Below are 84,979 nucleotides of genomic sequence, written 5' to 3'. Positions count from 1 at the left end.
CGATGGATCGAACAGCGACTCTACAATCGTCCGCGCAAGATACTCGGATTCAAAACGCCCCTCGAAGTCTTCTCCGAGGAGGTCCTTAACAGCGTTGCGATCCAGAGTTGAATTCGCCCTCGAAAAGAACGTCGGGACTTCAAGATCAACATGAGAGCGAAGGCGGAACATCCGTTTTGCATAATCAAACGCCGTTTTAGCTGCACCAAAGTTTGCCATCACGACCTGAGCAAAGAATACGTATCAGGTGCTGATGCTGGTTGCATTGTCCATCTATAGATAGCGGGTCAGCAGTTATTGCCAGTCAAGGGACAATGCTTCCTGCTAGTAAAATAAGACTACAGGACTTGCGTGGGTGACCCCACGCAAGCCAACTTCACACCTCATCTCGACGATACCATTTGTACTTCAACGATTCTGCTGATTATTCAGCTTGCCTAGCTGTTCATGATGGCCAGCAGCCGTATATAGAACATGATGCATTGTACGGGAAGCGAGCATCAAAAGACATTGCATACCGAGTTGCTCCGGGCAGATCGCTGCTGCATTTATCAATGCGCGCATCTCAACCACGAAGGGTTGCGAGAGAGGCATAGCGTATCACTCGTGTGGATAAGCTGTCGGTAAACTCGGCGGCGCGCCGCATGTAGTCAGCGCCAGACAACGCTGCCGATCACCACGCTATTGATCTATCGCGTGACACCGAAGGATTCCGGCGGTACCGTGACACTCACGCCTTGAGCCGATAACCACTGCGGAAAATCGCCGCGACCACGCCCAGGCACACGATCAGGAACAGGAACGTCATGCCGGTGCTCACCGCGATGTGCACGTCGGCCTTGCCGTAGAAACTCCAGCGGAAGCCGCTGATCAGATAGACCACCGGATTGAACAAGGTGACCTTCTGCCACAGCGGCGGCAGCATGTTGATCGAGTAGAAACTGCCGCCCAGGAAGGTCAGCGGCGTCACCACCATCAGCGGAATCACCTGCAGCTTTTCGAAGCCGTCAGCCCAGATGCCGATGATGAAACCGAACAGGCTGAAGGTCAGCGCGGTGAGCACCAGAAAGCCCAGCATCCACACCGGGTGGGCAATCTCATACGGCACGAACAGCCGCGCGGTGAGCAGGATCAGCAAGCCCAGCAGCACCGACTTGGTCGCCGCCGCGCCCACATAGCCGATCACGATCTCCCACCACGCCACCGGCGCCGACAACACCTCGTAGATGGTGCCGGCCCAGCGCGGCATGTAGATGCCGAACGAGGCATTGGAAATGCTCTCGTTGAGCAAGGACAGCATCACCAGGCCGGGAATGATGAAGGCGCCGTAGCTGATGCCGTCGATATCGCCCATGCGCGAACCGATCGCCGCGCCGAACACCACAAAATACAGTGATGTCGACAACACCGGCGAGGCGATCGACTGGGTAAGCGTGCGGAACGCGCGCGCCATTTCGAAGCGGTAGATCGCAGCGATTGCATACCGGTTCATGCGCGTACCTCCTGCTGGCGTGCACCGTGCACCAGATTGACGAAGATCTCCTCCAGCGAACTCTCGCTGGAATGCAGATCCTTGAAATCGATGCCCTGCTCGTTGAGCCGGCGCAGCAGCCCGCCAATGCCGGTCTGTTCGGCCTGGGTGTCGAAGGTGTAGATCAGGCTGTTGCCGTCGGCCGACAGTTCCAATGGCAAATCGCTCAGCGCGACCGGGATGGCCTGCAGCGGCGCCTGCAGGCTGAGCGTGAGCTGCTTCTTGCCGAGCTTGCGCATCAGCGTGTGCTTGTCTTCCACCAGCACCAGCTCGCCGCGATTGATCACCCCGACCCGGTCGGCCATGTCTTCGGCTTCTTCGATGTAATGGGTGGTCAGGATCACCGTGGTGCCCTGCTCGCGCAGCCGCCGCACCATCTGCCACATGTCGTGGCGCAGCTCCACGTCCACACCGGCGGTGGGCTCGTCCAAAAAGAGAATGCGCGGCTCGTGCGCCAGCGCCTTGGCGATCAGCACGCGTCGCTTCATGCCGCCGGACAGCGTGGAAATCTTGTTGTTGCGCTTGTCCCACAACGAGAGTTCGCGCAGCACCGTTTCCAGATACTGCGGATTGGCCGGCTTGCCGAACAGCCCGCGGCTGAAACGCACGGTGGCCCACACGCTTTCGAACGCATCGGTGGCCAGTTCCTGCGGCACCAGGCCGATGCTGGCGCGTGCGGCGCGATAGTCGCGCACGATGTCGTGACCATCGGCCAGCACGGTGCCGGTGCTCGGATTGATCAACCCGCAGATGATGCTGATCAGCGTGGTCTTGCCGGCGCCATTGGGACCGAGCAGCGCGAAGATTTCGCCGCGCTGGATTTCGAGGTCCACGTGCTTGAGCGCCTGAAAACCGCCAGCGTAGGTCTTGCTCAATCCCTGGATGGAAACGATTGGAGTCATGTGTTGGGCACTGGAACGATCAGCCGCACAGGGTAGGCCGTGCGCCATGAAGATGGGAGCAGTGTGGGTGGGATGGTGTCTCCCGAGGCGCGCCGGGGAGCCTCAGCGAACTGGACCGCGCACGCCTGCTGCGTCCGTTTGTTGGCGCATCTCTCTTTAGGAGCGCGCTTGCGCGCGATGGCGCTTTCCCGCCAACGTCCCATCGCGCGCAAGCGCGCTCCTACACAACCCGGGCGGCACCACGCTGTCGCTCCTGCGATTCCCCAATCCCGATTCCCGATTCCCGATTCCCGATTCCCGATTCCCGACTCCCGCGCGCGCAAGCGCGTCACGCCCGCTTGCGCGACTCGATCAGATCCAGATTGCGCACCAGCCGGCGCGACAGATCGTCGGAAATCTCGCGGCGGCGCGCGAGCTTGAACAACTCGTTGCGCTCGGCCACCAGTGCGGCATGACGGAACTGGCGCAGTGACTGTTCGTAGGCACCGGCCTCTTCCGGATCGGTCTCGGCCATGTCCACCGCGCCGAGCTTGCGTTGATAGCGCTGGCTGACCTGATTGGCCGCCGCGTTGTAGCGCTCGGCATGCTTGCTGCCATCCACCAGCCGCTGGCGCAGTTTTTCCACCGCTTCCAGCGCGGCGTGCGAGGCGGCCTTCACCGCCAGGTCTTCCTTGAGCTGCTCGTCTTCTTCTTCGGGCAGCTCCAGCCCGCGCAGCAGCGGCGGCAACGCCACGCTGGCGACCAGCAACGAGACCAGGATCACCGAGGCGGCCAGGAAAATCGCCAACTGGCGGGCCGGGAACGGTGAGCCGTCTTCCAGCATCAACGGCAACGTGAGCACGCCGGCCAGGGTGATCGCACCGCGCACGCCGGCCAGCGATACCGCCACCACGATGCGCCACGGCGGGCTGACATGCTGCTCGCCGCGCCACTGCGCCTTGAAGATGTTCCAGCGCAGCGACAGGAACACCCATACGAAGCGCAACGCCATCAGGCTGGCGCTGATGGTGGCCACGTACACCGCCAGCCACCACGGATTGAGGTGGCCGGCTTCCTGCACGCTGCGCACCGCCCCGTCCAGGATGCCCGGCAGCTGCTCGCCCAGCAGCACGAAGATGATGCCGTTGAAGGTGAACTGCACCGTGTCCCACACCGCCGAGCGCTGCAGCCGCATATTGCCTGGCGCGTTGCCGGCCATTTCCACGTAACTCATGGTGACGCCGGCGGCCACCGCAGCCAGGATGCCCGAAGCATGGAAGGCTTCGGCCAGCAGATAGGCCGCGAACGGGGTCAGCAGGTTGACCAGGATCGCCGAACCCGGCTCCTCGCCGAAGTGGCGCCAGATCCAGGCCTGGATGCGGCTCAGGCCGAAGGTGGTCGCCACGCCCAATGCCAGCCCGGCCAGCGCCACCCACAGGAAGGTCAGCGAGGCGGTGGCGATCGAGAAGCTGCCGGTCAGCACCGCAGCCACTGCAAACTGGAAGCACACCAGACCCGAAGCATCGTTGAGCAACGACTCGCCTTCCAGGATGTGCATCAGCCGCTTGGGGATCGGCACCTTGGAGGCGATCGAGGACACCGCCACCGGATCGGTCGGCGAGATGATCGCGGCCAGCGCGAAGGCCACCGCCAGCGGCATCGCCGGGATCAACCAATGGATCAGCAGGCCCGCGCCGACCACGGTGAACACCACCAGGCCCAGCGCCAGTTCCAGGATGGCCGCCTTGTCGCGGAACAGGCCTTGTTTGGGAATGCGCCAGCCATCCAGAAACAGCAGTGGCGGCAGGAACAACAGGAAGAACAACTCCGGTTCCAGCTCGTGCCCGGCATCGAACACACCGGAGACCACCGCGCCGAGCGCGATCTGGACCAACGGCAAGGGCAACGAGAACGGCAGGATGCGGATCAGATAACCGCTGGCCGCGACCGCCAGCAACATGGCGAGGACGACATCGATCGAATGCATGAAAAACCCGGAAGAAGAAACGGTACGCGTACGGCATCGCATCGTGCAACGCACAACTAACGCGCCGAAGGGAACATACCGGTTTGCAGGCGGCGATGAAACCACCGCGCCGCCTGGGCCTGGGCGCGGCCCTGCACGGTGACCGCCACGAGGGTGTGCTGCTGCAGCTCTGTGGCGGGTGTCTGTCGATCAGACACGGTGGATACGCTGCCGGATGGACAGGCCGAGACGAGGATGAAAGCAGCCGGCAACGTGATCGTTTGCCACGTCACGCATGCCGGCGGCATGCCTATGCAGATTGGCTGGACGCGATCAGCTGTGGTAAGCGCGCTTGTTCGCGTGCGGCTTCGATGGCCCAGTGCCCTCGACCGGGACCAGGAAGGTCGCTTCATGCAGTTTCAGCTTGGAATCGTAGTGACTCACCGTCACCTTGACCGCCTTGACTTTCTTGTTGAAGGCGTACGGCCACTTGCCCGGGCTTCTGACCGTCAGCGTCTCCGACGAGCTTGATGCGCACGGGGTAATTGCCTGCGCCGCCGTTGTCCGCATCGTTGGCATCGGACACGTCGATATGCGCTTTCGAAAACGCCAGCGTCGACGGGCCGCCGTCCTTGTAATTGGCGCTGTCGTCGAATCCGATATTTTTATAGCTATAGGTCAGCAGGATCACTTGCGTAGGAACCCAGGAGCCACCGCCGTAATTGGGACTTTTCACCTTGGCCACGCGTGCGGAATCCACCGTAAATTCCCACTCGCCCGGCACGATCCATTTCTGACCTGGCCGATAGATGTCACTCGCAGGGGCAGTAGCGGTCGCTGACGGCGCCTGCGTTGGCGTTGGCGTGACGGCTGCTGCCTGTGCAGTGCCGGATAACGCCAGGGCACCTACCGCCAACCATGCCGGCAGCACCAATCATTTGAATTCACTCTTTTTGGATTTCATGTTCTACAGCCTCTGAGCACTGATCATCACGCAAGGGCATGAATGGTAATTGCACTGTCCGGCGCCGCTTCTGCCAATCGCGAACATTCGTGCAGCATTAGGGTGGTCAGGCGACGGCTACGACTCGATGGGCTTGGTAACGGACTGATCGGGCGGCCCTTGCATCGCGGGTTGGCCATGTCGTCTTTTAAACCGTCAGTCGGCGTGTGTCTCCGTCACTGATCGAACAGACTCAACCGCAGCCCACCCGATCCACAGTTCGCCAGGATGGATATGCGATGGCGTTGCGGCACAGCATCGCCATGTAAAAAACGCGTGATGCATCCGCGCCGCAGCCGGCCGCGTATCCATCTATACGATTGCCATCCAGGTGATCGCTTACCCAAAGGATCGATACCTCATGAAGACCTCATTACAGTCGCTTGCCATTGCCACCGCCATTGCCCTGACCAGCGCGATGGCTCCCGCCTACGCGGCGTCCAACCCGATGGTGGGCGGTGCGCCGATGCTGGTGACCAAGGACATCGTCGACAACGCGGTCAACTCCAAGGATCACACCACCCTGGTCGCCGCAGTCAAGGCCGCCGGCCTGGTCGAGACGTTGAAGGGCCCGGGCCCGTTCACCGTGTTTGCCCCGACCAACGCCGCGTTTGCCGCATTGCCGGCCGGCACCGTCGACACCCTGTTGAAGCCCGAATCCAAGCCCACCTTGACCAAGGTGCTGACTTATCACGTGGTGCCGGGCAAGGTTGACGCCGCTTCGCTGATCGCCAAGATCAAGGCCGGCGGCGGCAGCGCGACGCTGACCACCGTGCAGGGCGAACCGCTCACCGCAAAACTCAATGGCAAGAAGGTCACCATCACCGACGTCAAGGGCAACACCGCCAACGTCACCATCGCCGATGTGGTGCAGAGCAATGGCGTGATCCACGTGGTCGACAAGGTGTTGATGCCGTAATTGCATCTGGCTGCAAGGCACGTCGTTGTCATTGCATGCGCAGGTAGTCCATCGGCGGAATGCAGGGGGATTCCGCCGATGGGGCGCAACCGTCACGTGCGCTGGCGTTATCGAGAAATTTTGAACGCGCGCGGCATCGATGCATCAGTGCATCCATGCATACGTCGACGTGGACAAACGCTTTTTGTAGGCCGATCCGCGTGTACCTGGAACCACGTTTCAGGTCTCGCCACCCAACCGCGAAGCGGCGGTGATGGAGTCACTGATTGCTCAGTGGCTCCACTTGGTGTCCTGGTTCTCCGACACCGTACGCGTGCCATTGCACGCGTATTTTTTTTATGGCGCGGCCGAGCTGCCCGCCGACATCGGTACGTCCAGCAGCTGGCGCAGATCTTCCACAAACCCGCGATAGCCTTCCTCGCGTGCGGCCGTCGTTGGCTGGCGCAACACCCATGACGGATGCACGGTGGTCAGCACCGGCGTGCCATCGTCCAGGCGCTGCCATTGGCCGCGTTCGCGCATCAAGCGAAAGCCGCTTCCCAACACCGCCTGTGCCGCAGTCGCGCCCAGGCAGACGATCTGCGCCGGACGCAGTTGTGCGCGCTCTGCATGCAACCAGCCACTGCAGGCCTGCACATGCGCCCGTTCCGGGTTGCGATGCAGACGCCGTTTGCCGCGTTGCTCGAAACGGAAATGCTTGACCGCATTGGTCACATAGACCGTGGCGCGATCGATGCCGATCTCGCCCAGCGCCATATTGAACAAACGCCCGGCCGGCCCGACGAACGGACGCCCGCTCAGATCCTCTTCGTCGCCTGGCTGCTCGCCGATCACCATCACCGATGCATCGTTCGGCCCTTCGCCAAAAACCGTCTGCGTTGCCGGTTGCCACAACGCGCAACGCCGGCAATCGCGCGCGGCCACGCGCAACTGTGCCAGGCTTTGCGTGGCCACTTCCGGGATCGGCGCTGGCGCGACCGGCACTCGCCGCCGCACCGGTTCGGGCGCACGCTCGGCCATCTCGCGCACGCGCACACCCGCCTCGCGAATCAGCTCCGGCAACAAGCTCGCCTCGGGCAGGTTCTTCCAGTATTTCTGCGGCATTTCCTGCCGCATCATGGTGGGATTGAGCCGCGCCGGATTGAAGATATGCGCGTAATAGGTGCGCCACAGCGTCTCCTGCGCATCGTCGGCCGGCACTTGGGTGCGCACCGCACCCTCGCCGAACGTCAACGCCTCGCCATCCCAGCGCACGCTGCGATACGGAGTCAGAATCGCCCAGCGCATTCCGGCGAAACGGCGCGCGAAAAACGGCGCCACCCGATCCACGATCCAGTGTTCGGGCTCGAACCACGCCACGAAGTCTTCCTCTTCCACCGGCAAGCGCCGGAAGCGCACGAATGCCTTCATCTTGTGCGTATCGCGTTGCACCGCCTTCTGCCACTGCGCCACCCGGTGCACATCGACATCGGTCGCCCGCTCCAGCAACGCCCGCTCGCCGGACGCCACCCGCCACAACAACCGATACAACACCGCATAGCGCTGCGGGTCGCGATGACACAGCACCGCCCCCGCCATCTGCAAAAACTCTGCCGAGACTCGCGGCGCGGCAACCACCGCCGGCAGGTCCAGCAGCCCCTGCCCCATCAACAAGCCACCCTGCACGCCACCATTCCACGCAATCGCGTCAGGCTCCACCTGCGCACACCACCCCGCCCGCGCCAGCGCACGCCATGCATCAAGACTCCAACCTGGCTCAACTTCAGCGCTGAACATCGCTTACACCTGACCTCAAGATTTCCGATCTCGCCATCGCTCTACTGGCGGCACTATCGTTGCGTTGTTGCGATTTTCTCGCGGGCTTTTGCTGCTACTGCTTATCGCTTGTCGCTTGTCGCTTGTCGCTTGTCGCTGTTGATTTTGCTTCACCAAGTCGCCTTAGAGCGAGCCGCGCACCGCAGCCATGCGTGGCCGAAGAGGCGCCCTGTCTGAGCGCAGCGAGTTTGGGCGCCGTGCCGCGCATGGCGAGGAGCACAGGGCACCGGTGCGGCTGTATCGCACCGGATCGCGTCAGGCGACAGCGGTTTTGGTTACTTTTGCCAAGACAAAAGTAACCCGCGCCGCAAGGCGTGGAAGCTCTTGGAGCAGGGATTCGGTGGTGGGAATTGGGGATTCGTAGAAGCAATCAAGAACTTCCAAGTCATGCGTGCGGCCGTACCCTCATCCGCCCTTCGGGCACCTTCTCCCGACGGGAGAAGGGACAGGCGTCAATCGAACAAACTTGCCTGTCGCGGTGCCGGCGCCAACTGCGCGCGTAACCGCACCGGATCATCCAAGCGCTGGCGCGGATGATGATCCAGCACACTCACAAACGGCAGCAGCTTCTTCATCGGCACCCGCAACCGCGCCAAATCTCCCACCCGCAAGCGCGCATGCCTGCGCGACAACAGCAAGCGCTCCACGTTACGCGTGCCCAGGCCCGGTACGCGTAGCAGCATCTCGCGCGGCGCCGCGTTCAAATCCACCGGAAAGCGCTCCGGATTGCGCAACGCCCACGCCAGCTTCGGGTCCACATCCAGATCGAGCATGCCGCTGGATTGCGACGGCGCGATTTCTTCCACGCTGAAGTCGTAGAAGCGCAGCAACCAGTCGGCCTGATACAGCCGATGCTCGCGCTGCAACGGCGGCGCCTGCAGCGGCAACTTGGAGGAGGCATCCGGGATCGGGCTGAACGCCGAGTAATACACCCGGCGCATCCGATAATTACCGTAGAGATTGTGGCTGGTGTCCAGAATGCTGCGGTCGTTGGCGTCGTCGGCGCCGACGATCATCTGCGTACTCTGCCCGGCCGGTGCAAAGCGCGGCGGCTTGGCGCGGCGCACTTTTTCGGCCTTGCGCTCGAGCTGATTCTCTTCGATGCGCCAACGCAGTTCGCCCATCGCCGCGCGAATGCCGCCGACGCTTTTTTCCGGTGCCAGCAGCGTCAAGCCCTGCTCGGTCGGCAACTCCACGTTGATGCTCAGTCGGTCGGCGTAACGACCGGCCGCCGCCAGCAATTCCGGCGTCGCATCGGGGATGGTCTTGAGATGGATGTAACCGGCGAAGTGATGCACCTCGCGCAGCTGCCGCGCCACTTCCACCATCTGCTCCATGGTGTAGTCGGAGTTGCGGATGATGCCGCTGGACAGGAACAGGCCTTCGATGTAATTGCGCTTGTAGAAATCCAGCGTCAGCGTGACCACTTCTTCCGGCGTGAAGCGCGCGCGGCGCACGTTGCTGGACACCCGATTGACGCAGTACGCGCAATCGAAGATGCAGAAGTTGGTCAGCAAAATCTTCAGCAGCGAGACGCAGCGGCCATCGGGCGTGTACGAGTGACAGATGCCCATGCCCTCGGTGCTGCCGATGCCGCCGGTGCCGAGCGAATTGCGCTTGTTGGCGCCACTGGAGGCGCAGGAGGCATCGTATTTGGCGGCGTCGGCGAGGACGGCGAGCTTGTCGAGGATTTTCACGCGAGCAGGATGCAGCGAAGGCGTCTCAGCTTATGAGACTGCACAGCACGCATCGTGAATGCTTCAGAGCGCTGTGGTGCGGGCGCCATGCCTTGGCGTTGTGCGGCTGGCTGGCTACCTGCGCCATACGTGATGGCGGTGGTGCCCAGCTCGCCGCCGCCATACGTCATTGCTGCGGGGCGGCGCGCCGTCTGAGCCATGCGTGATGCCTATGGTGCCAGCGTGTCACCGGCACATGCCTGATGGCAACGGTATCGGCATGCTGCCGGCACCTTACGTGTCGGCCATAATGCCTGCATGCTGCAAGCACGGTGGACTCATGCGGCAACCGGATCCGCCAGCGCGCGATTCCCATCGAACCGGTAGATATCCATGGCCAGAAGGCCGGCATCGATACCGGCATCGATGCGCTGCGCGCCAAGCCGGTCGTCGCCCGCCGCGCCCATCGCCACATACAGCGGCAGCAGATGCTCGTCGGTAGGATGCGCGCGCGCGGCATGCGGTGCCTGGCGGCGATAGTCCAATAGCGCAGCGATGTCGTTGTCGACCAGCTTGCGTTCGGTCCATTCGATGAAGGGCCGCACGTAGGGCGCCTCGCGCTCGGCGCTGTAGCCCTGGCGCGCGTCGTTCAGGTTGTGGGTGATGCTGCCCGAGCCGATCACCAGCACACCTTCATCGCGCAACGGTGCCAGCGCGCGGCCCACCGCGAACTGGTGGGCCGGGCCGAGCTCTGACTGGATCGACACCGACACCACCGGAATCTCGGCAGCCGGATACAGCAGGCGCAGCGGCACCCACACGCCATGATCGAAGCCGCGCTGCGGGTCCAGGTGCGGATGCAGGCCGGCCTGTTCCAGCCGACGCAGGATCTGTTGCGCCAACGCCGGCTCGCCGGGCGCGGGATACTCCAGTTCGTACAGCGGCGCAGGAAATCCACCGAAGTCGTGGATGGTGGCCGGCCGCGCCGCGCCACTGACCAGCGGGCGGCGGCCCAGCCAATGCGCCGATGCAACGACAATCGCGCGTGGCCGCGGCAAGGTCTGCGCAAGCTCGGCCAGGCGCTCGCCGACCTGCCCCGGCTGCAGCGCAGTCATCGGCGATCCATGCGAGATGTACAGGGAAGGCAAGCGGGTCATGGACGACTCCTCGTAAAGAAAAACAAACCGCCTCAGCGCGCCGGCTTCAACGCCAGGGCGCCATCGCCAAGCAGCGATTACACGATCAGCAACACCGCCCACAGCGCCGGGTATTCCCAGCCGCCGCCCGGATTGGAGAAGCCGAAGCCATTGGCGCCATGCACGCTGACGATGGTGCCCAGCAGCAGCGGCACGCCCAACAGCGCCACCCAGCGCGCGTAGATGCCCAACAGCAAGGACAGGCCCAGGCCAAGCTCCAGCGCGATAGTGAGGTAGCCCAGCGCGCCCGGCAGGCCGAGCGACTGGAAATAGGCCGCCGTGCCGGCCGGGGTGAACACCAGCAGCTTGGTCAGGCCGTGCACCAGGAACAGCGCGCCCAGACTGATGCGCAACAAGGCCGTGCCGTAAGCGGCGGTACGCAGGGATGCAAGAGAAGTGGACATTTGACAGACTCCGGTGAGGACCTGCACAGCCTATTGCTTACAAATTTCTGATAAATAGTTTCGATTCGGATAATTAATTGCGATCAAAGCAATAATCGGATCCACCATGGATACCCTCGACGCAATGCGCGTGTTCACCGCAGTGGCCGAACGCAGCGGCTTCAGCGCTGCAGCCGACGCGCTGGACCGCTCCACCGCCAGCGTCACCCGCCAGGTCGCCGCGCTCGAACAGCGGCTGGGCACCCGCCTGCTCAACCGCACCACCCGGCGGGTCAGCCTGACCAGCGCCGGCACCGCGTATTACCAGCGCTGCCTGCAGCTGCTCGCCGATCTGGACGACCTGGAGGCCACCGTGGGCGCCCAGGCGCTGGAACCGGCCGGGGTGCTGCGCGTCAACGCGCCGGTGAGCTACGGCATCGAGCGGCTGGCCGCCTTGCTGCCGGGCTTTCGCGCGCGCTACCCGCAGGTGGAGCTCGACCTGTCGCTGTCCGACCGCCTGGTCGACATGGTGGAAGAAGGCTTCGATGTCGCCATCCGCATCACCCGCCAGCCGGCGCCGACGCTGATCGCCCGCCAGTTGGGCAAGGTGCGGCTGCTCACGTGCGCGGCGCCGGCCTATCTGGCACGCGCGGGCACGCCCAGCCATCCGTCCGACCTGGCCGGCCACGAATGCCTGCTCTATCACTACTCGCCCAATGGCGACGAAGTGCGCTTCCATGGCCCCGATGGCGATACCACTGTGCGCATCCACGGCGGGCTGCGTGCCAACAACGGGCATGTGTTGAGCGCGGCGGCGGTGGCCGGCCAGGGCATTGCGATGCAGCCGGATTTTCTGGCCGACGACCATCTCGCCGCCGGGCGCCTGGTACGCATTCTTCCCGAGTACGAGCTGGCCGATATCGGCATCTTCGCGGTCTATACCAGCCGCAGCCATCTGGCGCCGAAGGTGCGCAGCTTCATCGATTACCTGGTCGAAACGATGGGCGAGTGCGCATCTGGTCTGGCGGCCTCGGCAACAGTTCGTCCCGGCAGTGGTCATTAACCTGTCGGCCCACGTGTGCGCACAATCCCGATCCCCTCGGTTCAAGGACTGCCCATGAGCAAGATCGCCATCGTGTATTTCAGCGGCTACGGCCACACCGTCAAACTGGCCGAAGCCGTGCATGCCGGCGCCGCCAGCGTCGGCGAGGCCACGCTGTATCGCATCGACCAGGACGGCAACCTGCCCGACGACGCCTGGGAGGCGATCGGTGCGGCCGATGCCATCATCTATGGCAGCCCCACCTACATGGGCGGGCCGGCCTGGCAGTTCAAGAAGTTTGCCGATGCCAGCTCCAAGCCGTGGTTTGCGCAGGCCTGGAAGGACAAGATTGCGGCCGGCTTCACCAACTCGGCCTCGGTCAACGGCGACAAGTACGCCACCATCCAGTACTTCTGGACGTTGTCGCAGCAGCACGGCCAGGTCTGGATCGGCACCGGCTTGCTGCCGGCCAACACCAAGGCACACGGCCCGCAGGACATCAACTGGACCGCCGGCTCGGCAGGCGCACTGGCGATCTCGCCCTCCGATGCCTCGCCGGAAGAAGCGCCGCGCAGCGGCGATCTGGAAACCGCCAGGCTGCTCGGCAAGCGCATTGCCGAATTCGCCGGCAAGCTCAAGGGCTGAAGCGGGATGTAGTCGCGTCCGCGTAAAGACCCGCGCATGGCGGTAGGCTTCGGTCTGCCGGGATGCGCGGGTTTTTGCGTAATGGCGCAATCAGTGCGGTTGCCATACCGCAGCGGCCTGCAACGGCCGCAACCGCGACGCCTCACCGGTCGAGCCACATCGCCCTAACGCCACCCGCGCCATGCTTGGCCCCGCCCTTTTGACCGCACGGAGTTCCCCCACCATGCAAACCCGCACGCTTGGCCGTTCCGGCCCCACCGTCTCTGCACTCGGCCTCGGCTGCATGGGCATGAGCGCGTTCTACGGCAACCGCAGCGACGAGGCCGGCTCGATCAAGGTGATCCATCGCGCGCTGGATCACGGCATCAGCCTGCTCGACACCGCCGACATGTACGGCCCGCACACCAACGAGATCCTGGTCGGCAAGGCGATCGCCTCGCGCCGGCATGAGGTGTTCCTGGCCACCAAGTTCGGCATCAAGCTCGATGCCAACGACCCCTCGGTGCGCGGTGTCGACGGCAGCCCGGCGTACGTGCAGTCGGCCTGCGAAGCCAGCCTGCGCCGCCTGGGGGTGGAGCATATCGACCTGTATTACCAGCACCGCGTGGATCCCAACGTGCCGATCGAAGACACCGTGGGTGCGATGGCGCGTCTGGTCGAACAAGGCAAGGTGCGTTTTCTTGGGCTCTCCGAAGCGGCTGCGGACACCATTGCGCGTGCGCATGCGGTGCATCCGATCACTGCCGTACAGACCGAATACTCGCTGTGGTCGCGCGAGCCGGAAGACAACGGCGTGTTCGCTGCGGTGCGCGAGCTCGGGATCGGCTTCGTGCCGTATTCGCCGCTGGGGCGCGGTTTTCTTACCGGCGCGTTCTCCTCGCCGGACGATTTCGACGCCGACGATTACCGGCGCCATTCGCCGCGTTTCCAGGGCGACAACTTCACTCGCAACCTGCAGCTGGTCGAACAGGTCAAGGCGATCGCTGCCGACAAGGGCATTACGCCCGGACAGCTGGCGCTGGCCTGGGTACTGGCGCAAGGCCAGGATCTGGTGCCGATCCCGGGCACCAAACGTCTGGCCTATCTGGAAGAAAACATCGGCGCGCTCGATGTGGCGCTGATGCCGGACGAGCTGGCACGCATCGATGCGATTTTCCCGGCACAGGCTGCGGCCGGCACGCGCTACCCGGAAGCGATGATGGCCACCGTCAACCGCTGAGCCGGCCTTCGCGTCCTGCCTGCGGCCGCACCCGCTGTGGCGGCCGCAGGCGCTCACGCCATTGCATCGGCGTGGCTCGCACACTTGGCGTACCCTCACCTGAGCCGCGCGCCAGATGCTGTCTTTCGTAATCCCCGCCCACGACGAAGCCGCGCTGATCGGCGACACGCTGCAGTGTCTGCACGGCTGCGCGCAGACACTGCAGCTCGACTACGAGGTCATCGTGGTGGCCGATGCCTGCGAGGACGACACCGCCGCCATCGCGCGTGCGCATGCTGCGCAGGTGCTGGAGGTGCAACTGCGGCATATCGCCGCCACCCGCAATGCCGGCGCGCAGTTGGCATGCGGCGAGCAGTTGTTGTTTCTGGATGCCGACACGCTGATCAACCCGCAGGTGGTGGGCGCGGCATTGGCGGCGCTGGAGGCCGGTGCCGTGGGCGGTGGCGCGCACGTGCACCTGCAGGGCAGGCGCGTGTGGTCCGAGCGCACCGCACAGGCGATCTTCGGCTGGTTGTTTCGGGTCAGCGGCATCGCGCCCGGCTGCTTTCTGTTCTGCACGCGCGCGGCGTTCGTCAGCGCGGGTGGCTTCGATACGCGTTACTACGCCGGTGAGGATGTGGCGTTGAGCCGCGCGCTGGCACGCTGCGGGCGGTTCGTGATCCTGCGCCAGACCGTGCATACCTCCGACCGCAAGCTGCGCAGCTTTTCCAAGCGCGAACACCTCGGCTTGCTGCTGCGTTTCCTCTGGCGCGGGCGGCGCATGCTGCAGACCCGCGATGCGCTCGGCTTCTGGTACCAGCGCCGGCGCTGAACCGGGCGTATCCACCCATGCGGGCATATGTCCGTCGTCGTCCGCAAGCCGGGACGTGGCGCTGGCAGCCACTTACACTGCGCCGTCTGTTCTGGTTTCGAGCTGTGCCGCATGGCCCCTTTGCACCGCCCTGTCCTGATCGCTGCGCTGTCTGCGGTGCTGCTGATCACTGCCGCGTGTCACCGCGATGGCAGCACGCCCACGTCCTCTGCCACCACCAAGCCGGCACCCAGCACGCCGAAGCTGGGCGATTTCGGCTTCGATGCGGCGGGCATGGATCGCGGCGTGGCGCCGGGCAACGACTTCTTCGGGTATGCCAGCGGCAACTGGGTCAAGACCACGCAGATTCCCGACGACCGCTCCAGTTACAACAGCTTCGTCGGCATTGCCATCGAGACCGAGCGGCACAGCCGCGACATCATCGAAGGCGCAGCCGCCAACGACCGCGTCACTGGCGAAGACAAGCAGATCGGCGATTACTACGCGGCCTACATGGACGAAGCCGGCATCGAGGCCAAGGGCATGCGCCCGGTGCAACCGGCACTGGATGCGATCGCGCAACTGGACGACAAGCAGGCGCTGGCACGCACGCTGGGCGGCCAATTGCGTGCCGATGTGGATCTGCTCAATTCCACCAATTTCTACACCGACCGGCTGTTCGGGCTGTGGATCACCCAGGACCTGTATCACCCCGGGCGTTATGTGCCGTATCTGGTGCAGGGCGGCCTGGGCATGCCCGACCGCAGTTTCTATCTGGATGGCGGGCGCATGCCGCAACTGCGCGATGCCTACCGCGCGTACATCGTCAAGCTGTTGCAGCTGGCCGGCATCAGCGATGCACCGGCCCGCGCAGAGCGCATCCTGGCGCTGGAAACCGCGATGGCGCATGTGCATGCCACCGCCGAACAGACCAATAACGTGCCGGCCGGCGCCAATGCCTGGAAACAAGCCGATTTCGCACGTCACGCACCGGGTGTGGACTGGACGCTGTTCTTCGAGGCGGCGGGCTTGAAATCGCAGCAGGACTTCATCGTCTGGCAGCCGCAGGCAGTGGCCGGGTTGTCGGCGCTGGTGCAATCGCAGCCGCTGCAGACCTGGAAGGACTATCTGAGCTTTCGTGAGCTGGATCGCGCCTCGCCGTATCTGTCCAAGGCCTTCGCCGATGCACGCTTCGCGTTCTACGGCACCACGCTGGAGGGCACCCCGCAACAACGCCAGCGCTGGAAGCGCGCCATCGATGCGACCAATGCGGCGTTGGGCGAGGCGGTCGGCAAACGCTACGTACAGAAATACGTGAGCGCGCAGACCAAGGCGCGCACCGAAGAGATGGTCAGGAACATCGTCACCGCCTTCGGCCAGCGCATCGATGCGTTGGCGTGGATGAGCCCGGAGACCAAGCAGCACGCCAAGGCCAAGATCGCCGGGTTGACGGTGGCGGTGGGATATCCGGATACCTGGCGCGACTACAGCGGCCTGGACGTGCGCCGCGACGATGCATTGGGCAATGCAGAGCGCGCCAAACTGTTCGAGTACCGGCGCAACCTGGCCAAGCTGGGCAAGGCCGTGGATCACCGCGAGTGGTACATGCTGCCGCAGGAAGTCAACGCACTGAATGTGCCGCTGGAAAACCGCCTGCTGTTTCCGGCTGCGCTCCTGCAACCGCCATTCTTCGACCCGGCCGCCGATGATGCGGTGAACTACGGCGCGATTGGCGCGGTGATCGGCCATGAGATCAGCCACAGCTTCGACAACATGGGCGCACTGTTCGACGAACATGGCGAGCTGCACAACTGGTGGACGCCGCAGGATCTGAAAAAATTCGCGACCGCCAGCGATGCGCTTGCCGCGCAATTCAGCGCCTACCGGCCATTCGACGACCTGGCGGTCAACGGCAAGCTGACCCTGGGCGAGAACATCGCCGATGTTGCCGGTCTGGCCACCGCATACGATGCGTATCAACTGTCGTTGCAGGGCAAGCAGCCGCACACCATCGATGGCTTCAGCCCGGATCAGCGCTTTTTCCTGGGCTTTGCGCAGGCCTGGCGCAGCAAGTACCGCGACGCAGCGCTACGCAACGCGGTGCTCACCGACGTACACGCGCCTGGACGCTTCCGCGCGCAAACGGTGCGCAATCTCGATGCGTGGTATCCGGCGTTCGATGTGAAGCAGGGCGAGCAGTTGTATCTGGCGCCTGAGCAGCGGGTGCGGATTTGGTAGGTGGTGGACAGGGACGACTGCTGCTGCGTAAGGCGTAGAGCGGTTTTTTTTAAGGAGGTCTGGAGCATCTGCCTCTCAACGTACCCTCACCCCAACCCCTCTCCCGGAGGGAGAGGGGTCAAGTCCGCTGCGCGCGTTGGCACCGTGGTGAATTCAGGGCTTCGAGCCCCTCTCCCGCCGGGAGAGGGGTTGGGGTGAGGGTGCGGCTGCCTAGCGCCCTATCCGCTCTGGCAACACGCCATGCGCCAGGAGCGGCCAGTACGGCGAAGCAAACCACCATCCGCCGCTCACCCCTCTCCCGGCCACTGCAACAACATCGTCGGCGGCAACTGCATCCGCCGACACGCACGCGCAGATAATCCATCACGGCGTAACGCAGTGCGAAACAATGGCGACAGGCTGCGCAACAGACGCGCCGAGGCACGCGCCTGTGTGCGTTGCATCGTGGTGCGGCCAAGCATGTCGCTGGCCCAGCCCGGCAGCAGGGCAGTACCGGCGCCAAGAAACACCCCGCGCGACAAACCAGCCGCAGGCACCGGCAGCTGGATACTGGTGAGAATCTCGAGCACCTCGCGCGAGCGTGCGTCCATGCGCAGCTGCCCGCGCACGCCGGCGAAATACGCCTCCACCTGCGCCTCGCTGGCTGGCACGTTGGTGGCGCCCAGCGCCTCGGCCACACGTCGCGCTTCGTCGTAATAGCGGTCGGCGATGGCAACCGGCACGTCGCGGCAATAGCGCCGGCAGCCCTGCAAAAAGCCGTAGGCCTCGGTGACATGCACCCAGGTCAGCAGCTGTGGATCGTTGGCCTCGTACGCCACGCCGTCGGCGGTATGGCCGCGGATATGCGTATGGATGGTGCGCACGCGGGCAATCAATTGCCCCGCTTCCGCACGCGGTGCGTAGGTGGTGCCGGTAACGAAATTGGTGGTCCTGCGCAGCCGCCCGATCAGGTCGGCGCGGAAGTTGGAATGGTCGTAGACCCCGGCCAGCGCGCGCGGGTGCAGTAGTTGCAGCATCAACGCGCACAGCCCGCCGGACAGCATGCCGGGGAATTCCGAATGCACGCGCCAGGTGACGCTGTCGGGCCCGAAGATGCCGGGATCGCCCAACGGCTGGTCGTATTCGATACTGCTCTGGCCACGTGGAAACGCGCCCAGGATCCAGCGCCGGATCTGTTCGGCGGCGGGGGCGGTGAGGGTACGCAGGACGGCTGACATGCGGCGATGATACGCAGCCGTTTGCAACGCCATGTCGTGGTTGCGCTGCGTTCGCAATCACGGCAGCACACTGCGGCGGGCTGGTCCGTGCGGGTTGGCCGGCTGCTGCAGCACGCGTCTCCACGCAGGCTCAGGTGTGCAGTGCAGCAAGAAACGCGCGGCAGCGTGGCCGCCCTGCGGATCAAAACGCGGCAAACCGCCTGAATACTGCGATTTGTGCGCGAGTGCGCACGAATGCATGGCGATTGGTTCGCATCGGGCATTGCCATGCACAGCGAAAGTGCTAGAACTAGGGCCGTCTGACCGAACGCCACATGGTCCTGTGGTGTTGGGTCGGTCGCTCCAGCGCATCTGGCAACCGCCAGTGCAGCAAGTCGTTCGTACCAGCCATCCGTCGGGAGCTTGTCATGATCGCTTTGTTCCAGGGTTTGGGCCTGCTATTGCAGGACAACGCACTCCATCGCCTCTCCTTCGACGAGCAGGTCGCCAAGTGGCGCGCAAAGACCGACCAGCAGCTCGACGAGGAGCTCGCCCTGCTCACCGTCGCAAAGAAACAATGGGTGATCGCCTCGATCATCGGCTGGCAGGCCATCTCGCTGGTGCTGCTGGGGGTGATCACGCACCAGTTGTGGCAGAACGACTACCACCTGACTTTCAGCCGCGTGGTGATCATCTTCACTTCGTGGGCGTCGATCCTGTTCGTCATGTGGTACATCGCCGATCTGTTCGATCACAGCGCCGGTTTCGAACGCTGGTTACGCGCCTTCAATAGCCGCGCGCGGCTGACGCCGGACGCCGATTCGGTCGAATGCGTCGCCGATGCGCTGGACATGACCCGCAGCTACCCGGAAGTGCTGCGCTACAAGCAGGAGGTGACCTCCAGGCGCGAGCTGCGCCACGAGGACATCGTCAACATGCGCGAGATGGGCCGGCTACGCCGCTACACCGAATTGCTGCGCGATCTGGACCGCTTCGATGGCGCGCCGCGCTTGGTGGCCAACGCCTGAAGCCTTGAGCATAGATCACAGAAGAGAACGCGCGATTCGAATGCAAAACGGCCGATGCAGCTCCATCGGCCGTTTTGCATTCAGCACCGAGAATTCGCCCTGATTCGGACGCACGCCAGGTGCGGCGAGTCGCTGTGTCATGGCGTTAGTGAGCCTTTGAAGCAGGAGTCGAATGACGCGGTGGCGCCAGCGTGTTCGAACGACTAGAACTCAATCACACGAACAGGGCCTGCAAACTCATCGGACAGTAGCTCCGCCAAGAACACAGCATCCTCCAGAGACTCGTCCGGGCCATGCGCCGCGGTGAGCATGGAATACGGTGCCGAGCCATCTCCCACGCACAAGTCATCGATCAGGTTCTCGATGCGGTCGGCATCGACGCCGACCACACCGACGTAGTTGACACCTTCAGCGATCCAGTCGACGACCAGAGCTGCTAGCCCTGGCCGTTCGCCGTGCAGTGAATGCAGAACAATCTTGCGCGGATTCGGCATTGCGTTCTAAGGAAGATGCGCAGCCCCACTCAGGCCCGCGCAACCGCCTGTTCCACCGACGGCGTGCGCCAACCGCTGCGCACACCCCAGATGTAGAACACCACGCCGACCGCCGCCACCACCGCCAGATCGGTGCCGTAGCTCAGATAGCCGTGGCCGCCGAAGTCGCTGCTGCCGGCCCAGGACAGCAGCGCGATCATCGGCAGGTAGCAGATCATCCAGGCGGCGCCCTTGAGGTTGCGGCCCAGATCCGGCCAGCCCTGCTTGGCCTGGTAGTAGCAGTACACCGGCAGCGCCACGACCATCAGCAGGATGATCTCGCCGGTCAGCGGCCAACGCGCCCAGTACAGCAGCTCGGTGGCCATCACGAAGGCCACACCGGCCAGCACCGGCAAAGCAGCGATACGCAGCGGGCGATGTAACTCGGGCGCATGACGGCGCAATGCCATCGCGCTGATCGGGCCGGTGAGGTAGGAAATGATGGTCGCCACCGAGATCACCGCCGCCAGCGTGCCCCAACCGCGGAAGAAGAACAGGAACACGAACGACACCGCCAGGTTGAAGAACATCGCCATGCGCGGCACGCCCCACACCGGGTGCAGCTTGCCCAGCACCGACGGCATGGTGCCGTTCTTTTCCATGCCGTAGACCATGCGCGCGGTGGTGGCGGTGTAGGTGATGCCGGTACCGCTGGGGCTCACGAAGGCATCGATGTACAGCAGCATCGCCAGCCAATGCAGGTTGACGATGATGGCCAGCTCGGCGAACGGCGAGCGGAAATCGATGCCGTGCCAGCCGGCCTTTGCCAGCAACTCCGGCGGCACCGCGCCGATGTAGGCCACCTGCAGGATCACGTAAATCACCGTGGCCAGCGCGATCGAACCCAGCACCGCGAACGGAATGCTGCGGCCCGGGTTGCGCGCCTCGCCGGCCAGGTTCACCGGGCTCTGGAAGCCGTTGAAGCTGAAGACGATGCCGGCGGTGGCCACGGCGGTGAGCACCGCCGCCAGGTCGATCACGTGCGCATCGCCGTGGATGCCGACGCTGAAGTTTTCGCTATGGAAGCCGCTGGCGATCAAGGCCACGCCGGTCGCTGCCGGCACCACCAGCTTGAACACGGTGATCAAGGTGTTGGAGCGCGCGAACAGCTTGACGCTCCAGAAATTCAGGAAGAAATACACCAGCACCAGCACCGCCGAGATCAGCAGGCCGGGCACCGACAACTCCCCTGCTCCGCCGGGCGCCTGCACGTACAGACCTTGCGCCCACGCCCAGGGCCAGGAGGCCATGTATTGCACCGAGGCCTCGGCCTCGACCGGAATCACCGAGACGATCGCGATCCAGTTGGCCCAGCCGGCGATGAAGCCCACCAGCGAACCGTGCGAGTAATGGCTGTAGCGCACCATGCCGCCGGACTCGGGGAACATGGCGCCTAGTTCGGCGTAGGAGAGTGCGATGGTGGTGATGATCGCCGCGCCCAGGATCCAGGCCCAGATCGCGCCGGGGCCGGCCAGGCCGGCAGCGCGCCAGGCGCCGAACAACCAGCCGGAGCCGATGATCGAGCCCAGGCCGGTAAGCATGAGGGCGAAGGGGCCAACGTCGCGGCGTAGCGATTGTTCGGACATGAAGAGCCTGGCTGTGAGGACGCCGTGAACCGGCAACAAGCTTGTAATGATCGCAGAAGCGGCCGCCGATCGTCAGTGCGTATTCAGGCTTGCGTCCGGTTGCAGCATGGCTTGCTACATAGCTGAAACGTGTTTCCGCCGAGCCAGGCCTGCAAGGCCTGCTCAGCCATGGCAGTCGGCGCTGGGCGCGCTGGTATCCACACAGGTGTGCGCCTGACGCGGAATGCCGCGCAGTTCGCGCACCTGCCCCGGTGTCAGCGCAAAGCTGTCCAGCGTCTTGCGTGCGCAGGCCGGCGTGCCCGTCATGTTGCCCGCGGCAGGCGCGGCGCAATGTTCCTCGTACACCAGGTAATGGCAGCGACCGCTGCTGCTGGCCAGGCAATGCACGTTGGTTTCGGTGGCGGTAGCCAGGGTCTTGCTGAAGATCACGTCCTGGCCATTGCGGGTGGCGCGGGTGATGGAGGTGGTGCCGTTACGGTCGTGACAGCCGGCCAAGGCAAGCAGGCAATACACGAGGGAGGCGATCAGGCGCATTGAGGCAATCCTTTCAGTCGATGCGATTGGGGGACTACATGCCGCGGAACAGGGTCATAAATGGCTGGCTGACGGTGAGCGTCTCGCTACGCCCGCGCAGGGCCAGCCGCCCCTTGCCGGTGTCGTCGCGCACCACCGAGGCGACCGCCTTCATGTTGACGATGGTGGAGCGGTGGATCTGCTTGAACACCTGCGGGTCCAGCACGTCGAGCAACTCGCGCAGCGGTGTGCGCAGGATCGCTTCGCCGGCGGCCGTCATCACCGTGGTGTACTTCTGATCGGCCTGGAAGTACGCCACCTCATCCAGCGCGATCAGTCGCGTCTCGCGGCCGCTGCTGGCGGTGAGCCATGCCAGCGGCGGCGCGGCGCTAGCGGCAGGAGGGCGTGCGGACAGGCGCTGCAATAGTGTTTCCAGCAGGCCGCTGTCCGGCTGACCTGCGGCGGCGCGCTGTTGCACGCGCTGCCAGGTGGCCTGCAGGCGCTCGCGGCCGATCGGCTTGAGCAGGTAATCCACCGCCCCGTGTTCGAACGCATCGATGGCGTACTGATCATAGGCGGTGACGAAGACCACCTGGGTGTGCGGGCTGCTCTCGCGCATCGCACGTGCCACTTCGATGCCGGTGAGCCCGGGCATGCGGATGTCCAGAAACACCACATCGGGTTGTTGCGCGGCGATGGTTTCCAGCGCGCTGGCGCCGTCTTCGCATTCGCCCACCACCTGCAGCTGCGGGCACACCTCGGCCAGCAGCGCGAGCAAGGACTGCCGTAGCAACGCTTCGTCTTCGGCGATCACCGCACGTAACGCACTCATGCCTGCACCTGCGTGGTGTGTATTTGCGCGTTGGGCAACGGCGGCGGCGTGGGAGACGCTGCGATATGCGCGGGCAGCGGCAAAGTGATCGTGGCGGCCACCCCGCTGGGGAAGTTGGACACGATGGCAAAGCTGGCCTTGCCGGCGTAGATCAGCTGCAACCGCTCGCGCAGGTTCTTCAAACCGATGCCGGTGCCCTGACTGTGGGTGTTGAAGCCCTGGCCATCGTCGGCCACGGTGAGCGTGGCATGGTCGTCGATGCGACGCGCCAGGATCCACACCGTGCCGCCGCCGGGCTTGGGTTCCAGGCCGTGCTTGATCGCGTTTTCCACCAGCGTCTGCAACATCATCGAGGGCAGCTGCAGCGTGCGTAGCTCGTACGGCACTTCCACCTGCAAGGCCAAACGCGTGCCCATGCGGATGCGCAGGATTTCCAGATAGGCCTGGGTGCGTTCGAGTTCTTCGCCCAGGCTGGAGATGGCACCGTCGGCACTGGGCAACGAGCTGCGCAGGTACTGGATCAGGTGCCCGATCATGATCTCGGCGCGCGGCGGGTCGGTGCGGGCCAGCACCTGCGCGCTGGCAAGCGTGTTGTAGAGAAAGTGCGGCTCGACCTGGGCATGCAGCAGGTTCAGGCGTGCCACGGCCAGTTCCTTCTCCATCACCGATTGCTCGGCCGCGGCCTGCTCGTCGCGACGCTGCTCGCCGACCCTGCCTACCACCGCGCGATTGATCGCCTCGGCGTTCTCGAAATTGCTGCCCTCGTCCACTGCGAACAAATCCACCCAGGCACCGGCATCGGGCTCGCACAACACGGTGACGCTGCTGGTGCCCTGCCCCGGCGTGATCGTGACCAGCACCTGATTGCGCTTGATCGCAAAGCGCGCGAACAGATTCCAGCGCGAGGGCTGACGTCCTTCATAGGGATCGATACGGCGCACCTTGGCGCGGATCAACAGGCTGCCCGGTGCGCATTCGATGTCCTGCACGCGCGGCAATGCGCGCACCGCTTCTTCGACGACGGCGAAGCTGGCCTGCACATCCAGCGGCACTTCGATCTGGCGTCGCTGGCGGGTCGACAAGGTGTCGTGATCCAGCCGCCCGGCGATCAGCCGCACCCGCCGCACATGCGTGATCGCACTCATCAAGGCCAGCGTCAGCAGCACCACGCAGATCAGCCCAAAGAACGCGCCGGTGGAACCGAACAGCTGCGCCCACATGATCCCGGCCACCACCAACGCGGCAGCCCAGGCGAATACGATACGTACGATCAGAAAGACACTGGCAGACACGGGTGTGAGCTCGTTGGGTTGGGACGCGGCGAGCATAGCCGGCAAGCGCGCAGTCGAAAGCCCAAAGCGACGAATGGCCGCCGGCGGCGCCTCAATTGCCTGGATCGCGGCACGAAACCCGGCCTGCTCGGCAGTGGCAGGCATGCAGGTGCGCGGTATGCTCGGCGTCTGCGGCGTTGCGCTCTGTGTCTTGAAGATGCCGGCTGCCGGGCATGAAAGAGGCCTGGCGTGTGCAGATGCCGCGCCAAGCATGTTGCTTTCATGCGTAAGCCGCGTTGTCCTCTATCGCCTTGAAATCCACCACACACTTGGGAGTCGCATGCACCGTCGTCATTTTTTGCAGAGCGCCGGCCTTGCGCTTGCGGCCGCTTCCACCACTAGCTGGGCCGCGACCGGCCCTGCCAGTGCAGCACCTTCTTCACCGCTGCCGGCTGCGTCGCCTGGCGCCCTGCCCAACCAGTTCGCCGCATCGCCGCCGCTGGCGCCGATGCACGCCTCGGTCGATCGCATCATTGCCATCAACGGCTGCACGCGGCCGTTCCGTGCGCTGGGGCCGCGCATCGAAGCCGAGCGCATCGGTCGCAAGACGGTGGTGCACAACTACGGGCATGGCGGCAGTGGGTGGTCGTTGTCGTGGGGTGCGGCCGAACACGCGCTGCGGCTGGTGCGTGCGGCCGATGCCAAGGCGCGCGAGCTGGCGGTGATCGGCTGCGGCGCGATCGGGCTGACCACCGCGCTGGTGGCACAACGCGCCGGCTTGCGCGTGCGCATCTATGCACGCGAGCGCCTGCCGGATGTGCGTTCGTTCTACGCCACAGGCGTGTGGTCGCCGGACTCGCGCGTGTGCACCAGCGAACACGCCACGGCCGATTTCAAGACGCGTTGGGAAGAGATGGCGCGCATCTCGTTTCGCCGCTACCAGACCTTGCTCGGCTTGCCGGGCGAGCCGATCGAATGGCGCGATGGTTACGCGTTATCCGATGTGCCGTTCGACCAACCGATTCCATCGGCAGAAGCGCACGAGCCTGACTACCCGCCGCTGGAGCGCGAATTGATCCATGATCTCGGCCCGCGCTCGCAGTTGGTCGCTCCCGGCAGCCATCCGTTCCCGGTGCCGTTCGTGCGCCGCTATAGCCAGCTGACCTTCAACCTCAGCGCCTATGCGCGATTATTGATGGACGACTTTCTGCAGGCCGGCGGCGAGCTGTACACGCGCAGCTTCGAGCACCCGCGCCAATTCGGCGATCTGCGCGAGAAGATCCTGGTCAATGCCACCGGCTACGGCGCGCGTGCGTTGCTTGGCGACGACAGCGTCATCCCGGTGCGTGGGCAGACCGCGCGCCTGATTCCGCAACCGGAAGTCACCTACGGGCTGGTCTGGCGTGGTCACAATCTCAATGTAGTGCCACGCCGCGATGGACTGCTGGTGCAAGCGCAAGGCGCGAACGATTTCAATAATGCCGATGCCACGCCGGATCACGCAGCCTCTGCAGCAGCGGTGCGCGAATTGGCGCGTCTGTTCCCCTCGGCCTGAGCTGTTGCGCGAGCGCCAGAACTCACGCGTCGCTGAGTGAGGCCTGCAATGCGCGGGCCAGTGCGGCATCGCCGCTGACCAGTTCATCCCAACGCAATACCACGCCTTTGCGCTTGCCCTTTTCGACCAGTTTCAAGCCCTGCGGGTCGATGATCAAGGTGTAGGTCGACGCGCCGATGTGCAGTTCTCGGCGTAGCGGTTTAGAGCGGCGAACAAAACTACTGCGCAGCCGTCAGGCGGGCGCGGCCGGTGCTCGGAATCCTCATGTACCACTCGTACACTCCGGTTCCTGCGCGCCGTCCGCACCCGCCTGACGGCTGCTCGCTACGTTTTTTTAGCCGCTCTTATCCAATGGCGTCATGCCAACGTCTCGCGCAGTGGTGGAGCACCGTTGTAGCGCATCGCGCTGTCTGCACGGCGCTGTTTTTGCAGCGTCCGTGCATGGCCACGGCACAGGCCGCCGTCGCATCGGGATCACCGCATCCACCGATCCCGCTAACACATCGGTGACTAGCTTAGCGACCCATGCGAGACAGCTTGAAATCCGATCACCGCGACCTTGCAGCACCGGCGTGCGTCACGCCTGTGCACTGCGATGCCGAGGTGACGGAGCCGCTGGCTCGCAGGCAGTTGAAGGCATGACGCGCACACGGTGCATCGCACTGTTGACCCACCTATCCACTCGAAGGAGCCGCCCATGGCGATCAAGACAATTGAAGAGCTTTTCATCCACGAACTATCGGACATCTACAGCGCAGAAAAGCAGCTGACCAAATCGCTGCCGCGCCTGGCACGCGCGGCGACCGAGCCCAAGCTGGTTGAGGCATTCAAGGTGCATCTGGAAGAAACCCAGGGCCAGATCGAGCGGATCGACCAGATCGTCGAACTGCTCGGCATCAAGCTCAAGCGCATCAAGTGTGCAGCAATGGAAGGCCTGGTCGAAGAAGGCCGTGAGGTGATCGAAGAGATCGAAGCCGGCCCGGTGCGCGATGCGGCATTGATCGGTGGCGCACAGAAGGTGGAGCATTACGAGATCGCCTCGTACGGCACCATCGCGGCCATTGCCAAGCAGCTCGGTTACTCCGATGCGATCACGTTGTTGCTTGCAACCCTGGAAGAAGAAAAAGCCACCGATGAAAAGCTGACCCTGCTTGCCGAGCAAGGTGGCAACCAAAAAGCATCCAAGACCAGTAAAGCGGCCTGATGCATCGCGCAGTGCGGCACTGCCGCGCTGCGTCTGCCCGCGTCTGCGGGCATCACCCCCCGAAAGCCAGAGCCCCGCGTTTTCTGTCCGCCTACCGAGTGGCAGTCATCCTGGGCGCCAGCCATGGAGCACGACCCATGTTTATGCATAACAAGCGGTTGATGTACACCGTCCGCGTTGCCGAACCGAATCCGGATCTGGCCACGTTGATGCTCGAGCAGTTCGGCGGACCGCAGGGCGAACTCGCCGCTGCGATGCAGTACTTCACCCAGGCATTGGGCGAAGACGATCCGGGCCGCAAGGATTTGCTGTTCGATATTGCCACCGAAGAACTGAGCCACCTGGAGATCATCGGCTCCATCATCGCCATGCTCAACAAGGGACCCAAGGCGGTGTTGTCCGAAGGGATGGAAGAGGCCATGGAGATGCGCACCATGACCCAGAACAGCACCAGCCACACCCAGCAGATCTTGTACGGTGGTGGCCCGGCGCTGGTCAATTCCAGCGGTGTGCCGTGGACGTCGGCGTATGTGGACTCGATCGGTTGCCCGACCTCCGACCTGCGTTCCAACATCGCCGCCGAAGCACGCGCCAAGCTGGTGTACGAGCGTCTGATCACCGTCACCGACGATCCGGGCATCGTGGATGCGCTGCGCTTTTTGATGACACGCGAGGTGGCGCATCAGAAGTCGTTCGAGAAAGCGCTGTACTCGATCGAGCCGAACTTCCCGCCGGGCAAGCTGCCGGGCGACCCGCGCTTCACCGACACCTACTACAACATGTCGCAGGGCGAAGGCGACATGGTGGGTCCGTGGAATGCCGGCGAGCAATGGGACGTGGTTGCAGACCGCGAACTGCAGACTGCAGTCGATGGCGGTGACGGCTCGGCCACGGTTGCGCTGGACGCGACCCAGACCGACGCACTGGACGCGATGTCGTTGCGCCTGCTCTCCAATCCGGAGCTCGACCGCGTGACCGGTGCCGACCTGGGCGCAGGCCCGGGTGCCGGCTCCACCACCGGCGACATCCAGCGCTGAACCTGCTGAGTGCCAGCGCACCCAGCAATGGCCCGGGTCGTTCGCGACCCGGGCTTTTTATTGCGACCTTATGCGGCATGGATGCCGCGTAAGAGCTTACAAGGACGTACTTGCAGCGTGTCCCGCGATGGTGGGCGGGCAAGGGCCCTGCAGCAAACCCCCAGATAAACCGCTCTGCACCAGACGCATCCACACCATTCAATCACCTCTCAAGGCCACCAAGACCGGAACTTCAGCGTGAGTCGGATGTTCCAAGCCAAACCGATCGGAGGCTTGATGCCCTAGCCGCGTGCGATGCATGCGAAATGCATGACGCATGACCATGGCGCCTTCCGTAGCTGAAACAACATCGCACGACCAGAACGACGAGGGGCCCCAGGGGCCCCTTTATGTTTGCTGCCCGACATTCCCACTCATACGCGCGCGATCTGCGCCGAGTGCTCTTCGCCGGTCCAGTCCGGCCGTACGCCGGCTGCAGTGGTATAGCGACCCAACTGCCAAGGCGTGAGATGCAGCATGGCCACTTTGCCGCCGCCCTGCAGCCATTGTCTGACATCGCCTTCGATGCACAACGGACGATGCGTGGGCATGCTGGCCGACGAGGCCACCAGCAAGGAGAACCCCATTTGCAGGCGGCCGCCGATATCCATCACATTGCGCAGGCCCGCTACATACACCTCGCCATTGTCCTGACTCAACCAGGTAGCGGCAGTACTGCCATCTGCAGAGGCCGTGCAGACGAATCCGCATAGTGGAATCGCACAGCGCTGGGTTTCCCAGATCGCCAGATCCACGCCACTCAACCAGCTTGGTTCCTGCATGTGGATCGAGCGCTGCTGCCCTGGCGCGCGTCGACCGAAGGTGGCACGCTCTTCGCGTCTGCCGCCACGTTCGGCGACCAGAATGTCCGCTTCGGCACCCACGCCGACCTCGACCCATGCGTTGCTCGCCACGCGGGCGGACAACTGAAGAATGCGCGTAATCATGACTACTCCACTGTATACGTCTCAAGGACACCAAGTGGGTAAGCACAATGCGCGCCAGGTTTTCGACTGACACGGACACCGGTGCTGCAAGGACCTCAGTGACTTCAGCTACATATGCTTCTTTAGCGACGATCGAACAGGTCGCAAGATGTGCACTGGTGCGCAGCATTTTCCGTGACGGGGGTGCATTTGCATGCAAGTCTGCATGCAGTTGCAGTGCAACGCGACGGAGCTCGCTACGTTTTGTTAGCCGCTCTTAGACCGTGTGCAATGCATCTCAACCGTGTATCGAATTAAGCGGCAGCCGGATTTCGCATTCCAGTCGCGTATCGCTGAGCTCGTAACGCGTCTGCGCACCGTGGCTGTAAGGCAAGGCTTTTTCGATCAGGCGACGGCCGAACCCACTTGCCTCATCGCGGTCGTGACGCAATTTTTTCACTGCGCCTTCCTCGACCCAATGCAGCACCAGCCGCGCGGGGGTGTCCTCGCCGGACACCACATCCCAGCGGATCGACAAGGTGCCGGTCTCCACCGCAAGCGCGCCATGCTTGAGTGCGTTGGTGGCCAATTCGTGCAATGCCAGCGCCAGTGTCTGCACGGTGGATTTGCGCAACGCCACATCCGGGCCTTCGACCAGGATGCGCCGCTGATCCGGCTCGGCACCGAGCGCATCCAGTTCCATGTGCAGCAGCGCACCGATGGTGGTCGGCATCGCATCCGACTGCGACAACAGGCCTTGCACGCGCGACAGGGCCGATAACCGGTCGTCGAACTTGCCGATGAACTCCGGCATGCTCTGGCTGGTCTGCACGGTCTGCCTGGCCACCGATTGCACCACCGTAATCAGGTTGCGGGTGCGGTGCTGCAACTCGCTCACCAGCACGCGCTGCTCTTCCTGCAGGCGACGTAAATTGTCTGATTCGGTAGAGGTGCCCAGCCATTCCACGACCTGGCCGCGCTCGTCGCGCACCGGCGAGCCACGGGTATGAAACCAGCGATAGCTCTGCTCGGCAGCGTTGTATAGGCGATGCTCCACATCCAGTTCACCGGTGTGCCGGCTGTCGTGCCAGGCAACCATTGTCAGCGCGCGTTCGTCCGGATGCACTGCCTGCAGCCAGCCCAGTTCCAGGCCGTCGGCATCGCTTTGCCCGGTATAGCGCGACCACTGCGGGCTGGACCAGGTCCAGTGCCCGCCATCGAGCGAGCGCCACACCAACTGCGGAATTCCTTCCATCAGAGTGCGCAGGCGTTGCTCGCTGCTGCGCAAGGCCTGCTCGGCCAGTGTCAGCGGGGTCACGTCCATAAACGTAAGCACCGCGCCACCGATGAAGTTGTGCACGGTGCGATACGGCAGCACACGCACCATGTAGCGTGCGTGGGTGATGGGGTTTTCCACCTCGCGATCAAGCACGGCCAGCGTGCGGATGACCCGGTGCACGTCGTCCTGCAGTTCGTCGTAGTCCACGTGCAGCTTGATATTGCTGATCGGCCGATGGATATCGCTTTCCACCAACGGCAGGATGTCGGTGACTGCAGGCGTGAAGTTGGTGACGTGCAATTCGTTATCCAGAAACACCGTGGCGATCTGGGTGCTTTCCAGCAGGTTCTTCAGATCGCTGTTGGTCTGCGCAAGCTCCTGTACGCGGTGGGCCAGCTCACCGTTGACCGTGGTGACTTCTTCGTTGACCGATTGCAACTCTTCCTTGGAAGTTTCCAGTTCCTCGTTGGCGCTCTGCATCTCTTCGTTGAGCGACTGGTATTCCTCGTTGGAGGACTTGAGCTCTTCGTTGGTGCTCTCCAGCTCCTCGATCATCGACTGCAGCCGCTCACGGGTGATGCGCAACTCGTTTTCCAGCACCTGCACCTGCGCATCGGTGGAGGCAGTGTCGCGGGGCGTGGGCAGCTCCACCGGTTCGCGCGCTTCCACTTCCTGAAACAGCACCACATACCCGCGCGGTACCTCCGAGGCGGAGGTCGGCTCCACGAACAGATCCACCGCCCAGGTCGAGTTGTCCTCATGCACCTGGACGCCGTTGACATGCACCGGCGACTGGTCCGATTCGGCGCGGCTCAGCGCACTGCGTAGATCCAGGCGCAGATCGCGATGGATCAGGTTGAGCAGGTTGAGGCTGGGCGCACCACTGCCGGGACGAATGAAACGCCCGGCCTGCGCGGAGAAATGCAGCACATCGAAATGCTCGTCCAGCACCGCATATGCCGGCGCGTACCGATCGGCGATGCGCTCGCCGGCACGCACCAGGGCATTGCTGGAGGTGCGCTGCCGCTGCGGCGGTGCAGGCACCCTGCCCGCTGCGGCAAGCGGCATGTTGGGAAAGGTGGCATGCACGTTGTTCTCGGCATCGATACGCTGAAAGACGCGGAAGCTGCGTTCCACCGGCACGAACAACTTTGCGTGGCGCGAGACGTTTTCGGCATTCCCCAGGAACAAATACCCACCCGGCCGTAGCGCGAAATGAAAGATCGGGATCACCCGGTTCTGCAGCTCGGCATCCAGGTAGATCAGCAGATTGCGGCACGACACCAGGTCCAGCCGCGAGAATGGCGGGTCCTTGACGATGCTGTGCTGGGAAAACACGCACAACTCACGCAGTTCCTTGCTCACCACATAGGTATCGCCTTCCTTGACAAACCAACGCCGCAGGCGCGCCGGCGCAACCTCGCCAACGATACTCGAGCTATACCGCCCCACCCGTGCCGCCGCCAGCGCACGTCCATCGATATCGCTGGCAAAGATCTGGATGCGGGGCGGGGAATCCAGCGTTTCGGCGTGCTCGCGCAGCAGCATCGCCAACGAATACGCTTCTTCTCCGGTGGAGCAGCCCAGCACCCAGACGCGCAGGCTGTCGCCCACGTGCTTGCCCTGAAACAGGCGCGGAATCACCTGCTGCTCCAGGAACTCGAACTCGCGGCGGTCGCGAAAGAACTGGGTCACACCGATCAGCAGATCGTTGAACAGCTGCAGCGGTTCGTCGAAGCGATTGCGCAGCGCGTCCAGATAGTGTTCCAGCGTATCCACCTGCACGACCTGCATGCGCCGTTGCACGCGGCGCAGGAACGTGGCGCGTTTGTAACCATGGAAATCGTGCCCGGTGGTGTTACGCAGGATGCCCGCCACCTGGCTCAGTTGATCGTTCTCGCTGCCAGTGCGCACGCCGGTTGGGGCCGGATGACCGAGTCCGTGATGGCGCTGCATGTGTGCGGCGATACGCGCGGCCACAGCTGGCAGCGGCAGAATGTCGTCGCTGATTGCGGCCGCGTTGCTTGCGCTGCGCAGATCCAGCGCCTGCAACGCAGGATCGTCCACCACCAGCGCAAGCCCACCGCATTCCTTGATCGCTGCAGTGCCCAGCGTGCCGTCACCATCGAAGCGGCCCATGATCAGACCGATCACGTTGCCGTCCTGGTCGTGCGCCATCGATACGAAGAAGGTGTCGATCACACCATGATCGCTTTCGCCTTCCAGCAGCGCGCGCAGGCGCACGCGGTTTTCTTCCAACGTCACCAGCGAGTCGCTGGGCGGCAGATAGAAGTGCCCCGGCTGCAGTTGGTCGCCGTCATTGGGCACCAGCAGTAGACTGGCCTGATCGCCAAGCAGTTCGCGTAGCAGGTCTTCGTCCAGCAGCTGGCGATCGCGCAGCAACAGCATGATGGCCAGGTTGGATGCCCCCGCCACTGTCTCCAGCAGTTCGGCCAGGCGGGCAGCATCGAGCCCCGCTGCGCCGATCCCGAGAACGAACAAGGGCGCCTGCGCCGGAGCATCGGGCACCGCGTCTTCCTGGGCAGCAGGGTTTTGGGTCATAACAGACATCACATCGTCGGTGCGGGACGGAACCATCCTCGTTGATCATGAGGTAAAGCAAGGTAGACATCCACGCGCGCGTGCATGTGTCCCTGAACGTTGAAGAGATCGCTCTTTGAAGCGCTTGCTTACGCGCGCCATTAACGCGGGGTGCGCGCACGATGCCGGCGTGCGTCGTCAGACCGTATTTTAGTCTCGGAGTTTTTATGTCCAACACAGCGCTGCATGGCCGCCGCATCCTTGTGGTCGAGGACGATTATCTACTCGCCCAATCGCTCAACGACTTGCTGATCGAAGCCGGTGTCCGTGTGGTCGGACCGGTGGGCACTGTGTCCGACGCGCTTTCGCTGGTGACTTCAGGCGAGGAGATCGATGGTGCGTTGCTCGACGTCAATGTGCGCGGCCAGCCGGTGTTTCCGGTGGCCGATGCATTGCTGGAGCGCGGGGTCCCGTTCTCATTCTGTTCCGGTTATGACCGCTACACGCTGCCGGCGCGCTTTGCGCATCTGTCGTACTGCATGAAGCCGTACAACCCGCGCGCGATCACCACGTTGCTGAGCGACCAGGCTCAACCGGCCGAGCATTATTGATCATCATCTGATCGGATCTCACCGACAACCCGTCACCGATCGGAAGTGTCGGCCTGGGTGTCTTTTATCTGCTGCCGGGCGCGCTCTTCTTCGCCGAGCTGATTGAGCAGCTCCACCGCTGACTGGTGCGCGCTGCGCAAGGTCTCCAGTGGCTTGGAGACATCGTTGCGCAACGCATACAGCGCAAATCCCATCACGTTGAGGCGGTTGCGCAATTGGTGCAGCAGCTCACGCCGCTGTCCATCGGATGCATCGGCCACTACGCGTCCTTGTCGCTGAGCCGGTTGTGCAAGGTGCGCACACTGATGCCCAACTCGCGTGCGGCGGCCTTCTTGTTGAAGCGGGTGCGTGCCAATGCTGCCTCGATCATCGCGTCCTCGGCCTGGCGCATGGTCCAGCCTGCGGGAATCAACAATCCGTTCTCGTCGGCCTGCGGCACGGTCTGCTCCACATCCGGCGCACTCAACAGGTCGCCATCGGAGCGTAGATACAGATAGCGGATGAACGAGCGCAGCTCGCGCACGTTGCCCGGCCACGTGTGGTACGCCAGATAGCGCAGCAATGACTTGGTCGGCAACTTGCGCGTGCCGTATTTGACATTGAGTTCGTCGATCACACGCAAGCCCAACAGCCGCGCATCGCCCCGCCGCTCGCGCAGTGGCGGTACCGGGATCGGATATTCGTTGAGCCGGTAGAACAGATCCTCGCGCAGCACCGCTTGCTCGCGCTGCACATGCTGGTGAGTGGCAGCGACCACGCGCGCATCGAGCGGGATCTCTTCGTTGCCGCCCACGCGCATGAAGCTGCGCGATTCGATCGCCCGCAGCAGATACACCTGCAGACGCTTGGGCATTTCGCCGATTTCATCCAGAAATAGCGTGCCGTCGGCAGCCTGCTCCAGAAATCCGGCATGCCGACGATCGGCGCCGGTGAAGCTGCCGCGCTCGTGACCGAACAGCTGGCTTGCCAGCAACTCTTCCGGGATTGCGCCGCAGTTGACCGGCACAAAGCGACCGCGACGACCGGAGACACGATGGATGGCGCGCGCGACCAGATCCTTGCCGGTACCGGTCTCGCCGGTCACCAGCACGTTCAAGTCGGTTGGCGCCACGCGCACGATGTCCTTGCGCAACAGCACGATGCTGTCGCTGTTGCCGACGATGCCCAGGTTGCCCTGCTGCGCTTCACGCAGACCGCCGAGCACACGCTCCAGGCGTTCCGGCGCGAATGGCTTGGTCAGGAACTCGCTGACCCCGAACTGCTGTGCGCGGCCCTGGGTTTCATGGGCGTAATCGCCCGACACCACCACGATCTGTGGCGAGTGATCCGGATCGAGCCGTTCGATGAGATCGAAACCGCTGCCGTCGGGCAAGCCAACGTCCACGACCAACAGGTCGGGGAAATTGCTGTCCAGCCAACGGCTGGCTTCGCCAAGGGTGTGCATGCCCTTGGCCCGGAAGCCGCTATCGGTGGCTAACTCCACCACCTGATCGCAGAATTCCACGTCGTCGTCGATGATGGCGCAGGAAAGACGGTCCATGGGCGCTTCTGTCCGCAAAGTGCTGATACATGTTCAGTTGAGAATTGTGACGACGGCGCGAAAAAAGCGCCGCTCACCACGTCGAGTGGCACACCGGTGTCATCACCATCAGGGATGAGCGTAGCTCTTTCCCCAATGTCGAGCCCGCCGTGCCGATTTTGACCGAAGTACGCATGGCAAATCCTGATTACGCCAGTGCCAAGCGTCACAGTTGGGCTCGGTAGCCGCAGCGAAAGTACCAAAACGCCACGAAGTGCAAGGTTTTGCGACGGCTGCCACGCCAGTCCGAGGCGGATGCCATCATCGATGAGCCACTGGATCAGCTCGCTTGCGCTGTTACATCGCGATCTAGGTGTCAGCTGGTGCTGACCTGGGCCAGCGCCATGCGAGGCGTTGGGCGAACCGTTCCAGCAGGGCCGGTCGGGTTCGATGTTCTATCTACAGCCTACGCACTCATCGTGGAGAGCGTGTGTACAGATCGCTCAACCCCGCGCCCTGTGTGGCTGTTGAAACTAGAAGCGCCCGCAACTGCGGGCGCCTTCATCGGTATCGAATCGCGGAGGACTCAGCGTTTTTCCGACCCATCCGGGCGTTCGTAGTCCTGCTCCGGGTCCGCTTTGTTGACGTGGCGGTCTTCGTCGGGCATGTCGTGCACTTTTCGTTCGGCATTCTCGTTGCGCTGCTCTTGCGGCGTGAACGGCTTGCTCTGATCATCGTCCGGACCCCACGGCTTCTTCGGTTCGCTAGCCATCGCGGTTCTCCTGCCTGATTGTCGTGTCGCCACGCTAGGCAGGCGGGCATTGCAAGCTGGTGAACAAACCTGCGTCACCGTGTGAAGTGATTGCGCAGATGGCCCCGCCGAGCACGCCAAGTACGCGTGATCCGAACATGCTCAGCCACCAGTCTGCGAATGCGGTGCCGCCACCGGTTTGGACTGCGGCGAATCCTTCTGCCGTAGCCAGATGGTCAACACCACCAGCGCGAACACCGCCAGGAATTCGCTCTGCCAGTTCTGCATCGATTCGAACCAGAACCCGGCATCGGTGAAATGGTCGAGAATGCTGATCGGCGGCAACCCCTTTTGTGTGCGCTCCAGCAACGCAAGCCGCCAGCTGCCAAGCAGATGCAGGACAAAACTCATCAGGAACAGCGCGCCAAATGCCAGCGCCAACGAGTGCTCATACACGCGCAGCCACAGCCAACCGGCACGCACCGGCCACGGCGTCTGGCCCGGCTTGATCTCGGCGCTTTCTTCAGCAGGATCGAGCGGACGCGACTCTGCCGAGCCCACCTGGCGCAGCTTGACGGTCAGCAGCACATACATGCCCATCTGCAGGAACTCGCTTTCCCAATTCTCGAACAGGGCCGAGACGAAATGCGGGCTGTGCAGATACGCGGCCAGCAGCGTTGGCTGGCCCTGCTCTGTCAACTCCGCGTTGTAGGCATGCAGGCCGGCGTAGATCTGGCAACCGATGAAGAGCAGCGTCAGCGCAAGCAGACACAACGACAACCCATTGCGACGAAAGAACATGCGTAACTCCTGACGATGCGCGCAGTATCGAGCGTGATCGGCAAAAGCGCATGAAGCCTGCGCGCACTGCCCACCGTAAGGTCGGCTGGCGTGCTTGCTGACAACGTGAACGCGCCGCGCGCAGCACACATGCCGGCGACATCGTCTAGCCCGGACGTTTACGTCTGCATGACCACACTGACACTCACTTCGTAGTGATCCACACCGTCAGGAGACCCCCATGCCCGTTCCCAATTACCCACGCCCGCCGTTCAAGCCGCAGCAGCAGGGCTTCCCCGGCCGGACCGAGAAGATGGATCCACGCCCGGACCATGGCGAAGACAGCTACGTCGGTCACGGGCAGCTGACAGGCAAGCGCGCGCTGATTACCGGTGGCGACAGCGGCATTGGTGCTGCCGTAGCGATTGCCTATGCACGCGAAGGCGCCGACGTGGCCATCGCGTATCTGCCCGATGAACAGGAGGACGCGGCCAGGATCGGTGCGCTGATCGAAAAGGCCGGCGTCAAAGCGCTACTGGTCGGTTGCGATATCAGCGACCCGCACCAGGCCGCAGCATTGATCGAACAGGTCAACAGCGCCTTCGGCGGACTGGACATTCTGGTCAACAACGCCGGCTACCAGAAGTATTTCCAAAATTTCGAAGACATTACCCTGGACGAATGGCGCAAGACCTTCGACACCAATGTGCATGCGGTGTTTCATCTGGTGCAGCTGTCGGTACCGTTGATGAAGGACGGTGGCTCCATCATCAATACCGCCTCGGTGCAGTCCAAGAAACCGACGCCGAATATTCTTCCCTATGCCGCCACCAAGGGCGCGTTGGCCAACCTCACCATTGGTCTGGCCGGCGTGCTGGCCGACAAGCACATCCGCGTCAATGCGGTGCTGCCCGGCCCGATCTGGACACCGTTCATTCCGGCAGGCATGGACGAAGACTCGGTGGAAAACTTCGGCAGCCAAACCCCGATGGGGCGGCCCGGCCAGCCGGTCGAGCTGGCATCGGCCTACGTGATGCTCGCGGCCGACACTGCCAGCTACACCTCCGGCACGTTGCTGACCATTGCCGGTGGCGCCGTCACTCTGTAATGCGCTCCATTGTGTTGTCCGACCCGCATCGCTCTCGCAGCGATGCGGGTTTTTTTGTGCAGCAGCGTGCGCTTGTGCATTTTAGATTCGGTTAAAAGCCTTATTGGTCGAGTGCGCGGTGCCCTTGCCGCTCACGGGACACGCCGTGAATCCGTCCGTGGAGGCTCAGTGGCGGCATCCATGCCGCCACATGGTCCCGCAAGCGGCAAGGACACCGCACCGGAGAGTTTGCAGGTTGCCTTGTTGAAAGCTGTCTGTTGACGACCTTGCGTTGCGAGGCTGATCGAATGCGCCTCCGTTATCCGAACAACGCACGTAATGCACTGCTTGCAACTATGCACACCGACCATCTTCGATGGTCCTTGCCCGCCCACCATCGCGGGACCTTACGCGGCATGGATGCCGCGTAAGAGCCTACACGGACGTACTTGCGGCGTGTCCCGCGATGGTAGGCGGGCAAGGACCCTGCAGCCAACTCACAGCATCAAGAGCGCAGCGAGGACATCGCACCAGACAGGTCGCTGGCTGCTTCGTTAAAAACCATGCGTACCGATCAACTCGACTGGTCCTTGCCCGCCCACCGTCGCGGGACCTTACGCGGCATGGATGCCGCGTAAGAGCCTACACGGACGTACTTGCGGCGTGTCCCGCGAGGGTGGGCGGGCAAGGGCCCTGCAACCAAGCTCCAGATCAGACGATTTGGACAGAAGACCCACATCCACCGCTCTGCATATAAACCCGCGTGAAATAGTTTTGCCAGCCCCTGGTGGCACGCAAGCCGCGCGACTAAAAAACACACAGCACCGGTGAGTAAATAGTCAACGCCTCACTCGCGTAGCACACACCTATCCCTGCGCCTGTTCTCACGTTCTGCCACCTACCGTAGATCGTGTTGGACCGTGATGCAGTTAGCCCTCTGCTCGCCCAGACCTGGCTGCCGCCCAATGCGTGGCTGCTCATCAGCACGCTGCCGGCGCGATGACATCACCCAACACGCAGGCAAACGTGCGCGGTGGTGATCCGCGTCCTGGGTAAGCCGGCGCCTCAGCGCCCTCCACAAGGCAGGCAATCAATGAGAATTTTGGTCACCGGCGGCACCGGTTATATCGGCTCACATACCTGTGTGGAACTGGCACGACGTGGGCACGACGTGTGCATTGTCGATAATTTGAGCAATTCATCCGAGCGCGTGCTCGACCATCTGCAGTATCTGATGGGAGCTCGACCGGAGTTCCATCGCATGGATGTGCGCGCACCAGAGCTCGCTGAGTTGCTGAGCAGCAAGCGTATCGATGCCGTGCTGCATTTTGCCGCACTCAAGGCCGTTGGCGAATCGGTGCGCGAGCCGCTGCTGTATTTCAACAACAACGTGACCGGCACGCTGGCGCTGTTACGTGCGATGCGCACCGCCGAGGTGTCCAACCTGGTGTTCAGCTCCTCGGCCACCGTGTATGGCGATGAAAACATCAGCCCGATCAAGGAAAGCGCGCCGTTGAAGGCGATCAATCCCTACGGCCGCACCAAGCTGATGATGGAAGAAATGATCGGTGATCTGAGCATCGCGTGGCCCGAATTCAATGCCGCGCTGCTGCGTTACTTCAACCCGGTGGATGCGCATCCCAGCGGGCATCTGGGCGAAGATCCGCGCGGCGTGCCGAACAATCTGATGCCCTATATCGCGCAGGTGGCCGTCGGCCGCCGCGCTGCGCTGCAGGTGTTCGGCGATGATTACCCCACTGCCGACGGCACCGGCGTGCGCGACTATCTGCACGTGATGGATCTGGCGCGCGCGCATGTGGATGCCATCGACTACCTGCAGCGCGAGCGCAAGGGACTGGTGGTGAACCTGGGCAGCGGACGCGGCCACAGCGTGCGCGAGGTGGCTGCCGCATTCGAGCGTGCCAGTGGCTGCCGCATTCCGTTGAGCATCGCACCGCGCCGCGATGGCGATGTGGCGGTGTATTACGCAAACGCCACGCTGGCCAATCGGCTACTTGGCTGGAAGGCCGAATACGACCTGGACCGCATGTGTCGCGATACCTGGCGTTGGCAGCAACTGCATCCGGACGGCTATGCGACCTCGCGCCTGACCAGACCGCGCACCCCGACCACCGTGCCCGAGCGCGAGCTCGCGCGAGCTGGTCACACCGTCACGTCGCTTGTTGCCGACGGCAGAGGGACGCCGCCGCAACGAGGTGGCTCGCACCCTGCTGCCTGCAGACCGTCTCTCGCGCGCGTAATGCGCGCTGATTCCTTTCCTTTTTGATTGAGGGCATTCCATGAGCTGGGCTGGTCAGTTTCACTACGACATCGGCAACACCCGCCGCGCCGTCGCATCCGGCAACACCCCGCAATTCGACCCATCGCGACCCACGCTGTTGTGCTTGTCGCATCTGCGCTGGAGTTTTGTGTATCAGCGCCCGCAACATCTGATGTCGCGCTTTGCACGTGATTTCAATCTGCTGTTCTGGGAGGAGCCCATCGCCTGCGACGAACCCGAGCCGTGGCTGCAGGTGCGTGGCGAAGCAGGCGGCCTGCATGTGCTGGTGCCGCGCCTGCCGGCCGGTTGCGAAGGCGAGGCGGCCGTGCAGATCCAACGCCAGTTGCTGGATGGCTATCTGGCCGAACTCGGTGTGGACGATCTGGTGCTGTGGTACTACACACCGATGAGCCAGAGCTTCAGCGCGCATCTGCACCCGCGCGTGATCGTGTACGACTGCATGGACGAGCTGTCGGCATTTCGCGGTGCGCCGCCCGAACTGGTACAGCGCGAACGCGAACTATTGCAGCGCGCCGATGTGGTGTTCACCGGGGGCTACAGCATCTGGGAAGCAAAACGCGCGCTGCACGCCAATGCACATGCCTTCCCCAGCAGTGTGGATGTGGCGCATTTCGCTGCGGCACGCGCCCCCCAGCAGGAGCCTGCCGACCAAGCCGACATCGCGCATCCGCGGCTCGGTTTCTATGGCGTGATCGACGAACGCTTCGACGTGGAGCTGTTGCGCAGCATCGCCACGCAACGCCCGCACTGGCAGTGGGTGATGATCGGCCCGGTGGTCAAGATCGACCCGGCCGAGTTGCCGCAAGCCGACAATATCCATTACCTGGGTGGCAAGAGCTACGACCAATTGCCCGGCTATCTGTCCGGCTGGGAGGTGGCGTTGATGCCGTTTGCGATGAATGCCTCCACCCGCTTCATCAGCCCGACCAAGACGCCCGAATATCTGGCCGGCGGCCGCCCGGTGGTCTCCACGCCGATCCACGATGTGGTGCGCACCTATGGCGACACCGGCGTGGTGCGCATTGCCGACACGCCGGATGCATTCGTTGCCGCCTGCGAGGCCGCGCTGCGCGACGGCGCCGACCGCGAGCAGCTGCTGGAAACCGCTGACCAAGTGCTGGGCGATATGTCCTGGGACCACACCTATGACTTGATGAAGGAGAAACTCACGTGGAAGCAATGACACCTTCGGGCGCCGTTCCGCTGGCGAGCACCCGCACCGTCGACGGTACCCGGCGCGGATTCGATTACCTGATCATCGGCGCGGGCTTTGCCGGCAGCGTGCTGGCCGAGCGCCTGGCCGCAGGCCTGGGCAAGCGCGTGCTGGTGGTGGACCGCCGCCCGCATATCGGCGGCAATGCCTACGACTTTCATGACGACGCCGGTGTGCTGATCCATCGCTATGGCCCGCACATATTCCACACCAATGCGCAGCGCATCATGGATTATCTGTCCAACTTCACCCAGTGGCGGCCGTACGCGCATCGTGTGCTGGCGCAGGTAGGCGAGCAGCAGGTGCCGATCCCGATCAACATGACCACCTTGAACCGGCTCTACGGTTTGCAGCTTGCAACCGAACAAGATGCCGCTGCATTTCTGGCCAGCCGCGCCGAACCGGTGGCCGATATCCAGACCAGCGAAGACGTTGTGATCAACCAGGTAGGCCGCGAATTGTACGAGACCTTCTTCCGCGGCTACACGCGCAAGCAATGGGGTTTGGATCCGTCGCAGCTGGACAAGTCGGTGACCTCGCGTGTGCCCACCCGCACCAATGACGACGACCGTTACTTCACCGACACCTTCCAGCAGATGCCGCTGCACGGCTACACCCGCATGTTCGAACGCATGCTCGATCACCCCAACATCAAGGTGATGCTCAATACCGACTACCGCGAGATCCGCGACGAGCTGGACTACGACCAACTGGTCTACAGCGGGCCGGTGGACGAATACTTCGACTATTGCTACGGCAAGCTGCCGTATCGCTCGCTCAAGTTCGAACACAGCACCGTGGATCAGGAACACTTTCAGGCGGTGGCCACGGTCAACTACCCGGCCGAAGATGTGGCCTACACGCGCATCACCGAGTACAAGCATCTGACCGGCCAGCAACATCCCAAGACCAGCCTCACCCACGAGTACCCATCGGCCGACGGCGACCCGTATTATCCGATTCCACGTGCGGAGAATGCCGCGCTGTACCGGCGCTACGAGCGCCTGGCGGCCGAGACGCCCAATGTCACCTTTCTCGGGCGGCTGGGCACCTACAAGTACTACAACATGGATCAAGTGGTCGGCCAGGCATTGGCCTTGTTCAAGCGCATCGAAGAGGCAGAACACCAGCGTCACGCCGAACTGGCTGTCTGATCGGCAACACCCCGCCCCACCGCGCTCGCGCTGCTGGGCAGTCATCGATGGTCGGTGCCAGCGTGCAACCGATCGTGCAGCAGGATGTCAGATGCATACCCCCACAGTGTTCGACAGTTTTTTCATGGCGGGGTTCGAGTGTTCGACCCATCGTCGCCGCGATGGCCGCCGGCTGGATCTGATCGCCGGCACCAAGCACGACCGCTGGGCCGCCAACGATTACCGTGCCGTCTCGGCGCAAGGCTTGCGTACGGTGCGCGACGGCATGCGCTGGCACCTGATCGAACAACGCCCCGGCCATTACGATTGGTCCAGTTTTTTGCCGATGCTGCACGCGGCCAATGCCGCCGGCACCCAGGTGATCTGGGATCTGTGCCATTACGGCTGGCCGGACGATGTGGATATCTGGTCGCCGCACTTTGTCGATCGCTTTGCACGCTTTGCCGCTGCGGCCGCGCAATGCGTCAAGAACGAAACCGACGCGGTGCCGTTCTATGCCCCGGTCAACGAGATGTCGTTCTGGGCCTGGAACGGCGGCGATCACTCAGGCATGTATCCAAAGGCACGCGGACGCGGCTTCGAGCTCAAGCATCAGCTGGTACGCGCCACCATCGCCGCGATCGATGCGGTACGCCAGGTGGAACCGCGCGCGCGCTTCGTGCAGGTGGACCCGGCCATTCATGTGATTCCCTCCAACGACCGCCCCGGCCCGCGCCGCGAAGCCGAGCGCCTGCGGCTGTCCCAGTTCGAAGCCTGGGACATGATCTGCGGCAAGCAATGGCCCGGATTGGGGGGCATACCGCAGCATCTGGACATCATCGGCCTCAACTACTACGCAGACAATCAATGGTATCTGGGCGGCACACCGATCCTGCGCAGCTCAACGGATTACCGCCCGTTTTCGGCCATCATCGACGAGTTCTGGCAGCGTTATCGGCGCCCGATGTTCGTCTCCGAAACCGGCGCCGAAGCCGACAAACGCGGTCCCTGGCTGGACCATGTCGGCAGCGAAGTGGCACTGGCGATGCAGCAAGGCGTGCCGATGGAAGGCATCTGCCTCTACCCGGTGCTGGACTATCCGGGCTGGGACAACTACCGCCATTGCCCCACCGGCCTGTTCGGTTATGCCGATGAGCAGGGCGAGCGTCCACTGCATGCCGGGCTGGCCAGACAACTGCGTCGCGAACACGAACGCTTTGGCCTGCAAGTGCCGCAGCTTGCACTGGCCGACATCGATACGTGACAACGCTCACTGCCCAGCCGGAATTATTGCCGGACACGCCGGCACGCTTTCTGTGGCATTACGTTCGCCAACGGCCCTGGCATTTCAGTGGGTTGTTGTTGTTGATCATCGGCGCCGCCGGCTGCGCGGTGTCGGTGCAGTACGGCATGAAGGTGCTGGTCGATGCGATGGCCACCGATCAACGTAGCCAGGCCAATGTGTGGTGGCCGCTGGGCGTTTTCATCGGCCTGATTGCGGTGGAAAACCTGCTGTGGCGCCTGGGTGGCTGGTTGGGCTGCAGCACCGTTGTTGCCAGCGTGGTGGATATCCGGGTGGATCTGTTCCGCCATCTCACCGGGCACCCCATGCGCTATTTCAGCGAGCATTTCGCCGGTGCGCTGGGCAATCGCATCACCGCGCTCGGCAGCGCGGCCGGGCAGATCTACGGCGGGCTGGCGTGGAAGATCGTGCCGCCGATCGTGGATTTCATCGGTGCCATCGTGTTGTTGCTGACCGTGGATTGGCGCATGGCAGCCACGCTGGTCGGCTTCATCGGGATTGTGGCGGCCATCATCACCAGCTTCGGCATCCGCGGCCGCGCCAAGCATCAGCGCTTTGCCGCGCAGGCCGCACGCGTGGGCGGTGAGTTGGTGGATGCGGTGTCGAATGTATGGACGATCAAGGCATTTGCCGCGCGCGATCGCGAAAGCGCACGGCTGGCCGAACAGATCGGCTATGAAGCGGTCGCCCACCGGCGCAGCTGGATGTATGTGGAAAAGGCCCGCGTCATCCATGACATCTGTCTGTCGTTGATGGCCGGCGGCATGTTGATCTGGGCAATCGGCATGTGGAGTGCCGGCGCGGTGAGCGCAGGCGATGTGGTGCTGGTCAGCGCGCTGACGTTTCGCATCCTGCATGGCTCGCGCGATCTGGCGCTGACGCTGGTGGATACCACCCAGCAGCTGGGCGCGATCGCCGATACCTTGCAGATCATCCTGCAGCCGCATGCGTTGGTGGACGCGGATGCGCCATTGGCGATGGCCGAAGGCGATGTGCGTTTCGAACATGTGCGCTTTGCCTATCCCGATCGCCCGGCGGTGCTGCACGACTTGAATCTGCATATTCCCGCAGGCCAGAAGGTAGGCATCGTCGGGCCGTCCGGCGCCGGCAAATCGACCTTGATTGCGCTGATCCAGCGCCTGGACGATGTGGAATCCGGGCGCGTGCTGATCGACGGCCAGGACATCCGCAGTGTCAGCCAGGACAGCCTGCGCGAAAAGATCGCAGTGGTGCCGCAGGAAACCGCGCTATTCAACCGCAGCATTGCCGACAACATCCGCTATGGCCGGCCGGACGCCAACGATGCAGATGTGCAGGAGGCCGCGCGGCATGCCTTCTGCGATGGATTCATCCGGGAACTGCCGCAAGGCTACGACACCCAGGTTGGCGAGCGCGGGGTGATGTTGTCCGGTGGTCAGCGGCAGCGGCTGGGCATCGCGCGTGCGTTTCTCAAGGACGCACCGATCCTGATCCTGGACGAAGCCACCTCGGCACTGGACACCGAATCGGAGGCGGAAATTCAGGCCGCGCTGGATCATCTGATGCGCGACCGCACCGTGCTGGCGGTAGCCCATCGGCTATCCACGGTGATCGGCTTCGATCGCGTCGTGGTGCTGCAGGAAGGCCGCGTGATCGAAGACGGCAATCCTGCACAGCTGCGCGGGCATGGCGGCGTCTTCGACGGGTTGTGGCAGCGCCAGGCGGCTGGATTCGAGCAGGCAGCGCCTGACCAGACGCAAGCGTAATGCTAGATGGATGACGTGCGCATCTCCCAGCCATTACGCGCGCAAGTGCCGCTCAATGACCGAAGTAGTTGCGTAAACTGGCAGGCGTCATGTGACGAGTCGGCTTGCGCGCGGCGCCGCATCCGGTGTCGGGACACGCCGTGAATCCGTCCGTGGAGGCTCAGTGGCGGCATCCATGCCGCCACATGGTCCCGCCCCCGGATACGACGCCGCGCTTCCACTCATCGCGGCTGCTGATCGACAAGCAATGTCCTCAGCCGGGCGTAACGTCTGCGGATTCGCAATGATGCCTGAGCGATGCTTTTGGCGTCGATCGGATGGGGCCGAACAAGATCCAGCACTTCGCCAGCGAACGCCACTTTCCAAGATGCGATCAGTCGCCCAGCGGCCGCTTTTTCTCCAGCAACCGACAACGATGGGTGGTGCTTGCACGCGTGCCGGCGTGGGACCTTACGCGGCATGGATGCCGCGTAAGAGCCTACATGGACGTACTTGCGGCGTGTCCCACGCCGGTACGCGTGCAAGCGCCTGCAGCAGACCGAAGCCTTCGCACAAAACCGGCAGGCGTCGTGCACGGCGATAGTCGATGCGTAGTGCCACATCCAGTGTCGGAACACGCCATGCATCCACCCAAGACTGCTATGTACCGGCACCCATGACACCGCAGAGCCAATCAAGCGATGAGGACATCGCACTTCCAACCTGCTCATCTGCGAACCGGAAACAAAAAGACAACTGCGCCCACCTGACGGTGAGCGCAGTCGTTTTGTTGGCCGCTAGCATTCATTTTGTTGGCCGCTACAAGAGCGACCACCAATCAATCGATCAGTGCGGCTGGGTCGACTTGGTGCGCAGCGCCTTGGCATGTTCAAGGTGCTGGGCAATGGTTTCGCGGGCACGCTGCAGCTCCTTGCCCAGATCGCTCGACCCCGGCTCGCTGCTCAATTGCGTATCCAGCAGTGCCAGCGCCTGCTCATGGCTGGTCACGCTGGCCTGCAGGTACTGCGTTTCGAATTCCTTGCCGTTCAACCCGTCCAGACGCTTGCGGGTGCCGTCCGCACGTGCGGATGCGGCCTGCGCCAAAGTGCCATTGCGGTCCGGCGCAAAACGGCTGAGGTCGGTGAGCGCGGCGCTGTGGGCTTCATCCATCTTGCGTGCGAACTGCAGCGATTCCCCGCTGATGCCCTTCACCACAGCCAGTTGCGCCAGTGTGCGCTCCTGTTCGTTGAAGATGACCAGTGCGCCCAATGCCTGCTTGCGATCGGTGGAGATGTTGGCGTCGGTGCGTAGCGGGTCGCCATGCGGTGGTGTCGCACTCTTGGCGGCAGGTCCGGTCAACGTGGTCTGTTGAATGTCGCGGTCGCTGCTGGTGTCGCTGGTCGCATCGGTCGATTGGCCCTGACGACGCTGCCACGCCTTGTATGCCACATAGCCCACGGCGCCGGCGGTTACCATCTTGAAAAGTCCCATTACTGCCTCCTGAGTGATCGTTGCTTGGCGATCATTGATTGTCGGGTTCGCATCGCGATGTGTGGAATGACTGCAAGCGATTTGACGAGTGATCTCAGGGTGCGAGTGCGAGGGTTATCCAGACGTGACTTGCGCATCAACGCCGCGTCGCCAATCGGACGCGTCCACACCATGCGCACGCTGTGTGCTGATGGGCTTAACGATGCTGCACGAACACTGCATGGGTTGCCGCGCATCGACGGCCTTTTCGGGAGATCTCAATGCTTGCCCTCAACTATCACGGCTCACGCGATGTACGAGTTGAAACCGTGCCGGATCCGGTTCTTGTCGAACGCGACGATCTGATCCTGCGCGTCACCGCAACAGCCATCTGCGGCTCGGATCTGCATCTGTATCGCGGCAAAATTCCCGATCTGCGGCATGGTGACATTCTCGGCCATGAATTCATGGGCATCGTCGAAGACGTTGGCCCCGATGTCACTGCAGTCAAACCCGGCGACCGCGTGGTGATTCCGTTCGTGGTCGCCTGCGGGCGCTGCTTCCATTGCGCGCTGCAGGAATTTTCCGCGTGCGAAACCACCAACACCGGCAAGGGCGCGGCATTGAATCACAAGGACATGCGCCCACCGGCGGCCTTGTTCGGCTTCAGCCATCTCTACGGTGGTCTGTCGGGCGGGCAGGCCGAATACGTGCGTGTGCCCAAGGCCAACGTCGGCCCGCTGGTGGTGCCCGATGTCCTGCATGACGAGCAGGTGTTGTTCCTATCCGACATCTTGCCCACCGGTTATCAAGCCGTGGTCGATGCCGGCGTCAAACAAGGCTCCACCGTGGCCATCTTCGGCGCCGGCCCGGTCGGTCTGATGGCCGCAGCGTGCTGCCGCATGCTGGGTGCCGAACGTATCTTCATGGTGGACCGCCACGCGTATCGGCTCGACTTCGCCTCCAAGGCGTATGGCGTCATCCCGATCAACTTCGACGAGATCGACGACCCGGCCGATGTGATCGTCTCGCAGACCGATGGCCGCGGCGTGGATGCCAGCATCGAAGCGGTGGGCTTCGAGGCCGAAGGCAGCGCGGTGGAAACCGCACTGACCACCTTGAAGCTGGAAGGCAGCAGCGGTGTGGCGATCCGTCAATGCATCGCAGCGACGCGTCGTTGTGGCGTGGTCAGCGTGCCGGGCGTGTATGCCGGCTTTATCCACGCTTTCCTGTTCGGCGATGCCTTCGACAAGGGGCTGACCTTCAAGATGGGCCAGACCCATGTGCAGAAACATATGCCGCAGTTGCTGGAACATATCGGCAACGGCGACCTCAAGCCGAGCGCGATCATTTCGCACCGCATGCCGTTGGCCGACGCAGCGCGCGGCTACGAATTGTTCGACAAGAAGCAGGACGATTGCCGCAAGGTCGTGCTGACGCCGTAACCGCTGGCGAACAGGCAAACACAAGCGGCGCAATCGATGAGGGCGCCGCTTGTCTATCTCACTCGTTTGGGATGCGGATCAATCCAGCGGTTTGGCCGGCACGAACGGCGACACCGGATCGCTGGCCGGAAAGGTCTCTTCCAGCGCATCGTCCTGCAGCGCATCCTGCTTTTCTTTCTCGCTGCGCTGATCATCGTGATCGCTGCTGTGGTCGGGTGTGGACAAGGTTTGATTCGAGGTGCTCATCGAGAGTTTCCTGGCGAGGTGGATGCAGACTGCGCCACGCTACGGCGACGCAGCGATGACGCAGGTGAAAGCGGTCTTCGCATCGAGGCGACAAAGGCAACGCATTCCACAAGCCCGCTGCGCGGCGCGCCTGCATCGCCTGCATCGCCTGCATCGCCTGCGCCGCGGCGTAACCGCCAAGCCCTGCAAAGCGAATCGGGGGGCACGGTTCACACCCCGGCACGCCCAGGGTGTATGGTGCAGAGGCGGCCGGAGCCCGGTGTCGCCTTCACTACTATCTGGCCTTCTCCATCAAGAATCTCTGCGAACGCTGCGACGCCGTCTGTTGCCGGCTCACTGTCATGGTCGACTCAACCGACCGCATTCCAAACCATCTGACCACCGTGACGCCGCAAGGCTGGCACGTGATGGCGCGTGACGAGGAAGGTTGGTGCGTGGCCATCGATGCGGCGCGCATGTGTTGCTCGATCTACGACACACGGCCGGCCATCTGCCGCCGTTTCGTCATGTCCGGCCCGTATTGCCGCGACGTGCGTGCCACCTACGACGATCAGCGCCGCCGGGGCATTCCCTTGACGCTCTACAACGCATGAGGATTTGCGATGAATAATTCCCGCCGCCAGTCGATGACCGTGAGCAATCAGCCAGGCAAGCCGCGCTTGTCAGAACAGCGCCTGGCTGCTGATCTGGAAGCGTTTCAGCAGTCCGGTGGCGCGATCGAGCGTCTGGGCGATACGCCGCTGCGGCGTGACAAGAAGCGCGGCGAGTCCGACGCTGCACCGGCTGCAGCCGTCGCCGCAAAGCCGGCCGTCAAGACAACAGACGCGTCTGAAGAAGCGACAGAGACAACCGAAACAACCGAAACAACCGACGTCAAGTAAGCCACGCGTCGCGGTGGCAGCCCGCCTGCGGTGTGGCTGTCTCTAGCTAGATGTTGGTGATGGATGTTGCTGCGCGCGGCGTAAACACGGCGGCCGGTTAAAGAGACAGCGCCACAATCGTCGGCTTCGACAAGCGCCTGCGCCTGGCAGGCAAACCGGCATCGCCGGCAGGCGGCGCAATCGGCAGTTACAGCAACTGCGCGCGCTTGATCACGCCAAGCCCCTGCGCCAGGGACGCCATTTCGTTGGCCAGCGCGATCACGTCGCCGCCGGCTTGCGCGGCACTGGTCATGATGCGTTGATACGCGTCCCAGAAGTCCGGTCCATTGCCATAGGCATCGTGGAACCCTTGCAACTCCAGGACCATGAGATCGGACACTTGCATGTCGGAGCGATCCATTGCGGTCACCTCGTTGGGGAATCGTCCCCGGCCCGCAGCCTACACGCGTTCACCTTACAAAACAGGGTCGACCGCAAGACAGTGGATTTGAAGCTGAACTGGTTAGAGAGCATGCGTACACCGGCGTGAGTGGCTCGATCTGGCGTGCTGCAACGTGCTGCTGCGTGTAATGACGCGCTTACCAACGCGCACCTTGAATTGCGCTGCAACCAACGCTAGTGGATGCATAGGGTGCACAACCCGATGCAGCGCACGCCTCAGCGCGCAAGGCACCGCACTCACGCCGCATCCTGCAAACCCTGCTGCAGGCATTCCAGCAAGCGGCTCAGCTTGGGCAACAACTGGCGCGCGCGCATCCATACCAGATGCAGCGGCAGGCCTTCGGTATCGCACTGCGGCAGCACTGCCACCAGGCTGCCACGCTGCAGATGATGATCGATCAACCAGGTCGGCAGTTGCGCGATGCCCAGCCCGGCCACCACCGCATCCACCTGCGCTTCTGCATTGCCGAACACCACCCGCGCGTCCATCGCGCGTTGTTCCACCGGTCCTGCGCCATGCCGCAGCAACCACGGGCTACTGCTGCGATTGGCTTGGCCATACAGCACCGCGTCGTGTGCCAGCAATGCAGCGATGCTGTCGGGCGTGCCACGGTGCGCCAGATACTGCGGCGCGGCGCAGAACACGCGTTTTTCATGGCCCAGATAACGGTGGCCCAGACTGCTGTGCCACTGATCCGGCCCACCGATGCGCACTGCGATGTCGATGCCTTCTTCGGCCATGTCGACGAAGCGATCGGTGAACGAAATGCTTGGCTGCAGGCCGGGATAGCGCTGAAAGAACGGCAGCAACACCGGCAACACCTTGCGCCGGCCGAAGCTTACCGGCAGGTCCAGCCGCAGCCGGCCGGTGGGCGCCTGGCCTTCGGCGCGCAGGACGTGCTCGGCTTCTTCCAGCTCGTCGAGCACCTTGACGCAGACCCGGTAGAACGCCGCGCCGGCATCGGTCAGCGCCAGCCGCCGGGTGGTGCGCGCGAACAGGCGCACGCCCAGGCGTGCTTCCAGGCGGGCGATGGCCTTGCCCACTGCCGAGCTGGTCAGGCTGAGCCGCTCGGCGGCGGCGGTGAAGCTGCCGGCATCGGCGGCGCTGACAAAGATGTCGATGCCTTTGACGCGTTCGGAAGGATGCATAACGGCACATTAAAGAACTGAAGTCTGCAATGTACGGAAAATACTCCCGATATACGACTTAAATTCTTTCCTATCATGGCCAGCCCACACTGCGGCGCACGCCATGTCTGCTGTCCGTTCCACCACGTCCACCGCGTCTGCCACCAACGCGCCGGCCACCACGCGCAGCGAGCTGGCGATCTTCATCCTGGCGTTTGCCGCGTTCGTGATCGTCACTACCGAATACCTGATCGTCGGGCTGCTGCCCGACCTTGCGCGCGATATGGAAATTTCCATTTCCGCCGCCGGCCAGCTGGTGACGCTGTTCGCCTTCACCGTGATGCTGTTCGGCCCGCCGCTGACCGCGTGGCTGTCGCATGTGGATCGCAAGCGCCTGTTTATCGCGATCCTGCTGGTGTTTGCGGTCTCCAACGCGGTGGCCGCGCTGGCGCCCAACATCTGGGTGCTGGCCTTGGCGCGTTTTATCCCGGCGCTGGCATTGCCGGTGTTCTGGGGCACCGCCAGCGAGACCGCCGGGCAACTGGCCGGGCCACAGCACGCCGGGCGCGCGGTATCGCAGGTGTATCTGGGCATTTCGGCGGCGTTGTTGTTCGGCATTCCGCTGGGCACGGTGGCGGCCAACGGCATCGGCTGGCGCGGCGCGTTCTGGATTCTGGCCGCTTTGTCGCTGGCGATGGCCGCCGCGCTGGCGGCATGGATGCCAACGGTGGCCCGCAGCGCACGGGTGAATCTGCGCCAGCAGGCCGGCATCTTCACCGAGCGTTTTTTTCTGGCCAATGTGGCGCTGTCGGTCGTGGTCTTCACCGCCATGTTCACCGCCTACACCTATCTGGCCGACCTGCTGGAACGCAGCGTGGGCGTGCCGGCGGCGAACGTGGGCTGGTGGCTGATGGGCTTTGGCGCGATCGGCCTGATCGGCAATTGGCTTGGCGGCCGGGTGGTGGATCGCTCGCCGCTGCGCGCCACCGCGGTGTTCCTGCTGCTGCTCGCGCTGGGCATGGCGTTGTGCGTGCCGCTCGCCAAGACCGGGGTGCTGCTCTCTCTGACCCTGGCGGTCTGGGGCATTGCCTATACCGCGCTGTTTCCCATCAGCCAGGTGCGGGTGATGAACTCGGTGACCCATTCGCAGGCGCTGGCCGGCACCACCAATGTGTCGGCAGCCAATGCCGGTATCGGCATCGGCGCGATCATCGGCGGCCTGGTGATTCCGGCCTGGGGCCTGGGCAGCATCGGCTATGTGGCCGCTGCGGTGGCACTGCTGGGCGTGGTGCTGATTCCGTTGGTGCATCGCGCCCGGCGTTGAGAAGTCGCGCTGGAATCCCACGCCGGCCTGCACACCAGGCCGGCTGAATGCCGCCAGGGTCGGGCCTGCCGGCAGGCCCGCAACTGCTTCGCAAAGCGCCGAATGGCGCACATTCCCGTGTAAAATGCGCGGTCTTTGACCGGAAGAATGGCGAAAGTTTCTCCACGGGCGCCCCTCTCGGGCCCGGCGTTCATTCGCCTGCTTGCTCGCCTCAGCGACGTCCACGTTGCCCAGTCCAACCACGCGCTTGCCGACCGGCTGAGCCAGTGGATCGACTGGACGCGCGCGGTGGCGGTGTCCAAGGCGCTGGATGGCAAGCTGCCCGAGACCGACGATCTCCCCGAGCCGCGTCCTGCCGATGCCCAGGCCTGCGCCCGCGTGCGCGCCGGGTTGGCGACCAGCAGCGTGGCCGATCTGGATGCGCTGGTCGTGCGTTTGCGTGCCGAGGCGCGCAATGCCGCCGATCTCGACGCGCCCGCACCAATGCCCGACTACGCCCCCTTCCGGCAGCATTACCTCGCCATGCAACGCGCGATGCGCACCGCCACCGGCGATCTGCGTGGCCGTCTGCGCGACATGCTGGCGCTGACATCCGGCGAGATGGCGCGGCTGGCCGAAGTGGATGCGGCAATGGAACTCACCCTCAGCCCGCGCGAGCAGAGCTTGTTGAACACCGTGCCGAGCCTGCTCGGTGCGCATTTCGAACGTCTGCGCGATGCCGCGCAAACCCCACATTCGCCAGCCGATAGCGATCCCCCTTCACGCGCAGTCTCCGATGGCTGGCTGGATGTCTTTCGCAAAGACATGCAGAGCGTGTTGCTCGCCGAGCTGGATGTTCGTTTTCACCCGATCGAAGGCCTGCTTGCAGCGCTTCGTACCCGCTAACTGGGACCTCATGTTCAGAACTCTTGTCCACCTGTGTGTGTTTCTCGTCGGCCTGTTGGCAGTTTGCTGGGTCGGCATTGGTTATCTCGGCTCCAATCCGCTGGGCGCCTGCATCGCAGCGGTGATCGGTGCCTGTTATGTGGCCGGCGCACTGGAGCTGTACCGCTATCGCCAGGCCAGCGCGACGCTGGACGATGCCGTCGCCGCATTGACCACCGCACCATCGGCATTGAGCGAGTGGCTGGAGCGCCTGCATCCGAGCCTGCGCAATGCGGTGCGCCTGCGCATCAAGGGCGAGCGCGTGGCGTTGTCCGCACCGGTGCTGACGCCGTATCTGGTCGGCCTGCTGGTGTTGCTGGGCATGCTCGGCACCTTGCTCGGCATGATGGCCACGCTCAAGGGCACTGGTTTTGCGTTGCAGAGCGCCACCGACCTGCAGGCCATTCGTGGCTCGCTGGCGGCACCGGTGGAAGGCCTGGCGTTCGCGTTCGGCACCTCCATTGCCGGCGTTGCGACCTCGGCGATGCTGGGGCTGTTGTCGGCATTGTGCCGGCGCGAGCGGCTGCAGGCCGTGCAGCGGCTGGATCTGAAGATCGCATCCGAACTGCACCCGCACTCGGACGCGCATCAGCGTGGCGAAGTGTTCAAGCTGCAGCAGCAGCAAAGCGCCTTGATGCCGACGCTGATCGATCGCCTGCAAACGCTGATGAGCAGCATCGAACAGCAAAGCATCGCCGCCGATGAACGCCTGGCCGCACAGCAGGCCGAGTTCCACGCCAGAAGCGAAGCGGCGTATGCGCGCCTGGCCACGGCGATGGAGCAATCGCTGCAGGCTGGCGTGGCAGAGAGCGCACGCGCAGTAGGCATGGCCTTGCAGCCGGCGATGGAAGCCACCATGGCCAGCATCGCGCGCGACACCGCCGCGCTGCAGGAGCGCGTTACGCACGCCGTACAGCAGCAACTGGATGGCATCACCAGCGGCTTCCAGCACAGTGCCAGCGCAGCGGCCGAGCACTGGACCACGGCCCTGGCCGCACAGGAACGCGCCCAGCACGCGCTCAATGCGCAGTTGCAGACCACGCTGGAGCAGATCGTTCAGCAGGCCACCGCATTGCAGGAGGGCGTGGGCACGGCCGTGCAGCAGCAATTGCACGGCATCAACGCAGGCTTCCAGGCCGGTGCGCAGAGCGCAGCCGAGCAGTGGCAAACCGCATTGGCCGCACAGGAGCGCGCGCAGCAAACGCTCACCGAGCACTTGCAGCACACGCTGGAACAGATCGATCAGCGCAGCATCGCTGTGCAGGACGGCGTGACGCAGGCGGTGCAGCAGCAGTTGAGCGCACTCAATGACGGGTTTGAACGCAGCAACGCCGCCACTGCAGACAACTGGGCGGCAGTGCTGGCCGAGCAGCAACGCGCAAGCGCAGCATTGAGCATGCAATTGCACGCCACGCTTGAGCAACTTGCGCAGCAGACCATGGCGCTGCAGGACGGCGTGCAGCAGGCCGTGCAGCAACAACTCGATGGCCTGAGCAGCGGCCTGGAAACCAGCACCGCCGCGGCAGCCGCCACATGGAGCGCGGCAGTGGCCGAGCAGCAACGTTCGAATCACGCGCTCACGCAGGAATTGCAGACCACGCTCACGCAGTTCGCCAGCACCTTCGATGCACGCTCCAGCGCCTTGGTCGATGCGGTCTCCAGGCGCATGGATCAGTCCAGCAGCGACACCGCCAGCGCATGGAACGCCGCTCTGGCGCAACAACATGACGCCAGCGCGGCATTGGCAAGCCAGCACCAGAACGCACTCGCTGCCGCCACCGCCAGCTTCGATGCGCACGCCGCCGCATTGGTGGGCACCTTGCAGCAATCGCACACCGACCTGCAGGCCGCACTGGAAGCCCGCGACACCCAGCGCCTGGCGCTGTGGAGCGAGCGTTTTACCGCAATGAGCGCGGACCTGAACACGCAGTGGGAGCGCACCGGCGAGCGCGTGACCCAGCAACAACAGGCGATCTGCGACACCCTGGCCAGCACCGCCAGCGAGCTGTCCACGCAGGCACAGGCGCAGGCCAGCGCCACCATCACCGAAGTGTCGCGGCTGATGCAGATCGCCTCCGAAGCGCCCAAGGCCGCCGCCGACGTGGTGGCCGAGCTGCGCCAGAACCTGTCCGAGAGCATGGTGCGCGACACCGCCATGCTGGAAGAACGCAGCAAGCTGCTGGCCACGCTGGACACCTTGCTCAACGCGGTCAATCACGCCTCCACCGAACAACGCGAAGCGGTGGATGCGCTGGTCACCACCTCGGCCGATCTGCTGCAACGCGTGGGCACCCAGCTCACCGAACAGATCGGCAGCGAGACCGGCAAGCTCGGCGCAGTGGCCGCGCATGTCAGCGGCAGCGCGGTGGAAGTGGCCAGCCTGGGCGAGGCCTTCGGCATGGCAGTGCAGTTGTTCAGCGGCTCCACCAGTGAGCTCAACGAGCGCCTGCAACACGTGGCCAGCGCACTGGATGCCTCCCTCGCCCGCAGCGACGACCAACTGGCCTATTACGTGGCACAGGCGCGCGAAGTGGTAGACCTCAGCATGCTCTCGCAAAAGCAGATCATCGAAGAACTGCGTCAGCTCGATCGCGGTCGCAGCGATGCCGGCGATACAGGCAATACCGATACCAGCCAGGCCACAACCGCATGAGCGATGAGATCGACATCGACGGCGAATCGGGCACACCGATCTGGGCCGCCTTCGGCGACCTGATGTCGGTGCTGCTGGGCGCATTCGTGCTGATCCTGGTCGGGGTGATCGGCGTGCAATTGCAGCTCTCCAGCCGCCTGGACGAAGAGGTCAAGCAACGTCAGGTCGAAGCGCAACGCCGCAAGACGCTGGAACAAGCCCTGGCCGCGCCACTGGCGGCCGGCCGCGTAACCCTGGTCGATGGCCGCATCGGCATCCGCGGCAATGTGTTGTTCGCCTTCAATTCCGATCAGTTGCAGCCGGAAGGCCGCGAGGTGCTGAAGACGCTGGCCGCACCGTTGAAGGAGTACCTGAGCTCACGCGAAGAGATCCTGATGGTCAGCGGCTTCACTGACGACCGCCCGGTGCTGGGTGGCAATCGTCGCTACGCCGATAACTGGGAACTGTCGGCGCAACGCGCGCTCACCGTGACCCGTGCCCTGATCGCCGAAGGCGTGCCGGCTTCGTCAGTGTTCGCTGCGGCCTTCGGCTCACAACAGCCGGTGGATTCCAATGCCGATGAAACGCGCCGCGCAAAGAATCGGCGTGTGGAGATTGCACCGATTGCGCGTCCTTCCACCTCGCGCGCTTCCGCCACGTCACAGCCAATGCCGGCCGCAACCACGCGATGAGCACGCAGGCGACCTCCTCACACGCGCGCCTGGAGCGCTGGCGCGAGCAAGGTGCCGATCAGCTGGATCCGGTGCATTTCCATCTGATGGAAACACTGGCAGCACGTGCCGGCACGCAGGCGGATGCAGTGCGCGAAGTGCTGGAAGAAAAGCTGCGCAACTTGATCGATGCGTATGCGGCGGCAATCAAGAAAGCAGCGCGCCGTCGTGCAACTACCGATACCGCGCAGCCGTTGCAACGCAGCGCGCTGGGCGCGTTAGCCGACCAGATGGCAGGCCATGCGGCGTTGATGGAGGTGGACAGCAGAAAGACCGCGACACCCGATGCCACGCTGTTTCCCGAGCTGCCGGCGCTGGAGGATTTCCGCCGTACCTGGACCACCGTACGCACCGCCAGCCAGGTGCGGCAATCGCTGCAGGACGCACCCAAGGATGCCGGCCCGCTCAATTCCAGCGTGCTGGTGCATCGCTGCATCAGCCTGATGCGTGAATGCTCACCCGGCTATCTGCAGCACTTCCTTGGCTATGTCGACGCGCTGTCGTGGCTGGAGCAACTGCACAGCGGCGGCGCGTTGGCCAGCGATGACGCCGCACCCGCGGCGCCTGGCAAGAAGCGCAGCAAGCGTCCGCCCACGCGTCGCAGCTAAGAGCGATTAACAAGACGACTGACGGCCGCTCGCTACGTTTTGTTAGCCGCTCTAAGAGCAACCGATCGAACCCACGGTCCGTCTCAGAACCGCAACCGCACGCCCACCGTCCAGCTGCGCGGCGCACCGGGATACACCCACTGCTCGCTGTAGGAGAACGCGGCGTAGCGACGGTCGGTCAGGTTTTCGACCTTGGCATACAGGCGTAGCCGCTCGCTCAGATCGTAGTGGCCGACCAGGCGCCACACGGTGTAGGCCGGCAGCACGAAATCGGTATTGCTATCCACCGACCCCAGCCGCTCACCGGTGTGCGAGACACCCACGCCCACCGCCGCACTGCGCTTGCCGGTCAACGGCTGCTCGTAGTTGACGAAGGCATTGCCACTGAAACGCGGCACATTCGGAAAACGTCGTCCCTCGGCCAGGCCGGTACCGGCGGCAGCCTCACTGCTGCGCGTCACCTGCGAGTCGGTGTAAGCCAGGCCCACCGATGCGGCCAGGCGCGGGGTCAGCCGCCCGAGCAGATCCAGCTCCACGCCCTGGCTGCGCATCTCGCCCACCGGCAGCGAAAAACTGGTGTCGGCCGGATCCAGACTCAGCACATTTTTCTTGTCGATACGGAACGCCGCCAGCGTCGCTTCCAGGCCATCGCCGGGCTGCACGTATTTCAGCCCGGTTTCCAGCGAACGGCTTTTCTCCGGCGCAAAACTCTGCCCATCCGCGCCAACGCCACTGTTGGGGCGAAAGCCCGCCGCCGCACTTGCATACAGCGACAATGCATCGTCGACATGGAAGATCACGCCCGCGCGCGGGCTGACCACGCCATCGGAGGCGCGCTGCGTGGTGCCGCGCAATTGGTTGTCGAGATCCTGCTGATAGTGGTCGTAGCGCAGGCCCAGCAAGGCCTTCCAGCGCGCGCCAAGATCGATCTGGTCCTGCGCATACACGCCCCACACCTGCTGGCGCTCCTCGGTATCGGTGATCGTGGCCAGCCGCCCCGGCTGGGCCACGCCGTACTGCGGCGCGAGCACGTCGATGCTGTATGGCGTGGCCGCCGAGCGTGCACGCTGCTGAAAACGGCTGTCGTCGAAGCGATTGCCGTCGACACCGAACAACACGTTGTGGGTGACGCGGCCCGCCTGCAAGGTGCCAAGCAATTCGGCACGCCCGGCGATATCGCGGCCCTGGTAATCGCGGTAGCGACGCTCGCGGCGCAACGTGCGGTCGTCGGCCTGCAGCGTCCACGGCTCGGTGGAAAAACCGCGCATGCCGCTGTCGCGATAGGTCGCCCCGCCCTGCAACGACCAGGTCTGATTCAAGCCGTGCACCACAAACAGCTGGTGCCCGGTGGAATGCAGATCGATATCGCCATTGCGCGGTTCGCCCAGAAAACGCGACGCCGGCAGCCGATTGGCATCGCCATTGATGGCGGTGACGCCACGATCGAACGGCGCATGGATGCGCACGAATTCCAGCTCATACGACACCGTGGTATCGGGCGTGGGCATCCATAACAACGACGGCGCCAGCAGCGTGTTGTCGCTATCGACGGTGTCGCGGAAGCTGTGCTGATCCTTGTGCATCGCATTCAGGCGATAGGCCAGGTTCTCGCCCAGCGGGCCGGTGCTGTCGACCGCAGCGCGATAACTGTCGAAGCGCCCTGCCGACAGATCCACACTGTGCTGCGGCTGGAACAAGGGCTTTTTGGTGACGATATTGACTGCCCCACCCGGCTCGCCGCGCCCGTACAACGCCGAGGCCGGGCCCTTGATCACTTCGATGCTTTGCGTGTTGGCCGCATCACGCAGGCCGTTGTAACCGCGGCTGGCATTGAAGCCGTTGACCATGTAATCCGAGCTGAAATTCGGGTCGCCGGTGAAGCCGCGCATCGAGTAGCTATCCCACAGACCGCCCAGGTTATTGGCCTTGGTGATGCCGCTGGCCATCTCCAGCGCACCGGCCAGGTCGTTGACACCGGCATCCTCCAGCAAGGTCTGATCGAGCACGCGCGCACTGATCGGCAGATCGCGCAACGGCGCATCGGTCTTGGTGGCGCCGGTGACGCTCAACGCGCGGTACGGCGTGTACTGGCTGCGCACCTGCACCGCATCCAGATCGCGCGCCTGCGGCTCGGCGGCGGCGGCGTCGACGCAGGCAATGACGCATGCGCAGGCCAGCATGCTGAGCAACGGCACGGTGTGTGGCATGCGTTGGCGCGACGAGAACACGGACATCGGGCAGGACTCCTGAAGGACCCAGGCACGCAATGCCCGGGTCGCAAGTGAAAGAACCAAAGGTGATGGATGAAACGCAACTGCCGCTATGACGCGGGATCGGCCCTTGCATCGAAACGCGGCGCCCGCCCGAAGTCCTCGCGCGTAAATGGCCGGTCGCGAAACAGATAGCCGTAGTAGAACGTCCGCAACGCCTGGTGATAGGCGCGAATGCGATCTTGATAGGCCAATTGCGCACGCAGATCGGTACCTGCCAGGCGCGTCAACGCCGCCTGCAATGCAACCGGCGGCAATACGCTGGCTACACGCTGCGCCAGCGCTTCGCGTCGTTGCAGGCCTTGCCGATACGCCGCGACCTGCGGCGCCACCTGCTGATCGCCGTTTTCGTGGAAGGCGAAATACCACTTGTAATGGAACGCGCTGGTCAACGGCGCAGAATCTGCCCACTGCGGGTTCTGCGCGTAGAAGGCCCGCATGGTGTCCTGGCGCGGAATATCCCAGGCGTGGTTGACCGCCTCACGCTGCAGCCGCGCGATCTCGCTGCCTTGGTTGACCGGCACTGCCTGATTGATGGCCACATGCGCCAGCGCCGGTGCGACCAGTGCCAGCACCACCCAGCAGCTGGCCAAAGCGGTGGCATTGGCGGCCGGACGCCAATGGATGCGCCCGACCAGCACCGCCAGCAACACCCAGAACAGCAGATAGGCGCAGGTCAGTGCCAGCACCGCGAGTTGTTGCAGCAGCGGCACCGCATTGAGGGTCGCGGCAATGACAAACGGCACGCTCAGGCACACCAGCACCGCAGCGGCGCGTACCACCACGCGCCGTACCAGCAATGCGGCTCCGGCACCCGGCAGCGCGGCCAGCATGCGTGCGCGCCCGGCCTCGCGTTCGCCCGAGCGCAGATCGAACAGCAACGCGATCACGAACAACGGCAGCAGGAACACCAGCACAAAGGCGTAGTCGAAGCGACCGGCCAATGCCAACTCCGGGTTGTAGCTGTCGCCATCATGGATCTGCGCTTCCAGCCCCAACGCGCGAACACGCAGGATGTACGGCGAGACATCGCGCATGCCCACCGCGGCGAATGCCAATGGCGAGGGCACATCCCAGGTCGGGTGGAAGCTGTAGTAAGCCGCGCTGCCAGCGTCGTTGGTGCGCGCCACATAGTCCTCCACTGCTGCGATGTCTTCCTGCTGCAGCGCTGCGATGCCTGCGATGTTGTCGCGCTGCGCAGCGATGACGTGCTGGCCGGAGATCAGGCTGCACACCGTCAGCAGGGCAAGCAACAGCAATCCGGCCACCGCGGCAGGTGCGCGCAGCAACAGCAGCAGTTCGTACTTCCACAGCACCATCAGCGCGCCACTCCCACACGCCGGCCGGCTGCGATCAGCATGCACAGCGCAGCCAGCAGCCAGGCACCGACCAGGCCGAGCGCAGCGCCTGCGGCACGCAGCACCTCTGTGGTGGCCGGGGGCTGGAAGGCGAACACCGGAATCTCATGCCAATGCGCGGAGGAGATGCGCTTGCGTTGGTCGGCGCCGGCATCCTGCGCGGTGTCGTCGGCCATGCTCACGGCGTCGGCCTGCAACTGATTGAGCTGCTGTACGAGCGTGTAGCGATAGCGTTCGGCCTGGGCAAGAAAGCGCTCATGCGCGCGCAGATCGGTTTCCGCCAATGTCATCGAGAGTTCGCGCAGGGCAACCGTCGGGCTCAGCAGGGCGAACGTGCGCACCAGCAGATTCTGTTCCTGCTGGATGGCCGAATCGCGTGCGGCATACCGTTCGAACAGGCTGGAGGTGAGCCGCTCGCCTTCCAGTGCGAGCAGGCCCTTGTAGTTCAACGGCAGTTCTTCCACGCGCTGTACGCCGTAGCGGGTCAGGGTCTGCTTCTTGAACTGGGCAAAGTGCGGGTCGTCGGGATTGTGGCTGTCGCCGAGCGTGCGCAGATCGCGCTGGATCGCCACGTCGGTTTCCAGTCGCGTGGGCAATCGATACGCGGCACTGGCCACATCCGGTGCCACGCGCGGCACCAGCAACGCCAGCCACACCCACACCGCCAGCGATACCAGCAACGCATCGCGGCCGCGCCGGCACAGCATCGACACCGACAGCACCAGCGCGCACCACACCAGCAGATAGACCGCATACGCCAGCACCAGCAGTGCGACCCGCAGCGCCTGGCCCGGCAACAACGCGATGGGCACCAGCCCGACCAATGCAGGCAACAGGCACGCAGCGGCCACCGCCGCGAGCGCGAGATATTTGCCACCGAACAATTGTCGACGCGTCGCGCCCTGCAACAACAGCGCGCGCAGCGTGCCGGTTTCCTGCTCGCGCGCCACCGCGCCATAGCCCAGAAACACCAGCATCAGCGGTGCCAAGACCTGCAGCACAAAGGCAGGCGTCAATTGACCGAAACGCACCAGCAGCGAGCTCTGACGCACATCGCCGAAGTTGGCGGTGTTCTGGCGATGGCCTTCCAGAAACATGCTGTTGCCGGTAAACGCATCCACGCCCGCATCGAATGCGGCCAAAGCCGGCAGCGGGCGATAGATGAAGTGCCCGTAATGCACCACCCGATGCGGATGGCGGTCCGGCTGCGCTTCGAAGGCCTGTTGCGCGGCCAGTTGCTGGCGCGCACGGAACTCGGCCACTTCGCGCTGATGATGCGCAGCGGTCAACGCCGCCACCAGCGTGAGCAGCATCAACAACACCACACCGATCGCAGCGGAACGGTTGCGCGCCATGAAACGCAGTTCTTCGCGCGCGACCAACAGTACAGGACTCATGCGGTAACGCTCATGCAGCCTGATCCTGCTCACGCGCGAAGCGTGCATGCAAGGTGCGCACATCGAAGCCGCTGTCGCCGGCGCCGATTTCTTCGGCAATACGTCCGTTTTCCAGAAACCCGATCCGGTCGGCCACATCCACCGCACCAAGCAGGTCGTGCGTGACCATCAGCACCGCACCGCCGCGCTCACGCACGCTGCTGACCAGGCGGTTGAAGTCGGCGATGGCGCGCGGATCCAGGCCGGAGGTGGGCTCGTCCAGCAGCAGCACCGGCACCTGGCGCAAGGTGGCGACCGCGATCGCCACTTTCTGGCGCATGCCTTTGGAAAACCCCGCCAGCCGCTGGCTCCAGGCTTCGCGTTGCAGACCGGCAGCGGCGAACGCCTGACTGATCTCGGCCTGGCTGCGGCGTTGGCCGGCGAGCGCAAGCAGATAGTCGGCATTTTCAAGCGCGCTCAGATGCTCGTAGAGCGCGACGTTTTCCGGCAGATAGGCCAGCCGCGCACGCGCAGCGCCGGGGTTGGCGACCGGGTCGATGCCATCCACCAGCAAGCTGCCGGAGCTGGGTTTGACGAAACCGAGCAAGGTGGAAAGCGTGGAGGATTTACCGGCGCCGTTGCCGCCCAATAAGGCGTAGACACTGCCCGGCGCGACCTGCAGATTCAGCCCCTGCAACACGGCGCGGCCGCGGTAGGCCACGTGGAGGTTGCTGACGGAAATCGCGGGGGTCGGTGTAGCGCTGAAGGGCATGATAAGGAAGCTCGCCTGCTGAAATGATATGTTATCACATTAGATGCAGGCGCCTGCGCAGCGCCGCGCTCTTCCACTTCGATCGAGACCCCTACGCCCCACATGACCTCCGATATGCGTCCCTCCTGCCTGCATGGCTCACCTACCCGTCCACGCAATCAGCACGCGCTTGCCAACGCTGCCACCACTCACGCAGCCCGTACTTCCCGGCACGTCTGCGCCAGCTTGCTCGCAGCAACGTTGTTCGCCGCCGCACACGCCCGCGCGCAGACCATCGACACCAGCGCGCCGCTGCCGCCGGTGCGCGCCTGGCATGGGGCCAGCGAGGCATTGATCGTCAAGCCGGACGATCCGTGGAGCACGCCGGTGGAGCGCAACGATTTCGCCAGCACGCCCAGCTATGACGAAACGCGCGCATGGCTGGAACGCCTGGTGGCCGCCTCGCCGCTGCTGTCGCTGGAAGTATTCGGCAAGAGCAGCGAGGGCCGCGATCTGTTGCTGGTGCGCGCGCACAAGTGCACACCCGGCAAGCCGGTGGTGCTGGCGCAGGCGGCCATCCATGCCGGCGAGATCGACGGCAAGGACGCAGGCTTGATGTTGCTGCGCGATATCGCCCAACGCAGCAAGGACCACCTGCTCGACCAGGTCGATTTCGTGTTCGTGCCGATCTTCAATGCCGACGGTCACGAACAACGCGGTCCACTGATTGGCGCGGCATTGCGCGGCCCGCAACAGATGGGCTGGAACACCACCACACGCGGCATCAACCTCAACCGCGATTACCTCAACCTGGAAGCGCCGGAAACGCGCGCGATGGTTGCCTTATTGCACACGCTGGATCCGGCGCTCTATATCGACCTGCATGTCAGCGGCGGGCTGGATCATCAGTACGACATCACCTTTACCTTCGCCGGTTGGGGCACCTATGCACGCTCGCGCGCCACTGCCGACTGGCTGCAGCAGCGCTTCACGCCGGCAATGAATACCGCGCTGCGCAGCCAGGGCCATGAGCCGGCCATCTACCCGAGCCTGATCGACGAAGACGCGCCGCGCTCGGGCCTGCGTTACGCACCGGAAGGCCCGCGCTATTCCACCGGGTATGGCGACTTCGCCGGCATCCCGACCGTGCTGGTGGAGAACCATCGCTTGAAGTCGTACCGGCAGCGCGTGCTCGGCGACTACGTGTTGCTGGAAGAAGCGCTGCGCGTGGTCGGCCGCGATGCCAGGAAAATCGATGCAGCCAAGCGCGCCGATCGCGCCGCACGCCCGCAGGAATTGATGGTTGCCTGGGAACGCCTGCAACAGCCGATCGCCCACGTGCCATTCAAGGGCGTGAGCTACACCCGCGCGCTATCGCCAGTGTCCGGCCGGGAGGAACTGCGCTGGGAAGGCCGCGACGAAACCTGGACCATGCCGGTGATCGGCTATCGTCAGACCCAGGCGGTGCGCTACCCGCTCGCGTGGTGGATTCCGCCCGGCAACGACGATGTGGTCGAACTGCTCAAGGCACACGGCATTACATTCGAACGCTTGCAGCAACCGCACCAGATCAACGTGCAGCAAATCCGCGTGGTGAAGGAGGCCGGCACCCAGACGCCGCACACCGACCACATGCACGAAACCTTCGCCGCAGGCAGCATCCGCGTGCCTGCCGATCAACCGATGCGCATGCTGGCCGCCGCGTTGCTGGAGCCGCAGAGCAGCGATTCGCTGCTGGCCAGCGGACGTTTCCGCAATGCCGGCAGCCCCGACAGCGGCTTGTACGGCACCGAGCTGGTGGACTTCACCGAGCGCATGTTGCGCAGCGATGCGGCCCTGCGCGCCGCGTTCGAACGCAAGCTCGCCGACGATGCCGCATTCCGCACCGATGGCGATGCACGCTTGCAATGGATCTATGCACGCTCGCCGTATGCAGCGATCAACGGCTGGCGTTATCCGGTGCGGCGTCAGCTGGCAGAATGATTCATCGGCATTGCCGATTCCATCGTGTGGGATCGGCAATGCAGTGCGCAGTTCTCTCGCCTCACTCCGGTCACCGCAGTGCAGGCGCCCCCACCGGTGCATGCTCGGCCATCAACGCAATCACCCAATCGATAAACACCCGCAGCTTGGCGCTGACATGCCGGTTGGGCGGGAACGCGATCGACAGTGGCATCGGCTCCAGTGACCAGTCGTCGAACAGTTGCACCAGCTCGCCACTGGCGAGATGCGCCTTGGCCATGTACACCGGCAACCACAGCACGCCCATGCCAGCCAGGCCTGCGGCCAGATAGGCGTTGCCATCGTCGGACGCCACCACGTAACGCCCCTGCAGATTCACCGCTTCATTGCCGCGCTGCATGACATAGGGCACGGTCTTGTTGTTGCTCCAACGCATGAAACCGACACAGCGATGCTGGGTGTTTTCCAGCTCCTGCGGGTGCGCCGGCGTGCCCAGCCGCTGCAGATACGAAGGCGCCGCATACACACCCGCCTGCAGGTCGCCCACACGGCGCGCAATCAACGATTGATCGGTGATGATGCCGCCGCGCACCACGCAATCCACGTTCTCGCCGATCAGATCCACGCGGCGGTCGCTCACGCCCATATCCAGCTGGATATCCGGATAGCGCGCATGAAATGTCGGCAGCGCCGGCATCAGGATCAGGCGTGCCAACGGGCTGGGCACATCCACGCGCAAGCGCCCGCGCGGCAGCGCCGATGCATCGGACAGGCTGGTCTCCGCATCGTCCATGTCCGCCAGCAGCCGCAGCACACGCTCGTAGTACGCCGCGCCATCGGCGGTGACATGCACCCGGCGCGTGGTGCGGTTGAGCAAGGTCACGCGCAGGCGTGCCTCCAGCTGCTGCACCACTTGGGTCACGCTGGCCCGGCTCATGTGCAAGGTCTCGGCCGCTTTGGTAAAGCTGCCGGTCTCAACCACACGCGCAAACGCCTGCATCGCGTCGAACCGATCCATCGCCGCTCCCAACCCAAAGATTGTTTGGATTCTACAAATAGTGTTGGCCGGGGTTGCCGATTTATCGCAGCCGCGCAAGCGCCTACCGTGGCTGTCTGTTCCGACTAGACGCTTGATGGAGATCCCCATGGCAACCCGTGACGTTGTTTTTCCGCAGGGGCGCCACGCCCTGTATGAGCGCCATCGCTATTCCCCGGCGGTGCGCGCCGAGGGCTTGTTGTTCGTCGCCGGCCAAGTCGGCAGCCGCGAAGACGGCTCGCCGGAACCGGAGCTGCCCGCAGAGATCGCCCGCGCTTTCGACAATCTCGACGCCATCCTCGCAGCGGCCGGTTGCACCTCGCAGGACGTCGTCGACGTCACGCTGTTCATGATCAACCCCGAGGTAGTCTTCGAGGCCATGTGGGAAAAGTGGGTGAGCTATTGGGGCCCGGCGCCCTTTCCCACCGTCACCGCAGTGGGCGTGACCTGGCTGGCTGGTTTTCGGTTCGAGATCAAGGTGGTGGTCAAACTGCCGGCACAGCAGCAGTAACCGGTTTCAGTAACTCGTCGTTCCTTATTTCGTTGCTCCTGCATGCCACTGACGCACCTTTCATGGCGATATTCTCACTAGCGATAAGTCACTAGCACGTTCGTTCGATCGCAGCGACGAAGTCGGCCAACTGCTGCAGGCGATGGACAGCATGCAGCGTCAGCTGCGTCGCGTGATTCAGGCGCAGACGGAGATGGGCGACAAGCACGAAGCCGGTATGGTCAGTCACCGCATCGCCGAGCAGGAATTTACCGGTGAATTCGGCAGTATGGTCCGCGCCAGCAACACGCTGGTGTCCAGCCATATCGCAGTGACCATGCAGATCGTTGCGCTGACCGAACGTTATGCCGCCGGCGATTTGTCGCAGCAGTTGGCACCGTTGCCGGGCGAGAAAGCGGTGATCAGCCAATCGATCAACGATGTGCGGGCCAGCCTGTTGTCGATCAACAACGAGATCAGACGGCTGGCCTCGACAGCCAGCGCCCCGGTCGATCGACCGGAACGCCTCCCCACACGCGCGACACCCCTCTTTGCACGCACTGCAGACCAGGGGGTTTTCTTTCTGGGCTCATGCGATTGCTACGGTGAAGCGATTTGGTGATCCGGCAGTGTTGCCCGGCGAGCCGCCCCCCCTTCCCATCGAGGAGTGCCCCTGCGTTGCCGACAGGGCCAGCCGAAGCTGACGTACTTCCTGACCTTCACGTCAGTGGTTATCTGATGTTACCCACAGCACATTGCTGATTGCGCGCCGCTGCAAGAGCGTGGTTCAAACGCGCATCTGCTTGCTCCGGGCATAACTAATCGCTTATTGCCTGCGTGCCGTATGCACGAAAAATCCTGATAAACATCACACTTTTATCGAAAAAAGTGGTGCGAGTGCACATTCCTCACGCCTACGTCACCAACAAGAAACATTTGCGTGCGATAGCTGTCGCGCTCGCTAGAGATCGAGCCAACCTGTTCCCCCTTCCAGCGCACGTTCCGCTGAACGTCGATCTGCTCACAGCAGGCGGCGGTGGCCTCGTCCGTCCGAATGATTCCAAGGAGATTCACTCCCATGCGCTTCAGGACCTTCTTCGCCGTTCTGCTTCTCACCGCTTTCAGTGCCACCGCAAATGCACAGGTCGTCACCCTCAACAAGGGCGGTTACACCCTGAGCTACGACTGCACCAACCACACCGCGCTGCGCTACGAATACGTCCTGCAGGCCGATACCGGCTCGGCGGCGCGTCCGTCCAGCTTCAATCTGGATACCGAACTGCCCAGCGGCTGCGCCGGCCAGACCTCCACTGCCTCCTACGCCAGCGTGCGCACCGGCTACGATCGTGGCCACCTGGTGACCTCCAACCACATGGACTACAACGCGACCTACATCCGTCGCGCCAACCTGATGTCCAACATCGTGCCGCAGGTGGCCAGCTTCAATCAGGGCATCTGGGTGCGTGCTGAAAACGTGGCCGAGTGTTACCGCGACATCGCCAGCGTGCAGGTCTACGGCGGGGTGATCTACAGCGACACCACCAACGATTATTTCCTGAGCAGCCACGGCATCCGCACCCCGGACTTCTTCTGGAAGACGATCATCACCGCCAACCCGGGCGGCGGCACGCGCGCGATCAGCTGGCTGATTCCCAACAGCGCCACGCTCGGTTCGCTCGATAGCTACATCGTCAGCATCGACGAACTGGAAGACCTGTACGGCGCCAGCGCCATCGGCATCACCGCCCCGGCCGCCGTCAAGGCCATGCTGCCTGCCACCACCTGGCCGCAGCCGAGCAATTGCGACCTGAGCTGATCACCGGTCAAGGACGCGATGTAGAAAAGCCCGGGCATGCCCGGGCTTTTTGATTGGCTTCACACCATCGCCATGCACGACGAAAGATCGGCTAAAAGATCGACTCGTAGCGTAATGAGTTGCAGGCAACCGCTACTCCACAAACTCAAACCGCGGGCGTTCAATTCCCTTCACTTCGACCTGCTCGACAAACATCGCATAGGGCCGCACCCACATGCCGATGTCGCTGTCCAACGGGCGGTAGAGCACCAGCGGCTCAAGCGTTTCGCTATTGCGCACGACACCCAGCACCTCGTAACGGCCACCCTTGAAGTGGCGGTACTGCCCGAGCGCAAGGGAAGGCAGTGGCGGCAAATGATCCATGGACGTCAACGTGATCGAGGGCCATCCAGTTTAAGCAGCCAATGCGACCACAGCCAGAAGATGCCGCAAGGCGCGCGGCATCTTCTTGACCTCAGCAGCGCACTGGTGCTCACTTTTACTCAGAGCGGCTACTGCTCATCTTCTTCGTCTTTGTCGTCATCGTCCAGATCCACCTCGGCATCCACTTCGTCTTCGATGGCATCGTCGTCGTCGATCTCGCTGTCCTGCGCCGGCCCGTCCTGGATCGCTGCATGATCCTTGCCGGGTGCCTTGACGCCGTTAGGCGGTGTGGTCGGGTCGTCTACGCCGTTTTCGTAACTGCTCATGATCAGCTCCAGCGGCGAAAGACCGCAAAGCCACCCTCCTCCCGGCCATGTGACGCGCACGTGTGTCCCGCGCACCGGCCGGACCGCTCGTCGCAGCCACGTCATCCGGTGACGCATGAGGCTGTCTCGCCGGCACTGCATCCGGCCCGCGCTTCCGTCCGTAGCTACCATCACGCCTACAAAGGAAACACCATGCCGAGCCTGATCCACGATCTGCACGACCTGCTCGCATCCTGGAAGGCCGAGGCGCAAGCGTTCGACGCCTGCGACATGCCGGCCTCTGCGCTCGCCTTCCGGGAGTGCCACCGCCGCCTTAGCGCGCTGCTCGGCGAGCATGCGTCTGCTAAAACTGCGCTGGGCGCCGCCACCGCCGCGCATGAGCGACAGACCTCAGTGACCCACCCGCAAGCGCGCGCCAGCGCGCCGGTGGGTTCCTAAGCGCTCGATCAGCGTGTCGCTGGCCTGATTCAAGCCGACGATGTCGACTGTGGCGCCTTGCGCGCGCAGCTTGAGCACCACCCGATCCAGCGCCGCCACTGCACTGATATCCCAGAAGTGCGCGTGGGTGATGTCGATCAACACCTTGCGCGGCGTGCGCAGCACATCGAAGCTGGCGGCAAACTGCCCGGCCGAGGCAAAGAACACCTGGCCGCGCACGGCATACACCCGCACACCGTCGTCGCGATCGATCTCCTGCACCTGCAACATGCGCCCGACCTTGCGCGCGAAGAACAGTGCCGACAACAACACCCCGGCAAAGACGCCTTTGGCGAGGTCGTGCGTCCAGACCGTGACCACCACCGTGCCGAGCATCACCACCGAAGAACTCTTGGGGTGCGTGCGCAGATCGCGCAACGACCCCCAGCTGAAAGTGCCGATGCTGACCATGATCATCACCGCCACCAGCGCCGCCATCGGAATCTGCCGCACCCAGTTGGCGCCGTAGACCACCATCAGCAACAGCACCACGCCGGCCACCATGCACGACAGGCGCCCACGCCCGCCGGAGCGCACGTTGATCACCGATTGCCCGATCATCGCGCAACCGGCCATGCCACCGAAGCAGCCGGCAAGCATGTTTGCCAGCCCCTGGCCTGCGCATTCGCGATTGCGTTGCGAGGGCGTATCGGTCATGTCTTCGACGATCTGCGCGGTCATCAACGACTCCAGCAATCCCACCACTGCCAGCGTCGCCGACACCGGCAGCAGGATGCGCAAGCTGTCCCACGTCAGCGGCACATCCGGCAACAGAAACACCGGCAAACTGTCTGGCAGACGGCCCATATCACCCACGCTGCGGATATCGATCTGCCAGTACGCACACGCCACGGTGAGCACCACGATGGCAACCAGCGGCGAGGGAATCGCCGTGGTGAGGCGCGGAAGCAGATAGATGATGGCCAAACCCGCTGCACACACCGCATAGACCGGCCACCGCATGCCGATCAGCTCCGGCAACTGCGCAAGAAAGATCAGGATTGCCAGCGCATTGACGAAGCCGGTGATCACCGAGCGCGAGACAAAGCGCATCAATGCGCCAAGCCGAAACGCGGCCGCGATCAGCTGCAGCGCACCCGCCAGGACGGTAGCCGCCAACAGATACTGCACCCCGTGATCCTTGACCAACTCCACCATCAACAACGCCATTGCACCGGTCGCAGCAGAAATCATGCCGGGGCGACCGCCGGCAATGGAGGTCACCACCGCAATACAGAACGCCGCGTAGAGCCCCACCTTGGGGTCGACACCGGCAATGATCGAAAACGCGATGGCTTCGGGAATCAGCGCAAGCGCGACCACGATGCCGGCGAGCACATCGCCACGCACGTTGCCGAACCATTGCTGGCGTAACGAGAAAAATCTGGACATTGAAACGACTCCGCGCACCGGCAAACACACGGCGCGAATACATGAACGTCGAACACCTGGACCTTCGCAGAGACTGCGAGCGCGTGATGCGTCAGGTCAGGGTGGCGTCATGGTGTCGGCGGAGGTCGCTCTGGACGAATGTCGATGCTAACGCGTTGAAGCACTGCAGAACAAGACGGGCCGCGCAGCCCGCATATCGAGTTGCTACAGTCGATTCAACACTCGACAACGGATGCCCCATGTTCAAGCTGTTGCTTGTGCTGTTAGTGATCGAAGGCATTCTGCAGATCGCCTGGAACCGGCCGTACTTCAGATGGGGATTGCCCGTGTTCAAACGGCGGATTCCGGTGACCAGCACCCAGCTAGCCTGTTTTTCATTAGCGCAGGTCGAAAACGCGGTTGAACAGACACGTTGGCCAGATCTCAGATTCCATCCGCTCTCCGAACACGCCTACGCATTTCGCGAGACGTTTCTGGTGTTCGTCGGTCCCGTTTATCCGTTGGTGATGCGGGGACGCATCGTGATCGACCGCCGGCAACGTGAAATCGTCATTACCGGCTTCTGCAACTGGAACATTCTGTACATCGTCGTCGTCATTCTTGTTCCAGCGCTGGCGATCAGACCGGGCGTGGTTTTGATGTTCCTGGGACTTCTCGCACTGGTCTATCTGTTGCAACGCCGCAGGTTTGGCAGTGTGGAAACGGCGGTACAGATGTTGCTGAGCACGAATACGAACCCACTCATTGTGCGACCGCGCACTCCACGGAACTAATGGGTCTCGCGTAAGACACAGACCCGCCTGCTGCCCCTGCGGTCGCCAGGCCAGACATCAATCGACCATACATAGCGGCTTTTCTCCAGGCCGCAGCGTCAGCACACGCACGCCGGTACGCGTCACCGCCACGGTGTGCTCGAACTGCGCCGACAACTTGCCGTCGCGCGTATGCACCGGCCATTGATCCGGCTCGGCGCGAATCGCCGCCCTGCCCTGATTGATCATCGGCTCGATGGTGAACACCATGCCTTCCTGCAGCTCCATCCCGGTGCCGGCGTGGCCGTAATGCAGAATCTGCGGATCTTCATGCATCTCACGCCCGATGCCGTGCCCGCAATATTCCTTCACCACGCTGTAGCCGTGCTCGCGCGCATGCCGCGCAATCGCATGACCGATATCGCCCAGACGCGCACCGGGGCGCACCGCCGCGATCCCTTTCCACATCGCCTGATAGGTGGTTTGCACCAACCGCCGCGCCGGATACGCCACCTCGCCAACAAGGTACGTGGTGCTGGAATCGGCAATGAACCCGTTCTTTTCCAGCGTGATATCCAGATTGACGATCTGCCCATTGCGCAGCACATCATCGGCCGATGGCACACCGTGGCAAACCACATCGTCGATTGAGGCGTTGAGCACGAATGGAAAATCGTACTGGCCCTTGCTGGCCGGTCGCGCTTCCAATTCATCGACAATCATCCGCTCGACAAAATCGTTGAGTTCCAGCGTGCTGCGGCCTTCGAGCGGCAGCTGATCCAGTGCATGAAAGACCTGCGCCAGCAATGCACCGGCCGTAGCCATCAACGCAATTTCGTCCGGCGGCTTGATCATGCCCGCCCCGCTTTCAAGGCTTGCGGCCGCACCCCCGCCGCGCGCAACTCTTGCGCCACGATCTGCTGAAACGACGACTCAGGATTCATCTCGCACAGCATGCCGACCTTGATCCAGAAGTTGGCCTGCGCGTTGATCGAGCGGCTGGTCACCGTGCACGCGCGACGCAACTGATCGTGCAGCTCGTCGTCGATGTTGACGATGCCCATGGCCACTCCAAATGTGTTGATATACGAATCGTATACGAAACATATATACATTCACAGTGTGCGCGCTTGCCGGGAGGCGATGCACGTCACGGGTCATCCAACGGACGCGACTGCGGCAATGCGCATCGATGCGCTACAACGTGGCATGACGTTTTGCACGCCATGCTGGTGCCGGTTTGGACGTGTTCGTCCGGCCCGGTCCGGTCAGCCAGCTGGCACCGATCGCTTGCCTCCCCTTCGAGCGCGCGCGCGAAGCCCATGAACATCGCGCGCGGCGCGTTTGGCAAGGCCGTGATCAAGATCGGTTGACGTGATCTGCGCATGGGCGCAGACCGCATCCAGGCCGCATACAAACTCAACGTAATGAGTTCGCCAAACGTCGATACCGATCGCCGTAGTGCCGCCTGACATTCGGAAGCTTCACATTCAAACCGGTTAGCGCATGTGGTCGCCATGGCCATGGTCATCAGGCTCCGAGGCGCCCATCGAGCGGACCTCGAAGCGCACATCCAGGCGCGGCGCATGCTCGAAAATCAGCGTTGCCGTCACCGGTTTGCCCACCTCGAATGGCGCGTGCGGGGCAATGAACATCAGGTGGATGCTGCCAGGCCCAAGCACCACCTTCTTGCCAGGTGGCAAGGCGAGTCCTTCATCGAGACGCCGCATCTTCATCACTCCATCGTCCATGTTCATCTCATGGATCTCCACCTGCGCGCTCGCTGACGACTCCACTGCAATCAAGCGATCGGGGAGGCTCGATTGGTTCTGCAAGCTGACATAACCGCCTGCAACCGGTGCTCCGGGCGGCGTTGCGCGCGACCAGGCATCTGTTGCCACAACCAATGCCAGCGCGCTGGCAGGCACCGCTGCAGCGGATGCTTTCTCGGTCGATGCAGCGCTGGCACCGGGCTCTTGGGTGCGTTGGCAGGCCACAAGACCCAACGCGGATAACACAAGCAACAACAGGAAACGTGCCTTCATTTTTCTCTCCTCTTGTCGACCTAGGCACCGTGCGCCAATGGCGATTCGGTTGCAGGGTCGTCGATGCAATTAGTCAGGGGAACAACGGCTGTACCTGCGAACTCACTCCAGTGCGATCACCTGCCGGATGTCTGCAACAGTCGAATCGACCGATTGCTCGTGCGCAAGACCGACGCGCAAGTTGCCGTTGCGATCGAACACAAAACTACGGGTGGAGTGATCGATGGTGTAGGTTTTTCCCATCGGCACCTTTGTGTGGACGACCTTCAGATTGTCCGCTGCCACCCTGATTTCTCCTTCGCTACCGGTCAGGCCGATAAAGTCAGGGTCGAACGCATGCACATACGTCCTCAGCACATTGGGAACATCGCGCTGCGGGTCGAGCGTGGCAAAGGCAAATTGCACCTGCGATGCCTGGGCGCCCAACTTGCGCTTGACCTGGGCCGCACGCGCCAACGTCGTCGGGCAGACATCAGGGCAATTGGTAAAACCGAAAAACAGCACCAGGGTCTTGCCACGAAAACTTCGCAACGGTTTGGGTTTTCCTTCGGTGTCATGCAGATAAAAATCGACACCACGCCCCATACCGCTGAGGTCAGCACCATTGGGTGAGAACGATGAGCCCCACAGCCCGCAGCCCGCCATAACGCAGGCCGTGCATACCAACAACAGATTCGAGACCACCCGCTTCATTCGTACTATTTTTGCTTGCATCTGTTTATTCCATTGATCAGTGGAGAGCCACTGCCCCTCGTCACCGGCACTTGCAGGCGCCTTGGATCGGGCTCGATGACAAGCGCCAATGTCGGAAGCAGCGTCACAAGCACAAGGCACGGCGTTGCCGCCGCTTGGGACGGCGCAAAAAAGAACTTCATAGAACGCTCCAAAACACTCAAAAGCACGCCCACCACCGGGCGACGCTGAATCGACTAGCGTGTTTAGGCGAACAGAGGAGGGCCACGGGGCGAATGCGCCCACCAGCGTGCGGCGCAGACTCGCACAGCAACACAGCGCTCACTGGCACGTCTTGCCCGAATCAGCGCAAACACCACAAGCGCGATCAACAGCCAGGGCAGCAATCTTGCAGCAAGTCCACAGTAATCGCAGACAGAGGCATGCTGCGTAGCGGCGCCTTGCATATCGTGCTTGATGCCCGGCAATGCGTTCACTGCACCGGCATCTGCAGAAATGCGGAACCGGTGATCGTTGATGAAACGAACAACCAAGCCAGGCGCCGCATCAGCCTGTGTAGTGCGGCTCTGACAAAGCGGGCTTTCCAGAAAACTGTGCGCATTGCCCGATGTACGGCTGACCAATGGCGCAAGCACCAACAGCAGCACCGCCAGAGAGGCCAGGTGCTGCATCAGTTTGGAAAGGGGCGTATGAAGTGAGCGCACCGGCAAAGTGTAATGAAAAAAATCCAGACGAACTGCGACCTTTCGTCGCAGCCCCACGCACAATTTCGCCGGGCAACGATTGCGCGGCCGGCATGCACCGGCATCCGCTCAACTCCAGCAACTTGCACGTCGCCTGCTGCTGAGGTGGTCCAGAGTCAGGAATGCTGCAAATAGCTCTGTGTGGAGTGCACGGCTGCATAGCCGAACTGCAATGCCGCCATCATCGCGGCATGAACCTGCGCCGCAGGCGTGGTGACGCCGTCAAAGCTCAGGTCCATGGTGGCGCAGGCGTCGTGCAACACCGTCACCGAATATCCCATGTCGGCAGCGGCGCGCACGCAAGCGTCCACACACATATGGCTCATCGCTCCCACCACGACCACCTCGTCGACCCCATTTCGCTGGAGCTGCTGTTGAAGATCGGTGTCGCGAAATGCGTTGATATGCTGTTTGACAATGACAACCTCCCCGTCCTGCGGTTCTACGCCTGTCCGGATCTGTGCGCCGTGCGAGCCGGCGACGAAGAATGGCGCATCGGCGGCCGTCGCCTCATGACGCACATGGAACACCGGGGTGGCCTGGCTACGTGCATTCCCCACAACAAGCGCAGCATTGGCGCTGGCCTGCTCGATACCGCTCAAAGGCATTTTTCCGCCAGGAAAATAGTCGTTCTGCAGGTCGATGACGATGATGCCCTTGCTCATGATGATCTCGCATTAGTGGATTCACTGGTCAGCTTGCGCGGGAATCCCCGTATGGACCAGTGGCATGACCGACACAACCGGGCCGAAAGCGACATCTCACCGAAAGTCATGCACATACTCGCCCTGCGCTCGGCCAGTGGCAGTAGCAGTAGACCTAACGCGCCCGACCCGCTGCCCCGGAAAACCGCTGACGGTAGTCGCCTGGCGACAGGCCGAGAATCCGCTTGAACACCTTTCGGAAGGCTGCGGTGTCCTGGTAGCCGACTTCCCAGGCCACCGCGTCAATAGCAAGGGTGCTGGATTCCAGCAGCACCCGCCCCCGACCGATGCGCAGCCGTTGGCAGTACTCCGTCGTCGTCATGCCGGTTGCTTTCTGAAAGCGGCGCAGAAAAGTACGCTCTTCCAATCCAGCCTGTGCAGCCAGGCTGGCCAGTGCAACATCCCGCGCTTGGGTGTCCTGCAGCCAGTGCTGCACCTTTAATACAGCAGCGTCGCCATGCGTCATGCGTGGCGAAAACACGCTGTAGTAGCGTTGTTCGCGGCCCGGTGGATCAACCAACACTGTGCGCGCCGTTTCGAGCATGACCGCTGGCCCGAGCAAGCGATCCACGAGCCGTAGACCGAGGTCGGTCCAGGACATCAAGCCACCTGCAGTGATCACGTCACCATCGTCGATAAGCATTTCGTCAGAATCCACGATGATTGACGGGAAGCGCTGCTGCAGCGATTGCGCATGCAGCCAGTGCGTGGTCATGCGGCGTCCTGCCATCAGCCCGGTGCCAGCCAACAGGAAGGCGCCCGCGCACACAGAACACAACACCGCACCTTCGCCGTGTTGCTCACGTAACCAGTCGATCAATGCCATCTCACCATCGGCGTCCGGCTGATTGACCAGGCTTGGCGGCAAGATCACGGCAGATACGCGAGCAGACGTTTTGGTATCGCTTTCGAACACACGCACCAGCCTGCGACGTGAGACCTCTTCTTGCCAATGCGTCACCTTCAAGGCTGCGCTGGAAGTGGGCTGCTTCGATACAAGGATCCGGTTGGCAACGGTGAACAAATCGGTCAACCCCAGCACCGCGGCAAGCTGCGCGCCCGGATACAGCACCAGGCCGATCTCTACGCTCTGCTTCGGTTTCATAGCTCTCCCCACGACCCGTGGCGGGTATTCAGTAGCAAACCACTCGTGTAGCTGAAGTCACCGATGTCCGCCGCCCCTATTCTGGCGCCACACATCCATCCGCCCTCAGCCGAACAAGCGCGCTTGATGGACTCTCGAACCTGGCGCATTCAATCGACCGCCCGAACCACGCAGTTGTGGTCTGGCGAGCGAATCGGAGCGCGTCCGTGATCAGGATAAAAGCGCCCAGACCTGCAACTGCCGGTCTGGGCGTTCGCTTGTTACATGCTCTGCAGCCAAATCCTCAGAACCGATGATTGATCGTCAGCTCCGCTCGCCGGTCGGCGCCGTACAACCACATGCTGTCGGTGTAATAGGCAGTTGTGAAGTAGGCCTTGTCGAACAGATTGACCACGCGCGTGGTGATGCGAGTGGCTGGCCGGATATCCCAGCTCACCGACAGATCGGTCGTGCTGTAGGCGGGTAGCTCCAGTGCATTGGCATTGTCGGCATGGCGTTTGCCCACGTAACGCACACCTGCCGCGGCAGTCCAGTTGGGTTGGAAGTTCCAGCTCACCCACACATTGGCCAGACGCTGCGCGACATTGGGCGGCACCTTGCCGGCGCGGGAGACGGCACGCCCTGCAACCGATTCGGTAAAGTCGTCGAACTCGGCCCGCAACACGGTGGCATTGGCATCGAGCTGCCACTGATCGGTCACTGCCAGCGCAAGCGAGGCCTCCACACCGCGCGACGATTGCGAGCCGATCTGCAGACTCACAGTCGGGTCGGCAGGGTCGCGGGTCACCAGATCCGATTTGCGAATGCGGTAAGCAGCCAGGGTCCACTCGCCGGCACCTTGCCAGAAGCGCTGTTTCAAGCCGATTTCCGTTTGACGCCCCTTCGCCATGTCGAATGCGCTGTTGGCAGGGCTGAGCATCAACAACGCGCCGACCGGGTCGGCCGCTTCGGAGTACTGCGCATACACCGCGACATCCGGGTTGATCGTATAGACCGTGCCCAGCCGCCAGCCAACGCTGGAATAGTCTCTGCTGAAGGCTTGCGCCGCAGTGACCAGATTCTGGCGATCGAGACTGGCATGGTCATAGCGCAGCCCGGCCAGCACCGACCAGGCCGCCGTCAGCGACAGATGATCTTCCATGAACAACGCAGCTTGATCGGCGCTGTTGCGATAGCGCGGAATTGTCGGAATATCGCTTTGGAAAAACCCGGGCACCGGGTTGTAGGGATCCACTGGCCCGGAGCTGCCGACATAGGTGTTGTTGGTGTGCTTGAAACGTCCGCGATTGACATCCAAGCCCACCGAGTAGGCGTTTTCCAGGCCACCAAGCTGCCCCTTCAGTACCAGGCTGGAGGTGATGCCGGTCTGCTGCTGATCATGGTTGATGGCGGTGTTGGTGGATCGATCGATCAGTGCGGTCGTAGTGTTGTAGACATAGCTCTCCGCGTTACGCCAATCGCGCTTGCTGGCGACGTGATAGACACGGCTAGTCAAGGTCACAGCGTCGTTCGGGCTCCACACCGCGTCCAATTGCGTCCATTGATCCTTGAAGCGCATGACCGCATCGCCCACGTTGTAGTTCTTGTGCCGCAGCGCATCCAGCACCCGGCCATCGACGAGCGGCGTTCCGAAATACCGCATCGGCTTTTGATAGCCGTAGGCATAGTTCAAGGTAAGGCTCAACTCGGCAGTCGCATCCCAACGCAAGGCGCCGGAGAACGTCGCATCGCTGGAGTGGCCGCGGTCCACCCAACCACTGGTGTAATTGGCGCTGGCATCCACGCGGTAGGACAGCCGATCGTCGATCGCTCCGCCGCTGCCGAACGCAAGCCTGGCGGTATCCTCGGTGCCGATGGTGGCTTGCACCTCGTTCTCGACCGCGTCTTGCCTGGGTTTTTTTGGAACGATGTTGATGACACCACCGATCGCACCTTCGCCGTAAATCACCGATGCCGGCCCCTTGAGCACTTCGATACGCTCGATGGACCAGGTGTCGAAGGGGAACGTGACGCCCACGCCACCATACTGGCGCAGCCCGTCATAGAGCCGCATCACCGACGCACTGTCGGTAAAGCCGCGCGTGGACAAGGCGCTCAGCCCGTTACCCGGGTGTGGCATCCCGCTGATCGCACTCGCCCGGGTGATGGCATCGGTGACATTGCTGTCGCCGCGCGCTTGAAGTTGCGCGCGATCGATCACCTCCAGGCTTGCAGGTATTTCGAACGGCGTCAGGCCGAGGTTGGAACCGGTCGATGCAGGCCGATCCCGGCGATGACCGCTGACGTGGACGGCGGAAAGATCGGTAGCACCATCCCCGGGCACGACCGCGTCAGAGTCGCTCGCAGCAAGCGCTGTCGCAGCCGAATCCAGTGCAGTGGCCGCGTGAGCGGTGAAAGAGGAAGACAAAGCAATCGCCAACGCGATCGCCAGACGCGACGGCAGAGCCGGCATCGTTGAGAAGACAGACATGGAAACTCCATACAGCAGGATTGGTCGACAACCGGGCGCTACGCTCGGTTGGATCGGCTAGCTCAGACGACCAACACCATTGGAGGACCACGCGCAGCGTGCGCAGGCCAGATCGCCGACACGCGTGCCGGCGCGCGATAGACCGCTGGCGACAGCGACGCGGCCCACAGCAGTGCAAGCGACAACAACGCGATGACGAAGGCCAGCAGCTGTGCGGCCAACAGGCAGTAATCGCATACCATCCCTGCGTGATCGCTGGGCAGATCGCCGGCGGCATCGCCGTGGCTCACGTGCGCCTGATCCATCGCCATCGGCGGCGCGTGACCGCCAGGCGTTTTCGCCGCTGACACGGTGCCCAGATCGACCAGCTGCAGTCCCTGCGCCGTACACAGCGCAGTGAGCTGCATCAGCGCACTGTTGTGCTGCGACACCTGCACCCAGCGGCTGATCACAGGAGCCATCGCCATCAGCAGCACGCCGATCAAGGCGAGCTGATGCATAAGGTGCAGGAAGCGGCGGTTGCGCAGCATGGAGCGCAGTTTAGAGCATGCGCACGGCGTTGCCGCACTCGTCTAGGTGCAGAGCTGTGGCGCCTGACCTACGTCATGGAACCCGTTCGAACAGCAATACCACCAACTGCCGCTAAACCCCGGATGCAGGTTGATCTTCTTTGTTCACTCACCCGGCCCGCCTCTCCACAGCACAGAGACACTCAAAACACAACCTCCGGCGAGCCGGCTTGGTTCTCATGCCGCTGAATCGTCATTCATGAGACCAAGTGCTGGATGCAACCTTTTTGTCACACAGGCGCACTCACGCGGGAAGGTCCCCCGGCCGTTTGAAGACACCCTCCCATGCGTGACACAAAACTCTGTTTCCCACCGCTCACGATCGTCTGGAACGATCGATGAGCTCCGCACAGCGCATCGATGCGCTCACCGGAATTCGCGGACTGGCCGCTTTGCTGGTGGTCTATTCGCATCTTGCGGAAGACGGATTCTTCTCGCGTAGCCATCTGTATCCGGGCGAAGTGGGCGTCATGGTGTTCTTCACCCTGAGCGGATTCCTGATGGCCTTTCTCTACGGCCACAAGCAATTCGACTACTCGGCCGTGGTGCGCTACGGCGTTTCACGCTTTTCGCGGATCGCTCCGGCCTATCTGTTTGTCGTGATCGGCTCCTATCTGATCTACAACCTGATCGATCCATCGTTCGTCTACGCGATCACCCATCAGAACCTGCTGCGTCACCTGTTGTTCTCCGGCAACATGTCCGCGCTGTGGAGCATTCCGCCGGAGGTGCAGTTCTACGCGGTCTTCGTGGGCCTGTGGTTCGCACTGTGGAAATTCAGAAACCAAGGCAACGCCTCCGTGCTTGCAATCGTGCTGACCGCGATTTTTCTGCTGATCTCCTACCGCGACCAACTGCCTGGCACCTTTGTCGGCTCCAAGATGCAGTACTTCTTCTCGGGCGTGCTGTTCGGGTTGTTCCGCAATCAAGCCTGGTCCGACAAGGGCATGCGCACGCTTGCGTTGCTGCAAGGCCTGACGCTGATCGTTATCGGTCTGGTCATCGCACGCATCCTGCCTGTGGAATTCGGCAGCAAGCGCGAGTTCTACAACTATCTGGAAGGCGCGTTGTTCTCGGGCATCTTCGTTTTCATGTTTTCCTTCGATACACCGCTGAGCAAGCTGCTGTTCGGCCACCGGCCCATCATGATGTGTGGCGAATTCAGCTTTTCGATGTATCTGCTGAACATTCCGGTGATCTATGTCGCCATGAAATTGCTGGGCGATCATGCGCATACCCCGGCCATGGCCGCGCTGATCACCTTGGTGGTTTTCTTGCTGGCATGGCTGATGTATCGCGTCATCGAGCTGCCCGGTAACACGCTGTTACGGCGCATTGGAACCAGGCTTTTCGAATCACGTCCGTTAGTGGCTCCTGCGCGTACCGAAGCGACCGATACCATCAAATAACCTACCGCTTTGTTTGAAATAGCCGTGCGTTGGGAGCGTCGTGGCAGAGGCTCTTCCCGACGTTCTCGCATCGCGTACTCGCAACGATGGATGCATCAGGCGATGGCGAAACGTTCGTCCGCTGTGGTGCCCTGGAAGCGATCCCGGTAGTCGCCCGGGGCTACGCCCAAGACACGCAGGAAGGTGCGACGCAGTGTCTGTTCGTCCGATAAACCGGTCAGCGCCGCAATGCGCTTGATCGGCGCGTTTCCGGATTCCAGAAGGCGGCGCGCCGCTTCCACGCGTAGCGTTTCCACCGCCTTGGCTGGGGTGACACCGCATGTGCTGCGGTAGACGCGTGCGAACGTGCGCGGCGACATCTTCATGCGGCCGGCAAGCGTTTCCACCCGCAGATCCTCATGCAGGTTGGCGGCCATCCACCCGTGCAGTTCCGCAAAATCGCCGCCCGCGCTGGTCTGCGCCGACAACGGTGCGCTGAACTGCGACTGCCCGCCAGAGCGCTTGACGAAGACCACCAGCTGACGTGCCACATCGATCGCAAGCCGGTGGCCATGATCATCCTCGATCAACGCAAGCGTCAGGTCGATGCCTGCGGTGACGCCGGCCGATGACCACACATATCCATCGCGCACGAAGATCTTGTCTGCATCCACACGTATGCCGGGGTGCAGGTTGGAGAGCCGGTCGGCCCAACCCCAATGGGTCGCTGCACGCCGACCATCCAGGTGCCCTGCGGCGGCAAGCAAAAACGCACCGGTGCAGATCGAGCAAAGCCTGCGAACGCTGGCGCCGCGCGCGGCCACCCACTCAACCAATCCAGGCGAGACGGCGTAAACCGCGCCGCGGCAGCCACCTGGCGCCATCAGCGTATCGATGGCGACATCGTCCAGCGAGGCAATCGCCACCGACATCACCTGCAGACCGGAGCTGGTCGTCACCAGGCCGCCGCTCTCGGACGCGACCGTGATCTGGTAGCGCGAGCTGCCCCCAGCCAGGGGCGCGCATTGATTTGCGGTGTGCAGTGCCTGCACTGGCCCGGTGAGGTCAAGGACATTCATGTCTTCGTGCGCAAGCAGCACAACGTGACGCGAAGGAGATGAGTCGGACATGGAGGCCTTGCGCGTTCAGCGCGGGTAGTCGGGATATTCAAATGCCAGCGCAACGCCCTTGGCAGTTGCTCGACCATAGCGTTGCATGATGCCATCGAGCGCACCATTCAAAGCCGGCACCGGCATCGGGTCGGCCGGGGCGACGAGTGGGACCGTGCTGCCCCGCTCGCGCTGTCGGTCGGGCACGATGACAAGTCCATGCCGCGTGATAAAGGATGCGCCAGTGGTAGAGACGACGGACGCGCGGCTTCTCGCCGTGGTGGAGTACGCATCCACGGTCAGCGCAAGTGTCGCCTCATCCATCCCGGGTGCGCCCAGCACATCGATCTGCTCGCCACTGTGCAGCCATCGGTTGGTATACAGCACCTGCGCCAGCGGCCACGCGGTTGTGCCAAGGCGGGGACGGAATGCATCACTGTCGTGCTGCGGCGACCAATCCTTTGCACCGAGCGTCGATGCCAGTTCCTGCGCCTTCGCCTGCCCGCTGATGGCCTCAACCAACGCGATCGATGCCGGGATCGCGGCGCTCACGCCCGCAGTAGAGATCCACGTTCCATCCGCGACATAACGCCGATTCGGCGTCCAGCGGATGGCGGGAAATGTCTCCGCGCGGCTGGCGCTGGTCGACCAATGCGCCGTGGCGCGGCGACCATCGAACACGCCCATCTGTGCGGCGATGAGTGCCCCGTTGCAGATGGTGACGATGGTCGCGCCGTGCGCAGATTGCTGTTTCAACCATGCAAGCAGTCGCGGTTCGGCAGCCTGAGCGGCCACGATGACGTAGTCGGCGCCTTCGGGCTGCGCGGCATCGAACTGGGCCACGGTTGTGTCTGTCGCAATCTTGAAACCGGGGCTGCCAAGGTCGGTGAAAGTTGCCAGTGGCCCCTCATCGAGGGTGACAGCGACGACGTCCATGGTGCCGGCACGCGAGAGAATCGCGAAGGGCACCAGAAAGTCACTGACTTCCACACCGGCATTGTTTGCCACCACCGCAATCACCGGGCGGGCGCGCGCCTTGCGAGCACGGTAGGGCGGCAGCGTCGCCTGTGCCGTTGCAGCGATATCCGGGGCGCCGCGCGCCGGCAGTGCAGACCGCGCCGCCGGCTCGGCACACCCGGCAAGGATCATGCACGCGGCCCAGGCAGCGCAACGGATAACGCGGTGAAACGTAAGGGGGGCCATGGCGATGCCGCAAAGGAGATGTCCGCTGATTCTTCCGCCACAACCTGCTGTCGGCAATGTCGCTGACCCGTCATTTACTGCCACGGCTAACAGGCTAATGGCCGACGACTGGCGCGCGTGTGCCCGCAGCAAACCCGTGACTTCGAGCGCGCCATGCAATGCAAAATCCAACCGCCAGCAACAGGGCCATGGCCGCCGGAAAGGTCTGCGCGCCCCATTGGTCCAGCAGCACGCCGCCCACCACACCACCACCGGCGATGACACTGTTCCAGGCAACGACATTGAGCGACAGCGCAACATCGGCACCCTCTCCTGCGCTATCGGCAAGTGCAGTCTGCAGCAGCGTCGCGGCTCCACCGAACGTCAGACCCCACACCGCCACACACACGTAAACGACGGGCTGCATGTCCTGCAGTAGCGCCAGCACCACAGAGAGTGCGAAGAACGTCGCCAGCGAGATCAATACGGTGCGACGCAGGTGATGCTCCACCAGCTTTGCCGCCACGCCGATACCAACCAGTGCGGCTGCGCCGAAGACCAACAGCAGCACGTCCACACGATGGCCCAGCCCCGCGTGTGCGGCGAACGGCGCCACATAGGTGTAGAGGATGTTGTGGGCCAACATCCACGCCATCACGGTGGCGAGCACGGGACGCACGCCAGGAGTGCCAAGCACCTTGCACAGCGGCACACGCTGCGCTGCCGATTGGCCGGGATAATCGGGCACTTTCACCAGCACCCAGACGATCAAAACGACTGTCAGAACCGACATCGCGGCAAACGCACTCCGCCAGCCCAGCATGCCGCCCATCCAGGTACCCAGCGGCACGCCCAGGGAGAGCGCAATCGGTGTGCCCACCATCGCAATCGCCATGGCCCTGCCTTGCTGTTCCGGCTGCACCATGCGCCGGGCGTAACCGGCCAGCAGGCTCCAGGCCAGGCCTGCGGCTGCGCCAGCAAACAAACGCGCCACCAAGGTCAGGCTGTAGTTGGTTGAGAGTGCAGTGATGGAGTTGAACACCAGGAAGCCGACAATGGTTAGCAGCAGCACGTTACGCCGCCTCCACTGCTGGGTCGCAATGGTCAGCGGGATTGCAGCCACCACCGAACCCAACGCATAAGCGGTCACCGTCTGCCCAGCCAGTGCGGGAGTGATGCCAAGGCCTGCGGACATGTGCGGCAACAATCCTGCAGGAAGGGTTTCGGTCACGATGCAGATGAAACCGGTCATCGCCAGCGCCAACAGGGCGGCGATGGGTAACGGCGCGGGGATTGCACTGGCCGTTGATGTGTTTGGAGAGGTCACATGCTGTCCTTGGTTGAGATAAGTTTCGGGTCAGGTCACACCGATCCGTATCGATCGGTACATATATAGGCCAAAAGAAACAGGCCACCTACCGAACAGCCTGTCCGTGCCTGCTATCGAAAGAAACATATATGTATCGCTCGGTATGTATATTACGAAGCGACCATGTTGTCAACGA

The 84,979-nt window shown here is 63.2% G+C and carries 75 protein-coding genes, 1 other RNA gene and 3 pseudogenes; 34 read left to right on the top strand and 45 right to left on the bottom strand.

Going from position 1 to position 84,979, the window contains the following annotated elements; translation table 11 throughout:
• Window positions 1–111 (top strand): annotated as a pseudogene (locus tag XcyCFBP4188_RS05590) (IS30 family transposase); the annotation flags it as partial.
• A 619-nt stretch (window positions 112–730) separates the two neighbouring features.
• On the opposite strand, the gene XcyCFBP4188_RS05585 reads toward XcyCFBP4188_RS05590, so the two are convergent.
• The 4 genes from XcyCFBP4188_RS05585 to XcyCFBP4188_RS23335 all read right to left on the bottom strand — a co-directional run bounded on the left by XcyCFBP4188_RS05585 (window position 731) and on the right by XcyCFBP4188_RS23335 (window position 5,312).
• Window positions 731–1,492 (bottom strand): ABC transporter permease, encoded by a 762-nt coding sequence (locus XcyCFBP4188_RS05585; protein WP_006448574.1) that lies wholly within the window; start codon window positions 1,490–1,492, stop codon window positions 731–733.
• Window positions 1,489–2,433 carry an ABC transporter ATP-binding protein gene (locus XcyCFBP4188_RS05580; RefSeq protein WP_006448573.1) on the bottom strand — a complete coding sequence of 315 codons (945 nt, stop codon included), beginning with the start codon at window positions 2,431–2,433 and terminating at the stop codon, window positions 1,489–1,491. Before XcyCFBP4188_RS05580 ends, XcyCFBP4188_RS05585 begins: the two co-directional genes overlap by 4 nt.
• A 328-nt stretch (window positions 2,434–2,761) precedes the next feature.
• Entirely contained in the window at window positions 2,762–4,399 is a 1,638-nt protein-coding gene (locus XcyCFBP4188_RS05570; protein WP_104591759.1) for a Na+/H+ antiporter, read from the bottom strand.
• Between the two features lie 388 nt (window positions 4,400–4,787).
• Window positions 4,788–5,312, bottom strand: a complete 525-nt coding sequence (locus XcyCFBP4188_RS23335) for a hypothetical protein (protein WP_228996240.1) — start codon at window positions 5,310–5,312, stop codon at window positions 4,788–4,790.
• A gap of 430 nt (window positions 5,313–5,742) precedes the next feature.
• Between XcyCFBP4188_RS23335 and XcyCFBP4188_RS05555 the strand changes: the two genes are divergently transcribed.
• A complete protein-coding gene (locus tag XcyCFBP4188_RS05555; RefSeq protein WP_006448569.1) occupies window positions 5,743–6,300 on the top strand; it encodes a fasciclin domain-containing protein in 558 nt (185 codons plus the stop codon).
• Between the two features lie 336 nt (window positions 6,301–6,636).
• Here XcyCFBP4188_RS05555 and XcyCFBP4188_RS05550 read toward each other — a convergent pair whose 3' ends face one another.
• The 4 genes from XcyCFBP4188_RS05550 to XcyCFBP4188_RS05530 all read right to left on the bottom strand — a co-directional run bounded on the left by XcyCFBP4188_RS05550 (window position 6,637) and on the right by XcyCFBP4188_RS05530 (window position 11,391).
• Window positions 6,637–8,076: a UdgX family uracil-DNA binding protein gene (locus XcyCFBP4188_RS05550; protein WP_006448568.1), complete on the bottom strand. Its 1,440-nt coding sequence runs from the start codon at window positions 8,074–8,076 to the stop codon at window positions 6,637–6,639.
• A 491-nt stretch (window positions 8,077–8,567) separates the two neighbouring features.
• On the bottom strand, window positions 8,568–9,812 hold the full coding sequence (locus XcyCFBP4188_RS05540) for a putative DNA modification/repair radical SAM protein (RefSeq protein ID WP_006448567.1): 1,245 nt from the start codon (window positions 9,810–9,812) through the stop codon (window positions 8,568–8,570).
• A 317-nt stretch (window positions 9,813–10,129) separates the two neighbouring features.
• On the bottom strand, window positions 10,130–10,948 hold the full coding sequence (locus XcyCFBP4188_RS05535; RefSeq protein WP_043907131.1) for a DODA-type extradiol aromatic ring-opening family dioxygenase: 819 nt from the start codon (window positions 10,946–10,948) through the stop codon (window positions 10,130–10,132).
• 77 nt (window positions 10,949–11,025) lie between these two features.
• On the bottom strand, window positions 11,026–11,391 hold the full coding sequence (locus XcyCFBP4188_RS05530) for a DoxX family protein (protein ID WP_104591758.1): 366 nt from the start codon (window positions 11,389–11,391) through the stop codon (window positions 11,026–11,028).
• A 106-nt stretch (window positions 11,392–11,497) separates the two neighbouring features.
• Here XcyCFBP4188_RS05530 and XcyCFBP4188_RS05525 point away from each other — a divergent pair, with 106 nt between their 5' ends.
• The 5 genes from XcyCFBP4188_RS05525 (at window position 11,498) to XcyCFBP4188_RS05505 (ending at window position 17,304) form a co-directional block, all read left to right on the top strand.
• The gene (locus XcyCFBP4188_RS05525) at window positions 11,498–12,433 is read left to right on the top strand and encodes a LysR family transcriptional regulator (protein ID WP_104591757.1); all 936 of its coding nucleotides are present in this window, start codon (window positions 11,498–11,500) and stop codon (window positions 12,431–12,433) included.
• A gap of 54 nt (window positions 12,434–12,487) precedes the next feature.
• Window positions 12,488–13,057 carry a flavodoxin family protein gene (locus tag XcyCFBP4188_RS05520; RefSeq protein ID WP_006448563.1) on the top strand — a complete coding sequence of 190 codons (570 nt, stop codon included), beginning with the start codon at window positions 12,488–12,490 and terminating at the stop codon, window positions 13,055–13,057.
• A gap of 223 nt (window positions 13,058–13,280) precedes the next feature.
• Window positions 13,281–14,276 (top strand): aldo/keto reductase, encoded by a 996-nt coding sequence (locus XcyCFBP4188_RS05515; RefSeq protein ID WP_043907130.1) that lies wholly within the window; start codon window positions 13,281–13,283, stop codon window positions 14,274–14,276.
• 115 nt (window positions 14,277–14,391) lie between these two features.
• On the top strand, window positions 14,392–15,087 hold the full coding sequence (locus XcyCFBP4188_RS05510; RefSeq protein WP_006448561.1) for a glycosyltransferase: 696 nt from the start codon (window positions 14,392–14,394) through the stop codon (window positions 15,085–15,087).
• Between the two features lie 147 nt (window positions 15,088–15,234).
• On the top strand, window positions 15,235–17,304 hold the full coding sequence (locus tag XcyCFBP4188_RS05505; protein ID WP_046933077.1) for a M13 family metallopeptidase: 2,070 nt from the start codon (window positions 15,235–15,237) through the stop codon (window positions 17,302–17,304).
• A 287-nt stretch (window positions 17,305–17,591) separates the two neighbouring features.
• Here the strand turns inward: XcyCFBP4188_RS05505 and XcyCFBP4188_RS05500 are convergent, their stop codons facing one another.
• On the bottom strand, window positions 17,592–18,521 hold the full coding sequence (locus XcyCFBP4188_RS05500; RefSeq protein WP_104591766.1) for an oxygenase MpaB family protein: 930 nt from the start codon (window positions 18,519–18,521) through the stop codon (window positions 17,592–17,594).
• A gap of 314 nt (window positions 18,522–18,835) precedes the next feature.
• Here XcyCFBP4188_RS05500 and XcyCFBP4188_RS05490 point away from each other — a divergent pair, with 314 nt between their 5' ends.
• On the top strand, window positions 18,836–19,528 hold the full coding sequence (locus XcyCFBP4188_RS05490; protein ID WP_104591756.1) for a hypothetical protein: 693 nt from the start codon (window positions 18,836–18,838) through the stop codon (window positions 19,526–19,528).
• Between the two features lie 203 nt (window positions 19,529–19,731).
• Here the strand turns inward: XcyCFBP4188_RS05490 and XcyCFBP4188_RS05485 are convergent, their stop codons facing one another.
• The 5 genes from XcyCFBP4188_RS05485 to XcyCFBP4188_RS05465 all read right to left on the bottom strand — a co-directional run bounded on the left by XcyCFBP4188_RS05485 (window position 19,732) and on the right by XcyCFBP4188_RS05465 (window position 24,284).
• Window positions 19,732–20,022, bottom strand: coding sequence for a hypothetical protein (locus XcyCFBP4188_RS05485; protein ID WP_074058571.1), 291 nt, complete (start codon window positions 20,020–20,022; stop codon window positions 19,732–19,734).
• Window positions 20,023–20,051: 29 nt separating this feature from the next.
• Entirely contained in the window at window positions 20,052–21,647 is a 1,596-nt protein-coding gene (locus XcyCFBP4188_RS05480; RefSeq protein WP_104591755.1) for an APC family permease, read from the bottom strand.
• 162 nt (window positions 21,648–21,809) lie between these two features.
• Window positions 21,810–22,181: a hypothetical protein gene (locus XcyCFBP4188_RS05475; protein WP_006448556.1), complete on the bottom strand. Its 372-nt coding sequence runs from the start codon at window positions 22,179–22,181 to the stop codon at window positions 21,810–21,812.
• 34 nt (window positions 22,182–22,215) lie between these two features.
• Entirely contained in the window at window positions 22,216–22,992 is a 777-nt protein-coding gene (locus XcyCFBP4188_RS05470; protein ID WP_006448555.1) for a LytR/AlgR family response regulator transcription factor, read from the bottom strand.
• Window positions 22,989–24,284 (bottom strand): histidine kinase, encoded by a 1,296-nt coding sequence (locus XcyCFBP4188_RS05465; protein WP_104591765.1) that lies wholly within the window; start codon window positions 24,282–24,284, stop codon window positions 22,989–22,991. Before XcyCFBP4188_RS05465 ends, XcyCFBP4188_RS05470 begins: the two co-directional genes overlap by 4 nt.
• Before the next feature lie 319 nt (window positions 24,285–24,603).
• On the opposite strand from XcyCFBP4188_RS05465, the gene XcyCFBP4188_RS05460 reads away from it, so the two are divergent.
• Window positions 24,604–25,818, top strand: a complete 1,215-nt coding sequence (locus XcyCFBP4188_RS05460) for an FAD-dependent oxidoreductase (protein ID WP_043907126.1) — start codon at window positions 24,604–24,606, stop codon at window positions 25,816–25,818.
• Between the two features lie 22 nt (window positions 25,819–25,840).
• Here the strand turns inward: XcyCFBP4188_RS05460 and XcyCFBP4188_RS05455 are convergent, their stop codons facing one another.
• Window positions 25,841–26,047, bottom strand: coding sequence for a hypothetical protein (locus XcyCFBP4188_RS05455; protein ID WP_043907125.1), 207 nt, complete (start codon window positions 26,045–26,047; stop codon window positions 25,841–25,843).
• 35 nt (window positions 26,048–26,082) lie between these two features.
• Between XcyCFBP4188_RS05455 and XcyCFBP4188_RS05450 the strand changes: the two genes are divergently transcribed.
• The 3 genes from XcyCFBP4188_RS05450 to XcyCFBP4188_RS05440 all read left to right on the top strand — a co-directional run bounded on the left by XcyCFBP4188_RS05450 (window position 26,083) and on the right by XcyCFBP4188_RS05440 (window position 28,059).
• A non-coding RNA gene (locus XcyCFBP4188_RS05450) (sX9 sRNA) lies at window positions 26,083–26,158 on the top strand.
• A gap of 357 nt (window positions 26,159–26,515) precedes the next feature.
• The gene (locus XcyCFBP4188_RS05445) at window positions 26,516–27,022 is read left to right on the top strand and encodes a YciE/YciF ferroxidase family protein (protein ID WP_074058568.1); all 507 of its coding nucleotides are present in this window, start codon (window positions 26,516–26,518) and stop codon (window positions 27,020–27,022) included.
• Window positions 27,023–27,159: 137 nt separating this feature from the next.
• On the top strand, window positions 27,160–28,059 hold the full coding sequence (locus XcyCFBP4188_RS05440) for a manganese catalase family protein (RefSeq protein ID WP_074058567.1): 900 nt from the start codon (window positions 27,160–27,162) through the stop codon (window positions 28,057–28,059).
• A 413-nt stretch (window positions 28,060–28,472) separates the two neighbouring features.
• On the opposite strand, the gene XcyCFBP4188_RS05435 is transcribed toward XcyCFBP4188_RS05440, so the two are convergent.
• A complete protein-coding gene (locus XcyCFBP4188_RS05435; RefSeq protein ID WP_074058566.1) occupies window positions 28,473–29,045 on the bottom strand; it encodes a hypothetical protein in 573 nt (190 codons plus the stop codon).
• Window positions 29,046–29,322: 277 nt separating this feature from the next.
• Window positions 29,323–32,865, bottom strand: a complete 3,543-nt coding sequence (locus XcyCFBP4188_RS05430) for a CheR family methyltransferase (RefSeq protein ID WP_104591754.1) — start codon at window positions 32,863–32,865, stop codon at window positions 29,323–29,325.
• A 206-nt stretch (window positions 32,866–33,071) separates the two neighbouring features.
• On the opposite strand from XcyCFBP4188_RS05430, the gene XcyCFBP4188_RS05425 reads away from it, so the two are divergent.
• Complete coding sequence (locus tag XcyCFBP4188_RS05425; protein WP_046933198.1) at window positions 33,072–33,455, top strand: response regulator; 384 nt, start codon at window positions 33,072–33,074, stop codon at window positions 33,453–33,455.
• Window positions 33,456–33,487: 32 nt separating this feature from the next.
• Here the strand turns inward: XcyCFBP4188_RS05425 and XcyCFBP4188_RS05420 are convergent, their stop codons facing one another.
• The 4 genes from XcyCFBP4188_RS05420 to XcyCFBP4188_RS05405 form a co-directional block, all read right to left on the bottom strand.
• A complete protein-coding gene (locus tag XcyCFBP4188_RS05420; protein WP_046933197.1) occupies window positions 33,488–33,715 on the bottom strand; it encodes a hypothetical protein in 228 nt (75 codons plus the stop codon).
• Entirely contained in the window at window positions 33,715–34,995 is a 1,281-nt protein-coding gene (locus tag XcyCFBP4188_RS05415) for a sigma-54-dependent transcriptional regulator (RefSeq protein ID WP_046933196.1), read from the bottom strand. Before XcyCFBP4188_RS05415 ends, XcyCFBP4188_RS05420 begins: the two co-directional genes overlap by 1 nt.
• A gap of 565 nt (window positions 34,996–35,560) precedes the next feature.
• Window positions 35,561–35,746, bottom strand: a complete 186-nt coding sequence (locus XcyCFBP4188_RS05410) for a hypothetical protein (RefSeq protein WP_046933194.1) — start codon at window positions 35,744–35,746, stop codon at window positions 35,561–35,563.
• A gap of 141 nt (window positions 35,747–35,887) precedes the next feature.
• Entirely contained in the window at window positions 35,888–36,526 is a 639-nt protein-coding gene (locus tag XcyCFBP4188_RS05405; RefSeq protein ID WP_104591753.1) for a DUF6766 family protein, read from the bottom strand.
• 220 nt (window positions 36,527–36,746) lie between these two features.
• Between XcyCFBP4188_RS05405 and XcyCFBP4188_RS05400 the strand changes: the two genes are divergently transcribed.
• From XcyCFBP4188_RS05400 to XcyCFBP4188_RS05375, 6 genes and pseudogenes are all read left to right on the top strand, one after another.
• Window positions 36,747–37,613 (top strand): glucose 1-dehydrogenase, encoded by an 867-nt coding sequence (locus XcyCFBP4188_RS05400; RefSeq protein WP_046933190.1) that lies wholly within the window; start codon window positions 36,747–36,749, stop codon window positions 37,611–37,613.
• Between the two features lie 1,072 nt (window positions 37,614–38,685).
• Window positions 38,686–39,853 (top strand): annotated as a pseudogene (gene galE / locus XcyCFBP4188_RS05395) (UDP-glucose 4-epimerase GalE).
• 39 nt (window positions 39,854–39,892) lie between these two features.
• Window positions 39,893–41,077: a glycosyltransferase family 1 protein gene (locus XcyCFBP4188_RS05390; protein ID WP_074058561.1), complete on the top strand. Its 1,185-nt coding sequence runs from the start codon at window positions 39,893–39,895 to the stop codon at window positions 41,075–41,077.
• On the top strand, window positions 41,074–42,261 hold the full coding sequence (gene glf / locus XcyCFBP4188_RS05385) for a UDP-galactopyranose mutase (RefSeq protein ID WP_104591752.1): 1,188 nt from the start codon (window positions 41,074–41,076) through the stop codon (window positions 42,259–42,261). The genes XcyCFBP4188_RS05390 and glf overlap by 4 nt, the downstream gene beginning before the upstream one ends.
• A gap of 91 nt (window positions 42,262–42,352) precedes the next feature.
• Window positions 42,353–43,504 carry a beta-glucosidase gene (locus tag XcyCFBP4188_RS05380; RefSeq protein ID WP_104591751.1) on the top strand — a complete coding sequence of 384 codons (1,152 nt, stop codon included), beginning with the start codon at window positions 42,353–42,355 and terminating at the stop codon, window positions 43,502–43,504.
• A gap of 26 nt (window positions 43,505–43,530) precedes the next feature.
• Window positions 43,531–45,288: an ABC transporter ATP-binding protein gene (locus XcyCFBP4188_RS05375; RefSeq protein WP_104591764.1), complete on the top strand. Its 1,758-nt coding sequence runs from the start codon at window positions 43,531–43,533 to the stop codon at window positions 45,286–45,288.
• An 825-nt stretch (window positions 45,289–46,113) separates the two neighbouring features.
• Here the strand turns inward: XcyCFBP4188_RS05375 and XcyCFBP4188_RS05365 are convergent.
• Window positions 46,114–46,758 carry a DUF4142 domain-containing protein gene (locus XcyCFBP4188_RS05365; protein ID WP_006449505.1) on the bottom strand — a complete coding sequence of 215 codons (645 nt, stop codon included), beginning with the start codon at window positions 46,756–46,758 and terminating at the stop codon, window positions 46,114–46,116.
• Window positions 46,759–47,018: 260 nt separating this feature from the next.
• Here XcyCFBP4188_RS05365 and XcyCFBP4188_RS05360 point away from each other — a divergent pair, with 260 nt between their 5' ends.
• On the top strand, window positions 47,019–48,182 hold the full coding sequence (locus XcyCFBP4188_RS05360; RefSeq protein WP_043907799.1) for a zinc-dependent alcohol dehydrogenase: 1,164 nt from the start codon (window positions 47,019–47,021) through the stop codon (window positions 48,180–48,182).
• Window positions 48,183–48,260: 78 nt separating this feature from the next.
• Here XcyCFBP4188_RS05360 and XcyCFBP4188_RS23015 read toward each other — a convergent pair whose 3' ends face one another.
• The gene (locus XcyCFBP4188_RS23015) at window positions 48,261–48,428 is read right to left on the bottom strand and encodes a hypothetical protein (protein ID WP_006449502.1); all 168 of its coding nucleotides are present in this window, start codon (window positions 48,426–48,428) and stop codon (window positions 48,261–48,263) included.
• Window positions 48,429–48,769: 341 nt separating this feature from the next.
• On the opposite strand from XcyCFBP4188_RS23015, the gene XcyCFBP4188_RS05355 reads away from it, so the two are divergent.
• Together XcyCFBP4188_RS05355 and XcyCFBP4188_RS05350 are read left to right on the top strand one after the other, a co-directional pair.
• The gene (locus XcyCFBP4188_RS05355; protein ID WP_006449501.1) at window positions 48,770–49,021 is read left to right on the top strand and encodes a YkgJ family cysteine cluster protein; all 252 of its coding nucleotides are present in this window, start codon (window positions 48,770–48,772) and stop codon (window positions 49,019–49,021) included.
• A 9-nt stretch (window positions 49,022–49,030) separates the two neighbouring features.
• Window positions 49,031–49,309 (top strand): hypothetical protein, encoded by a 279-nt coding sequence (locus tag XcyCFBP4188_RS05350; RefSeq protein ID WP_104591748.1) that lies wholly within the window; start codon window positions 49,031–49,033, stop codon window positions 49,307–49,309.
• 187 nt (window positions 49,310–49,496) lie between these two features.
• Here XcyCFBP4188_RS05350 and XcyCFBP4188_RS05345 read toward each other — a convergent pair whose 3' ends face one another.
• Together XcyCFBP4188_RS05345 and XcyCFBP4188_RS05340 are read right to left on the bottom strand one after the other, a co-directional pair.
• Window positions 49,497–49,709 carry a hypothetical protein gene (locus tag XcyCFBP4188_RS05345; RefSeq protein WP_006449499.1) on the bottom strand — a complete coding sequence of 71 codons (213 nt, stop codon included), beginning with the start codon at window positions 49,707–49,709 and terminating at the stop codon, window positions 49,497–49,499.
• Between the two features lie 278 nt (window positions 49,710–49,987).
• A complete protein-coding gene (locus XcyCFBP4188_RS05340) occupies window positions 49,988–50,899 on the bottom strand; it encodes a LysR family transcriptional regulator (protein ID WP_006449498.1) in 912 nt (303 codons plus the stop codon).
• Between the two features lie 103 nt (window positions 50,900–51,002).
• On the opposite strand from XcyCFBP4188_RS05340, the gene XcyCFBP4188_RS05335 reads away from it, so the two are divergent.
• The 5 genes from XcyCFBP4188_RS05335 to XcyCFBP4188_RS05315 all read left to right on the top strand — a co-directional run bounded on the left by XcyCFBP4188_RS05335 (window position 51,003) and on the right by XcyCFBP4188_RS05315 (window position 57,097).
• Window positions 51,003–52,202 carry an MFS transporter gene (locus XcyCFBP4188_RS05335; protein ID WP_006449497.1) on the top strand — a complete coding sequence of 400 codons (1,200 nt, stop codon included), beginning with the start codon at window positions 51,003–51,005 and terminating at the stop codon, window positions 52,200–52,202.
• 147 nt (window positions 52,203–52,349) lie between these two features.
• Window positions 52,350–53,087, top strand: coding sequence for a DUF3348 domain-containing protein (locus XcyCFBP4188_RS05330; RefSeq protein ID WP_006449496.1), 738 nt, complete (start codon window positions 52,350–52,352; stop codon window positions 53,085–53,087).
• A gap of 10 nt (window positions 53,088–53,097) precedes the next feature.
• On the top strand, window positions 53,098–55,779 hold the full coding sequence (locus XcyCFBP4188_RS05325) for a DUF802 domain-containing protein (protein ID WP_006449495.1): 2,682 nt from the start codon (window positions 53,098–53,100) through the stop codon (window positions 55,777–55,779).
• Entirely contained in the window at window positions 55,776–56,450 is a 675-nt protein-coding gene (locus XcyCFBP4188_RS05320) for an OmpA family protein (RefSeq protein WP_006449494.1), read from the top strand. Before XcyCFBP4188_RS05325 ends, XcyCFBP4188_RS05320 begins: the two co-directional genes overlap by 4 nt.
• Complete coding sequence (locus XcyCFBP4188_RS05315; RefSeq protein ID WP_046932021.1) at window positions 56,447–57,097, top strand: DUF2894 domain-containing protein; 651 nt, start codon at window positions 56,447–56,449, stop codon at window positions 57,095–57,097. Before XcyCFBP4188_RS05320 ends, XcyCFBP4188_RS05315 begins: the two co-directional genes overlap by 4 nt.
• Window positions 57,098–57,180: 83 nt before the next feature.
• Here the strand turns inward: XcyCFBP4188_RS05315 and XcyCFBP4188_RS05310 are convergent, their stop codons facing one another.
• The 4 genes from XcyCFBP4188_RS05310 to XcyCFBP4188_RS05295 all read right to left on the bottom strand — a co-directional run bounded on the left by XcyCFBP4188_RS05310 (window position 57,181) and on the right by XcyCFBP4188_RS05295 (window position 62,873).
• Entirely contained in the window at window positions 57,181–59,331 is a 2,151-nt protein-coding gene (locus XcyCFBP4188_RS05310) for a TonB-dependent siderophore receptor (protein ID WP_104591746.1), read from the bottom strand.
• An 86-nt stretch (window positions 59,332–59,417) separates the two neighbouring features.
• Complete coding sequence (locus XcyCFBP4188_RS05305; protein WP_104591745.1) at window positions 59,418–60,686, bottom strand: DUF3526 domain-containing protein; 1,269 nt, start codon at window positions 60,684–60,686, stop codon at window positions 59,418–59,420.
• Window positions 60,686–62,122, bottom strand: coding sequence for an ABC transporter permease (locus tag XcyCFBP4188_RS05300; RefSeq protein WP_104591744.1), 1,437 nt, complete (start codon window positions 62,120–62,122; stop codon window positions 60,686–60,688). Before XcyCFBP4188_RS05300 ends, XcyCFBP4188_RS05305 begins: the two co-directional genes overlap by 1 nt.
• A 10-nt stretch (window positions 62,123–62,132) precedes the next feature.
• Window positions 62,133–62,873 (bottom strand): ABC transporter ATP-binding protein, encoded by a 741-nt coding sequence (locus XcyCFBP4188_RS05295; RefSeq protein ID WP_104591743.1) that lies wholly within the window; start codon window positions 62,871–62,873, stop codon window positions 62,133–62,135.
• Between the two features lie 114 nt (window positions 62,874–62,987).
• On the opposite strand from XcyCFBP4188_RS05295, the gene XcyCFBP4188_RS05290 reads away from it, so the two are divergent.
• A complete protein-coding gene (locus XcyCFBP4188_RS05290; RefSeq protein WP_104591763.1) occupies window positions 62,988–64,835 on the top strand; it encodes a M14 family metallopeptidase in 1,848 nt (615 codons plus the stop codon).
• A gap of 70 nt (window positions 64,836–64,905) precedes the next feature.
• Here the strand turns inward: XcyCFBP4188_RS05290 and XcyCFBP4188_RS05285 are convergent, their stop codons facing one another.
• The gene (locus tag XcyCFBP4188_RS05285; RefSeq protein WP_006449701.1) at window positions 64,906–65,832 is read right to left on the bottom strand and encodes a LysR family transcriptional regulator; all 927 of its coding nucleotides are present in this window, start codon (window positions 65,830–65,832) and stop codon (window positions 64,906–64,908) included.
• A gap of 127 nt (window positions 65,833–65,959) precedes the next feature.
• On the opposite strand from XcyCFBP4188_RS05285, the gene XcyCFBP4188_RS05280 reads away from it, so the two are divergent.
• The 3 genes and pseudogenes from XcyCFBP4188_RS05280 (at window position 65,960) to XcyCFBP4188_RS05265 (ending at window position 68,156) form a co-directional block, all read left to right on the top strand.
• Window positions 65,960–66,361 carry a Rid family hydrolase gene (locus tag XcyCFBP4188_RS05280; protein WP_104591762.1) on the top strand — a complete coding sequence of 134 codons (402 nt, stop codon included), beginning with the start codon at window positions 65,960–65,962 and terminating at the stop codon, window positions 66,359–66,361.
• 94 nt (window positions 66,362–66,455) lie between these two features.
• A pseudogene (locus tag XcyCFBP4188_RS05275) lies at window positions 66,456–66,845 on the top strand (HAMP domain-containing protein); the annotation flags it as partial.
• A 573-nt stretch (window positions 66,846–67,418) separates the two neighbouring features.
• Window positions 67,419–68,156 carry a DNA/RNA non-specific endonuclease gene (locus XcyCFBP4188_RS05265; RefSeq protein ID WP_074058545.1) on the top strand — a complete coding sequence of 246 codons (738 nt, stop codon included), beginning with the start codon at window positions 67,419–67,421 and terminating at the stop codon, window positions 68,154–68,156.
• A gap of 132 nt (window positions 68,157–68,288) precedes the next feature.
• On the opposite strand, the gene XcyCFBP4188_RS05260 is transcribed toward XcyCFBP4188_RS05265, so the two are convergent.
• Together XcyCFBP4188_RS05260 and XcyCFBP4188_RS05255 are read right to left on the bottom strand one after the other, a co-directional pair.
• Window positions 68,289–68,519 (bottom strand): DUF1653 domain-containing protein, encoded by a 231-nt coding sequence (locus XcyCFBP4188_RS05260; protein ID WP_074058544.1) that lies wholly within the window; start codon window positions 68,517–68,519, stop codon window positions 68,289–68,291.
• Window positions 68,520–68,647: 128 nt separating this feature from the next.
• Window positions 68,648–68,845, bottom strand: coding sequence for a hypothetical protein (locus XcyCFBP4188_RS05255; protein WP_043889902.1), 198 nt, complete (start codon window positions 68,843–68,845; stop codon window positions 68,648–68,650).
• A gap of 192 nt (window positions 68,846–69,037) precedes the next feature.
• On the opposite strand from XcyCFBP4188_RS05255, the gene XcyCFBP4188_RS05250 reads away from it, so the two are divergent.
• Complete coding sequence (locus tag XcyCFBP4188_RS05250; protein ID WP_104591742.1) at window positions 69,038–69,283, top strand: hypothetical protein; 246 nt, start codon at window positions 69,038–69,040, stop codon at window positions 69,281–69,283.
• Here XcyCFBP4188_RS05250 and XcyCFBP4188_RS05245 read toward each other — a convergent pair.
• Window positions 69,236–70,714, bottom strand: a complete 1,479-nt coding sequence (locus XcyCFBP4188_RS05245; protein ID WP_104591741.1) for a SulP family inorganic anion transporter — start codon at window positions 70,712–70,714, stop codon at window positions 69,236–69,238. The genes XcyCFBP4188_RS05250 and XcyCFBP4188_RS05245 overlap by 48 nt on opposite strands.
• Window positions 70,715–70,953: 239 nt before the next feature.
• On the opposite strand from XcyCFBP4188_RS05245, the gene XcyCFBP4188_RS05240 reads away from it, so the two are divergent.
• Window positions 70,954–71,487, top strand: a complete 534-nt coding sequence (locus XcyCFBP4188_RS05240; RefSeq protein WP_006449694.1) for a hypothetical protein — start codon at window positions 70,954–70,956, stop codon at window positions 71,485–71,487.
• Window positions 71,488–71,544: 57 nt separating this feature from the next.
• On the opposite strand, the gene map is transcribed toward XcyCFBP4188_RS05240, so the two are convergent.
• From map to XcyCFBP4188_RS05195, 9 genes are all read right to left on the bottom strand, one after another.
• The gene (gene map, locus XcyCFBP4188_RS05235; RefSeq protein WP_104591740.1) at window positions 71,545–72,321 is read right to left on the bottom strand and encodes a type I methionyl aminopeptidase; all 777 of its coding nucleotides are present in this window, start codon (window positions 72,319–72,321) and stop codon (window positions 71,545–71,547) included.
• Window positions 72,318–72,530 (bottom strand): ParD-like family protein, encoded by a 213-nt coding sequence (locus tag XcyCFBP4188_RS05230; RefSeq protein ID WP_043907958.1) that lies wholly within the window; start codon window positions 72,528–72,530, stop codon window positions 72,318–72,320. Before XcyCFBP4188_RS05230 ends, map begins: the two co-directional genes overlap by 4 nt.
• A gap of 435 nt (window positions 72,531–72,965) precedes the next feature.
• Window positions 72,966–73,394, bottom strand: a complete 429-nt coding sequence (locus tag XcyCFBP4188_RS05225; RefSeq protein ID WP_248283108.1) for a copper chaperone PCu(A)C — start codon at window positions 73,392–73,394, stop codon at window positions 72,966–72,968.
• 219 nt (window positions 73,395–73,613) lie between these two features.
• Window positions 73,614–74,225: an SCO family protein gene (locus tag XcyCFBP4188_RS05220; protein WP_043907956.1), complete on the bottom strand. Its 612-nt coding sequence runs from the start codon at window positions 74,223–74,225 to the stop codon at window positions 73,614–73,616.
• 224 nt (window positions 74,226–74,449) lie between these two features.
• The gene (locus tag XcyCFBP4188_RS05215; RefSeq protein ID WP_228996202.1) at window positions 74,450–74,965 is read right to left on the bottom strand and encodes a DUF2946 family protein; all 516 of its coding nucleotides are present in this window, start codon (window positions 74,963–74,965) and stop codon (window positions 74,450–74,452) included.
• A gap of 98 nt (window positions 74,966–75,063) precedes the next feature.
• On the bottom strand, window positions 75,064–75,612 hold the full coding sequence (locus XcyCFBP4188_RS05210; RefSeq protein WP_006449688.1) for a cysteine hydrolase family protein: 549 nt from the start codon (window positions 75,610–75,612) through the stop codon (window positions 75,064–75,066).
• 154 nt (window positions 75,613–75,766) lie between these two features.
• Window positions 75,767–76,756, bottom strand: a complete 990-nt coding sequence (locus XcyCFBP4188_RS05205) for a GlxA family transcriptional regulator (RefSeq protein WP_006449687.1) — start codon at window positions 76,754–76,756, stop codon at window positions 75,767–75,769.
• A gap of 283 nt (window positions 76,757–77,039) precedes the next feature.
• Window positions 77,040–79,226: a TonB-dependent receptor gene (locus XcyCFBP4188_RS05200; protein WP_104591739.1), complete on the bottom strand. Its 2,187-nt coding sequence runs from the start codon at window positions 79,224–79,226 to the stop codon at window positions 77,040–77,042.
• Window positions 79,227–79,288: 62 nt separating this feature from the next.
• Window positions 79,289–79,726 carry a DUF2946 family protein gene (locus XcyCFBP4188_RS05195; RefSeq protein WP_228996200.1) on the bottom strand — a complete coding sequence of 146 codons (438 nt, stop codon included), beginning with the start codon at window positions 79,724–79,726 and terminating at the stop codon, window positions 79,289–79,291.
• Window positions 79,727–80,133: 407 nt separating this feature from the next.
• On the opposite strand from XcyCFBP4188_RS05195, the gene XcyCFBP4188_RS05190 reads away from it, so the two are divergent.
• Window positions 80,134–81,204: an acyltransferase family protein gene (locus XcyCFBP4188_RS05190; protein ID WP_104591738.1), complete on the top strand. Its 1,071-nt coding sequence runs from the start codon at window positions 80,134–80,136 to the stop codon at window positions 81,202–81,204.
• Between the two features lie 95 nt (window positions 81,205–81,299).
• Here the strand turns inward: XcyCFBP4188_RS05190 and XcyCFBP4188_RS05185 are convergent, their stop codons facing one another.
• The 3 genes from XcyCFBP4188_RS05185 to XcyCFBP4188_RS05175 form a co-directional block, all read right to left on the bottom strand.
• Window positions 81,300–82,313: a GlxA family transcriptional regulator gene (locus XcyCFBP4188_RS05185; protein WP_043907952.1), complete on the bottom strand. Its 1,014-nt coding sequence runs from the start codon at window positions 82,311–82,313 to the stop codon at window positions 81,300–81,302.
• A 15-nt stretch (window positions 82,314–82,328) separates the two neighbouring features.
• A complete protein-coding gene (locus tag XcyCFBP4188_RS05180; protein ID WP_180337196.1) occupies window positions 82,329–83,441 on the bottom strand; it encodes a DJ-1/PfpI family protein in 1,113 nt (370 codons plus the stop codon).
• 148 nt (window positions 83,442–83,589) lie between these two features.
• Window positions 83,590–84,726 carry an MFS transporter gene (locus tag XcyCFBP4188_RS05175; RefSeq protein ID WP_006449681.1) on the bottom strand — a complete coding sequence of 379 codons (1,137 nt, stop codon included), beginning with the start codon at window positions 84,724–84,726 and terminating at the stop codon, window positions 83,590–83,592.
• Window positions 84,727–84,979: the final 253 nt, after the last annotated feature.

Source organism: Xanthomonas hortorum pv. cynarae, assembly GCF_002939985.1.
Lineage (GTDB): Bacteria > Pseudomonadota > Gammaproteobacteria > Xanthomonadales > Xanthomonadaceae > Xanthomonas > Xanthomonas hortorum_D.
Note: the sequence above shows the minus strand (reverse complement) of the source record. Positions and strands in the feature narration are given on the sequence as shown.

What these genes read in the sequence shown, in the direction of transcription:
- XcyCFBP4188_RS05285 (WP_006449701.1), bottom strand. Translation starts at nt 65,832, where the DNA reads ATGGATCGGTTCGACGCGATGCAGGCGTTTGCGCGTGTGGTTGAGACC.
- XcyCFBP4188_RS05205 (WP_006449687.1), bottom strand. Translation starts at nt 76,756, where the DNA reads ATGAAACCGAAGCAGAGCGTAGAGATCGGCCTGGTGCTGTATCCGGGC.
- XcyCFBP4188_RS05580 (WP_006448573.1), bottom strand. Translation starts at nt 2,433, where the DNA reads ATGACTCCAATCGTTTCCATCCAGGGATTGAGCAAGACCTACGCTGGC.
- XcyCFBP4188_RS05300 (WP_104591744.1), bottom strand. Translation starts at nt 62,122, where the DNA reads ATGAGTCCTGTACTGTTGGTCGCGCGCGAAGAACTGCGTTTCATGGCG.
- XcyCFBP4188_RS05345 (WP_006449499.1), bottom strand. Translation starts at nt 49,709, where the DNA reads ATGGATCGCTCCGACATGCAAGTGTCCGATCTCATGGTCCTGGAGTTG.
- XcyCFBP4188_RS05445 (WP_074058568.1), top strand. Translation starts at nt 26,516, where the DNA reads ATGGCGATCAAGACAATTGAAGAGCTTTTCATCCACGAACTATCGGAC.
- XcyCFBP4188_RS05325 (WP_006449495.1), top strand. Translation starts at nt 53,098, where the DNA reads ATGTTCAGAACTCTTGTCCACCTGTGTGTGTTTCTCGTCGGCCTGTTG.
- glf (WP_104591752.1), top strand. Translation starts at nt 41,074, where the DNA reads ATGACACCTTCGGGCGCCGTTCCGCTGGCGAGCACCCGCACCGTCGAC.
- XcyCFBP4188_RS05190 (WP_104591738.1), top strand. Translation starts at nt 80,134, where the DNA reads ATGAGCTCCGCACAGCGCATCGATGCGCTCACCGGAATTCGCGGACTG.
- XcyCFBP4188_RS05255 (WP_043889902.1), bottom strand. Translation starts at nt 68,845, where the DNA reads ATGAGCAGTTACGAAAACGGCGTAGACGACCCGACCACACCGCCTAAC.
- XcyCFBP4188_RS05330 (WP_006449496.1), top strand. Translation starts at nt 52,350, where the DNA reads ATGGCGAAAGTTTCTCCACGGGCGCCCCTCTCGGGCCCGGCGTTCATT.
- XcyCFBP4188_RS05305 (WP_104591745.1), bottom strand. Translation starts at nt 60,686, where the DNA reads ATGGTGCTGTGGAAGTACGAACTGCTGCTGTTGCTGCGCGCACCTGCC.
- XcyCFBP4188_RS05185 (WP_043907952.1), bottom strand. Translation starts at nt 82,313, where the DNA reads ATGTCCGACTCATCTCCTTCGCGTCACGTTGTGCTGCTTGCGCACGAA.
- XcyCFBP4188_RS23015 (WP_006449502.1), bottom strand. Translation starts at nt 48,428, where the DNA reads ATGAGCACCTCGAATCAAACCTTGTCCACACCCGACCACAGCAGCGAT.
- XcyCFBP4188_RS05515 (WP_043907130.1), top strand. Translation starts at nt 13,281, where the DNA reads ATGCAAACCCGCACGCTTGGCCGTTCCGGCCCCACCGTCTCTGCACTC.
- XcyCFBP4188_RS05260 (WP_074058544.1), bottom strand. Translation starts at nt 68,519, where the DNA reads ATGGATCATTTGCCGCCACTGCCTTCCCTTGCGCTCGGGCAGTACCGC.
- XcyCFBP4188_RS05430 (WP_104591754.1), bottom strand. Translation starts at nt 32,865, where the DNA reads ATGACCCAAAACCCTGCTGCCCAGGAAGACGCGGTGCCCGATGCTCCG.
- XcyCFBP4188_RS05355 (WP_006449501.1), top strand. Translation starts at nt 48,770, where the DNA reads ATGGTCGACTCAACCGACCGCATTCCAAACCATCTGACCACCGTGACG.
- XcyCFBP4188_RS05475 (WP_006448556.1), bottom strand. Translation starts at nt 22,181, where the DNA reads ATGCGCCTGATCGCCTCCCTCGTGTATTGCCTGCTTGCCTTGGCCGGC.
- XcyCFBP4188_RS05585 (WP_006448574.1), bottom strand. Translation starts at nt 1,492, where the DNA reads ATGAACCGGTATGCAATCGCTGCGATCTACCGCTTCGAAATGGCGCGC.
- XcyCFBP4188_RS05510 (WP_006448561.1), top strand. Translation starts at nt 14,392, where the DNA reads ATGCTGTCTTTCGTAATCCCCGCCCACGACGAAGCCGCGCTGATCGGC.
- XcyCFBP4188_RS05410 (WP_046933194.1), bottom strand. Translation starts at nt 35,746, where the DNA reads ATGGCTAGCGAACCGAAGAAGCCGTGGGGTCCGGACGATGATCAGAGC.
- map (WP_104591740.1), bottom strand. Translation starts at nt 72,321, where the DNA reads ATGATCAAGCCGCCGGACGAAATTGCGTTGATGGCTACGGCCGGTGCA.
- XcyCFBP4188_RS05320 (WP_006449494.1), top strand. Translation starts at nt 55,776, where the DNA reads ATGAGCGATGAGATCGACATCGACGGCGAATCGGGCACACCGATCTGG.
- XcyCFBP4188_RS05390 (WP_074058561.1), top strand. Translation starts at nt 39,893, where the DNA reads ATGAGCTGGGCTGGTCAGTTTCACTACGACATCGGCAACACCCGCCGC.
- XcyCFBP4188_RS05195 (WP_228996200.1), bottom strand. Translation starts at nt 79,726, where the DNA reads ATGCATCAGCTCGCCTTGATCGGCGTGCTGCTGATGGCGATGGCTCCT.
- XcyCFBP4188_RS05315 (WP_046932021.1), top strand. Translation starts at nt 56,447, where the DNA reads ATGAGCACGCAGGCGACCTCCTCACACGCGCGCCTGGAGCGCTGGCGC.
- XcyCFBP4188_RS05175 (WP_006449681.1), bottom strand. Translation starts at nt 84,726, where the DNA reads ATGACCGGTTTCATCTGCATCGTGACCGAAACCCTTCCTGCAGGATTG.
- XcyCFBP4188_RS05520 (WP_006448563.1), top strand. Translation starts at nt 12,488, where the DNA reads ATGAGCAAGATCGCCATCGTGTATTTCAGCGGCTACGGCCACACCGTC.
- XcyCFBP4188_RS05250 (WP_104591742.1), top strand. Translation starts at nt 69,038, where the DNA reads ATGCCGAGCCTGATCCACGATCTGCACGACCTGCTCGCATCCTGGAAG.
- XcyCFBP4188_RS05570 (WP_104591759.1), bottom strand. Translation starts at nt 4,399, where the DNA reads ATGCATTCGATCGATGTCGTCCTCGCCATGTTGCTGGCGGTCGCGGCC.
- XcyCFBP4188_RS05220 (WP_043907956.1), bottom strand. Translation starts at nt 74,225, where the DNA reads ATGCAAGCAAAAATAGTACGAATGAAGCGGGTGGTCTCGAATCTGTTG.
- XcyCFBP4188_RS05490 (WP_104591756.1), top strand. Translation starts at nt 18,836, where the DNA reads ATGGTCCTGTGGTGTTGGGTCGGTCGCTCCAGCGCATCTGGCAACCGC.
- XcyCFBP4188_RS05335 (WP_006449497.1), top strand. Translation starts at nt 51,003, where the DNA reads ATGTCTGCTGTCCGTTCCACCACGTCCACCGCGTCTGCCACCAACGCG.
- XcyCFBP4188_RS05245 (WP_104591741.1), bottom strand. Translation starts at nt 70,714, where the DNA reads ATGTCCAGATTTTTCTCGTTACGCCAGCAATGGTTCGGCAACGTGCGT.
- XcyCFBP4188_RS05340 (WP_006449498.1), bottom strand. Translation starts at nt 50,899, where the DNA reads ATGCATCCTTCCGAACGCGTCAAAGGCATCGACATCTTTGTCAGCGCC.
- XcyCFBP4188_RS05525 (WP_104591757.1), top strand. Translation starts at nt 11,498, where the DNA reads ATGGATACCCTCGACGCAATGCGCGTGTTCACCGCAGTGGCCGAACGC.
- XcyCFBP4188_RS05295 (WP_104591743.1), bottom strand. Translation starts at nt 62,873, where the DNA reads ATGCCCTTCAGCGCTACACCGACCCCCGCGATTTCCGTCAGCAACCTC.
- XcyCFBP4188_RS05360 (WP_043907799.1), top strand. Translation starts at nt 47,019, where the DNA reads ATGCTTGCCCTCAACTATCACGGCTCACGCGATGTACGAGTTGAAACC.
- XcyCFBP4188_RS05180 (WP_180337196.1), bottom strand. Translation starts at nt 83,441, where the DNA reads ATGATCCTTGCCGGGTGTGCCGAGCCGGCGGCGCGGTCTGCACTGCCG.
- XcyCFBP4188_RS05265 (WP_074058545.1), top strand. Translation starts at nt 67,419, where the DNA reads ATGCGCTTCAGGACCTTCTTCGCCGTTCTGCTTCTCACCGCTTTCAGT.
- XcyCFBP4188_RS05350 (WP_104591748.1), top strand. Translation starts at nt 49,031, where the DNA reads ATGAATAATTCCCGCCGCCAGTCGATGACCGTGAGCAATCAGCCAGGC.
- XcyCFBP4188_RS05240 (WP_006449694.1), top strand. Translation starts at nt 70,954, where the DNA reads ATGTTCAAGCTGTTGCTTGTGCTGTTAGTGATCGAAGGCATTCTGCAG.
- XcyCFBP4188_RS05280 (WP_104591762.1), top strand. Translation starts at nt 65,960, where the DNA reads ATGGCAACCCGTGACGTTGTTTTTCCGCAGGGGCGCCACGCCCTGTAT.
- XcyCFBP4188_RS05460 (WP_043907126.1), top strand. Translation starts at nt 24,604, where the DNA reads ATGCACCGTCGTCATTTTTTGCAGAGCGCCGGCCTTGCGCTTGCGGCC.
- XcyCFBP4188_RS05435 (WP_074058566.1), bottom strand. Translation starts at nt 29,045, where the DNA reads ATGATTACGCGCATTCTTCAGTTGTCCGCCCGCGTGGCGAGCAACGCA.
- XcyCFBP4188_RS05310 (WP_104591746.1), bottom strand. Translation starts at nt 59,331, where the DNA reads ATGTCCGTGTTCTCGTCGCGCCAACGCATGCCACACACCGTGCCGTTG.
- XcyCFBP4188_RS05380 (WP_104591751.1), top strand. Translation starts at nt 42,353, where the DNA reads ATGCATACCCCCACAGTGTTCGACAGTTTTTTCATGGCGGGGTTCGAG.
- XcyCFBP4188_RS05425 (WP_046933198.1), top strand. Translation starts at nt 33,072, where the DNA reads ATGTCCAACACAGCGCTGCATGGCCGCCGCATCCTTGTGGTCGAGGAC.
- XcyCFBP4188_RS05230 (WP_043907958.1), bottom strand. Translation starts at nt 72,530, where the DNA reads ATGGGCATCGTCAACATCGACGACGAGCTGCACGATCAGTTGCGTCGC.
- XcyCFBP4188_RS05210 (WP_006449688.1), bottom strand. Translation starts at nt 75,612, where the DNA reads ATGAGCAAGGGCATCATCGTCATCGACCTGCAGAACGACTATTTTCCT.
- XcyCFBP4188_RS05550 (WP_006448568.1), bottom strand. Translation starts at nt 8,076, where the DNA reads ATGTTCAGCGCTGAAGTTGAGCCAGGTTGGAGTCTTGATGCATGGCGT.
- XcyCFBP4188_RS05535 (WP_043907131.1), bottom strand. Translation starts at nt 10,948, where the DNA reads ATGACCCGCTTGCCTTCCCTGTACATCTCGCATGGATCGCCGATGACT.
- XcyCFBP4188_RS05555 (WP_006448569.1), top strand. Translation starts at nt 5,743, where the DNA reads ATGAAGACCTCATTACAGTCGCTTGCCATTGCCACCGCCATTGCCCTG.
- XcyCFBP4188_RS05530 (WP_104591758.1), bottom strand. Translation starts at nt 11,391, where the DNA reads ATGTCCACTTCTCTTGCATCCCTGCGTACCGCCGCTTACGGCACGGCC.
- XcyCFBP4188_RS05415 (WP_046933196.1), bottom strand. Translation starts at nt 34,995, where the DNA reads ATGGACCGTCTTTCCTGCGCCATCATCGACGACGACGTGGAATTCTGC.
- XcyCFBP4188_RS05440 (WP_074058567.1), top strand. Translation starts at nt 27,160, where the DNA reads ATGTTTATGCATAACAAGCGGTTGATGTACACCGTCCGCGTTGCCGAA.
- XcyCFBP4188_RS05470 (WP_006448555.1), bottom strand. Translation starts at nt 22,992, where the DNA reads ATGAGTGCGTTACGTGCGGTGATCGCCGAAGACGAAGCGTTGCTACGG.
- XcyCFBP4188_RS05480 (WP_104591755.1), bottom strand. Translation starts at nt 21,647, where the DNA reads ATGTCCGAACAATCGCTACGCCGCGACGTTGGCCCCTTCGCCCTCATG.
- XcyCFBP4188_RS05485 (WP_074058571.1), bottom strand. Translation starts at nt 20,022, where the DNA reads ATGCCGAATCCGCGCAAGATTGTTCTGCATTCACTGCACGGCGAACGG.
- XcyCFBP4188_RS05500 (WP_104591766.1), bottom strand. Translation starts at nt 18,521, where the DNA reads ATGTCAGCCGTCCTGCGTACCCTCACCGCCCCCGCCGCCGAACAGATC.
- XcyCFBP4188_RS05400 (WP_046933190.1), top strand. Translation starts at nt 36,747, where the DNA reads ATGCCCGTTCCCAATTACCCACGCCCGCCGTTCAAGCCGCAGCAGCAG.
- XcyCFBP4188_RS05405 (WP_104591753.1), bottom strand. Translation starts at nt 36,526, where the DNA reads ATGTTCTTTCGTCGCAATGGGTTGTCGTTGTGTCTGCTTGCGCTGACG.
- XcyCFBP4188_RS05200 (WP_104591739.1), bottom strand. Translation starts at nt 79,226, where the DNA reads ATGTCTGTCTTCTCAACGATGCCGGCTCTGCCGTCGCGTCTGGCGATC.
- XcyCFBP4188_RS05365 (WP_006449505.1), bottom strand. Translation starts at nt 46,758, where the DNA reads ATGGGACTTTTCAAGATGGTAACCGCCGGCGCCGTGGGCTATGTGGCA.
- XcyCFBP4188_RS05290 (WP_104591763.1), top strand. Translation starts at nt 62,988, where the DNA reads ATGCGTCCCTCCTGCCTGCATGGCTCACCTACCCGTCCACGCAATCAG.